99 protein-coding genes and 4 tRNA genes (2 of these 103 only partly in view) are annotated in these 113,815 nt (G+C 65.0%); 64 read left to right on the top strand and 39 right to left on the bottom strand.

Translation table 11 applies throughout. From position 1 onward, the window contains the following. Positions 1–531, bottom strand: the 5' portion of a protein-coding gene (locus ABT392_RS06030; RefSeq protein ID WP_334277122.1) for a redoxin family protein. 96 nt of this gene lie to the left of the window's left edge; only the first 531 of its 627 coding nucleotides appear in the window; it begins with the start codon at positions 529–531; its stop codon lies off the left edge, out of view. 52 nt (positions 532–583) lie between these two features. Next, positions 584–2,644, bottom strand: coding sequence for a protein-disulfide reductase DsbD family protein (locus ABT392_RS06035; RefSeq protein ID WP_395386320.1), 2,061 nt, complete (start codon positions 2,642–2,644; stop codon positions 584–586). A 194-nt stretch (positions 2,645–2,838) separates the two neighbouring features. Between ABT392_RS06035 and ABT392_RS06040 the strand changes: the two genes are divergently transcribed. From ABT392_RS06040 to ABT392_RS06055, 4 genes are read left to right on the top strand one after another with little or no spacing between them, the layout of a single operon-like run. After that, positions 2,839–4,020, top strand: a complete 1,182-nt coding sequence (locus ABT392_RS06040; protein WP_334277120.1) for an efflux RND transporter periplasmic adaptor subunit — start codon at positions 2,839–2,841, stop codon at positions 4,018–4,020. Further along, positions 4,017–4,349, top strand: a complete 333-nt coding sequence (locus ABT392_RS06045) for a hypothetical protein (protein WP_395386319.1) — start codon at positions 4,017–4,019, stop codon at positions 4,347–4,349. The genes ABT392_RS06040 and ABT392_RS06045 overlap by 4 nt, the downstream gene beginning before the upstream one ends. 9 nt (positions 4,350–4,358) lie before the next feature. Next, positions 4,359–5,261: an ABC transporter permease gene (locus tag ABT392_RS06050; RefSeq protein WP_464970935.1), complete on the top strand. Its 903-nt coding sequence runs from the start codon at positions 4,359–4,361 to the stop codon at positions 5,259–5,261. Beyond that, positions 5,254–5,961, top strand: a complete 708-nt coding sequence (locus tag ABT392_RS06055) for an ABC transporter ATP-binding protein (RefSeq protein WP_334277118.1) — start codon at positions 5,254–5,256, stop codon at positions 5,959–5,961. The genes ABT392_RS06050 and ABT392_RS06055 overlap by 8 nt, the downstream gene beginning before the upstream one ends. Before the next feature lie 10 nt (positions 5,962–5,971). Here the strand turns inward: ABT392_RS06055 and ABT392_RS06060 are convergent, their stop codons facing one another. Then, on the bottom strand, positions 5,972–8,461 hold the full coding sequence (locus tag ABT392_RS06060) for a TonB-dependent receptor plug domain-containing protein (protein ID WP_395386317.1): 2,490 nt from the start codon (positions 8,459–8,461) through the stop codon (positions 5,972–5,974). Between the two features lie 299 nt (positions 8,462–8,760). Between ABT392_RS06060 and ABT392_RS06065 the strand changes: the two genes are divergently transcribed. Beyond that, positions 8,761–9,270 carry a hypothetical protein gene (locus tag ABT392_RS06065; RefSeq protein WP_334277116.1) on the top strand — a complete coding sequence of 170 codons (510 nt, stop codon included), beginning with the start codon at positions 8,761–8,763 and terminating at the stop codon, positions 9,268–9,270. Positions 9,271–9,278: 8 nt separating this feature from the next. On the opposite strand, the gene ABT392_RS06070 is transcribed toward ABT392_RS06065, so the two are convergent. From ABT392_RS06070 to ABT392_RS06105, 8 genes are all read right to left on the bottom strand, one after another. Next, positions 9,279–10,049 (bottom strand): Crp/Fnr family transcriptional regulator, encoded by a 771-nt coding sequence (locus tag ABT392_RS06070; protein WP_334277115.1) that lies wholly within the window; start codon positions 10,047–10,049, stop codon positions 9,279–9,281. Between the two features lie 150 nt (positions 10,050–10,199). Then, positions 10,200–10,916 carry a flagellar basal body L-ring protein FlgH gene (locus ABT392_RS06075; protein ID WP_395386316.1) on the bottom strand — a complete coding sequence of 239 codons (717 nt, stop codon included), beginning with the start codon at positions 10,914–10,916 and terminating at the stop codon, positions 10,200–10,202. Between the two features lie 22 nt (positions 10,917–10,938). Further along, positions 10,939–11,484, bottom strand: a complete 546-nt coding sequence (locus tag ABT392_RS06080; RefSeq protein ID WP_395386315.1) for a cell division protein FtsI — start codon at positions 11,482–11,484, stop codon at positions 10,939–10,941. Continuing rightward, positions 11,481–12,002 (bottom strand): hypothetical protein, encoded by a 522-nt coding sequence (locus ABT392_RS06085; protein ID WP_395386314.1) that lies wholly within the window; start codon positions 12,000–12,002, stop codon positions 11,481–11,483. Before ABT392_RS06085 ends, ABT392_RS06080 begins: the two co-directional genes overlap by 4 nt. Before the next feature lie 17 nt (positions 12,003–12,019). After that, positions 12,020–12,199, bottom strand: a complete 180-nt coding sequence (locus ABT392_RS06090; protein ID WP_334277111.1) for a hypothetical protein — start codon at positions 12,197–12,199, stop codon at positions 12,020–12,022. A gap of 906 nt (positions 12,200–13,105) precedes the next feature. After that, positions 13,106–14,320: a beta-ketoacyl-ACP synthase I gene (gene fabB, locus ABT392_RS06095; protein WP_395386313.1), complete on the bottom strand. Its 1,215-nt coding sequence runs from the start codon at positions 14,318–14,320 to the stop codon at positions 13,106–13,108. Beyond that, positions 14,320–14,892 carry a 3-hydroxyacyl-[acyl-carrier-protein] dehydratase FabA gene (gene fabA / locus ABT392_RS06100; RefSeq protein WP_334277109.1) on the bottom strand — a complete coding sequence of 191 codons (573 nt, stop codon included), beginning with the start codon at positions 14,890–14,892 and terminating at the stop codon, positions 14,320–14,322. The genes fabB and fabA overlap by 1 nt, the downstream gene beginning before the upstream one ends. Positions 14,893–15,068: 176 nt before the next feature. Next, positions 15,069–16,283: an arginine deiminase gene (locus tag ABT392_RS06105; protein WP_395386312.1), complete on the bottom strand. Its 1,215-nt coding sequence runs from the start codon at positions 16,281–16,283 to the stop codon at positions 15,069–15,071. 217 nt (positions 16,284–16,500) lie between these two features. Between ABT392_RS06105 and ABT392_RS06110 the strand changes: the two genes are divergently transcribed. From ABT392_RS06110 to ABT392_RS06120, 3 genes are all read left to right on the top strand, one after another. Then, complete coding sequence (locus ABT392_RS06110; protein ID WP_395386311.1) at positions 16,501–17,370, top strand: alpha/beta hydrolase; 870 nt, start codon at positions 16,501–16,503, stop codon at positions 17,368–17,370. 75 nt (positions 17,371–17,445) lie between these two features. Beyond that, on the top strand, positions 17,446–19,620 hold the full coding sequence (locus tag ABT392_RS06115; RefSeq protein ID WP_395386310.1) for a S9 family peptidase: 2,175 nt from the start codon (positions 17,446–17,448) through the stop codon (positions 19,618–19,620). Positions 19,621–19,622: 2 nt separating this feature from the next. Continuing rightward, positions 19,623–20,312: a hypothetical protein gene (locus ABT392_RS06120; RefSeq protein WP_334277105.1), complete on the top strand. Its 690-nt coding sequence runs from the start codon at positions 19,623–19,625 to the stop codon at positions 20,310–20,312. 3 nt (positions 20,313–20,315) lie between these two features. Here ABT392_RS06120 and ABT392_RS06125 read toward each other — a convergent pair whose 3' ends face one another. Beyond that, entirely contained in the window at positions 20,316–20,867 is a 552-nt protein-coding gene (locus ABT392_RS06125; RefSeq protein WP_395386309.1) for a hypothetical protein, read from the bottom strand. Between the two features lie 149 nt (positions 20,868–21,016). Here ABT392_RS06125 and ABT392_RS06130 point away from each other — a divergent pair, with 149 nt between their 5' ends. After that, on the top strand, positions 21,017–22,159 hold the full coding sequence (locus ABT392_RS06130) for a winged helix-turn-helix domain-containing protein (RefSeq protein WP_395386308.1): 1,143 nt from the start codon (positions 21,017–21,019) through the stop codon (positions 22,157–22,159). Here the strand turns inward: ABT392_RS06130 and ABT392_RS06135 are convergent. From ABT392_RS06135 to ABT392_RS06160, 6 genes are all read right to left on the bottom strand, one after another. Beyond that, positions 22,144–22,755 carry a YitT family protein gene (locus tag ABT392_RS06135; protein ID WP_395386307.1) on the bottom strand — a complete coding sequence of 204 codons (612 nt, stop codon included), beginning with the start codon at positions 22,753–22,755 and terminating at the stop codon, positions 22,144–22,146. The two genes, ABT392_RS06130 and ABT392_RS06135, sit on opposite strands and share 16 nt — an antisense overlap. After that, on the bottom strand, positions 22,752–22,970 hold the full coding sequence (locus ABT392_RS06140) for a DUF2788 domain-containing protein (RefSeq protein ID WP_334277101.1): 219 nt from the start codon (positions 22,968–22,970) through the stop codon (positions 22,752–22,754). The genes ABT392_RS06135 and ABT392_RS06140 overlap by 4 nt, the downstream gene beginning before the upstream one ends. A 6-nt stretch (positions 22,971–22,976) precedes the next feature. After that, the gene (locus tag ABT392_RS06145) at positions 22,977–23,762 is read right to left on the bottom strand and encodes a DUF2189 domain-containing protein (protein ID WP_334277100.1); all 786 of its coding nucleotides are present in this window, start codon (positions 23,760–23,762) and stop codon (positions 22,977–22,979) included. 53 nt (positions 23,763–23,815) lie between these two features. Beyond that, complete coding sequence (locus ABT392_RS06150) at positions 23,816–26,404, bottom strand: [protein-PII] uridylyltransferase (RefSeq protein WP_334277099.1); 2,589 nt, start codon at positions 26,402–26,404, stop codon at positions 23,816–23,818. A 7-nt stretch (positions 26,405–26,411) separates the two neighbouring features. Then, positions 26,412–27,215: a type I methionyl aminopeptidase gene (gene map / locus ABT392_RS06155; protein WP_334277098.1), complete on the bottom strand. Its 804-nt coding sequence runs from the start codon at positions 27,213–27,215 to the stop codon at positions 26,412–26,414. Positions 27,216–27,286: 71 nt separating this feature from the next. Further along, a complete protein-coding gene (locus tag ABT392_RS06160) occupies positions 27,287–28,111 on the bottom strand; it encodes an undecaprenyl-diphosphate phosphatase (protein WP_395386306.1) in 825 nt (274 codons plus the stop codon). Between the two features lie 115 nt (positions 28,112–28,226). Here ABT392_RS06160 and ABT392_RS06165 point away from each other — a divergent pair, with 115 nt between their 5' ends. The 6 genes from ABT392_RS06165 to ABT392_RS06190 all read left to right on the top strand — a co-directional run bounded on the left by ABT392_RS06165 (position 28,227) and on the right by ABT392_RS06190 (position 33,202). Beyond that, the gene (locus ABT392_RS06165; RefSeq protein WP_334277096.1) at positions 28,227–28,952 is read left to right on the top strand and encodes a TetR/AcrR family transcriptional regulator; all 726 of its coding nucleotides are present in this window, start codon (positions 28,227–28,229) and stop codon (positions 28,950–28,952) included. Between the two features lie 52 nt (positions 28,953–29,004). Beyond that, the gene (locus ABT392_RS06170; RefSeq protein ID WP_334277095.1) at positions 29,005–29,658 is read left to right on the top strand and encodes a protein-L-isoaspartate O-methyltransferase family protein; all 654 of its coding nucleotides are present in this window, start codon (positions 29,005–29,007) and stop codon (positions 29,656–29,658) included. Positions 29,659–29,667: 9 nt separating this feature from the next. After that, the gene (locus ABT392_RS06175; RefSeq protein WP_395386304.1) at positions 29,668–30,009 is read left to right on the top strand and encodes a rhodanese-like domain-containing protein; all 342 of its coding nucleotides are present in this window, start codon (positions 29,668–29,670) and stop codon (positions 30,007–30,009) included. Positions 30,010–30,073: 64 nt separating this feature from the next. Further along, a complete protein-coding gene (locus tag ABT392_RS06180; RefSeq protein ID WP_334277094.1) occupies positions 30,074–31,432 on the top strand; it encodes a TolC family outer membrane protein in 1,359 nt (452 codons plus the stop codon). Positions 31,433–31,518: 86 nt separating this feature from the next. Continuing rightward, positions 31,519–32,313, top strand: coding sequence for a peroxide stress protein YaaA (gene yaaA, locus ABT392_RS06185; protein ID WP_395386303.1), 795 nt, complete (start codon positions 31,519–31,521; stop codon positions 32,311–32,313). 34 nt (positions 32,314–32,347) lie between these two features. Further along, entirely contained in the window at positions 32,348–33,202 is an 855-nt protein-coding gene (locus ABT392_RS06190) for a 2OG-Fe(II) oxygenase (RefSeq protein WP_395386302.1), read from the top strand. A 21-nt stretch (positions 33,203–33,223) separates the two neighbouring features. On the opposite strand, the gene ABT392_RS06195 is transcribed toward ABT392_RS06190, so the two are convergent. Then, positions 33,224–33,685: an Lrp/AsnC family transcriptional regulator gene (locus ABT392_RS06195; protein WP_334277091.1), complete on the bottom strand. Its 462-nt coding sequence runs from the start codon at positions 33,683–33,685 to the stop codon at positions 33,224–33,226. Between the two features lie 111 nt (positions 33,686–33,796). Here ABT392_RS06195 and ilvB point away from each other — a divergent pair, with 111 nt between their 5' ends. Beyond that, the gene (gene ilvB, locus ABT392_RS06200) at positions 33,797–35,563 is read left to right on the top strand and encodes a biosynthetic-type acetolactate synthase large subunit (protein ID WP_395386301.1); all 1,767 of its coding nucleotides are present in this window, start codon (positions 33,797–33,799) and stop codon (positions 35,561–35,563) included. 59 nt (positions 35,564–35,622) lie between these two features. Here the strand turns inward: ilvB and efp are convergent, their stop codons facing one another. After that, positions 35,623–36,177: an elongation factor P gene (gene efp, locus ABT392_RS06205; protein WP_334277089.1), complete on the bottom strand. Its 555-nt coding sequence runs from the start codon at positions 36,175–36,177 to the stop codon at positions 35,623–35,625. Between the two features lie 94 nt (positions 36,178–36,271). Continuing rightward, the gene (gene earP / locus ABT392_RS06210) at positions 36,272–37,315 is read right to left on the bottom strand and encodes an elongation factor P maturation arginine rhamnosyltransferase EarP (protein WP_395386300.1); all 1,044 of its coding nucleotides are present in this window, start codon (positions 37,313–37,315) and stop codon (positions 36,272–36,274) included. Between the two features lie 33 nt (positions 37,316–37,348). Between earP and uvrC the strand changes: the two genes are divergently transcribed. From uvrC to ABT392_RS06245, 7 genes are all read left to right on the top strand, one after another. Then, positions 37,349–39,400: an excinuclease ABC subunit UvrC gene (gene uvrC / locus ABT392_RS06215; RefSeq protein WP_334277087.1), complete on the top strand. Its 2,052-nt coding sequence runs from the start codon at positions 37,349–37,351 to the stop codon at positions 39,398–39,400. An 86-nt stretch (positions 39,401–39,486) separates the two neighbouring features. Then, positions 39,487–40,065: a hypothetical protein gene (locus ABT392_RS06220; protein ID WP_334277086.1), complete on the top strand. Its 579-nt coding sequence runs from the start codon at positions 39,487–39,489 to the stop codon at positions 40,063–40,065. Between the two features lie 73 nt (positions 40,066–40,138). Next, entirely contained in the window at positions 40,139–40,705 is a 567-nt protein-coding gene (pgsA, locus tag ABT392_RS06225) for a CDP-diacylglycerol--glycerol-3-phosphate 3-phosphatidyltransferase (protein ID WP_334277085.1), read from the top strand. 210 nt (positions 40,706–40,915) lie between these two features. Further along, positions 40,916–41,188, top strand: a complete 273-nt coding sequence (locus ABT392_RS06230) for an HU family DNA-binding protein (protein WP_282825557.1) — start codon at positions 40,916–40,918, stop codon at positions 41,186–41,188. Between the two features lie 16 nt (positions 41,189–41,204). Next, positions 41,205–41,280, top strand: a tRNA-Val gene (locus ABT392_RS06235). Between the two features lie 179 nt (positions 41,281–41,459). After that, positions 41,460–43,370, top strand: a complete 1,911-nt coding sequence (locus tag ABT392_RS06240; RefSeq protein ID WP_395386299.1) for a SurA N-terminal domain-containing protein — start codon at positions 41,460–41,462, stop codon at positions 43,368–43,370. A gap of 61 nt (positions 43,371–43,431) precedes the next feature. Then, a tRNA-His gene (locus ABT392_RS06245) sits at positions 43,432–43,507 on the top strand. Positions 43,508–43,617: 110 nt separating this feature from the next. Here the strand turns inward: ABT392_RS06245 and ABT392_RS06250 are convergent. Further along, positions 43,618–44,361, bottom strand: coding sequence for a response regulator transcription factor (locus ABT392_RS06250; RefSeq protein ID WP_334277083.1), 744 nt, complete (start codon positions 44,359–44,361; stop codon positions 43,618–43,620). A 68-nt stretch (positions 44,362–44,429) separates the two neighbouring features. Beyond that, entirely contained in the window at positions 44,430–45,407 is a 978-nt protein-coding gene (locus ABT392_RS06255; protein ID WP_395386298.1) for an NADPH:quinone oxidoreductase family protein, read from the bottom strand. 100 nt (positions 45,408–45,507) lie between these two features. On the opposite strand from ABT392_RS06255, the gene surE reads away from it, so the two are divergent. From surE to rlmD, 5 genes are read left to right on the top strand one after another with little or no spacing between them, the layout of a single operon-like run. Continuing rightward, complete coding sequence (gene surE, locus ABT392_RS06260) at positions 45,508–46,257, top strand: 5'/3'-nucleotidase SurE (RefSeq protein ID WP_395386297.1); 750 nt, start codon at positions 45,508–45,510, stop codon at positions 46,255–46,257. After that, complete coding sequence (locus tag ABT392_RS06265; RefSeq protein WP_395386296.1) at positions 46,254–47,084, top strand: protein-L-isoaspartate(D-aspartate) O-methyltransferase; 831 nt, start codon at positions 46,254–46,256, stop codon at positions 47,082–47,084. The genes surE and ABT392_RS06265 overlap by 4 nt, the downstream gene beginning before the upstream one ends. Positions 47,085–47,144: 60 nt before the next feature. Further along, positions 47,145–48,053: a peptidoglycan DD-metalloendopeptidase family protein gene (locus ABT392_RS06270; RefSeq protein WP_395386295.1), complete on the top strand. Its 909-nt coding sequence runs from the start codon at positions 47,145–47,147 to the stop codon at positions 48,051–48,053. Between the two features lie 32 nt (positions 48,054–48,085). Beyond that, positions 48,086–49,075 (top strand): RNA polymerase sigma factor RpoS, encoded by a 990-nt coding sequence (gene rpoS / locus ABT392_RS06275; RefSeq protein ID WP_395386294.1) that lies wholly within the window; start codon positions 48,086–48,088, stop codon positions 49,073–49,075. Positions 49,076–49,119: 44 nt separating this feature from the next. Further along, entirely contained in the window at positions 49,120–50,484 is a 1,365-nt protein-coding gene (gene rlmD, locus ABT392_RS06280; RefSeq protein ID WP_395386293.1) for a 23S rRNA (uracil(1939)-C(5))-methyltransferase RlmD, read from the top strand. A 111-nt stretch (positions 50,485–50,595) separates the two neighbouring features. On the opposite strand, the gene ABT392_RS06285 is transcribed toward rlmD, so the two are convergent. Continuing rightward, positions 50,596–51,294, bottom strand: a complete 699-nt coding sequence (locus tag ABT392_RS06285; RefSeq protein ID WP_395386292.1) for a Bax inhibitor-1/YccA family protein — start codon at positions 51,292–51,294, stop codon at positions 50,596–50,598. A gap of 106 nt (positions 51,295–51,400) precedes the next feature. On the opposite strand from ABT392_RS06285, the gene ABT392_RS06290 reads away from it, so the two are divergent. From ABT392_RS06290 to ABT392_RS06310, 5 genes are all read left to right on the top strand, one after another. Beyond that, complete coding sequence (locus ABT392_RS06290) at positions 51,401–51,805, top strand: GlcG/HbpS family heme-binding protein (protein ID WP_334277076.1); 405 nt, start codon at positions 51,401–51,403, stop codon at positions 51,803–51,805. A gap of 186 nt (positions 51,806–51,991) precedes the next feature. Continuing rightward, positions 51,992–53,152, top strand: coding sequence for a glutamine-hydrolyzing carbamoyl-phosphate synthase small subunit (gene carA / locus ABT392_RS06295; RefSeq protein WP_395386291.1), 1,161 nt, complete (start codon positions 51,992–51,994; stop codon positions 53,150–53,152). 14 nt (positions 53,153–53,166) lie between these two features. Further along, complete coding sequence (gene carB / locus ABT392_RS06300; protein WP_395386290.1) at positions 53,167–56,433, top strand: carbamoyl-phosphate synthase large subunit; 3,267 nt, start codon at positions 53,167–53,169, stop codon at positions 56,431–56,433. Between the two features lie 92 nt (positions 56,434–56,525). After that, entirely contained in the window at positions 56,526–57,002 is a 477-nt protein-coding gene (greA, locus tag ABT392_RS06305) for a transcription elongation factor GreA (RefSeq protein WP_334277073.1), read from the top strand. Beyond that, positions 57,002–57,430: a DUF4149 domain-containing protein gene (locus ABT392_RS06310; protein WP_395386289.1), complete on the top strand. Its 429-nt coding sequence runs from the start codon at positions 57,002–57,004 to the stop codon at positions 57,428–57,430. The genes greA and ABT392_RS06310 overlap by 1 nt, the downstream gene beginning before the upstream one ends. Before the next feature lie 27 nt (positions 57,431–57,457). Here ABT392_RS06310 and ABT392_RS06315 read toward each other — a convergent pair whose 3' ends face one another. Beyond that, complete coding sequence (locus ABT392_RS06315) at positions 57,458–57,934, bottom strand: YhbY family RNA-binding protein (RefSeq protein WP_334277071.1); 477 nt, start codon at positions 57,932–57,934, stop codon at positions 57,458–57,460. Positions 57,935–57,965: 31 nt separating this feature from the next. On the opposite strand from ABT392_RS06315, the gene ABT392_RS06320 reads away from it, so the two are divergent. The 4 genes from ABT392_RS06320 to glmM all read left to right on the top strand — a co-directional run bounded on the left by ABT392_RS06320 (position 57,966) and on the right by glmM (position 62,981). Next, positions 57,966–58,634, top strand: coding sequence for an RlmE family RNA methyltransferase (locus tag ABT392_RS06320; protein ID WP_334277070.1), 669 nt, complete (start codon positions 57,966–57,968; stop codon positions 58,632–58,634). A gap of 152 nt (positions 58,635–58,786) precedes the next feature. Continuing rightward, positions 58,787–60,691, top strand: coding sequence for an ATP-dependent zinc metalloprotease FtsH (gene ftsH, locus ABT392_RS06325; protein WP_334277069.1), 1,905 nt, complete (start codon positions 58,787–58,789; stop codon positions 60,689–60,691). Between the two features lie 80 nt (positions 60,692–60,771). Next, positions 60,772–61,653 (top strand): dihydropteroate synthase, encoded by an 882-nt coding sequence (gene folP / locus ABT392_RS06330; RefSeq protein WP_395386853.1) that lies wholly within the window; start codon positions 60,772–60,774, stop codon positions 61,651–61,653. Then, positions 61,650–62,981, top strand: coding sequence for a phosphoglucosamine mutase (glmM, locus tag ABT392_RS06335; protein WP_334277068.1), 1,332 nt, complete (start codon positions 61,650–61,652; stop codon positions 62,979–62,981). Before folP ends, glmM begins: the two co-directional genes overlap by 4 nt. An 80-nt stretch (positions 62,982–63,061) precedes the next feature. On the opposite strand, the gene ABT392_RS06340 is transcribed toward glmM, so the two are convergent. After that, positions 63,062–63,547 (bottom strand): fasciclin domain-containing protein, encoded by a 486-nt coding sequence (locus ABT392_RS06340; protein WP_334277067.1) that lies wholly within the window; start codon positions 63,545–63,547, stop codon positions 63,062–63,064. A gap of 200 nt (positions 63,548–63,747) precedes the next feature. Between ABT392_RS06340 and pstS the strand changes: the two genes are divergently transcribed. The 7 genes from pstS to phoR all read left to right on the top strand — a co-directional run bounded on the left by pstS (position 63,748) and on the right by phoR (position 70,490). Further along, positions 63,748–64,788 (top strand): phosphate ABC transporter substrate-binding protein PstS, encoded by a 1,041-nt coding sequence (gene pstS / locus ABT392_RS06345; protein WP_334277066.1) that lies wholly within the window; start codon positions 63,748–63,750, stop codon positions 64,786–64,788. A 148-nt stretch (positions 64,789–64,936) separates the two neighbouring features. Continuing rightward, on the top strand, positions 64,937–65,911 hold the full coding sequence (gene pstC / locus ABT392_RS06350; RefSeq protein ID WP_334277366.1) for a phosphate ABC transporter permease PstC: 975 nt from the start codon (positions 64,937–64,939) through the stop codon (positions 65,909–65,911). After that, the gene (pstA, locus tag ABT392_RS06355) at positions 65,908–66,780 is read left to right on the top strand and encodes a phosphate ABC transporter permease PstA (protein ID WP_334277065.1); all 873 of its coding nucleotides are present in this window, start codon (positions 65,908–65,910) and stop codon (positions 66,778–66,780) included. Before pstC ends, pstA begins: the two co-directional genes overlap by 4 nt. 15 nt (positions 66,781–66,795) lie before the next feature. Beyond that, positions 66,796–67,581 (top strand): phosphate ABC transporter ATP-binding protein PstB, encoded by a 786-nt coding sequence (pstB, locus tag ABT392_RS06360; protein ID WP_334277064.1) that lies wholly within the window; start codon positions 66,796–66,798, stop codon positions 67,579–67,581. Between the two features lie 16 nt (positions 67,582–67,597). After that, on the top strand, positions 67,598–68,305 hold the full coding sequence (gene phoU / locus ABT392_RS06365) for a phosphate signaling complex protein PhoU (RefSeq protein ID WP_334277063.1): 708 nt from the start codon (positions 67,598–67,600) through the stop codon (positions 68,303–68,305). Between the two features lie 105 nt (positions 68,306–68,410). Next, on the top strand, positions 68,411–69,115 hold the full coding sequence (phoB, locus tag ABT392_RS06370; protein ID WP_334277062.1) for a phosphate regulon transcriptional regulator PhoB: 705 nt from the start codon (positions 68,411–68,413) through the stop codon (positions 69,113–69,115). 25 nt (positions 69,116–69,140) lie between these two features. Next, a complete protein-coding gene (gene phoR / locus ABT392_RS06375) occupies positions 69,141–70,490 on the top strand; it encodes a phosphate regulon sensor histidine kinase PhoR (RefSeq protein WP_395386288.1) in 1,350 nt (449 codons plus the stop codon). Positions 70,491–70,502: 12 nt separating this feature from the next. Here phoR and ABT392_RS06380 read toward each other — a convergent pair whose 3' ends face one another. The 4 genes from ABT392_RS06380 to trxA form a co-directional block, all read right to left on the bottom strand. After that, positions 70,503–72,155 (bottom strand): hypothetical protein, encoded by a 1,653-nt coding sequence (locus tag ABT392_RS06380; RefSeq protein WP_334277060.1) that lies wholly within the window; start codon positions 72,153–72,155, stop codon positions 70,503–70,505. Between the two features lie 113 nt (positions 72,156–72,268). Continuing rightward, positions 72,269–72,532 carry a type B 50S ribosomal protein L31 gene (locus ABT392_RS06385; RefSeq protein WP_334277059.1) on the bottom strand — a complete coding sequence of 88 codons (264 nt, stop codon included), beginning with the start codon at positions 72,530–72,532 and terminating at the stop codon, positions 72,269–72,271. A gap of 225 nt (positions 72,533–72,757) precedes the next feature. Further along, positions 72,758–74,020: a transcription termination factor Rho gene (gene rho / locus ABT392_RS06390; RefSeq protein ID WP_282823080.1), complete on the bottom strand. Its 1,263-nt coding sequence runs from the start codon at positions 74,018–74,020 to the stop codon at positions 72,758–72,760. 241 nt (positions 74,021–74,261) lie between these two features. After that, positions 74,262–74,591 (bottom strand): thioredoxin TrxA, encoded by a 330-nt coding sequence (trxA, locus tag ABT392_RS06395; protein WP_334277058.1) that lies wholly within the window; start codon positions 74,589–74,591, stop codon positions 74,262–74,264. 97 nt (positions 74,592–74,688) lie between these two features. Here trxA and ABT392_RS06400 point away from each other — a divergent pair, with 97 nt between their 5' ends. The 5 genes from ABT392_RS06400 (at position 74,689) to ABT392_RS06420 (ending at position 82,994) form a co-directional block, all read left to right on the top strand. Beyond that, positions 74,689–77,346: a PD-(D/E)XK nuclease family protein gene (locus ABT392_RS06400; RefSeq protein WP_395386287.1), complete on the top strand. Its 2,658-nt coding sequence runs from the start codon at positions 74,689–74,691 to the stop codon at positions 77,344–77,346. Beyond that, positions 77,346–80,564, top strand: coding sequence for a UvrD-helicase domain-containing protein (locus tag ABT392_RS06405; RefSeq protein WP_464970936.1), 3,219 nt, complete (start codon positions 77,346–77,348; stop codon positions 80,562–80,564). Before ABT392_RS06400 ends, ABT392_RS06405 begins: the two co-directional genes overlap by 1 nt. A 14-nt stretch (positions 80,565–80,578) precedes the next feature. Further along, positions 80,579–80,655, top strand: a tRNA-Pro gene (locus ABT392_RS06410). Between the two features lie 236 nt (positions 80,656–80,891). Further along, positions 80,892–82,868: an OPT family oligopeptide transporter gene (locus ABT392_RS06415; protein WP_334277055.1), complete on the top strand. Its 1,977-nt coding sequence runs from the start codon at positions 80,892–80,894 to the stop codon at positions 82,866–82,868. Positions 82,869–82,917: 49 nt separating this feature from the next. Then, positions 82,918–82,994: transfer RNA gene (locus ABT392_RS06420), tRNA-Arg, on the top strand. 9 nt (positions 82,995–83,003) lie between these two features. Here ABT392_RS06420 and ABT392_RS06425 read toward each other — a convergent pair. Continuing rightward, the gene (locus ABT392_RS06425; RefSeq protein ID WP_334277054.1) at positions 83,004–83,696 is read right to left on the bottom strand and encodes a glutathione S-transferase N-terminal domain-containing protein; all 693 of its coding nucleotides are present in this window, start codon (positions 83,694–83,696) and stop codon (positions 83,004–83,006) included. 135 nt (positions 83,697–83,831) lie between these two features. Here ABT392_RS06425 and ABT392_RS06430 point away from each other — a divergent pair, with 135 nt between their 5' ends. Beyond that, a complete protein-coding gene (locus ABT392_RS06430) occupies positions 83,832–84,524 on the top strand; it encodes a hypothetical protein (protein WP_395386285.1) in 693 nt (230 codons plus the stop codon). Positions 84,525–84,540: 16 nt separating this feature from the next. Here the strand turns inward: ABT392_RS06430 and ABT392_RS06435 are convergent, their stop codons facing one another. Continuing rightward, complete coding sequence (locus ABT392_RS06435; RefSeq protein WP_334277052.1) at positions 84,541–85,629, bottom strand: phosphotransferase; 1,089 nt, start codon at positions 85,627–85,629, stop codon at positions 84,541–84,543. Positions 85,630–85,716: 87 nt separating this feature from the next. Then, the gene (locus ABT392_RS06440) at positions 85,717–86,424 is read right to left on the bottom strand and encodes a Crp/Fnr family transcriptional regulator (RefSeq protein WP_334277051.1); all 708 of its coding nucleotides are present in this window, start codon (positions 86,422–86,424) and stop codon (positions 85,717–85,719) included. An 87-nt stretch (positions 86,425–86,511) separates the two neighbouring features. Between ABT392_RS06440 and ABT392_RS06445 the strand changes: the two genes are divergently transcribed. Both ABT392_RS06445 and ABT392_RS06450 read left to right on the top strand, forming a co-directional pair. Beyond that, on the top strand, positions 86,512–87,285 hold the full coding sequence (locus ABT392_RS06445) for a class II aldolase/adducin family protein (protein ID WP_395386284.1): 774 nt from the start codon (positions 86,512–86,514) through the stop codon (positions 87,283–87,285). Between the two features lie 143 nt (positions 87,286–87,428). Beyond that, complete coding sequence (locus ABT392_RS06450) at positions 87,429–89,516, top strand: type IV pilus assembly protein FimV (RefSeq protein ID WP_464970937.1); 2,088 nt, start codon at positions 87,429–87,431, stop codon at positions 89,514–89,516. 49 nt (positions 89,517–89,565) lie between these two features. Here ABT392_RS06450 and ABT392_RS06455 read toward each other — a convergent pair whose 3' ends face one another. Genes ABT392_RS06455 through lptF form a run of 5 tightly spaced genes read right to left on the bottom strand, consistent with a single transcriptional unit; the run spans position 89,566 to position 94,270 of the window. Next, positions 89,566–90,714 carry a pyridoxal phosphate-dependent aminotransferase gene (locus tag ABT392_RS06455; RefSeq protein WP_395386282.1) on the bottom strand — a complete coding sequence of 383 codons (1,149 nt, stop codon included), beginning with the start codon at positions 90,712–90,714 and terminating at the stop codon, positions 89,566–89,568. Positions 90,715–90,727: 13 nt separating this feature from the next. After that, positions 90,728–91,672 (bottom strand): CysB family HTH-type transcriptional regulator, encoded by a 945-nt coding sequence (locus ABT392_RS06460; protein ID WP_395386280.1) that lies wholly within the window; start codon positions 91,670–91,672, stop codon positions 90,728–90,730. Continuing rightward, positions 91,669–92,091 (bottom strand): sirohydrochlorin chelatase, encoded by a 423-nt coding sequence (locus ABT392_RS06465; RefSeq protein WP_395386279.1) that lies wholly within the window; start codon positions 92,089–92,091, stop codon positions 91,669–91,671. Before ABT392_RS06465 ends, ABT392_RS06460 begins: the two co-directional genes overlap by 4 nt. Next, on the bottom strand, positions 92,088–93,176 hold the full coding sequence (gene lptG / locus ABT392_RS06470; RefSeq protein ID WP_395386278.1) for an LPS export ABC transporter permease LptG: 1,089 nt from the start codon (positions 93,174–93,176) through the stop codon (positions 92,088–92,090). Before lptG ends, ABT392_RS06465 begins: the two co-directional genes overlap by 4 nt. Then, on the bottom strand, positions 93,173–94,270 hold the full coding sequence (gene lptF, locus ABT392_RS06475; protein ID WP_395386277.1) for an LPS export ABC transporter permease LptF: 1,098 nt from the start codon (positions 94,268–94,270) through the stop codon (positions 93,173–93,175). The genes lptG and lptF overlap by 4 nt, the downstream gene beginning before the upstream one ends. A gap of 33 nt (positions 94,271–94,303) precedes the next feature. Between lptF and ABT392_RS06480 the strand changes: the two genes are divergently transcribed. From ABT392_RS06480 to pepA, 10 genes are all read left to right on the top strand, one after another. Beyond that, on the top strand, positions 94,304–95,764 hold the full coding sequence (locus tag ABT392_RS06480) for a leucyl aminopeptidase (RefSeq protein WP_395386276.1): 1,461 nt from the start codon (positions 94,304–94,306) through the stop codon (positions 95,762–95,764). A 16-nt stretch (positions 95,765–95,780) separates the two neighbouring features. Next, on the top strand, positions 95,781–96,206 hold the full coding sequence (locus ABT392_RS06485; protein WP_395386275.1) for a DNA polymerase III subunit chi: 426 nt from the start codon (positions 95,781–95,783) through the stop codon (positions 96,204–96,206). Between the two features lie 152 nt (positions 96,207–96,358). Further along, positions 96,359–97,501 (top strand): branched-chain amino acid ABC transporter substrate-binding protein, encoded by a 1,143-nt coding sequence (locus ABT392_RS06490; RefSeq protein ID WP_334277040.1) that lies wholly within the window; start codon positions 96,359–96,361, stop codon positions 97,499–97,501. 492 nt (positions 97,502–97,993) lie between these two features. Beyond that, positions 97,994–99,376, top strand: a complete 1,383-nt coding sequence (locus ABT392_RS06495) for a TIGR03013 family XrtA/PEP-CTERM system glycosyltransferase (RefSeq protein ID WP_334277039.1) — start codon at positions 97,994–97,996, stop codon at positions 99,374–99,376. 119 nt (positions 99,377–99,495) lie between these two features. Further along, on the top strand, positions 99,496–101,592 hold the full coding sequence (gene prsK / locus ABT392_RS06500) for an XrtA/PEP-CTERM system histidine kinase PrsK (RefSeq protein WP_395386274.1): 2,097 nt from the start codon (positions 99,496–99,498) through the stop codon (positions 101,590–101,592). Beyond that, positions 101,589–102,950, top strand: a complete 1,362-nt coding sequence (prsR, locus tag ABT392_RS06505) for a PEP-CTERM-box response regulator transcription factor (RefSeq protein WP_334277037.1) — start codon at positions 101,589–101,591, stop codon at positions 102,948–102,950. Before prsK ends, prsR begins: the two co-directional genes overlap by 4 nt. Continuing rightward, complete coding sequence (prsT, locus tag ABT392_RS06510) at positions 102,947–105,766, top strand: XrtA/PEP-CTERM system TPR-repeat protein PrsT (RefSeq protein ID WP_395386273.1); 2,820 nt, start codon at positions 102,947–102,949, stop codon at positions 105,764–105,766. Before prsR ends, prsT (ABT392_RS06510) begins: the two co-directional genes overlap by 4 nt. A gap of 167 nt (positions 105,767–105,933) precedes the next feature. Then, positions 105,934–107,190 (top strand): GNAT family N-acetyltransferase, encoded by a 1,257-nt coding sequence (locus tag ABT392_RS06515; RefSeq protein WP_334277035.1) that lies wholly within the window; start codon positions 105,934–105,936, stop codon positions 107,188–107,190. 234 nt (positions 107,191–107,424) lie between these two features. Further along, on the top strand, positions 107,425–110,190 hold the full coding sequence (gene prsT, locus ABT392_RS06520) for an XrtA/PEP-CTERM system TPR-repeat protein PrsT (RefSeq protein WP_395386851.1): 2,766 nt from the start codon (positions 107,425–107,427) through the stop codon (positions 110,188–110,190). 193 nt (positions 110,191–110,383) lie between these two features. Next, a complete protein-coding gene (gene pepA, locus ABT392_RS06525; protein ID WP_395386272.1) occupies positions 110,384–111,196 on the top strand; it encodes a flocculation-associated PEP-CTERM protein PepA in 813 nt (270 codons plus the stop codon). A 95-nt stretch (positions 111,197–111,291) separates the two neighbouring features. Here pepA and ABT392_RS06530 read toward each other — a convergent pair whose 3' ends face one another. After that, complete coding sequence (locus ABT392_RS06530; RefSeq protein ID WP_395386271.1) at positions 111,292–112,173, bottom strand: ThiF family adenylyltransferase; 882 nt, start codon at positions 112,171–112,173, stop codon at positions 111,292–111,294. Between the two features lie 362 nt (positions 112,174–112,535). On the opposite strand from ABT392_RS06530, the gene ABT392_RS06535 reads away from it, so the two are divergent. Beyond that, complete coding sequence (locus tag ABT392_RS06535; RefSeq protein ID WP_395386850.1) at positions 112,536–113,102, top strand: XrtA/PEP-CTERM system exopolysaccharide export protein; 567 nt, start codon at positions 112,536–112,538, stop codon at positions 113,100–113,102. Positions 113,103–113,191: 89 nt separating this feature from the next. Beyond that, on the top strand, positions 113,192–113,815 hold the start of the coding sequence (locus ABT392_RS06540; RefSeq protein ID WP_395386270.1) for an XrtA system polysaccharide chain length determinant. 960 nt of this gene lie beyond the right edge of the window; 624 of the gene's 1,584 nt are visible here — the first part of the coding sequence; the start codon lies at positions 113,192–113,194; its stop codon lies off the right edge, out of view.

A 113,815-nucleotide genomic window follows, 5' to 3' on the forward strand; every position in this document is an offset into this window, starting at 1 on the left:
ATACGGCTCGGCGCGCGCCAGGTCTTCGACCTTGTTGGTGGCGATGCTGTCGATGCCGCCCTTGTAGACCAGCTGGCCCTCGGGGCTGACGATGTAGATGTGCGGCGTGGTTTGGGCACCGTAGAGTTTGCCGAGTTGGCCGCTCGGGTCGAGCAGGGTGTTGTTCGGTGCCGCGCCGCGCTTGCTGTTCAGCTCGGCGGCTTGCGCGCCTTCCACAAAACCTTGCTCACCCGGGGCTGACGAAATCACCTGCAGCCAGACGACGCCCTTGGCCGCGGCGTCCTTCTGCAGAGTCGGTATGTTGCCGCTGTTGTAGTGCTTTTTCACATAGGGGCAGTCGTGATTGGTCCATTCCAGCACCACGGTCTTGCCCTTGAAGCTGGCCAGGTCTACGGCTTTGCCATCGGCGCCACGCGCGCTGAAGGCCGGTGCGGCCTGGTCCAGCTGGGCCTGGGCCTGTGCGAAGCCGGTGGCGGCCGTGGCAGCGAAGAGGGCGCTGACCAGCAGCAGACGGCGTTGCAGATGCTTCATGAGAATCTCCCGAGACAGAGGTAGATGAAGAAGAGTTGGAACCGGCTGGGCCTCAGGGCCTGCCGCGCAAGGCGTCCAGCACGATGCCAGGCGTCAGCAATTGGGGCAAGACTTTCGGCGCAGCCCCGGGCGCATAAAACAGGTAGAGCGGCACGCCGCTGCGTCCATGTTCGGCCAGCAGCGCGCTGATCTGCGGGTCTTGATGGGTCCAGTCGCCCTTGAGGTAGCTGATGCCGAGCTCGCTGAAGGCGGCTTTCACCTCTGTTGACGACAGCGCCACGCGCTCGTTGACCAGGCAACTGATGCACCAGGCCGCTGTCAGGTTGATGAACACCGGCTTGCCTTGCTCGCGCAGGGTGGCCAGGCGTTCCGGCGTGTAGGCCTCGAAATTCTGCTTGATCACGCTTTGCGCCGCCTGCGGCTGCAGGCTGCTGGCCAGCACGACAACCAGGGCCAGAGAGAGGACGGCAGACAAACTACCGACCACTTTCCAGTGCCCGCAAGCCGCGCGACTGACACCATGCAGCCAGGCCGCCAGTGCGATCAATGCCATGCCGGAGAGCGCCAGCAACACACCCTGCGGCCCCTGCTGTTGAGCCAGCACCCAGGTCAGCCAGATCGCCGCGCCATACATCGGGAAGGCCAGACCCTGCTTGAGCACATCCATCCAGGCGCCGGGGCGCGGCATCAGGCGCTGGAGGGCCGGCCACCAGCTGAGCAGCAAATAGGGCAGGGCGAGTCCGAGGCCCAGGCTCAGGAATACGGCAAGCAACTCAACCGCCGGCTGCGCCAGTGCGAAAGCAATGGCCGCGCCCATGAAAGGCGCTGTGCAGGGCGTGGCCACGACGGCCGCCAGCACGCCGCTGAAGAAGCTGCCGGCCAGGCCAGCCTTCGCAGCAAGACCTGAACCCAGCCCACCGAGGCCGGCGCCGATATGGAGCAGGCCTGACAGCGACAGGCCGAGCCCGAACAGCAGCCAGGCCACACCGAGCACGAACAGCGGCGACTGGAACTGCAGGCCCCAGCCGATCTGGCCGCCGGCCGCGCGCAAGGCCACGAGCGCACCAGCCAGCGCCGCGAAACTGGCCAGCACGCCGGCCGTGTACGCCAGGCCATGCTGCCGGGCCTCGCGCGCTTCGCCATGGGCCTGCTGCACCAGGCTGAAGGCCTTGATCGACAGCACCGGAAACACGCAGGGCATCAGGTTCAGCACCAGGCCGCCGAGCAGTGCCAAGAGGATCGCTGGCAGCAGGCCGAGGTCGGCCTCGCTGCTGCTTGAGCCCGCTTGAGGCGCTGCAGCGAGCAAGCTGCTCAATTGGTAGCCCCGCCGCGCGGCGCCCTCGCCCAGCACCAGCAGACCTTCGAGCCGCTCGCCGAGCTTGAGCGGCGTCTCGCCCGGCTTGACCAGCAAGCGCCACTGCGAGCCCTCGCGCCGCAGGTCTTGTGCACTCGCATGCCGCACCTGGCCCCAGGCGCCCGCAAAGAACTGCGCAGCCGGTTGCTGATTGGCGTGGGCCGGCCAGCTGATTTGCAGGCCCTCTGTCGACTGCACGACCTGCACCGGCCAGGGCGCTGCAGCGGGAAGCGCGGCCTTGGCCTGCTGGATCAGCGCTGCGTCCGACGAAGGTACGGCTTCGGCAGCGACCGGCAGGCTCAGGGCGAGCTTGGCGTCCTGAGGAATGCAGACATCCTTGCAGACCAGCCAGCTGACGCTGGCCGACAGCCGGGCCGTGCCACCGGGCTTGAGGTCGGCCGGCAACTGCACCTCGCTGAGCAGCAGCACCTGCTCGCTGTAGCCATAGTTGCTAAGCGGGCCGATGTCGATGCGCTCGGGCGTGGGCCACTGGATGGGGCCGGCCTTGGCGCCGGCGGGCAGCGACCAGTCGATGCTGGTGGCCTGGCCCGAGTCGCCCGGGTTGATCCAGTAGGTGTGCCAATGCGGCGCGATGCGCTGCTCCAGCGCCAGCAGGAGTTTCTGGCCCGGCTGCACGCTGCTCGCCGGGCTGATCAGGCGGACCTTCACCTCGGCCGTGGCCGCGTGGTCGGTTTGTGCGATGGCGCTGGCGGCAAGCAGAAGGCCGGCCGCGGCCATGAGCAGGGTCTTCATCAGCATGGCGCGGATCCTAGTGGCAGTTTGTAAAGGCGTCGTTGCGGCCGCCGATGCAACACTGGTCGAATCACTTGTGCTGCACTTGATCGCGGTCATGCGCCAAGGGCCTGCTTGCGGATTCAATGGCGGGATTGCAAGAACTTGGGTCGAGGCGCGTGGTGGCGACAAGCAGGGACTGGTTGAGACAAGGGCACGGGATGCGGCTGCTCGCGCTGGCGGCGCTGCTTGCGTTGGCCGCGCTGGGTTGGCGCCTTTGGCAAGGGCCGCCGCTAGAGACCCTGGAACTGCGCCGCCAGGACCTGGTGCAGACCGTGGTGGTCAGCGGCCATGTCGAGACGCCGCACCGCGCCGACATCGCGGCCCAGATCACCGGCACCGTGCTGGAGGTGCCGGTGCGCGAGGGCCAGGCGGTGAAGGCCGGCGACCTGCTGGTGGCGCTCAACCCCGCCGAGGCACAGGCCGCGCTGGCCCAGGCCGACGCAGCCCTGGTGCAGGCCCGGGCTCAGCGGCGCCAGCTGGAGGAATTGCAGCGGCCCCAGGCCGAGCTGGCGCTGCGCCAGTCGGCCGCGACGCTGGACACCACGCGTGCCAGTGCTGACCGTGCCGAAGCCCTGTTTGCCCAAGGCTTCATCGGACAGGCAGCGCGTGACGAAGCGCAGCGCGCGCTGGTACTGGCCGACGCCCAGTGGCGCAGTGCGCAGCGCGCGCTGGAGGCATTGGCGCCGAACGGCAGCCAGTTCGCGCTGGCCGTGGCGGCGGTGGGCAGTGCCGAGGCCAATGCGGCGGCGGCCGCCGCGCGCCTGGCTTACACGCGGGTTCGCGCGCCGCAGGCGGGCCTGCTCATTGCCCGCAATGTGGAGGCCGGCGACGTGGTGCAGGCCGGCAAGCTGCTGATGACGCTGTCGCCGGCCGGCCAGACCCAGCTGGTCGCCGATGTGGATGAGAAGAACCTGCGGCTGCTAGCGCTCGGCCAGGCGGCCCTGGCCTCGGCAGATGCCTATCCGCAGCGCCGCTTCGACGCCCGGCTGGCCTACATCAACCCCGGCGTGAATGCACAGACCGGCGCGGTTCAGGTGAAGTTCGACCTGCCAGCGCCGCCCGCCGAACTGCGCCAGGACATGACCGTGTCCATCGACATCGAGGTGGCTCGCCGCCCGCAGGCCCTGCTGCTGCCGGTGGCGGCCTTGCGCGAGCCGGCGTCGGCCGCGCCCTGGGTGCTGCGGGTCGTGGAGGGCAGGGCCGAGCGCTGCGTGCCCAAGCTCGGCCTGCGTGCCGGCGGATGGGTGGAGGTGCTCGAAGGCCTGGCAGCGGGCGACCGCGTGCTGCCGGCCACGGCTGGTCTTGCGGTGGGTGACCGGGTGAGGGTGGCCGCGCCGTGAGCTGGACAGCCTGGCGCCCGCGCGCGCCGTTCGAGTGGATCGTCGCCCTGCGCTTTCTGCGAGAGGGGCGCTTGCAGACCTTGTTCATCGTTGTCGGCGTGGCCATCGGCGTCGGCGTCATCGTGTTCATGTCGGCCTTGCTGGCCGGTCTGCAGGGCAACTTCATCCAGCGCGTGCTGTCCGCACAGGCGCACATCCAGTTGCTGCCGCCGCGCGCCGTGACGCGGCCGCTGCTCGCCGCCGATGCCGACCAGCGCGTGGTGACCACCGTGCAGCCGCCGCAGCAGCGCGTGCGCACGGTGGACCAATGGCGCGCGGTGCGTGAGTAGGTCCAACGGTTGCCGCAGGTCCGGGTGGTGACGCCGGTGGCCGCCGGATCGGCGCTGGTGCTGCGCGGCACCGCGAGCAAGGCGGTGTCGGTCAGCGGCATCGAGCCCGAGAGCTACTTCCGCATCGTCGACCTGTCGGAAAAAATTGTCCGCGGCAGTGCGCGGCTGTCGAGCAGCGACGTGCTCATCGGCACCGAGCTGGCCAGCGACCTGGCCGTGGATGTCGGCGACAAGCTGCGGCTCAGTGCCGCCAGCGGTGCGGTGATGGTGTTCAACATCAGCGGCGTCTTCGACCTCGGCAACAAGGGCGCCAATGAGCGCAGCGTGTTCCTGCCCTTGCGCGGCGCGCAGAGCTTGCTCGGTCTGAGTGGCCAGGTGACCAGCCTCGAGGTCACGGTCAGGGACGTCTATGCCGCCGAAGAGGTGGCGCAGCGCATCGCGGCCGATACCGGCGTGGAGGCCGACAGCTGGATCAAGGCCAGCGCCCAGTTTTTCTCGGCGATCAGTGCGCAGACCACGGCCAACCGGGCGATCCGCTTCTTCGTCGGCCTGTCGGTCGCCTTCGGCATCGCCAGCGTGCTGGTGGTGGTCGTGGTGCAGAAGTCGCGCGAGATCGGCATCCTGCGTGCCATGGGCATCTCGCAGGGTCAGGTCATGCGCGTGTTCCTGCTGCAGGGCGGGCTGCTGGCCTGCGGCGGTGGCCTGGCGGGCTGTGCCATCGGCGGGCTGGCCCTGGTGGCCTGGCAGCAGTTTGCGCGCAATGCCGACGGCACGCCGCTGTTCCCGCTCAGCTTCGACCCCATGCTCTACCTGGTGGCACTGTTGGTGGCCACTGTGACCGGCCTGCTGGCCGCCTACGCCCCGGCTCGCCGTGCCGCGCGGCTTGATCCTGTGGTGGCCATCCGTGGATAGCAAATCAAGCACACCGGTCGTGGCCTTGCGCCAGGTGCGCAAGGCCTTCAATGTCGGCACGCCGATCGAGACCGAGATCCTGCACGGTATCGACCTCACGCTCGAGCGGGGCGAGTTCTGTGCCGTGATGGGCCCTTCGGGCTCCGGCAAGAGCACTTTGCTCAACATCGTCGGCCTGCTGGACCGGCCGACCAGCGGCAGCTTGAGCGTGACCGGGCAGGAAAGCACCGAACTCGACGATGCGGCGCTGACCCGCTTGCGCGGCCACACCATCGGCTTCGTGTTCCAGTACCACCACCTGCTCAGCGCCTTCACGGCCGTGGAGAACGTGATGATGCCCATGATGGGCGCGGCCGGATTTCAGACCCGCGAGATGCGCGAGCGAGCGGCCGGCCTGCTGGAGAGCGTCGGCCTGGCGAAATGGATCGACCAGCCGGCCGGGCGGCTCAGCGGCGGGCAGCAGCAGCGCGTGGCCGTGGCCCGTGCTCTGGCCATGAACCCGGCCCTGCTGCTGGCCGACGAGCCCACTGGCAACCTCGACACCAAGAGCGCAGACGAAGTGTTTGACCTGCTGCGCCGCTTCAATCGCGAGCACGGCACGGCGGTACTCTTCGTGACCCACAACGCGGAGCTTGCCACGCGCTGTGACCGCCTGATCGAGGTGGTGGACGGCCGGGTCACCGGCCGCACCACCGTCTAGCCGTGCAGGCTCAGAACGAGTACTTGCCGCGCACGAAGTAGCGTGCCCCGTTGATGCCGAAGGGCACGGTCTCCCAGCCATAGGTGAAGCCCAGCGCATTGAGCGGGAAGCCGGCCGCATCGCTCCATTTGTCCGGATGCACATTGAAGATGTTCTGGCCACCGAAGCTCAGGTCCAGCTGCTTGTTCAGCTTCCAGTTCACCGACAGGTCGGTCAGCCACTTGGCGCCCCAGGTCTGCTTGACACCGGTGAAGCCCTGGCCGCTGACCTCGCCGTAGTAGCTGTTGTTGAGGTTGACGCGCCAGTCGCCGCTCTTCCAGCTGCCGCCGAACGCGCCACGGTGGCGCGGCAGCGCCTCCTGCAAGAGCGTGCGCTGGGTCTGGTCGAACAGCACCTCGCTGGACAGCACGGTGCTCTGCGAATGGATGGCCGTGATCGTGGTTTTGTTGTAGCTGTAGGAGGCGTCGAGCGTCAGGGTGTCGCCACCCGACAGCTTCATCGTGTACTGGCCCACCAGATCGGCGCCCGTGGTCTTTGTGTCGATCGCATTGGTGAACAGCGTGGCCGCCCCGAGGTTCAGGTTGCGCAGGATCACGCGCACCGGGCAGACCTTGGCGTCGGTGCAGCTGCCTGAATTGGCCTCGGGCCCGATCTCGCTGGAGAAGACGATGCGGTCCTTGACTCGGATGCTGTAGAAGTCCGCCGTCAAGGACACACCCGGCGCCGGCTGCAGCGTCAGGCCCAGCGTGGCGCTCTTGGAGCGCTCCTCGCGCAGCGGCTGGATGCCGAAGGCCGCAGCCAGCGGGCTGCCCTGGCGGGCCGTGACGGTGTCGGTCAGCTGGCCCGAGGCGCCGAGCGTCGTCGAGACCTGGCTGAAATACTGCTGCTGGATGCCTGGCGCGCGGAAGCCCGTGTTGACCGAGCCGCGCAGCGACAGCGCGTCGCTCGCCTTGAAGCGCATCGACAGCTTGCCGGTCGTGTTCTTGCCGAAGTCCGAGTAGTCCTCGACACGCAGCGCGCCGCTGAGCAGCAGGCTGTCGGTGACCGAGGATTCGGCGTCGAGATAGGCGCCCAGGCTGCGGCGGCTCTTGTCCACCGCCGTGCCGGGCGTGAAACCGGGGAAGCCCTGGATGCCGGCGGCAGCGGCGCCGCCCGTCTGGTTGGCGATGAAGATGGCGCCGTTGTTGGTGCGGCCATAGGCATAGGAGACCGGATCGCCGGCCTGGATCTCGAAACCGTCCGAGCGCCATTCGGCGCCGGTGGCGACATAGAGCGGCTCCTTGCCGATGCCCCAGTCCAGTTGGCCCTTCAGGTCGAAGTTGGCGGTCGTCTGCTTGAACTTCAGGGTGCCGTCCTTGGCCGAGGTGGGCGTTTCGGCATAGATGCCGCCGCCCGGCTTGGGCTCGTAGTACCAGGAGACGTTGGCGGTATTGGCGGAAGCGAACTCGAACTGGTTGTGGCCGCGGTTGATGCTGGCGTCATAGCTCCAGGTCTTGCCCAAGGGTCCGCGCAGGCCCATGGCCATCGACCAGTCATCGCTGGTGGTCAGCAAGGTGGGCAGGAAGCCATTGGGATAGAGCGCCGGAATGGTGCGGCCGTCGCCGCCGGGGCGGAAGAAGCCGGAGGAGTTGCCCTCGCGGCCCGAGTAACCGCCGAAGAAGTAGAGCTCGCCTTCGCCCAGCGGCACTTCGCCGTTGGCCCACAGCAGCTTGCTCTTGGTGGCCGCGTCACCGATGCGCTGGGTCACCTTCGGCGGTGAAACGCGCAGCGAATCGAGGCCGGCGCGGTTGGTCTCGCCGCGGTCCACGTATTCGGCGCTGAGGTTCAGGAAGCCGTCGCCCAGCGCCATGCCGGCATTGGCACCGAGCTTCCAGGTGTCGCCGTCGCCCACGCTGGTCTGGCTGTATTCGCCGGTGAGCGTGCCGCCGCTGGCCTTGCGCTTCAGGATGATGTTGATGACGCCCGAGATCGCGTCAGAGCCGTATTGGGCCGAGGCGCCGTCGCGCAGCACTTCGATGCGTTCGATGGCCGACACCGGAATCGTGTTGATGTCGGTGCCGGCGGAGCCGCGGCCTATGCTTTGCTGCACATTGACCAGCGCCTGCTGATGGCGGCGCTTGCCGTTCACCAGCACCAGCACCTGGTCGGGGCCCATGCCGCGCAGCGAAGCCGGCCAGATCAGGTCGGTGCCGTCCGACACAAAGCTCTGCGGGAAGTTGAACGATGGGGCCAGCTCCTGCAGCAGCCGGCCCAGTTCCACCGCGCCACTGGCGGCGATGGTGGCGGCGTCGATCACGTCGACCGGCGAGGCGCTGTCGGCCACGCTGCGAACCGAGGCGCGGCTGCCCGTCACGGTGACGAGCTCCAGGCTCTTGGCCTTGTCCTCGGCCGGCTTGGCGTCTTGTGCCAGCGCCGAGCCGGCAGCCAGCGCGGCGGCCAGGGCCAGCAGCTGCGGCTTGAATCGCCGATGGATTCCGATAGTGGATGTGGATGCACGCATGGTCTTGTCCCTCTTGGTTGTTGGCCCTTGTCGGGCGCGCACCGCTGATGTTGATGGTCTGCTCTCGTGGAGCTGCCGCAGTGCGCGTGGCGAGCGTATCGGGCGCATATCGCACCGCCAGAGGGTTGCTACCAGGGTGTTGCGTGCACCGGACGGGTGCCTTGCATCAAGCGGTTCGGCCGTCCAGCAGCTTGCGGAGGGCGGCCAGCAGCGGCCGGCCCCTGTGTTTCAGTTGTTGCCTGTGGCGCCGCTTGGCCCCAAGATGCAATCGCCCGGTGTTGGCCGGGGAAGGGGCCGTCATGAGCACCGAACTGCAAAGCCGTTTGCTGGAATTGCGCAAGCAATTGCAAGACATCGTCGACGCCCGTTATGCCAAGGGCTTGAGCGAAGCTGAGCTGGACGAGCAGGCCGTGCAGGCAAGAGACTGCGACTACCTGCTCACCGCCTGCAAGCTGGCCCGCAGCGAGCGCGAGCAGGCGGCGCTGGAGCTCCCCTGGCTGTCAGCCGAACGGCAGGCTGATCCGCGCGAGTCGCTGCGGCGCATCCGCGAGATCTGCCAGCAAAGCCCCGACGCCTACAGCGCCGTCCAGGCCGTGCTGGTCACGCATCCGAACGTGCCTCGGACCAACCTGGCACCAGCGATCAAGATGTTCCGCACCGACTTGAGCCAGCTCTCGATGGAAGACCTGAACGGCCTGATCACCGCGGCCTGGAATGGCGGGCAGCAGGGCTTTGATGCGGTGTTGCGAACCCGCAAGAGCGCGCCACGCACGGCCACGCCTTCTCTCTGGTCCAGGCACGACGAGTAGCAGGGCGCCTAGGCGTTGCTGGCATCGCCGAGTTGGGTCAGCGTGGCGCTGCACAGTTCCACAGTGGCAATGCAGGCCAGGCCTTCGCGCTCGACCTCGGCCATCAGCGCGAGCCATGAGGACAGCCCTTCGAGGATGACCTTGGTTCGCGTGGTCGAGACCCAGCCGGCCTCGGTCAACTGGCCGAGATAGATCCAGGTCTGGCGGCGCGAGAGGCCCGAGAGCTGGCCCACAAAGGCCTGCGCTACAGGCAGCGGCAAGCGGCTCAAGCTCGGCCGCTGTGCGTGTGGTTGTGCGAGTGGTGGCGCGAGTGCGGTGGCCAGGGTGGCCAGCACGCTGACCAGGCGCTGGAAGCCGTTGCCGGCCAGGCGCATTGTGATCTGGTCCTGCAGCCGGGTCTCGGTGGCCGCGTGCAGGAGCGCGGTGTCGCCGCGGTCGTGGGAGTCGGGCGACGCACTCAATTGCGACCGTGGCACGCTGATCGTCACCACGTCTACCAGCGCGTTGACCTCATAGCGCGCCGCCAGCTTGCCCAGCGGTGAATTCCAGCCAATCACGTCGCCCAGCCACAGCGCGGCCACAGCCACGCTGGAATTGCCGGCCACCTTGGCCATCAGGCAGGCCGCGCCGCTGCTGATGGCCACCCAGTCGCCGAGCTCGCTGCCGGCTTCGATGATGGTCTGGCCCCGCCGGTACGTCTTGACCCTGGCGTCTGTCATCCAGGCCTGGGTGGGCTCGGGCGGCACGTCGGGCCCACTGTTGGAACTGCTGCGTTTCATCCAGGAAATCTCTGTGGCGGTGGGCCACGCTTTTGCTGCCGTGCTTTTAGGTGATCCGGCGCAAACGTGGTCGACCGAACAAGGGGTGGCCAGGGGCCGCAATGCGGCTTGACCGGTGCTGCTGTCTCTGGGTCTGCCCGCCTTCGTGCGTCACCAGATGGAGAGGCTGCGCGTCAGCACGCGCTGCAGCCAGGTGCGCGAAGAGGCTTCCGAGACGTCGCCCTGGCCGACGTTTTCGAGGCTCGCATTGACCACGTCCTTGGAGTTGACGATGTTGCCGGGGCGGATATCGCGCGGGTCCAGCGTGCCCGAGAAGCGCAGGGTGTTGCGCCCGCCGTTCAGGCCGGTGCTGCGCTCGCCGGCCACCACAAGGTGACCGTTGGGCAGGACATTGATCACGGTGACGGCGAGCTGCGTGGCAAAGCTGCTGGAGGTCTCCGTGTTGCCAGATCCCTTGAACGAATCGCTGCCGGAGGCGCTGGCGTCGGCATTCAGGATGGTCTCGAGAACGCCGCCGCTCTTGCGCCCGGAGCCCGGGCCTTTCACGGCCAGCTTGTTGTCGCGGCTGGTGTCGCTGCTGGAGCGCTGGCTGGCTTGCAGGCTTTCGGCGATGTCCACCTTCAAGGTATCGCCGATCGATTGCGGCCGCCGCTCGCTGGAGAACAGCGAATTGGCTGGCATGTGGGCCTGGTAGATCGCGCCGTTGTTGGGCCGCTCGAGGTACAGCGGCGCCTTGACCGGCGCGGCCAGCATCGGGCCTTGCACCAGCGGCTGCGTGGAGCAGGCGCCGAGCATCAGCACGGGAAGCAGGGCCAGTGAGGGTTGCAGTGAGGGTAGGGTTGAGTGGCAGGGCCAGGTCTTGCTCATTCTTGTGTTCTCCCTAGCGGCTTCAACTGGTGAAGCCGGTGATGACGGCCTTGACCACCGGCGCGAGCTTGCGCCGCGTGGTCGACCATTTGCTGGTGCCGTAGTCGCTGTCCACCGCATAGGCGCTGCTGGCCATCAGGCTGCCGTTGGCGTGATGCAGGCTCAGCGCGGCTGAACTCAGGTAGGCGCGGTAGCCACTGCTCAGCGGCGGCGTGCCCCATTCGATGGTGACGGCGTAGCGCAGCCAGTACCGGCATTCCTGCTGGCCCGAACCCGATTCATAGACGCGGCTCGCCACACCTTGCTCGCGCAGCTCGAGCTGCAATGCCGGCACCAGGTCTTCCAGCGGCGTCATGCGGTTGTATTCGATGCACAGACTGGACATCACCGGCTCGCCGTGGTGCACGGTGTTGACGGCCTTGCCTGGTGCATAGGCCATGGCCGTGGTGCCAGCGGTGTCGGCTGCCTTGATCAGGCCCCAGGCTTGCAGCGGTGCCATTGCGCCGCAGCCGGAAAGCAGGGCGAGGGCGCCGAGTGTGCCGAGTGCAAGAAGCGCGCGGGCCTTCATGCGATCACGTTGATCAGCGCACGGCCGGCCAGCGCCGTGAGTGCTGCATAGCCGGCGGCCGATTCCACAACCTCGCCAGCACGACCCGCGGCATCGGTCACCGCGTGCGCAGCGGCATCGGCCACCTCGCTGACGCCGCTGCGCACGGCGTCAATGCCCTTGATCAAGCTGTCGGCACCGGCGCTGACGAGCTCGATGGCGCCTTCGCCGACGGTATCGATCGATTCGGCTGCGGTGCTGACGATGTTGGCACCGAGCTCACCCACGTCCAGCACCAGCTCCTTCACATCGCCGGCGATCTCTACTGCCGAGTCTTCCAGTGCGCGCAGGCTTTGCGGGCTGAAGGAGGCGTGGACGCCTGCGGCCGCCACGACGTTCGTGGCGCTGTCGGCGTCGGCGCTATCGGCCTTGCGGGTTCGACCATCATCGGCCCGCAGCACATTGGCCTGGGTCTGGCGCCGGCCGACGTTGTCGGTGGCACCGCCGGTGGCGCTGTAGATGCTTGGCAAGCTGCTCATTCGCGGCTCCGCAGCGCTCAGGGTGTGCCGATGGGCGCTGTGGCTGGCCTGCCGGGCGTTCCGGGCGTTGGGGCGGCCGAAGCCTGGGCGCTCTTCAGCAGCTCGCTGAAATTGCCGGCAGGCGACTTGGCAGCGGCCGCAGGCGCGGGCTTGGCCGCCGTGGGCTCGACCTTGTTGAGCGGCAGGTTGACGTGCATGGCGGAACTCCTTCTGTGTCGGTACAGAAATTGTTGCCAGCCGGCCTGTTCGAAAAGGGCCGAGTACAGACTGCGAAGCTCTGGACTTCGCTTGCTGAGTGATGGATGTCACTCAAGGCGTGGGGGCGGCAAGCACCTGCTGCCGAGGCCCTGGGCAGCAGCCATTGCAGTCGCAAGATGAACGGTTCATCGCCAAGCTGGGAGGGAGACGCCTACCGGCACGTTGCAGCCACTCGCGAAGCCACTTCGTGAGAGCGTTGCACGGCAACCCGGGCAGCCGCACGGCTCAGGCAAGGGGGCCGGCCTTGCAGGCCGACTCCCCTGCGCTGCTCGCAACTCGCGGCGGCACGCAACTCGCTCCACTCACTTCGTTCGTGCCGCTCAGACAGGGCGTGCCAAGTCAGTTGTTGAGGCACGCTGCGCGTGCTGCCCCGAGCCGCTGTGCTGCTCGGCCCCTTGCATTCACCGCGCAGCTGCCCGGGTTGCCGTGCAACGCAGCGCCGCGTGGGGGTGTTTGCTCGCAGGCCACGACCTCTCGCCGGCACAGGCTGGCCCCGCTGCCGGGCGATTTGTGCGCGGCCGAGAGCGCAGCAGCACGGGCCGGGCGTGCGCAGCACGCTTCAACAACTGACTTGGCGCGCCCTGTCTGAGCGGAGCGAGCCGAAGGTGAGCGCAGCGAGTTGCGCGCCGCCGGCCCGTGATGCGAGCACCGAGGGGAGTTGGCCGAGAGGCCAACCCGCGCACCATGAGCCCGGTGGAGGGGCCAGCCTGTGCCTACCGCCCGACCTCTGCAAACGCGAAGCGAACGGCTGCTACGTGCCGTCAAGAGACATCGCCGGAACTCGACGATGAACCATGAAAAAGGCCTTGCATTGCTGCAAGGCCTTGATTGGAGCTCGAGAGAACTCAGGCGCTGAAGCGCGAGAACACCAGGGTGGCGTTGGTGCCGCCGAAGCCGAAGCTGTTGGACATCACCGTGTTGAGCGTCTGGTCCAGGCGCTCGCGCAGGATGGGCAGGCCTTCTGCCGCCGGGTCCAGGTTCTTGATGTGGGCCGAGGCCGCAGCGAAGCCGCCTTCCAGCATCAGGAGCGAGTAGATCGCTTCCTGCACACCAGCCGCGCCAAGCGAATGGCCGGTCAGCGACTTGGTCGAGCTGATGTAGGGCACCTTGTCGCCAAACACCTTGCGCACCGCGCCCAGCTCGGCCAGGTCGCCCACCGGGGTGGAGGTGCCATGGGCATTGATGTAGTCCACCGGCGTCTTGAGCTTGCTCATGGCCTGCTGCATGCAACGCACCGCGCCTTCGCCGGACGGCGCGACCATGTCGTAGCCGTCGGACGTGGCGCCAAAGCCCACCAGCTCGGCAATGATGTTGGCGCCGCGCGCCTGCGCATGCTCGAGCGATTCGAGCACCAGCATGCCGCCGCCGCCGGCGATGACAAAGCCATCGCGCGAGGCATCAAACGCACGCGAGGCCGTGGCCGGCGTCTCGTTGTAGCTGCTGGACATGGCGCCCATGCCGTCGAACAGCAGCGAGAGCTCCCAGCTCTCCTCCTCGCCGCCGCCGGCAAACACCACGTCCTGCTCGCCCCAGGCGATCAGCTGTGCGGCGTGGCCGATGCAATGCGCGCTGGTGGCGCAGGCAGAGGTGATCGAGTAGTTCACGCCCTTGATGCCGAACGGTGTGGCCAGGCAGGCCGAGACAGTGCTGGCCATGGTGCGTGTGACCATGAAGGGGCCGACGCGCTTGATGCCTTTTTCGCGCAGCGTATCGGCGGCCCAGACCTGGTTCAGGCTCGAGGCGCCGCCAGAGCCGGCGACAAGGCCAGCGCGCGGATTCGACACCTGGTCCTGCGTGAGGCCGGCATGCTCGATGGCTTGCTGCATGGCCAGAAACGAATAGGCGGCGGCGTCGCCCATGAAGCGCAGGTTGCGCCGGTCGATCAGCTCTTCCAGCTTCAGGTTCGGCCGGCCGCTGACCTGGCTGCGCATGCCCTTCTCGGCATAGCTCGGATTGAATGCGATGCCCGAGCGGCCAGTGCGCAGGCTCTCGGTGACTTCAGCACGGTTGTTGCCGATGCTGGAGACGATGCCCATGCCCGTGACAACGACGCGACGCATCAGAAATTCTCCGTGGACGTGAACAGACCGACCTTCAGGTCGGTGGCGACGTAGATTTCGCGGCCGTCGGCGAACATGCGGCCATCGGCAATGCCCATTACCAGCTTGCGCTCGATGACGCGCTTGAGGTCCAGGCGGTAGGTGACCTTCTTGACCGAGGGCAGCACCTGGCCAGAGAACTTGACCTCGCCGGCACCCAGCGCGCGGCCGCGGCCGGGGTTGCCGCGCCAGCCCAGCCAGAAGCCCACGAGCTGCCACAGCGCGTCCAGGCCGAGGCAGCCCGGCATCACCGGATCGCCTTCGAAATGGCAGGCAAAGAACCAGAGCTCGGGCGTGATGTCCAGTTCGGCCTCGATCAGGCCCTTGCCATGCTCGCCACCGGTGGCGTCAATGTGCGTGATGCGGTCCATCATCAGCATGTTGGGCAGCGGCAGGCGGGCATTGCCGGGGCCGAACAACTCGCCGCGACCGCAGGCCAGCAATTGCTCGCGCTCGTAGGAATGGACGCCAAGTTCAAGCTGGCTGGGACGCTGGGATGGGGTGAGCGGGTTGTCTGCCGCAGACGCTTGCATTGATTTGGCTCCGTCTCTTGTCTATCTGTCAGTGCGGGGTCGGCGCCGGATGGCGTCACCGGGTTCAAAGCCGACATGCTATTCGCAGTTTCGCCGCAGACGGGCGCGAAGGCCCTGTCAGGGGTCAACTTTTTTCAAATCAATGCTTTTCAAATCAAGCAGCGCGCAGCCCCGTTTTACAGGGGCTCGCGGCTGATCGGGCAGGCATAGGCATGGCTGCCGGCGCGGCCCAGGCTGCCGCCGGGCAGCTCGATCACTTCAACGCCCGCTTCACGCAGCTGGGCATTGGTGTGCGCATTGCGATGCCAGGCCAGCACCTGGCCCGGAGAAATCGCCAGCAACTGGCCGCCGTCTTCCCAGGGGCCGCCGGGGTCGCCGCCGCTGACGACGACGCGCAGCTGCTTCAGTTCCAGCGCTTCGGCCAGCACTTGCAGCAGAGGCCGCGTTTCCTGCTGGACTTCGAGCACATCGTTGCGTTTGCCGCGCCTCAGGCTGAAGGTCTGCAAGGCGTTGAGCGCGCTGCCACCCACGACGACCAGGTCGCGGTCGCAAAAGCTCAGCAGCCGGTCCAGGTGACAGCCCACCGGCATGGCCGGCAAACGCGCCACCAGCACTCGATCAGCACCGCCTCTGCTCAGAAGGTTTCTCGCCAGCTGGCTGACGGCCTGCACCGTCGTGTGCTGACCCATGCCCAGCAGCACCAGGCCCTTGGACAAGGGCATCACATCGCCACCGGCCAGCAGGGCTGGGCCAGGGTCCTGCTCGCCTTCGCCCCACCAGCCGGTGTTGCAACCCACGAAACGGGGATGAAAGTGATAGACCACGCCCAGCAGCAGCGCTTCATCCCGGCGTTCGGGCGCTCGCAGCCGCGAGAGGGCGACGCCATCGCCTATCCACACGCTGCTGTCCCGCATCAGCACGCTCCCTGGCAGTGGTGGCAGCAGCGGCGTGCGCGGGTCGGCGCTGCGCATCTGCAGGCCTTGCGGTTCAGTGGGATCGAAGGGCAGTTCGGCACGAACCAGTCCGCCGATCAGGCGTTCGGCAAGTTCCACAGCGGGCAGGTCCTGCAGCCAGGGCCTCAATTGCTGGGTCAGCTCAATGTCTACTCGCGTGGGGTCCAGCCAGCGGTCGAGCAGCCAGTTGCGTGCGATGCGGCGCTCCAGCGTGCCAGCGAGCAGATGGTGCAGCTCCAGCACTTCGACGCCGAGCAAGCGCAGTGCGGCGCAGAAGCGGCTGTGCTCCTCAGCCGCCTGGTCGACGAGGGGCAGGGCGTCGAACAGCGCGCCGGCTTCAGCACCTGGCGATTGGCGCCGCTGCGCCATGCCGGGCCTGCACACCAGCACCTGGCGCAAACGCCCCAACTCCGAATGCACGCCAAGCGATGGGTCCATACCAGCTGCCCCGCAAATCCTTCAGCGGCAAAGACTAAGGGAAAAGGGCGATCAGCGCGCGGTCTCTGGCCGTAACAGGCGCAAGCATCGGCGTCCGGTCGCTTTTATGTGGGACGCCCGTCTGGCTGCTGGCCTTCGGGTTTCCGTCGGCTTGCGCGCGGTCGGCGCGCTGAGACACTGCTCGATCACGAACACCCGATAGCAGCAAGGAAATCTGATGGCCCGCCCCACCGAAGCCTGGCTGACGGCGCAATATGACAATCGTGCTCGTGTGCCGGAGTCGGCCGTGCTGCTGCGCCGCTGGGCCGAGGCCTCGGCGCTGGCCCGCTCTCAGACAGATTGCCGCCTCGACATCGCCTACGGCGATGAACCGGGTGAACGGCTTGACATCTTCCCGACCCACTCGCCGAACGCGCCGGTGCTGGTCTTCATCCACGGTGGCTACTGGCGAGCGCTGGACAAGTCGGACCACAGCTTCGTGGCACCGGTGTTTGCAGACGAAGGCGCACTGGTCGTTGTGCCCAATTACGCGCTGTGCCCGACGGTGAGCATGGAGCGCATCGCCTTGCAGCTCGCGCGCGCCCTGGCCTGGGTCTGGCGCCATGCGGCCGAGCATGGTGGCGACCCGAGCCGCATCGTCGTGGCCGGGCATTCAGCGGGCGGGCACCTGGCCGCGATGATGAGCTGCTGTGACTGGAAGTCCTTGGGCGTGGAACTGCCGCGCGATCTGGTGAAGGGCGCGATGTCTCTGTCGGGTTTGCATGACCTGGCGCCACTGGCCCGCACGCCCTTCCTGCAGCGCGATCTCAAGCTCGACGCGGATGCCGTGCATCGCCTCAGCCCGGTGCAGTTCCCGGCGCCCGACACGCCGCTCTATGCCCTGGTCGGCAGCGAGGAGAGCGAAGAGTACAAGCGGCAGATGCTGGCGATCCGCGACGCCTGGGGAGCGCGCGCCGTGCCGGTCTGCGAGGAATTGGAGAGCTGCCATCACTTCAACATCCTGCACGAGCTTTGTGACCCCGAGAGCCGTGTTCATCGCATGACAAGGCACCTGCTGGGCCTGCGCTGGTACAGCGGATTGGCATGACTTTCGACTGAAAACGGGCGGGCAAGAGCCGGGCAAAAGCTGGGCACAATCGGGCGCCTCAACCGGGGGAGTCCGATGACACATCCAAGCAGTTTGAAGAAGAACTGGCGCGAGCTCTTTCTAGGCTTGACGCTGATGGCCTGTGCAGGCCTGAGCCTGGGGCAAACGCAGAGCGAACCGCCCGTGGCGAGCAAGATGCCCAAGGATGTGAGCGTCCACGGCGACCGCCGCATCGACGACTACTTCTGGCTGCGTGAGCGAGACAATCCCCAGGTGATGGCCTATCTGAAGGCCGAAGCCGACTACACCGCGCAGTTCTACAAGCCGCTCGCCGGCCTGCAGGACAAGCTCTATGCCGAGCTGGTGGGCCGCATCAAGCAGGCCGACGAAGGCGTGCCGGCCCGCCAGGGCGCCTGGTGGTACAGCTCGCGCACACTGGAAGGCAAGCAGTACCCGGTCTACACCCGCCGTGCCGCCACCGGCCCGCAGCGCGCCTATGACGCCGCCGCACCGGAACAGACGCTCCTGGACCTGAACGAGCTGGCCAAGGGCCGCAAGTTCCTGGCCGTGAACCTGGTGCAGGTGAGCCCCGATGGCAAGCGCGTGGCCTACTCGCTGGACGAAACCGGTGCGCGCGACTTCGAGCTGCATGTGCGCGATATCGCGACAGGTGAAGAAGTCGCCTGGAAGGCCGCGCGCACCGATGGCGCGATCTGGGCGGCCGATTCGAAGACGCTGTTCTATGTCACCTCGAATGACGCCAAGCGTCGCAACCAGCTGTGGCGCCACCAGCTCGATGGACAGGGGCCGGACGTGCTGGTCTACGAGGAGAAGGACGAGCTCTACAACATCGGCCTGGGCCAGACGGCCGACCGCCGCTACCTGACGCTCTACACGCGCTCCAAGGACACCGTGGAAGTGCTGGCGCTGCCCGCCGACAAGCCACTCGGCGCCTGGCAGGTGCTGCTGCCGCGCCGCACCGGCATCGAATATTCGGCGGAGCATCGCGAAGGCCAGCTCTATCTGCGCATCAATGATCGCGGCCCGAATTTCCGCCTCGCTGTGTTGCCGCTGCCGAAGAGCCTGAAGCTGACGCATGCCCAGGTCGACAAGGCCAGAGAGCTGATTGCGCACCGAGAAGACGCGATGCTGGAGCGCGCCGCGATGTTCAAGAATCACCTCGCCGTGCAGCTGCGCGAGCAGGGGTCGGTCAAGCTGCGTGTGTTTGATCATGCCAATTTCAAGAAGCCGCGCGACATCGGCTTTGACCAGTCCGTGTTCACCGCCACGCTAGGCGACAACCGCGAGTACGACAGCGAAACGCTGCGCCTGAACTACCAGGCGCTGACCACGCCGGCCGCCGTCTACGACTTCGGCATGAAGGACGGCCAGCTGGCCTTGAAGAAGCAGCAGCCGGTGATCGGCTTCGACGGCTCGCGCTATGAATCCAGGCGCCTGTGGGCCACGGCCAAGGACGGCACCAAGGTGCCGATCTCGCTGGTCTATGCCAAGGCCTTGCGGGGCGTTGGCCCGCGGCCCTTGCTCCTGCGCGGCTATGGCAGCTATGGCATTGCGTCCGACCCGCGTTTCAATGCCAACGACCTCTCGCTGCTGGACCGCGGCGCGGTGGTGGCCATTGCCCACATCCGCGGCGGCGGCGATCTTGGCAAGCGCTGGTACCTGGACGGCAAGCTGGCGAAGAAGATGAACACCTTCACCGACTTCGTGTCGGTGGCCGAGACGCTGATCAAGGAAGGCTGGACCAGCCCCGACAAGCTGATCATCAACGGCGGCAGCGCCGGCGGCCTCCTGATGGGCGCGGTGGTGAACCTGCGGCCCGAGCTGTTCAAGGCCGTCGTGGCCGAGGTGCCGTTCGTCGACGTGATCAACACCATGCTCGACGAAACCATTCCGCTGACGACGGAAGAGTTCATCGAATGGGGCAACCCCAAGATCGCCGAGCAGTACGCCTGGATGCGCGCCTACAGCCCCTATGACAACCTGAAGCCGGGCGCCTATCCGGCCATCCTGACCCGCACCGGCATCAATGACAGCCAGGTGCCCTATTGGGAGCCGGCCAAGTACGTGGCCAAGCTGCGCGCCTTGAAGACCAACGGCGCCACGCCGCTGCTGTTCGACATCAACCTCACCGCCGGCCACGGTGGCGCTTCGGGCCGCTTTGATGCCTTGAAGGAGCGGGCCAAGGTCTATGCCTTCATGCTGCAGCAGTGGGGCATGGCGGGCGATTGAGCATGGCGTTGACTGAGGACGGCACGGTGAGTGGGGCGGCAGTGATCACGCTGCCCGCGCCACCCAGGTCGCGGCTACTGCTCGGAATGACTGCGGCGCTGCTGGTGAACGCCGGCTTGCTGCTTTTTCTGCAGCGCGACCGACCCGCGGTCAAGGCTGCGAGCCGCTTGATCGCGCTGCGCATCCTGCCGAGCGAGACCATCCCGGAGCGCCGGCCGCCGCCCCGGGCAGCCCCTGCCACAGCGCCCACGGCGCGAACCATTGCCGTGCCGGCGCCCGAAGTGGCGGTGACAGCGCCTGCCCTTGCAGCCCCAGTCGCAACGACAGTCGCAACGAAAGCCGCTGAGCCGGCGTCAGCGGCAACGGCAGGGCCGACCAGGCCGGAACCCTTGAAACTGGCCTTGCCCGCCGGCCGCCCCGCTTCCGGCCCGCGCAGCGAGTCGATGCTCAGCCAGATGCTCAATGACCCGCGCGCCAACAGCGAAAAGCGCTCGGTCGAATATGCGGTGGCCGACGCGGCGGGCACCCTGCCTGTCGTCGTCCAGGACGCCACCGACGGCACCGGCAACAAGCTCGTTCGCCAGGGCAGCAAATGCACCCGCGTGGTGACGCCCCGCATCGGCATGCTGAACCCGATGGACCAGAGAGCTCAGGGATTTGCCGGAATGGCGGGCAGCTGCTTCACGAAATAGGGCTCAGGCCTGCGCGCGCGCTGCCCGGCGAAACAGCAGGGCCGACAGCAGCCACAACAGACTCAGCACGACCGAGGCCACCAGGCCGGCGGTGTCGAGCTCAGCCGCAACCACCACCAAGCCCACCAGCGCCTGAAGGCTTGCCATCACCAGCAGGTTGGCTGCCATCGCTGGCGCCTGGCCGCGGCCAAGTACGCTACCCAGCAGGCCGATGGCCAGCACGCCGAAGAACATGCCATTGGCCAGGTGGCTGGGCTCGCCGACGATGCCAACGGCCAGATTGGCCCAGACGACCAGGAAGGCGCTCAACAGCGCGACGCCGGCAGCCAGGCGGTACTGCAGATCAGCAGTCTGGCGCGCCGCCAGTTCGAGGCCGGCGCCGACGCCGGCCAGCATGAGCCCGAAAACCAGGAAATCGCCGGCGCTCCAGCGCACCTCGGGCGTGAATTGCATGGCCACCAGGGGCACAAGCAGGAGGAGGGCGGCGGCGCTCCAGCCGGCGATGCGCCACGCCTGCGAACGCATGCGGGCCGGGGAAGTGCTGGAAGGATTCATCGGGAAGTCTCCGCAGAGAAATGAGTTGTGCCCAGGCTAACTCCGGGGGGCGTGAGCGTCGTGAGGACCTTGTGAGCATTTGCTGAGCCCCGGCAGTCGGCCTGCATCGCTATGATTTGGCAGCCTTCCCACCAGCCCTTTCACCGCCCTTGAGCAGCGCCGCCTCGCCCCCATCCGTGCACAGCTTCGACCACTTTGTGCTCGATGCGGGCCAGCGCAGCCTCTGCCGTGGCGGCGAGCCAGTTGCCCTCAATGCCCGCTATTTCGATGCGCTGGCGCTGCTGGTGCGGGAGCATGGACGGCTGGTCGGCAAGCAGCGCTTCTTCGATGAAGTCTGGGCCGGCAGCGTGGTGACCGATGCGGCGCTGACCCAGTGCATCAAGGAGATCCGCCGGGCCCTGGGCGACGACGCCAGTGCGCCCCGATTTGTGCGTACGGTGCCTGGCCATGGCTACATCTTCATTGCCGAGATGCAGACGGCCAAGGCGGCCGAGGCGGCGAGCGTGACAGAGGCGGCCGGTGTGCCGGCACCGCTGCTGCCGGACACCCACGCGGCAGCAGGCGGCTCGGTCTTTGCCGCCGAACTCGTCTCGGCCGTGCTTGGCGGCGCCGTGTCCGGGCTGCTGGGCGGCTTGCTGTACGGATCCGCGCTGGCCTTCTCGCCGCAGGCCCTGGGTGTGGGCAGCGTCTCGGTGCTGGGCGTCCTGCTGGCGCTTTGCATCTTTGTCGGCGTGGCCGGCGCTTTCGGTGTGGGGCTGGGTCTGGCGGCGGCGCGGCGCTGGACACGGGGCCCGGGCTGGCAATTGGCTGGCGGCGCGCTGGGCGGCTTTGTCGTCGGCGGGCTGACCAAGCTGCTCGGCTCGGACACCTTCACCTTGCTGGTGGGCCATGCGCCCGCGGGCACAACCGGTGGACTGGAAGGTGCTGTCATCGGCTTCGCGGTGGTGGCCGGCTGGCTGCTGGGCGGCGCCGGCGAGGCCGCGAACATCCGTCGGCCGGTGCTCTGCGCCGCCTTCACAACCGGCTTGGCGGGCGCGCTCCTGCCCTTGGCTGGCGGCAGCATGATGGCGCGGAGCCTGGACCGCATGGCGGCCAGCTTCGACAGCTCGCGCCTGGACCTCGGCCCGCTGGCGCGACTGTTCGGTGAGGCGCAACTCGGCCCCATCTCGCAGTCGGCGCTGGGGATGATGGAAGGGGCCTTGTTTGGCGCCTGCTTCGCCGGCGTGATCTGGGCAGGCCGGCGCCGCATGGCTCGGCCGGCACCGCAAACCGGCGCTCAGGTCGCCATGTAGCGGCCGGGCCGGTGGTTGATCGCCAGCGCGGCGTTGATGGCCGCCATGCCCAGCAGCGACAGCGCAATCTGGCGGGGCTGCACCCAGGCCAGGCCGGTCAGCAGGATCAGGCTGTCCAGCCCGGCCTGCAGGTGGCCGGCGCGCCAGCCACGGCTGTCCTGCAGCCAGAGCACCAGCACGTTGAGCCCACCGAGCGAGGCCTTGTGCCGGAACAGAATCAGCATGCCGGCGCCGATCAACAGGCCACCGGCCAGCGCGGCAAAGAGCGGGTCGAGCGCGCTGAACGAGATCCAGTGTGGCAGCCCCTCGGCGAAGCCCGACATCAGGCCAACGGCGCAGAGCGTCTTGATCGTGAAGGCCGGGCCCATGCGCCGCCAGGCCAGGCCATAGAAGGGCAGGTTGATCGCGAAGAACAGCAGGCCCAGCGGCCAGCCGCTGGCATAGTGCAGCACAAAGGCGATGCCCACGGTGCCTCCACTGAGCATGCCGGCCTGCTTGAACAGCAGCACGCCTAGCGCGGCGAACAGCGTACCGGTCAGTAGGGCTTGCAGGTCCTCGAGGTGGCTGTGCCGGAAGCTGCGGCTGATCATCTTCATTCGCCCAGCCCATGCAGGAAGAACTTGATCAGGCCCTTGGCGGCAAAGCCCACCAGTCCGAATCCCAGGCCCAGCAGCAGCACGAAGGTGCCAAAGCGCCCGGCCTTCGACTCGCGCGCCAGCTGCAGGATGATGAAGACCATGTAGAGCATGAAGGCGGCCACGCCGAAGCTGAGGCCGAACTGCGCGATCTGCTCTTCCGTGTAGCCGAACATGGAGATTTACGCCCCGCGGACGAGATCGCGATAGGCATGCCAGCTGGCATGGCCGAGCAGCGGTGCGATCACGATCAGGCCCAACATGGCGGTGGCCATGCCGACCAGCGTCATGGCCATGATCAGAAAGGCCCATAAAGCCACCGGGGCCGGATGCTCCATCACGACGCGCCAGCTGGTGAACACGGCGCCCAGCACACTGATCGATCGGTCCAGCAGCAGCGGTATTGCAACCACGCTGGAGGCGAACACCGGTGCGGCCAGCACCGCGCCCAGCGCGAGCCAGGACTCGAACAGCAGGCCGCTGTCGCTCAGCAGCACGTGGCGGACGAAATCCAGGGGCTTGTTGATCGGTGCGGGTGCCATCGCCGTGATCAGCGAAGCCGAAGTCAGCACCCAGCCGGTGCCGGCCAGGGCCAGCAAGAGGCCGAAGCGGACGAGGCGGGTGTCATGCGGCTGCCAGGCCTTGAGCACGGTGGCGAATCCGATGGGCTCGCCCCGTTCGATGCCGCGACTCAGCGCATAAAGCCCGGTCGCGAGCACAGGTGCCACCAGCAGGAAGCCGCTGAAGGCGCCGGCCAGCAGCCAGAAACGTTCACGCGCCAGCCAGAAAATCAGCATGCCGCCGAGCGCCAGCACCAGGCCGTGCAGCAGCGAAACGAGCGGGCAGCGCCACAGGTCGCGCCAGCCGCGTGCCAGCCAGCCCAGAGGGCGCAGCAAGGGAACGGGGCGGACACCGAACTGGCGTGATTCGGCCAAGGCCTTGTCACTCGATTTCAGGCTCGATTTCATGTTGGAAGCGATCTTGCCCGACGAAACTTCATCGCTTCTTGATGCCCATCAACTCAGCCGGGAATGGATACCGCGTCCAGCAGCTCGCTCTCGATTTGCAGCTGCAGCTTGTTCTGCTGCAGTGATGCGCCATCGACGAGGAAAGTGTCTTCCACCCGCTCTCCGAGCGTCGAAATCTTGGCCAGCTGCAGATTGATGCGGTGGCGGGCCAGCACGCGGGCAATGGCGTAGAGCAGGCCGGCGCGGTCGCTGGTGCTGATCGACAGCAGCCAGCGTTGTGCCTTCTCGTCCGGCCGCAAGGCGATGCGCGGCGTGAACGGGAAGCTCTTCACGCGGCGCGACAGCCGGCCACGGCGCGGCTCGGGCAGCGGCCCTTGCTCCTTCAGGATCTGCGACAGCTTGGACTCGACCAGTGGCACCAGGTCGCGTTGGTCGAGGTCCAGCTCGGGGCTGATCACCTGGAAGGTGTCGAGCGCATAGCCATTGCGCGTGGTGTGGACCTTGGCGTCCAGGATGTTGAAGCCGGCGCCATCGAAGTAGCCGCAGATGCGGGCGAACAGGTCGGGCTGGTCGGGGGCATAGACCAGCACCTGCAGGCCTTCACCAATTGGCGACGGGCGGGCCTGCACCACCGGCACGGGAGACTCGATATGCCGCCACAGCGCGCGCGCATGCCAGGCCAGGTCGCCGGCGTCATGCCGGGCGAAGTAGCTGAGCTCCAGCGTCTTCCACAGCGGCTCTTCGGTGCCGGGCAGGGCCGAGAGCAGGGCCAGGGCCTGCCGCGCCTCCTGTTTGCGGGCTTCGATGTCGGCGTCGAAGTTGGGCTTGGCGCCGCCCAGTGCGCGCAGTGCCAGCCGGTAGAGGTCTTCCAGCAGCTTGCCCTTCCAGGCATTCCAGACCTTGGGGCTGGTGCCGCGGATGTCGGCCACCGTCAGGAGATAGAGCGCCGTCAGGTGGCGGGCATCGACCATCTTCTTCGCAAAGGCCTGCACCACCTCGGGGTCCGACAGGTCCTCCTTCTGCGCCACGCGAGACAGGGTCAGGTGATGCTGGACCAGGAAGATCACCAGCTCGGTGTCGGCCTTGTCCAGCCCATGCTGGCGGCAGAAGCGCCGTGCCTCCACCGCGCCGAGGTCCGAGTGGTCGCCGCCGCGGCCCTTGGCCACGTCGTGGAACAGCGCGGCGATGTAGAGCAGGTGCGGGCGTTCGAACTGCGAGGCCAGCTGCGAGCAGAACGGGTACTCGTGCGCATGCTCGGGGATGAAGAAGCGGCGCACATTGCGCAGCACCATCAGGATGTGCTGGTCCACGGTGTAGACGTGGAACAGGTCGTGCTGCATCTGGCCGACGATGCGCCGAAACACCCAGAGGTAGCGGCCCAGCACCGAGGTCTGGTTCATCAGCCGGAAGGCGTGGGTCTGGCCTTCCTTCTGCTGCAGGATCTGCATGAAAAGCGCACGGTTGGCCGGGTCGCGCCGCCAGGCGGCATCCATCAGCTCGCGGGCGTTGTAGAGGGCGCGCAAGGTGCGGGCCGAAAAGCCCTTGATGCCCGGCGTCTGCTGGTAGATCAGAAAGGTCTCGAGAATGGCATGCGGCTCGCGCTCGTAGAGCTCGTCGTCCACCACCTCCAGCATGCCGGCGCGCTCCAGGAAGCGCGGATTGATCGGACGCAGGTGGGCCTGTTGCGAGCCGTTGATGCGCTCTTCCAGATTGAGCAGGAGCACCTGGTTCAGCTGGCTCACCGCCTTGGCGGCCCAGTAGTAGCGCCGCATCAGCATCTCGGAGGCGCGCTGGCCGCCGCTGGCCTTGTAGCCGAAGCTCTCGGCCACGGCGGTCTGCAGGTCGAACACGAGCCGGTCTTCACGGCGGCCGGCCACGGCATGCAGCCGGGCTCGGATCAGGGTGAGCAGGCCTTCGTTGCGCTGCAACTGGCGGCTCTCGAAAGGCGTGATCAGGCCCTTGGCCGCGAGCTGGGGCCAGGTCTTGCCCAGGCCAGCGGCACGAGCGATCCAGATCAAGAGCTGCAGGTCGCGCAGGCCGCCCGGGCTTTCCTTGCAGTTGGGCTCGAGCGAGTAGGGGGTCTCTTCGTATTTGGTGTGGCGCTGGGCCTTCTCAAGCGTCTTGGCGCGCAGGAAGGCCTTGGGGTCCATCGCCTCCTGCAGGGCGCGCTCGAACTGCTTGAAAAGCGTCTTCGGGCCAGCGAGCAGCCGCGCTTCCAGCATCGCCGTCTTCACGGTCACATCGCCGGCAGCTTCGGTCAGGCATTCGGTGAGCGTGCGCACCGAGGAGCCGATTTCCAGTCCGCTGTCCCAGCAGGCGGTGATGAAGGCCTCGAGGCCGTTCTTGACGGCGCCGGGCTGGTGCGCTTCAACCTCATCGGGCAGGAGCACGAGCACGTCGACATCGGAGTACGGGAACAGCTCGCCGCGCCCAAAGCCGCCGACCGCCAGCAGGCAGGCGCCTTCGGGCATCGAGGCGTCGTTCCAGAGTTGCAGCAGCTGGGCATCGACATGCCTGGCCAGCTGGCGCAGGAGCGTCTTTGCAGCCGTGACCGTGGGCCGGGCTTGCATGAAGCCCGTGATCAGCGCTTGCTTGCCGCTCTTGAACTCGCGGCGCAGTTCGGCCAGGTCCACCGCGCTCAACGCCCGGTCAGCCGGTGATGAAGGCCGGTGGCGGCGGGCTGCCGGCTGAGAGCGTCAGCACTTCGTAGCCCGTCTCGGTCACCACGATGGTGTGTTCCCACTGGGCCGACAAGGAACGGTCCTTGGTGACGATGGTCCAGCCGTCGCCCATCTCGCGGATCTCGCGGCGGCCGGCGTTGATCATCGGTTCGATGGTGAACACCATGCCAGGCACCAGCTCTTCCAGCGTGCCCGGGCGGCCGTAGTGCAGCACTTGCGGCTCTTCATGGAACACCTGGCCGATGCCATGGCCGCAGAACTCGCGCACGACGGCAAAGCCGGCGTTCTCGGCGAACGTCTGGATTGAATGGCCGATGTCGCCCAGGCGAGCGCCGGGCTTGACCTTGGCGATGCCCTTCCACATGGCTTCGTAGGTGAACTGGCACAGGCGCTTGGCAGCGATCGAGCCCTCGCCGACGATGAACATGCGGCTGGTGTCGCCATGCCAGCCATCCTTGATGACGGTGACGTCGATGTTGACGATGTCGCCGTTCTTCAGGACCTTGTCGTTCGGAATGCCGTGGCAGACCTGGTGATTGACCGAGGTGCAGATCGACTTGGGGTAGGGCGTGTAGCCCGGCGGGCAGTAGTTCAGCGGCGCGGGGATCGCCTGCTGGACGTTCACGATGTGGTCGTGCGCGAGCTTGTCTAGCTGCTCGGTCGTCACGCCTGGCTTCACATGCAGGGTCAGCATGTCCAGGACTTCGGAGGCCAGTCGGCCGGCAACGCGCATGGCGGCGATATCGGCCGCGTCTTTGATCGTGATCGTCATATGGGTGCGTATTTTAGTTCCGACATCACATCGCCCCTGGCGCTATGAGTCTTCTCTGAAGTGCAAGCGCCTTAATCTGCCCACACCACAAGGCCGCTCCAGGCGGTCGCCAAGACCACAAGCCCGAAGGCAATGCGATACCAGGCGAAGGGTGTGAAGCTGTGCGTGGCGATGTAGCGCAGCAGCCAGCGCACGCAGACCCAGGCCGAGAGGAAGGACACCACCAGGCCCACGCCGAACATGGGCAGGTCGGCCGCCGAGAGCAGGGCACGCTCCTTGTAGAGGCTGTAGAGGCCAGCGCCGATCAGCGTGGGAATGGCCAGGAAGAAGGAAAAGTCGGTCGCCGCCTTGCGCGACAGGCCCAGCAGCATGCCGCCGATGATGGTGGCGCCCGAGCGGCTGGTGCCCGGCACCATGGCCAGGCATTGCACCAGGCCGACCTTCAATGCATCGAGTGGGCGCATATCGTCCACCTCGTGAATGCGTACCGCGCTGGCTGGTCTGCGCTCGGCCCACAGGATGATGAGGCCGCCGATGATGAAGGTGGAGGCCACGACCGTGGGCGTGAACAGATGCGCCTTGATCGCCTTGCCGAGCAGCAGGCCCAGCACCACGGCGGGCAGGAAGCCGATGGCGACATTGAGCACGAAGCGCTGGGCGCGCGGTTCGCTGCCAAGGCCTGCGGCCGTCTCGCGCAGGCGCTGCCAATAGACCAGGATCACGGCAAAGATCGCGCCGGTCTGGATCGCGATGTCGAAGACCTTGCTCTTGTCGTCGTCAAAGCCCAGCAGCGAGCCGGCCAGGATCAGGTGGCCGGTGGAGGAGATGGGCAGGAATTCGGTCAGGCCTTCGACCAGGCCCATGACCGCAGCCTTGATCAGCAAAAGGAGGTCCAAGAAGCGCTCCGGCAGACTTGTTTTGAGAGGGCGGGATGATAGCCGCGGGGCCGGCTGCGCCTTGATTGGGCCGGAGTCAGCCCTTATATTACTGACCAGTCAGTCAGTACAGACCATGCCAGCCGTACCCAACGCTCCGTCAGCCCGTCCGGCCGTCGCCGCTGCCCCGCAGCGCCAGCGCCGCAAGGAGGCGCGCCCGCAGGAGTTGCTGGCTGCTGCATTGGCCCTGTTCGTGGAAAAGGGATTTGCGGCCACACGTTCTGAAGAAGTGGCGGCCCGGGCCGGTGTCTCCAAGGGCACGCTCTACCTCTACTACCCGAGCAAGGAAGAACTGTTCAAGGCCGTGGTTCGGGAAACCCTGGCCAGTCATATTGCCGATGGCCAGCAGATGCTGGCCCAGCACCAGGGTGCGATGGCCGAGCTGCTGCGCCAGGTGATGCATGAATGGTGGCAGCGCATCGGCCTCGGGCCGGCCGGTGGCATCAGCAAGATCATGACGGCCGAGGCGCGCAATTTCCCGGAGCTGGCCCAGTTCTATGTGGATGAGGTGATCGCGCCGACGCATCGGCTGCTCGCCGGCCTGCTGGAGCGCGGCATGGCCAGCGGCGAGTTTCGCCGGGTCTTGGTGGACGACGCTGTCCATGTGCTGATTGCGCCGATGCTGCACCTGACCCTGCAACAGCATTCCTTCGGCGCCTGCATGCTGCATGACCCCGACCTGGACGCGCGGCGCGTGCTGGACCTGCAACTCGACCTCATGCTGGGCGGCTTGTTGGCGCCCGCGCAACTGCAGGAGGCACCACCGCTTTCGACACCCCCAGGCACCCGGCGGCCGAAATAGAATCCGCCATTCCGCTTTTTTGCCCGAACCGGCTCGCTAAGGACTCTTTGACATGGACATCGAACAGGCACGTTTCAACATGATCGAGCAGCAGATCCGCCCCTGGGACGTGCTGGATGCGGGCGTGCTGCAGCTGCTGGGCCAGGTCAAGCGCGAGGACTTCGTGCCCGAGGGCTACCGCGCGATGGCCTTCATGGACACCGAGCTGCCGCTCGGTGGTGGCCGCCAGATGCTGGCACCCCGCGTCGAGGCGCGCCTGCTGCAGGAGCTCAAGCTCAAGCGCCAGGACAAGGTGCTGGAAATCGGCACTGGCGCTGCCTACCTCAGCGCCCTGATTGCGCACCAGGCCAGGCAGCTGATCACGCTGGAGCAAGACCCGACCCTGGCTGCCCAGGCCGCGCAAAAGCTCAAGCGCGCCGGCCTGTCGAACGTTGTCGTTCGCGAAGCCGCGGGCTCGCAGGGCGCAGTCGGCGACGCGCCGTTTGACGTCATCCTCCTGAGCGGCTCGGTGGCCGAGGTGCCGCAGGCGCTGCTGGACCAATTGGCGGCGGGTGGCCGCCTGCTGGCCATCGTGGGCTCGGGCCCGGTGATGCAGGCCACGCTCTTCACCCGCCAATCGGCCGGCGAATTCAGCCGTCGCGAGCTGTTCGACACCGTCGCGCCGCGCCTGGCCGGCTTTGCCGACAAGTCCGCTTTCCAGTTCTGATCACCGGGAATGGCTGAGTTGCAACTTTCGGCAGTGGACCTGCAAGCCTTGCTGCAGAACCCTGCCGGAACGCCGCCGATGTTGCTCGACGTTCGCGAGGCCTGGGAGCGCGAGCATTGCCGCATCGACGGCCCGAGCGGGCCCAGTCTGCACATGCCCATGGGCGAGGTGACGGCGCGCTTTGGCGAGCTCGATCCCCTGCATCCTGTCGTTTGTTATTGCCATCACGGCGTCAGAAGTTTGCAGGTCGTCGCATTTTTGCGGCGCCAGGGCCTGCAGTCGGTCTATAACCTCGCCGGTGGCATCGAAGCGTGGTCGCTGGCGGTTGATCCCGCCATGCCCCGATACTGAATGCACCGATCCACCGCTGTCATCCGGAAACAAGAACCGCGTCATCGTCGCGAAAAGGAAACCCATGTCTGACCACCGCGCTCCCGTCCTGCGTCAACGCTACAGCCGCCTGGCCGCTGCCATTGCCATGGGCGTCTTTGCCAGCGCTGGCGCCCAGGCGCAGAGCCTGCAGGAGCTCTACGACGCGGCCCGCGCCTATGACGCGACTTTCCTCTCTGCCCGTGCCCTGGCGGAATCGGCCGAGTACCGTGCCGCCCAGGTCGGTGCGCTGGCCAAGCCCACGGTCGGCTTGGGTGGCGGCTCCACGCTGGCGCGCAGCGAGGCACCGTCCGGCAACGGCTTGACCACGGTGACGACCACGGCCGGCGTGAAGGGCAGCTATTCGCTCTACAACCGCGGCAACGCACTGAGCATCGAGCAGTCGCTGCGCAGCCTCGATGTGGCCAAGGCCGACCTCGAGACCGCCGAGCAGGACCTGATCGTGCGCGTGGCGCAGGCCTATTTCGACGTGCTGGCTGCGCAGGACGTGCTGAACAGCACCCGAGCCAACAAGACCGGCATCGCCGAGCAACTGGCCTCGGCCAAGCGCAATTTCGAAGTCGGTACCTCCACCATCACCGACACCCGCGAAGCGCAAGCCCGCTATGACCGTTCGGTCGCGCAAGAGATCGCCGCCGAGAACGACCTGCGCGTCAAGCGCGTGGCCCTGGAGCAGATCGTCGGCCGTCCTTCTTTGGAGCCCAAGCCGCTGGCACAGCCGGTGGCCCTGCCGGCCGTGCTGCCGCTGACGCTCGACCCCTGGGTGGCGCAGGCCGATGAGCAGAACCCCAGCGTGCGCAAGGCCCGCCTGGGCCTGCAGGTGGCCCAGCTTGAAACCAAGAAGGCCCGCGCCGCCGATGGCGTGACGGTCGACATGAGCGGCTCGGTGGGCCTGTCGAATCTGCACACGAGCTTGAACGGCGCAGCCGCCGCGGCCGCCGGTTCGGGCACCTCCAAGAGTGCCAGCATCGGCGTCAGCATCAACTATCCGCTCTATACCGGTGGCGCCGTCCAGAACCGCGTGCTGGAGGCGATGAAGCTGGAAGAGAAGTCGCGCAATGACCTCGAGTACGTTCGTCGCCTGGTCAACGAGAACACCCGCCGTGGCTTCCTGGGCGTGCAATCGCTGACGGCCCAGGTGAAGGCTCTGGAAGCGGCCGAGGCCTCCAGCAAGCTGGCGCTGGAATCGACCCAGGTCGGCTACCGCGTCGGTGTGCGCGTCAACCTCGACGTGCTCAACGCCCAGACGCTGCTGTACACAACGCAAAGCGACCTTGCCAAGGCCCGCTACGACACGCTGGTGACCAGCCTGCGTCTGCGCCAGGCCGCCGGCCAACTGCGCCCGGAAGACGTCACGGCCATCAACCAGCTGCTGGTCAAGTAAGCCCCGGCTGACCCTTGCCGCAACGCCGGCCGCCCGCAGGGGTGGCCGGCGTTTTTCATCGCCCTCTCCAAAGAGACAATCGCCCCATGCTCTACCTGCTTTCGCCGGCCAAGTCGCTGGACTATGAAACTCCCGTGCCGCCTGAAGTGGCAGCCCTGGCCACCCGGCCGCAGTTCGTCGCACAATCGCTGGAGCTGATCGAGCTGCTGCGCCAATGCAGCGTGGCCGATGTGTCGGAGATGATGGAACTCTCAGAGGCGCTGTCGCTGCTCAACGTGAAGCGCTACAAGGCCTGGCGGCCGCGCTTCACGGCCAGCAACAGCAAGCCGGCGGTGCTGGCCTTCAATGGCGACGTCTACGAGGGCCTGCAAGCGGCGAGCCTCGGCGTCGAACATCTGCAGTGGGCCCAGCAGCATCTGGCCATCCTCTCCGGCCTCTATGGCGTCTTGAGGCCGTTGGACCTGATGCAGCCCTACCGTCTGGAGATGGGCACGCGGCTCGCGAACCGCCAAGGCGGCAGCCTCTATGCCTTCTGGGGTGACCAGCTTGCCCTGCACCTGAACAAGCGTGCCACGGCGGAGACGGTGCCGGTGATCGTCAACCTCGCCTCGCAGGAGTACTTCAAGGCCGCTGACCGCAAGGCCTTGAAGCCGCGCGTCATCGACTGCCAGTTCGAAGACTGGAAGGGCGACCGCTACAAGGTGATCAGCTTCTTCGCCAAGCGTGCCCGCGGCCTGATGGCGCGCTATGCCATCGAGCAGCGCATCGACCGGCCAGAGGGCCTGAAGGACTTCGCTGTCGAGGGCTACCGCCTGGACAGCAAGGCCTCCAGTGCGGACCGCCTGCTGTTCCGTCGACGTGTTGATCTGACTGCGGGCTGAGTGGTGCAAGTTCGAGGCAGAATTTGCACCCATCATGAGCATCCAAGTCATCACCCCCGAGCTGCGCCGCTGGATCCTTGAACAGGCCGAGGCAGGCGTCAGCCCTGAGCAGACACTGGCCTCGATGCGCAACAGCGGCTGGGAAGACCCGGTCAGCATCCGCGCGCTGGAAGAGACGCTGAAGAAGTCGCTCGGTCTGACGCCCGACCAGGACCCGAGCCTGCCGCGCGGCGTGCCAGTGCCCGAGCCGGCCCTCGAAGGCATGCCCAACAAGCTATGGGCAGGCGACCGCGAGGTCGAGGTGCTGGTCGCGATGAAGCATCCGCGCGTGGTCGTATTCGGCGGCCTGTTGTCGGATGACGAATGCGATGCGATGGTGGCGCAGTCCGAGAGCCGTTTGTCGCGCTCCGAGACGGTCACACTGACCCAGGACGGCAGCGAGGTCAACTCCGCCCGCACCAGCGATGGCATGTTCTTCGACCGCGGCGAGACCGAGCTGTGCCGCCGCATTGAAACGCGCCTGGCCAAGCTTCTGCATTGGCCGCTGGAGAACGGGGAAGGCCTGCAGGTCCTGCGCTACAAGCCGGGTGCCGAATACCTGCCTCATTACGACTATTTCGATCCGCAGCACGCCAGCACCGCCACCATCTTGAAGCGCGGTGGCCAGCGGGTCGGCACGGTGGTGATGTACCTCAACACCCCGGAACGCGGCGGGTCGACCATCTTTCCGGACATCGGGCTGGAGGTGTTGCCGGTCAAGGGCAATGCCGTGTTCTTCAGCTACGACCGACCGCATGCGACGACGCGCACCCTGCACGGAGGCTCGCCAGTGGTGGCTGGCGAGAAGTGGGTGGCGACCAAGTGGTTGCGCGAAGGTGTGTTCGACTGAGCCGGCAGGCCGCGCTGGGCATCAACGGCGCAGCGGCAGCAAGCTTTGCTTCAAGGCCCGCAGCACGAAGCTGCTCTTGCTGTGGCGGATGCCGGGGATCTTGTAGAGCCGTTCGCGCAGCAGGCGCTCGTAGTCTCGGGTGTCAGCCACCGCAATCCGCACGTAGTAGTCGTAGTCGCCCGAGACCAGGAAGGCCTCCATCACTTCCGGAATCTGCTCCAGTGCGCGGCCGAATTCGAACAGCGCTTCGTCCGAATGGCTGTCCAGCGTGACCTGGACGATCACCGTGTCGGCCAGCCCCACCGAGGCTGCATTCACACGCACCGAATAGCCCTCGATCACGCCGGCTTCTTCCATCCGCTTGATGCGGGCCCAGCAGGGTGAACTGGTCAGGCCGACCTTGCCGGACAGTTCGTTGAGGCTGATGCGGGCATCTTCCTGCAGTGCATGCAGGATGTCGAGATCGAATCTGTCCAGTTTCATGCTGATGAATTCTATGTCTGAAGGAGGATTTGCTGCGATTTGGTGATAAAGCGGCAAATTCAGCAGCCTTTTCCGTGGCATTGCGGGCACAGTGCCGGCATGCAAGATTTCTTGACCCAAGCACCTGATTCCTTCGCCGCGGCGCCCGTCGTCCGCCGCCCACGGACTGAAACGGTTGGCCCCCGCAATGGCGCCGAAGCACTGGTGGCCGGGCTGCTGGCCCTTGGTGTCGACACCGTGTTCGGCTATCCCGGTGGTGCGGTGCTGCCACTCTATGACGCCCTGCATGCCGAGCCGCGGCTGCGCCATGTGCTGGTGCGGCACGAACAGGCGGCGGTCCATGCGGCCGAAGGCTATGCCCGCAGCACCGGGCGCCTGGGCGTCGTCTTCGTGACCTCCGGGCCCGGCATGAGCAATACCGTGACCGGCCTGCTCGACGCCAAGTGCGATTCGGTGCCGCTGCTGTGCATCAGTGGCCAGGTCTCGACGGCCGTGATCGGTACAGACGCCTTCCAGGAATGCGACGCCTTGGGTCTGGCCAAGCCGGTGACCAAGCATTGCGCTCAACTGCGGGACCCCAATGCGGTGGTCCTGCAGTTGCGCGCGGCCTGTGAGCTGGCCTTGGGTGGTCGTCCCGGGCCGGTGCTGCTGGACTTTCCGAAAGACGTGCAGCTGGGCCTGCTGCGGCAATGGAAGCGCCCGGAACCTTTGGCCAAACCCCAGCTGACGCAACCGGCCCCGGAGCCCGTGGCCGAGGCCCTGGCCTTGCTGGCACAGGCGCGCCGCCCGGTGTTCTATGGTGGTGGTGGCCTGATCAACTCCGGTATGCAGGCCTGCGACAGCTTCGGCCGCCTGGTGCGGGCCAGTGGGGCGCCTTGCACCTTGACGCTGCTCGGCCTGGGTGCTTTCGACTCTGAGGACCCGCAGTTCCTCGGCATGCTGGGCATGCACGGCACCTTGGAGGCGAACCTGGCCATGCATGCGGCTGACCTGATCGTCTGTGTCGGCGCGCGCTTCGATGACCGCGTGACCGGTCGGCTCGATGCCTTCTGCCCGAACGCGAAGATCATCCATCTCGACGTCGATCCGCGCTCGATCCACAAGGTACGCACGGCCGACGTTGCACTGCTGGGTGATTGCGCCGTCAGCCTGCTGGCCCTGGAGCGCGGCTGGCGCGGCAGCGATGCCGACCTGAAGCCCTGGTGGCAGCAGATTCAGCGCTGGCGTGATCAGCGCTGCCTGGACTTCGTCAACAGCAAGAAGCAGATCCTGCCGCAGGCCTTGATGAGGCGCCTGGCCGCAGCGCTGCAGGGGCGCGATGCCATCGTCGCGACCGACGTCGGCCAGCATCAGATGTGGGCGGCCCAGTACCTGCCGCCACGCCGGCCGGGCCGCTGGCTGAGTTCGGGCGGGGCCGGGACCATGGGCTATGGCTTGCCCGCCGCCATCGGCGCGCAGATCGCCAACCCGGACGACCTCGTGGTCTGCGTCAGCGGCGATGCCTCGGTGCTGATGAACATCCAGGAGCTCTCGACAGCGGTTCAGCACCGCACGCCGGTCAAGCTGGTGCTGTGCAACAACGCCCGCATGGGCATGGTGCGGCAATGGCAGCAGTTGATCCACGGCGCCCGCTACAGCCACAGCTATACCGAGGCCTTGCCCGACTTCGTGGCCTTGGCCAGGGCCTTCGGCTGGGCAGCGAGGCGGGTCGAGCGGCGCGAAGCGCTCGACGAGGCACTGGTCGAGTGCCTGGCGCATGCCGGGCCGTTCTTCCTCGATGTGGCGGTGGCCCCGGAGGAGAACTGCTTCCCGATGATGCCGGCCGGCGCGGCCCACAACGAAATCTGGCTGAGCAAGGATCGGCGCTACGCCGAGTGAGCGGGCAGAAATGAAAAAGGCACCCGAGGGTGCCTTTCTTGCATCTGCAGCAGCGCTGATTACACGCGCTTGCGGTACTCGTGCGTGCGGGTGTCGATTTCGATCTTGTCGCCTTGGGCCACGAAGATCGGCACCGGGATTTCGAAGCCGGTGGAGATCTTTGCGGGCTTGAGCACCTTGCCCGAGGTGTCGCCCTTGACGGCCGGCTCGGTCCAGGTCACTTCACGCACCAGCGAGGTGGGCAGTTCGACCGAGATGGCCTTGCCGTCGTAGAACACCACTTCCACAGGCATCGCGTCTTCCAGATAGGAAATCGCGTCGCCCATGTTCTCGGCTTCGACTTCGAACTGGTTGTACTCGGTGTCCATGAACACATACATCGGGTCAGCGAAGTAGGTGTAGGTGCATTCCTTCTTTTCCAGAATGATCTGGTCCATCTTGTCGTCGGCCTTGAAGACGACTTCGGTGCCCGAGCTGTTCAGCAGGCTCTTGAGCTTCATGCGAACGGTGGCGGCGTTGCGGCCACCGCGGCTGTATTCGGTCTTCAGCACGACCATGGGGGCGTTGCCGTGCATGATCACATTGCCGGCGCGAATTTCTTGAGCGATCTTCATAGGGGTTCCGATGTTGGGACGGTGTTGGGAGCGTTGTTGGAACGCTTCGCAGCGCGCGCCAAAGTCTCCCCACGGCGCGGCAAAGCCGGCGATTTTAGCCTGATTCGGCCACGAAGCTCAGCAGCTGGCTGGCCAGATCGGGCTGCAAGGCCAATTCCTGCCGCCATTTCAGGGCGTGGGCCCTGGCCATCGCAGCGTCGGGCAGTGCGTTCGGCCAGGCCGCCAACCCGTTCCAGGCACGCCAGAGCTGGCGCGTGCAGGTGGCGAACTGGCTGCTCTCGCTGCCCAGGTAGAGGTCGAGAAATGCCTCCAGCTTCGGTCCATGGGCGCCGTCGTCCTGCGGATAGATCTGCCAGACGAAGGGCTTGCCCGCCCACTGGGCGCGCACAAAGGAGTCTTCACCACGCACCAGGTTGAAGTCGCTGGCCCAGAGCAGCCGGTCGAATGCGGGCTGGCTCAGGAACGGCAGGGCCTGCCAACGCAAGCCTTCGGGCAGCGTCAGTTCTGCCAGTTGCGATTGAACTGCGCCGGGGCAGGCCAGGATCAGCGTGGGCTGGTCGGCCAGCAGTGGCAGCAGCTCGGGCGCGAGTCGGTAGGCGAACAGGCTCAGCACACGCTCGCCGGGCCGACGCTCGATACCGAGCGTTGCCAACCAGGGCGGCGCATCAAACGCAGCCTGCTCGGCCGCCAGGCTGGGCTCGCGCAGCAGGCCACCGGTGCGAGCGGTAAAGCCGGGGTAGAAGAACTGCTTGCTCAAGCCAGCGCCCGGCCCGCTGAACTGTGGCGAGTGCAGGCGATGGCTGCGCTCCACGTACGACTCGGCGCTGAGGTACTCGAGATTGATCCAGCGGGGCGCCGGCTGGCGCGCGGCCATGCGGGCGACAAAGCCCGGCGGCAGATCGCAGCCGAAGCTCTCTATCACCACGTCACCCACTACCGGCTCATTCGCTGCTTCGCCCCAGGCCCGGACGGTGAGTCCGGACGGCGGCGGCCCGCCGGCCATCCAGGCCAGCGCGCTTGCGTCATCGAGCCACAGGCGGACCTCCTGGCCGCGCGCAGCCAGCTCGCGCGCCAGGCGCCAGCAGACGCCGATATCGCCGTAGTTGTCGATCACACGACAGAACAGATCCCAGTGCATGGCCGCGATTATGGTCACGGCACAATCCCGTCCATGTCAGAGATCGATGATCAAGCAGGCCAGGACGACGGCAGCGAGGCCGCGCTGGGTGCCCAGGTGCAGGCCGAGTGGGCCGCGGAGCGGGCGGCTGTCGAGGCAGCCGAGAAGCTGCGCGTGGCCGAGGTCGAGAAGGCCGCCTTGCTGGTGCGCGAGAAGCTGCTGGCCGAGGTGGCCTCGCTGCCACTGCTGCCCGGCGTCTATCGCTACTTTGATGCACAGGACCAGGTGCTTTACGTCGGCAAGGCCAAGAGCCTGCGCAAGCGTGTCTCCAGCTATTTCCAGAAGGACCACGGCGGGACGCGCATCGGCATGATGATTGCGCGCATCGCGCGGATGGAAACGACGGTGGTGCGCACCGAATCCGAGGCGCTGCTGCTCGAGAACAACCTGATCAAGGCGCTGAACCCGCGCTTCAACATCCTTTTTCGCGACGACAAGAGCTACCCGTACCTGAAGCTCAGCGGCCATGCCTATCCGCGGGTCAGCTACTACCGTGGCTCGGTCGACAAGAGGCATCGCTATTTCGGGCCATTCCCGAGTGCCTGGGCGGTCAAGGAATCGATCCAGCTGATCCAGAAGGTCTTCAAGCTGCGCACCTGCGAAGACACGGTGTTCAACAACCGCAGCCGGCCCTGCCTGCTGTACCAGATCCGCCGCTGCACCGGGCCCTGCGTGAAGGCGTGCACTGACGATGAATACGCACGCGACGTGCGCAATGCGGAACGATTTCTGCTGGGCGAGACGCAGGAGGTGATGGATGGCCTGCAGGCGCTGATGATGGCGCATGCCGAGGCCTTGCAGTACGAGCAGGCGGCCGAGGTGCGCAACCAGATCCAGTCGCTGGCCAAGGTCCTGCAGCAGCAGGCGGTGGATGAGAACAGTGCGAGCGGCCGCGACCGAGACGTGGACATCCTCGCCGTGAAGGTGCAGGGCGGTCGCGCCTGCGTGAACCTCGCCATGGTGCGTGGCGGCCGTCACCTGGGCGACCGGGCCTACTTTCCCAAGCATGTGGACGATGGCGCGGCGGTGGCGCTGGCTGATCATGAAGAAGAGGAAGGTGCGGGTGGTGTTGCTGCGCCGCGCAGCGTGGAGCAGCAGGTGCTGGAGGCCTTCATGGCTCAGCACTACCTGGATGCCCACGTACCTTCGCTGATCGTGGTCAGCGATGCGGTTGACTCGGCATTGACCGACGCCTTGTCGATGCAAGCCGGCTACCGCGTCAACACCCAGGCCCAACCGCGTGGCCAGCGGCGCATCTGGCAGGAGATGTGTGTCAAGGGGGCCGAGCTTTCTCTGGCGCGCTTGCTGTCCGAGGAAGGCTCGCAGCAGGCCCGCACGCGAGCGCTGCTCGAGGCCTTGGACTTGAACGTGGCTGAGATAGACAAGTTCCGCATCGAATGCTTCGACATCAGCCACACGGCCGGCGAGGCGACGATGGCCTCCTGCGTGGTGTTTGAAGGCCATCAGATGCAGAGCGGCCAGTACCGCCGCTACAACATCGAAGGCATCACCGGCGGAGACGACTATGCCGCCATGCGCCAGGTGCTGACGCGCCGCTACAGCAAGCTCGCCGAAGGGGCCCAGCTGGGAACGGCGCGCCTGCCGGACCTGGTGCTGGTGGACGGCGGCAAGGGCCAGGTCTCGATGGCCCGCGAAGTGTTTGAAGAGCTGGGCCTGGACCTGGGCCTGATCGTGGGTGTCGAGAAGGGCGAGGGCCGCAAGGTCGGCCTGGAAGAGCTCGTGTTTGCCGACGGCCGCGAGAAGGTCTATCTTGGTCGCGATTCGGCAGCCCTGATGCTGGTGGCGCAGATCCGGGACGAGGCTCATCGCTTCGCCATCACCGGCATGCGCGCCAAACGCGCAGCGATACGCACGGGCGGCAGCCGGCTGGAAGATGTTGCCGGCGTCGGCCCGAAGAAGCGGGCGCAGTTGCTGCAGCGTTTTGGCGGCGTGCGTGGCGTGGCGGGTGCGAGCGTTGAGGAGCTGACCACGGTCAAAGGCGTATCACGCGAATTGGCCGAAGAAATCTACCGCGTGCTGCACTGAGGTGCAGAGCACGCGAATTGGCCGAAGAAATCTACCGCGTGCTGCACTGAAGTACAGAGCAAGAGAGTTGGCCGAGGAGATCTACCGTGTCCTGCACTGACCCCAGACAAGACCTGACCCCTTTGGCGAACTGGCCCTTGCGTGGCGCTGCCCTGCTGCTTGTGCTGCTGGCAGGCTGCTCGTCGCAAAGGCACCGACCCGCGCCACAAGCGCAGACGCCACCACCAGCCCCGGTGGCCCAGCCCGCTGCGCCCACGCAAGCCCGGCCCACACCTCCAGCCGCTCCACCGGCTGCGCCCGGGGTCGCGGCAGGCGTGAAGCTGCCGCCGCCCGCGTTCTCCCGCAACCACGATGAATTGCGGCGCCATGCTGCCCATCGCCTCATGGCGGCCAACCCGGACAAGGTGTATGCCGGCGCTTCGCCGCCGGTGCTGCTGGCCATCCCGGTGCTGGAGGTCGAACTGAACCGCGACGGCAGCATCAAGAGGATCGACGTGATCCGCCGGCCCGGCCAGGCGCTGGACACCGTGCAGATGGCCATCGACGCGTTGCATCGGGCAGCACCGTTTGGCGAGGTGGGGCACCTGTCCAGGCCCTGGAAGTTCAGCGAAACCTTCTTGTTCAACGATGAGCGACGCTTCAAGCCGCGCACGCTGGATTTCTGATTTACGCCACACCCAGGAAGAGAAGGGCTGTATCGGGCCGCTTGGCGCACCGATCTTGGGCACAATGCCGCCCATGTTCTTCACGCTGCCAACCCTGTTCACCTGGGCCCGGATCGTTGCGATCCCGCTGATCGTCGGCGTGTTCCATCTGCAGATCAGTGCAGACATGCAGAACCTGCTTGCCACGGTGCTGTTCGTGGCGGTCGCCCTGACCGACTGGCTCGACGGCTACCTAGCCCGCAAGCTCAACCAGACCTCGTCCTTCGGTGCCTTCCTGGACCCAGTGGCCGACAAGTTCCTGGTCTGCGCCTCGCTGCTGGTCCTGCTCGAGATGCATCGGGTGCCTGCCATCGTGGCCCTGGTCATCATCGGCCGCGAGATCGCCATTTCTGCCTTGCGCGAATGGATGGCTCAGATTGGTGCATCGCGCAGTGTGGCCGTCCACATGGTGGGCAAGCTCAAGACCACGGTGCAGATGGTGGCGATTCCCTTCCTGCTTTTCCACGGGCAGCTGTTCGGAATGATCGACACTCAGTCGGTCGGTACCTGGCTGATCTGGGCGGCTGTGGTGCTGACCATCTGGTCGATGGTTTATTACCTGCAGAAGGCCTTGCCCGAGATTCGCGCGAAAGTGCGTTGAGCCGCGCTGAAGTGCGCGAAATTACCGTTGGCGCCACCGGCCTCGGCGTCCCTTTGTATCAGGACTTTTACCTGCTCAGAATGGCGCATGAATGCGCATAGAATCCGTCTCCCCGCGCATCGCCTTGCTTGTCATCTTCATCGGCTGGGCCGGCGCGCGGACCAGACATGCTGTCGTGCATTTTGCGCATCCTTTTGAGGGGGTAACTTCGTGAACAAGTCCGAATTGATCGAGCACATCGCCAAGCAGGCCGACATTTCCAAGGCGGCTGCTGGGCGTGCACTCGAGGCACTGATCGGTGGCGTGAAGACCACGCTGAAGAAGAACGGCAGCGTTTCCCTGGTGGGCTTCGGCACCTTCAGCGTGACCAAGCGCGCCGCTCGTTCGGGCCGCAACCCGCGCACCGGCGACACGATCAAGATCAAGTCGGCCAAGGTTCCCAAGTTCCGTCCGGGCAAGGCACTGAAGGACGCAGTCAACTGAAACGTTTCGCGATGAAGGGTGCTTAGCTCAGTTGGTAGAGCGCTTCCCTTACACGGAAGATGTCAGCGGTTCGAGCCCGTTAGCACCCACCATTCATTGCACCCCGCCAGCTGTATTCCGGGCATGGCTACAATGGCAGCGCAGTCAAAGGCGAACCACGGTTCGCCTTTGTCATGTCTGCGGTCGGTGATTGAATCGCCTGCCGCCGTCCTTCCGCTCTGTTCCTCGCTTCCTGCACCCGATGGCCCCAGGGCCAATCAGAGGTAATTCGATGTTCGATTTCGTTCGCAAGCACACCAAGGTTCTCCAGGCTCTCCTGACGCTGCTGATCCTGCCCTCCTTTGTCTTTTTCGGTGTGCAGAGCTACAGCAGCTTCATGGACGGTAGCAATGCCGGCGTGGCCACGGTGGACGGCCAGAAGATCTCCCGTGCCGAGTTCGATGCGGCCCACCGCAACCAGACCGATCGTCTGCGTGCCCAGATGCCCAATGTGGATCTGAAGGAATTCGACACGGCCGAGGCTCGCCAGGCGACGCTGGACAACCTGATTCGCGAGCGCGTGCTGCGTGCTGCCCAGCAGCAGCAGCACCTGACGGTCACCGACGAGAAGCTGCAGGCCGCTTTCGTCGCCGACCCGCAGCTGGCCTTCCTGCGCAATCCCAATGGCTCGGTCAATCGCGCCATGCTGGCGGCTCAGGGCATGAGCGTCGAGGGCTTCATGCAGCGTCTGCGCCAGGACATGTCGCTGCGCCAGGTGATGCAGGGTGTGGGCGCCACCGGTGTGGCCAGCCAGGGCAATGCGACGCTGGCGTTCGACGCGCTGCTGCAGCAGCGCGAGGTGCAGTTCCAGCGTTTTGACGCCAAGGACTTCGCAGCGAACCTGAAGCCCACCGACGCCGAGATCGAGGCCTTCTACAAGGACCCTGCCAATGCGGCCCGCTTCCAGTTGCCGGAAAGCGCCGACATCGAATACCTGGTGTTGGACCTCGAGCAGCTGATGAAGGGCGTCAAGGCCAGCGACGAAGACCTGCGCAAGTACTACGACGACAACCAGTCGCGCTTCTCCGTGGCCGAAGAGCGTCGCGCCAGCCACATCCTGATCAAGGCCGACAAGTCGGCGTCGCCCGCTGACCGCGCTAAGGCCAAAGCCCGCGCCGAGGAGCTGCTGGCCCAGGCCCGCAAGGCCCCGGCAACGTTCGCTGATTTGGCTCGCAAGAATTCGCAGGACGAGGGCTCGGCAGCCAATGGCGGCGACCTCGACTTCTTCGGCCGTGGCGCCATGGTCAAGCCTTTTGAAGACGCTACCTTTGCACTGAAGCAGGGCGAGTTCAGCGACGTGGTCGAGTCCGACTTTGGCTTCCACGTGATCCAGCTGACTGGCAAGCGCGGTGGCGACAAGAAGACTTTCGAGCAGGTGCGTGCCGAAATCGAGGGTGACGTGCTCAAGCAATTGGCCCAGAAGCGCTACACCGAGGTGTCCGAGGCCTTCCGCAACACTGTCTACGAGCAGTCCGACAGCCTGAAGCCGGCCGCCGAGAAGTTCAAGCTGACGATCCAGACTGCTTCGGTGCAGCGCAAGCCGGCGGCGGGTGCGGTCGGCGTGCTGGCTTCGCAAAAGCTGCTCGAAGAGATCTTCGGCAACGAGGCGCTGCGCAACAAGCGCAATACCGAGTCCGTCGAACCGATGCCCAACCAGATGGTGTCTGCTCGCGTGGTTCAGCACAATCCGGCGCGCCTGCAGTCCTTCGACCAGGTGCGCGAGCAAGCGCGTGCGCTGCTGGTCAGCAAGCTGGCGCAGGAGCAAGCGGTGGCTGCCGGCAAGGCTCGCCTGGAAGCCCTGAAGAAGGATCCGGCCGACCTCAAGGGCTTTGACGAAGCCACCGTGATCTCGCGCGCCAAGCCGGGCACGATGGGCCGCAAGGTGGTGCTCGGCGTGCTGGGTGCGGACGCCAGCAAGCTGCCTGCTGATATCGGCATCGATGCCGGCGAGGGCGTGTATGTGGTGGCGCGCGTGAGCAAGCTGCTGCCGCGAGACCCGGCTGTGGTCGATGCCAAGCGTGCCGCCGAGCAATACGCCCGTGCCTGGTCGGACGCAGAGGCGATGGCCTACTACAACCATCTGAAGACCGAGTTGAAGGTCAAGGTCAGCGCCCCTGTCGCGGCCTCGGCAGCGACCAAGTAAAAATTGTTTGCGCGATTGCTCCAGTCACTGGAAATATCGCGCTACAATGCGAGGCTCAGCGGTGGTTGTAGCTCAGTTGGTAGAGTCCAGGATTGTGATTCCTGTTGTCGTGGGTTCGAGCCCCATCAGCCACCCCAAGAAGTAGAAAGAAAAGGCCGTTGCGAAAGCAACGGCCTTTTTCATTGGCGCTTCAGGATCCTTGCTTCAAGAATCAAGCGGCTTCAGTTTCAACTTCAGCGGCCTGTGTTCAGACCAGCCCCTGCTTGCTTGCCAGCACCGCAGCTTCGGCGCGGCTCGACACATTGAGCTTCTTGTAGATCGACTTGATGTGGTCGTTGACGGTGAACCACTTGATGCCCATCAGGTTTGCGATTTCCTTGATCGTGAAGCCCTTGCTGAGATAGGTCAGCACTTCGTTCTCGCGCGGCGTCAGGCGCTCCCATTCGGGCGGCGGATCCAGCGCCACCGAGCGGCTGTTGGCCGGCGGCGCGTTGAAGGTGAGTGGGCCGAAACCGGAGTTCAGGCCCATGGGGCCGCTGTCCCCAGTTGAGCCAGGCCGGAAGTGAGAAAGCAGGCGGCGCGCGATGGCCGGCGAGAGCGGCGGCTGGCCACGCACGATGCGCTGCAGCTCTTCCACGAGCACTTCGAATCGGTCTTCCTTCAGCAGGTAGCCGTCGGCACCGCATTGCAGCGCCGGGAAGAGGTGGTCGTCGTCGGAATAGAGCGTGGTGACGATCTTCACCGCCGGCATGCCTGCCAGCTCGGTCAGGAACTCCATGCCGTTGCCGTCAGGCAGTTCCAGGTCCACGAGCACCAGCTTGAAGCCGCCGTCATGGCCCAGGCTGGCATTCTTTGCGACCGCGCGGCGTGCACCTTCCAGATCGCCTGCTTCGGTGATTTCCAGGGCGTCGCTGAAGCTCTCGCGCACGACTCTGCACAGGAAGCTTCGGGCAACCGGGTTGTCTTCAACAATCAGTACTTTGACGGCCATGTGCTTGAGTTCCGATCACGGGGCATCCTAGCGCACAACGCGTGCTGCCAATGCCCCGCGAAAGCAGGTCAAGCGGTGCGCAGCACAAGTTTACCGACCACCTGGCGCGTGGCCATCCGCTCAAAGGCGGCTGGCAGCTCTTCCATCGGCAGGACGCGGTCCAGCACCGGCTTGATCACGCCTCGTGCATACCAGCCCGCCAGTTCACCGAGCATGGCGGCATTGCGACGCGGCTCGCGCTTGGCAAATTCGCCCCAGAACACCCCCACCAGGGAAGCGCCCTTGAGCAGGGCGAGGTTCAAGGGCAGGGCTGGAATCTGCCCTTGCGCGAAGCCCACCACAAGGTAGCGGCCGCGCCAGGCGATCGAGCGGAAGGCCTGCTCGGCCAGGTCGCCACCCACGGGGTCGTAAATCACGTCCGGGCCGCGGCCTTCGGTCAGCACCTTGAGCTCATCGCGCAGCTTGCTGCTCGCGTAGTTGATCGCGGCGTCGGCACCAAGCTCCAGACAGCGCTGGCATTTCTCGTCCGAACTGGCCGCCGCAATCACCTTGGCGCCGGCAGCCTTGGCAATCTGGATCGCAGCGGTACCCACGCCGCCGGCCGCCCCGAGGACCAGCACGGTCTCGCCGGCCTGCAGTGCTGCCCGATCCATCAACGCGTGATGGCTGGTGGCATAGGTGCAGATGAAGGCGGCGGCATCTTCAAAGGCAAAGCCATCAGGCAGTGGCATGGCCAGGGCAGCCGGAATGCAGGCATGGGTGGCAAAGCCGCCAGTGCCGGCAAAGGCCGCTACTGCGTCGCCCGGCTTGAAGCCCTTGACGCCTTCGCCCACTGCATCGACCACGCCAGCGAACTCGGTGCCGGGCACAAAGGGCAGCGGCGGCTTCATCTGGTACTTGTTCTCGATGATCAGCAGGTCCGGGAAGTTCAGGCTGGCCGCCTTGATCGCAACGCGGATCTGGCCGGCAGCCGGCTCCGGCAACGGCAGTTCTTTCCATTGCAGGGCGGCAACGCCGACGGGGTTCTCGCACAGCCAGGCTTTCATCGCTCTTGCTCCTCGGTAGGTGGTCCGCAATCGCCCGCATGATAGGGAGGCGCGGGTAGTCGAGCGGTCGCGGAGGTGACGCGCTGCCTACAATGAAGCCATGCGAATCTTGATTGCCAATGACGACGGATACCTGGCCCCGGGGCTGCATGCGCTGGTGAACGCCTGCGAGGGATTGGGTCAGATCGATGTGATCGCGCCGGAGCAGAACGCCAGCGGCACCTCGAACGCCCTGACGCTGAGCCGCCCGCTTTCGGTGTTCCATGCGCAGAACGGTTTTCGCTACGTCAATGGCACGCCTTCGGACTGCGTTCACGTGGCATTGACCGGCCTGCTGGACTACAAGCCCGACCTGGTGCTCTCGGGCATCAACAACGGCGCGAACATGGGCGACGACACGCTGTATTCCGGCACCGTCGCCGCGGCCACCGAAGGCTTTCTGTTCGGCATTCCGTCGATTGCTTTTTCCCAGGTCGACAAGGGCTGGGTCGAGCTCGAGGCTGCGGCCCAGATGGCCAGGCGCCTGGTCGAGCAGGTGATTGCTGACGGCCTGGGGCGGCCCTTCCTGCTCAATGTGAACATTCCCAACCGGGCTGATGCCAAGAGCCTGCCTTGGCGCGTCACGCGGTTGGGCCGTCGCCATGCCAGTGAGCCCGTGATCGAGCAGCGCAATCCGCGCGGCGAGCCGATCTACTGGATTGGCCCGGCCGGCGACGCGCGCGAGGCGGGCGAGGGCACGGACTTCCATGCCACCAGCAACGGCATGGTCTCGATCACGCCCTTGCAGGTGGACCTGACCGACCATGCCGGCCTCTCGGCCTGGGCCTCGCATCTGGGCGAGCACGGATGAGCGAAAGCGCGCCCAAGACGCCGCGGCGCTTCCCGCTGGCGCTAGACAAGATGCAGCCCGCAAAACCCAGCAGCCGCGGCGAGGTCTTGCGGCCTCAGCGCCATCTGCACATGGCCGCGGCCGATGCGGCGCGGCAGGCGGCGCCGAGCGGCCTGGGGCTCGATTCGGCCGGCGTGCGCCAGCGCATGGTGCAGCGCCTGAAGCAGGAAGGCCTGTCAGACGAACGCGTCCTGCAGGCCCTTGCAAAGGTGCCACGCCATCAGTTCGTCGATACCGCGCTGGCGATCCAGGCCTACGAAGACACCAGCCTGCCCATCGGTCATGGCCAGACCATCTCCAAGCCTTCCGTCGTCGGCCGCATGATCGAGCTGCTGTTCGCGGGGCAGGGAGCGCGCCAGCGCGGCGAGCTGGGTCGCGTGCTCGAAATTGGCACCGGCTGTGGCTACCAGGCAGCGGTGCTGGCCGAGCTCGGTCGCCAGGTCGTGTCCATCGAAAGGCTGAAGTCTTTGCATGACAAGGCGGCGCTCAATTTGGCCAGCATGCGTGGCAACAAGATCCGTCTGATCTACGGCGACGGTCGCCTGGGTCACGCTCCGCTGGCACCCTATGACAGCCTCGTTGCGGCAGCCGGGGGCGAGGACATTCCACCGGCCTGGCTGGCGCAGCTTGCGCCAGGCGGTCGGCTGGTGGCGCCGATGGCTGCGCCGGGCGGCCGAGGCCAGGTGCTGGTGGTGGTGGATCATGTGGTCGAAGAGGGCCGCAGCCACTTCGTCCGCAGCACCCAGGAGGCGGTGCAGTTCGTGCCCCTAAAATCGGGCGTCATGTAAGCGTCGGCCCGGCAGCGATTGTTGTTATGGTCCGGTGAAACCTAGCCTTGCTGAGACCGCATGCACCTGAAAACGAAACGCTTGAACCCCGCCTTGTCGGCCCTGCTGGCCTCGGGCATCGCGCTGCTCGCTGGCTGCTCGACCACTGCGCACCGTGCGCCCGTGGAAGACCGGCCGGTCTCGCAGGCAACGCCTGCCCCCAGCGCGGTCACTGCGTCTGCTCCCAGCCATGCAGCCTCGGCCCCTGAAGCACCCAAGCCTGGCGCCGAGAATGCAGGCAAGCCCGGCTACTACACGGTCAAGCCGGGCGACGCCCTGATTCGCATTGCCCTGGACACTGGCCAGAACTGGCGTGATCTGGCGCGTTGGAACGGACTGGAGAATCCCAACCGCATCGAAGTGGGTCAGGTCTTGCGAGTGGTGCCGCCGGGGGCGGATCCGGCGCCACCGGGCGCGGCGAGCACTCGTCCCATTGCCAGCGCGCGGGTTGAAACCCGTCCGCTCGACGGCAAACCAGCGCCAGCGGGCACTGCGCCGCAAACCGCCGAGCCGGCAGCGTCAGCGGCCTCTGCCCTGGCTGGAGCTGCCGCTGCCACCGAAGACGAGCTGAGCTGGGGCTGGCCTGCTGCGGGCAGCGTGATCTCCCAGTTCGACGACTTGCGTAACAAGGGGCTGGATATTGGTGGCAAAGCCGGCGATCCGGTCTATGCTGCAGCCGATGGACGAGTCATGTATGCAGGCTCTGGCGCCCGAGGTTACGGGAATATGATCATCATCAAACACGTCAACAACTACCTGTCAGCGTATGGTCACAACCAGGCGCTGCTGGTCAAGGAAGACCAGGTGGTGCGAAAGGGCCAGAGAATTGCCGAGATGGGCAATAGCGATTCGGACCAGGTCAAGCTGCATTTCGAATTGCGCAAGCAGGGCAAGCCGATTGATCCGGCCAAGCTCCTGCCTGCTCGCTAGCAGCATGCAGTGCGCGATGATGGGAGGCCTCCATGAAGTACGTCGCGCCCGCAGTCAAGCATGTGCCTCCGCCGCCCGGGCTGATGCCGGACGGCCCGGCGAGCGAAACCGCCGCTGACGAAGACGACACCCAGTTGCTTCGCAACGGCGCAGCACCGCCGGCCGATATCGAGGTCGGCAATGCGCTGCAGGCCTATCTGCGCGACATCCGCCGCACACCGCTGCTGAGTTCGCAGCAGGAGTTCGAGACGGCCACACGCGCCCGTGGCGGCGACTTCGAGGCCCGCCAGGCCATGATCAAGCACAACCTGCGCCTGGTCGTCAGCATCGCCAAGAACTACCTGGGTCGCGGTCTGCCGATGAGCGATCTCATCGAAGAGGGCAACCTCGGCCTGATGCATGCCATCGGCAAGTTCGAGCCGGAACGCGGCTTCCGTTTCTCGACCTATGCCAGCTGGTGGATACGCCAGAGCATCGAGCGCGCCTTGATGCACCAGGCGCGGCTGGTGCGCCTGCCGGTGCACATCGTCCGTGAGCTCAACCATGTGCTGAAGGCGCGTCGCGCGCTCGAAGCCTTGCAGAGCCAGAACGGTGGCGAAGGCCAGGTGCGCGCCGAGGACATCGCCACGGCCCTGGGGCGCCCCATCGAGGAAGTGGCCGAGCTGCTGGCTTATGCCGAGCTGCCGAGCTCACTCGATTCGCCTGTGGATCGCAATGGCGAAGGCGGTGAATCGATGATGGACCTGGTGGCCGATGAGCAGGCCGTCGATCCGCTGGGTCTGCGCCTTAGCCATGAGCTCGAAGAGCTGCTTGACCACGGCCTGGCCACCCTGAACGAACGAGAACGCGAGGTGCTGGCCGGCCGCTACGGCCTCAGCGACCGGGAGCCCGAGACCCTGGATGTGCTGGCGGTGCGCCTGGGCCTGACCCGCGAGCGCATCCGCCAGATCCAGATCGAGGCGCTGGGCAAGCTCAAGCGCAACATGATGCGCCACGGGATCAACCGCGACGCGATCTTCTAGGCTGCGCAGAGGGCGCTGCGCCGGCCGAAGCCATAATTCGGTCCATGACTCAAGTTTCAGAATGGCTCAAGGTCGATTCGCTCGACCTTGAAGCGCAAGGTGTTGCCCACAATGAAGAGGGCAAAGTGGTGTTCATCGAAGGCGCATTGCCCGGTGAGCAGGTGCAGGTCGCCGTTGGCCGCAAGAAGAACAACTGGGAGCAGGGCACCATGGTGGCAATGCGGCGCGAAAGCCCGCTGCGCGTCACGCCCGGCTGCCCGCATTTCGGCCTGCATGCCGGCGCCTGTGGTGGCTGCAAGATGCAGCACCTGCATGCCAGCGCTCAGGTGGCCGTGAAGCAGCGTGTGGTGGAAGACAACCTCTGGCACCTCGGCAAGGTCAAGCCCGAGATGCTGCTGCGCCCGATTGAAGGCCCGACCTGGGGCTATCGCTACCGCGCTCGCTTTTCGGTGCGCTATGTGGCCAAGAAGGGGCAGGTGCTGATCGGTTTCCACGAGCGCAAGAGCCGCTATGTGGCTGACATGCAGGTCTGCAAGGTCGTGCCCGAGCGGGTCAGCAATCTGCTGATGCCGCTGCGGGATTTGATCTCCTCGATGGAAGAGCGCGACCGTCTGCCGCAGATCGAACTGGCCATGGGTGACGATGTGATCGCCCTGGTTCTGCGCCACCTGAACCCGCTGGGCGCAGGCGATGTGCAGAAGCTGCGCGACTTTGCGGCCCTGCACGACGTGCAATGGTGGATGCAATCCAAGGGGCCGGAGACGGTCCAGCTGCTGGACGAAGGCGGCACGGAGTTGTCGTACTCGCTGCCCGAGTTTGGCGTCGTCATGCCGTTCAAGCCTACGGACTTCACCCAGGTCAATCCGCACATCAACACCGTGCTCTTGGGCCGTGCGCTGCGCCTGCTCGCGGTGAAGAAGGACGAACGCGTGATCGACTGGTTCTGCGGGCTTGGCAACTTCACCTTGCCGTTGGCCACGCAGGCGCGCGAGGTGCTGGGCATCGAGGGCAGCGAGACCCTGGTGCAGCGTTCGCGCGAGAACGCGGTGCGCAATGGCCTGGCGGCCAACACTTCTTTCGTGGCCCGCAATCTGTTCGAGATGACGCCCGAGTTGCTGGCGGCCGATGGCAGTGCCGACAAGTGGCTGGTCGACCCGCCGCGCGAAGGCGCTTTCGCGCTGGCCAAGGCCATCGCCGACATCGCACAGGACCCGAGCCTGGCCCCCGGCTGGACGCCGCCCAAGCGCATCGTCTACGTGAGCTGCAATCCTTCAACCCTGGCTCGTGATGCAGGCATGCTGGTCAATCTGGCCGGCTACCGCTGCACGGCGGCGAGTGCGGTGAACATGTTCCCGCACACGGCGCATGTTGAAAGCATTGCGGTCTTTGAACGCAATGCTTCTGAGTAGGCTCATATCGCTTGCGATGTGATGCCGGAACTAAAGCATTGCGGTCTTTGAACGCTGAAATAGACAAGGGGCCCGTCGGGCCCCTTGCTCATTGAAGACTGTAGAAATACTTCAATCGCGTTCACCGCCAAAGATCCCGAGCAGCGACAGCAAGCTCTGGAACACGTTGTACGCATCCAGGTAGAGATGCAGCGTCGCAGTGACGTAGTTGGTTTCGCCGCCGTCGACGATGCGCTTGATGTCGTACAGCATCAGTGCCGAGAACACCCCCAGCACGGCCACGAGGATGGTCAGCATCAGCGCCGAGGACTGCAGGAAGATGTTGGCGATGCCGGCCACCATCAGTATCAGCGCGCCCACCAGCAGGAACTTGCCCATGCCGGAAAGGTCGCGCTTGATCACCGTGGCCAGGCTGGCCATGACGAAGAAGATCGCGGCCGTGCCGCCAAAGGCGGTCATCACCAGGCTGGAGCCGTTGCGAAAACCGAGCACGGGGATCAGCAGGCGCGAAAGCATCAATCCCATGAAGAACGTGAAGCCGAGCAGCGCGAGCACGCCCGCGCTGGAGTTCTTGGTCTTCTCGATCAGATACATCAGGCCGAATGCACCGGCGAAGAAGACGATGGTGCTCGCGCCCATGCCCAGGCTGGCCATGATGCCGGTGCTCACGCCAATCCAGGCACCCAGCACCGTGGGCACCATCGACAGCGCCAGCAGCCAGTAGGTGTTGCGCAGCACGCGTTGCTGCTGCGTTGCCAGGTCAGCGCCGTAGCTGCTGCCGTATTGGCTGGTTTGCAGACCTTCGTTCATTGATGTCCTCCATTCCATACAGGATGCGCGGATTCTAGGCGCGCCTCAGCAGCGCGCCACGCGGCTAAAGTGCAGGCTTTTCCCCAAGATTCAAGAGCCAATCGCCATGAACCAGAAGCCTTGCCTCAGCCTCGAAGATGTCAAACGAATTGCAGCGGCCGCCGAGGCGGAAGCCGTGGCGAATCGCTGGGCGGTGTGCATCGCGATTTGTGACGAAGGCGGCCACCTGCTGTGGCTGCAGCGCCTGGACGGTGCGGCGCCCATCTCGGCGCAGATTGCCCCCGCCAAGGCCCACACCTCCGCTGTGGGTCGTCGCGAGTCCAAGGTCTATGAAGACATGATCAACCAGGGGCGTACCTCCTTCCTCACCGCCCCGGGCTTGTCCGGACTGCTCGAAGGCGGCGTGCCCATCCTGGTGGACGGGCATTGCGTGGGTGCTGTGGGTGTCAGCGGCGTCAAGTCCATCGAGGATGCGCAGATCGCCCGCGCAGGCATCGCCGCGCTCGCTTGACGAAAGTTTTACCAGGTCGCGGGGCTCGGGGATAACCCTGCTCGGATATACTCCACAGGTTTACCCGAAACCCACCGCACCCTCGCGAAACTCCACCCGTTTCCTCCACCGGATTCAGGCTCCTCGGCTGCCCACGCGGCCGGTCCCGGAGCAGAGCTGGGCGCGCGCACAATAACGGAGTTACCCGTGCTGCCCGATCTGCTCACTCATTCCCTCGCGATCCTCGCCCTGGCAGACGGCACGGTCTTCAAAGGCAGCTCCATCGGCGCTGCTGGCCATACCGTCGGCGAAGTCGTGTTCAACACATCGCTGACCGGTTACCAAGAAATCCTCACCGACCCGAGCTACTGCCGGCAGATCGTCACCCTGACGTATCCGCACATCGGCAACTACGGCGTCTGCGAAGAGGACGTCGAGGCTTCGAAGATCCATGCCGCAGGCTTGATCATCAAGGAACCGCCGGTTCTGGATTCCAACTTCCGCAAGACCCGCACGCTCGTCCAGTATCTGAAGGACGAAGGCACGGTCGCCATTGCGCACATCGACACCCGCCGCCTGACCCGCGTGCTGCGCACGACAGGCGCGCAGAACGGCTGCATCCTCGCGCTGCCGGCCGGCGAGAAGATCACCGAAGCCCACATCGCCGACGCGATCGCCAAGGCCAAGGCAGCGCCGAGCATGGCCGGCCTGGACCTGGCCAAGGTGGTGAGCCGCACGGAAAGCGAAAACTGGACCGAGACCGAATGGACCCTGGGCAAGGGCTACGGTGAGCAGACGGCACCGAAGTTCCATGTCGTGGCCTACGACTTCGGCGTCAAGAACAACATCCTGCGCATGCTCGCCTCCCGCGGCTGCAAGATCACGGTGGTGCCCGCGCAAACGCCGGCCAGCGCGGTGTTCGACATGGAGCCCGATGGCGTGTTCCTGTCCAACGGTCCGGGCGATCCGCAGCCCTGCGACTACGCGATCACGGCGGCCGCGCAGTTGATCGAATCGGGCATCCCGACATTCGGCATCTGCCTGGGCCACCAGATCATGGCGCTGGCCTCTGGAGCCAAGACCTTCAAGATGAAGTTCGGCCACCACGGTGCCAACCACCCGGTGAAAGACCTGGACAACGGCCGCGTCTCGATCACCAGCCAGAACCACGGCTTCGCGGTTGACGCCGAGTCGCTGCCTGCCAATCTGCGCCCCACGCACATCAGCTTGTTTGACGGCACGCTGCAAGGCCTGGCCCGCACCGACAAGCCGGCCTTCTGCTTCCAGGGCCACCCCGAGGCCAGCCCCGGCCCGCACGACATCTCCTACCTGTTCGACCGCTTCATCGGTCTGATGAGCAAGGCCTGAGCAGGAGCACCGCTATGCCAAAACGTACAGACATCAAGAGCGTCCTCATCATCGGCGCCGGCCCGATCATCATCGGCCAGGCTTGCGAGTTCGACTATTCCGGCGCCCAGGCCTGCAAGGCGCTGCGCGAGGAAGGCTACAAGGTCATCCTCGTCAACAGCAATCCGGCCACGATCATGACGGATCCGGACACGGCCGACGTCACCTACATCGAGCCGATCACCTGGCAGGTGGTCGAGAAGATCATCGCCAAGGAGCGCCCAGACGCGGTGCTGCCGACCATGGGCGGCCAGACGGCGCTGAACTGCGCACTCGACCTGCACAAGCATGGCGTGCTGGAGAAGTACAAGGTCGAGATGATCGGTGCCAATGAGCACGCGATCGAGAAGGCCGAAGACCGCCTGAAGTTCAAGGACGCGATGACCAAGATCGGCCTGGGCTCGGCCCGCTCCGGCATCGCGCATTCGCTGGAAGAGGCCTGGGCGGTGCAGAAGCGCATCCACCTCGACATCGGCGGCTCCGGCTTTCCCATGGTCATCCGCCCCAGCTTCACGCTGGGCGGCACGGGCGGCGGCATTGCCTACAACCCGGAAGAGTTTGAGGAGATCTGCAAGCGCGGCCTGGACCTCTCGCCGACCAATGAACTCTTGATCGAAGAGTCGCTGATCGGCTGGAAAGAGTACGAGATGGAGGTTGTGCGCGACAGCAAGGACAACTGCATCATCGTCTGCTCGATCGAGAACCTGGACCCCATGGGCATCCACACCGGCGACTCGATCACCGTGGCCCCGGCCCAGACGCTGAGCGACAAGGAATACCAGCTGCTGCGCAATGCCTCGATTGCCATCCTGCGCGAGATCGGCGTGGACACCGGCGGCTCCAACGTGCAGTTCTCGATCAATCCGCGCGATGGCCGCATGGTGGTGATCGAGATGAACCCGCGCGTCTCGCGCTCCTCGGCGCTGGCCTCCAAGGCCACGGGCTTCCCGATCGCCAAGATCGCGGCCAAGCTGGCCGTGGGTTACACGCTGGATGAGCTGAAGAACGACATCACAGGCGGAGTGACTCCGGCTTCGTTCGAGCCCAGCATTGACTACGTGGTCACCAAGATCCCGCGCTTCGCCTTCGAGAAGTTCCCGATGGCCGACTCGCGCCTGACCACGCAGATGAAGTCGGTCGGCGAAGTGATGGCCATGGGCCGTAGCTTCCAGGAGTCGTTCCAGAAGGCGCTGCGAGGCCTCGAGACCGGCATCGACGGCCTGACCGAGCGCTCGACCGACCGCGAAGAGATCGTCCAGGAAATCGGCGAAGCCGGCCCCGAGCGCATCCTCTTCCTGGCCGACGCCTTCCGCATCGGCATGAGCCTGACCGAGGTGTTCGAAGAAACTGCTGTGGACCCCTGGTTCCTGGCCCAGATCGAGCAGTTGGTGAAGATCGAGCAGTCTCTCGCTGGCCGGACCTTGGCCAGCCTCTCGACCGAGGAATTGCGCCTACTGAAGCAGAAGGGCTTCTCGGACAAGCGCCTGGCCAAGCTGCTGGGCACGAACCAGCACGAAGTGCGCAACGCGCGCTGGGCCCAGGGCGTGCGCCCGGTCTACAAGCGTGTGGACACCTGCGCGGCCGAGTTCGCCACCGAGACGGCCTATATGTATTCCACGTACGACGAGGAATGCGAGGCCGAGCCGACGGACAAGAAGAAGATCATGGTGCTGGGTGGTGGCCCGAACCGCATCGGGCAGGGCATCGAGTTCGACTACTGCTGCGTCCATGCCGCTCTCGCCATGCGCGAAGACGGTTACGAGACCATCATGGTCAATTGCAACCCGGAAACGGTTTCGACCGACTACGACACATCGGATCGTCTCTACTTCGAGCCGGTGACGCTGGAAGACGTACTCGAGATCGTCGACAAGGAAAAGCCGGTCGGTGTGATCGTGCAGTACGGCGGCCAAACGCCCTTGAAGCTCGCGCTGGACCTGGAGCGCGCCGGCGTGCCCATCATCGGCACCAGCCCCGACTCCATCGACATGGCCGAAGACCGTGAGCGCTTCCAGAAGCTGCTGCACGAGCTGGGCCTGAAGCAGCCGCCCAACCGCACTGCGCGTACCGAAGACCAGGCAGTGGCGCTGGCGAACGAGATCGGCTATCCGCTGGTCGTGCGCCCGAGCTATGTGCTGGGTGGCCGCGCGATGGAAATCGTGCACGGCGACAAGGACCTCGAGCGCTACATGCGCGAAGCGGTGCGCGTGTCAGACAAGTCGCCGGTGCTGCTGGACCGCTTCCTGGAAGATGCGGTTGAAGTCGATGCCGACTGCATCAGCGATGGCACCGATGTGATGATCGGCGGCATCATGGAGCACATCGAGGCAGCCGGCATCCACAGCGGCGACTCGGCTTGCTCGCTGCCGCCGTACACGCTGTCCGAAGCGCTGCAGAACGAGCTGCGTCGCCAGACCGCGGCGATGGCCAAGGCCCTGAAGGTCGTCGGCCTGATGAACGTGCAATTCGCGATCCAGGGCGACGTGACCGGCGGGCTCGATGCCTGCACTGTCTACGTGCTGGAAGTGAACCCGCGCGCCTCGCGCACGGTGCCTTTCGTGAGCAAGGCGACTGGCCAGCAACTGGCCAAGATCGCCGCGCGCTGCATGGCCGGCCAGAAGCTGAAGGACCAGAAGGACCGCCTGGGTCGCGTGCCGGCCGAGGTTGTGCCGCCGTACTACAGCGTCAAGGAAGCGGTCTTCCCGTTCAACAAGTTCCCCGGTGTCGATCCGATCCTGAGCCCTGAAATGCGCTCGACCGGCGAGGTCATGGGCGCAGGCCGGACCTTCGGTGAAGCGATGCTGAAGAGCCAGCTGGGCGCCGGTTCGCGCCTGCCGCGCCAGGGCAATGTCCTGATCACGGTGAAGAACGCCGACAAGGCCCGCGCCATCAAAGTGGCCAAGGACCTGCATGCCCTTGGCTTTGGCATCGTTGCCACCCGTGGCACGGCTGCTGCGATCCAGGAGGCTGGCGTGCCGGCCCAGTTCGTCAACAAGATCAAGGACGGACGCCCGCACATCGTCGACATGATCAAGGGCGGCGAAATCCAGCTGGTGTTCACCACCGTGGACGAAACCCGTACCGCGATTGCCGACAGTCGCTACATCCGCCAGGCCGCTCTGGCCAACCGCATCACCTATTACACGACCATGGCCGGTTGTGAGGCCGCGGTCGAGGGCATGAAGCACCAGGATGGACTGTTGGTGCAATCCCTGCAGGAACTGCACGCTGAACTGAACTAAAATCAGCTCCACACGATTCCGCCGCAGCAGCCCGGGGTGCCACCCCAGGCCGCAGCGGCGGATTCATTTTGTATCCCCTAGTTCCTTTTCCCATGGCCACTGTCCCACTGACCGTACGCGGCGCTGAAAAGCTCAAGCAAGAACTGCATCGACTGAAAACGGTCGAGCGCCATGCCGTGATCCAGGCCATCGCTGAAGCGCGCGCCCAGGGCGATCTGTCCGAGAACGCCGAATACGAGGCCGCCAAGGACAAGCAGGGCTTCATCGAAGGCCGCATCCTCGAGATCGAAGGCAAGCTGGCTGCCGCCCAGATCATCGACCCTGCCACGGTGGATGCCGGCGGCAAGGTGGTGTTCGGCACCACCGTCGACCTGGAAGAAGAAGCCAGCGGCGCCGAGGTGACCTACCAGATCGTCGGCGACGACGAAGCCGACCTGAAGCTGGGCCTGATCTCGATCAGCTCGCCTATTGCCCGTGCCTTGATCGGCAAGGAAGCCGGCGACGTGGCCGAGGTGCAGGCGCCCGGTGGCGTGAAGCGCTACGAGATTGTCGAAGTCAGATACGTCTGATGCTGTACCGCGCTCGCGCCATGCTGGCCGCCCTCTGGGGCGGCCTTCTCGTTTGCGTGGCTGCCGTGGCCGCACCCAGCGCCTTTGCGGTGCTGGAGCGTGCGCAGGCGGGCAAGCTGGTCGGCCGCGTGTTTGAGCTGGACGCGCAGATCAGCCTGGGCCTCGGCCTGCTGCTGCTGATGATGGAACGCCGGCTGCAACGAGACACGGGTGGGCCTGTGATTGCGCCCAACCTCTGGCTGCCGCTGGCCGCGCTGATCTGTACGGCTGCAGGCTACTACGGCATCCAGCCGCTGATGGAAGCGGCACGGGCGGGGCAGGGGAGCTGGTCGTTCGGTGCCTTGCATGCCGTCTCCAGCCTGTTTTTCGGGCTCAAGACGCTGGCGGTGCTGGTGCTGGCCTGGCGCGCTTCCCGCGCGCCGGCCTGAACTGAAGCGGCTTGCGCCGCAGAAGCCTCAGCCGTTCTGGCTGGACTTCTTGGTGCTGGTCATCTTGCGCTTGGCGCGCTTGATTTCACCGCCCTGGGCGACGCGCTGGTTGCCGAAGACTTCCAGCTTCTTGACCTGCGGGCGGTTGTTGCCGCTCTTGGAGAACTTGACGATCTTGACGATGCGCGGGCCGGCCTTGGCGTCTTCTCGCACCGCCTTGACCTTCTCGGGCATCGGGCGCCACAGCACCAGCAGCTTGCCGATGTGCTGAATGGGCGCCGCGTCGAGCTTGTCGGACAGCTCTGCGAAAATGCTCTCGCGGTTCTCACGGTCGTCCGACATCACGCGTACCTTGATCAGCCCGTGGGCGTTCAAGGCGGCATCGGTTTCTTTCACGACAGCGGGCGTGAGTCCATCCGCGCCTATCATCACCACGGGGTCGAGGTGGTGGGCGTCGGAGCGTTTTTCCTTGCGCTGGGCAGGGGTCAATTGAATCGCAGGCATCTGGCTATTATCGGGCCAGGCACGGCACATCATGAAATTCACGAGCAAAAGCAAGAAAATCAACAAGGCTTGGCTGCACGGTCATATCAATGATCCGTATGTCAAAGCGGCCCAGAAGGACGGCTATCGCGCTCGCGCTGCCTACAAGCTGCAGGAAATCGACGAAGAGCTGAAGCTGATCCGCCCGGGCCAGGTCGTCGTCGATCTCGGGGCAGCGCCCGGCGCCTGGAGCCAATACCTGCGCCGAAAGTTCGCACCCAAGGAAGCGGGGGTGGGTGGTGCGGCCGTTGGCCAGCTCAACGGCACCATCATTGCGCTGGACCTGCTGGATTTCGAGCCTATTGAAGGCGTGCACTTCATCCAGGGCGATTTCCGCGAGGACGCGGTGCTCAAGGAACTGGAAGATACGCTGGCGGGCCGTGCGGTGGACCTTGTGGTGTCCGACATGGCCCCCAATCTTTCGGGCATCACGGATACCGACGCAGCCCGCGTCAGTTTGCTGATCGAGCTGGCGCTGGACTTCGGCCAGAAGCACCTGACGCCCGATGGCGCGCTGGTGGCCAAGGTCTTCCATGGCGCCGGCTACGACGACCTGGTGGCGCAGTTCAGGAAAACCTTCAAGAAGGTCAAGACGCTCAAGCCCAAGGCTTCCCGAGACCGTTCGTCGGAAACCTTCCTGATCGGCATCGGCCTGAAGTAAGCCTGAAGCAAACAATTGCGCGCAATGTCTATCGCGGGGCAAGGATTTCTCAATCAGCCCCGGGGGCTTGACTGCAATAGAATCAACCCCAACTACCGTGCATCGTCTGTGCGCTAGGCGCAGACCTGTGGAATCGAGTCAAAGGAGTCGCGGTGAACAATCAGTGGTTCTCGAAAATTGCTGTCTGGCTGGTGATAGCCCTGGTGCTATTCACCGTGGTCAAGCAGTTCGAGCGTGGCACGAGCCCGGGAGCCTCCATCGGCTACTCCGATTTCCTGGAAGAAGTCCGTGGCCGCCGCATCAAGCAGGTCACGCTGAAGGAAGGCAATGGCGGCACCGAGATCGAGGCCACCAAGGACGATGGCACCAAGATCCGCTCGGCTGCCACCTATCTCGACCGGGGCCTGGTCGGCGACCTGATCAACAGCGGCGTCAAGTTCGACGTCAAGCCGCGTGAAGAGCCTTCGCTCCTGATGAGCCTGCTGGTCAGCTGGGGCCCGATGCTGCTGCTGATCGGTGTCTGGATCTACTTCATGCGCCAGATGCAGGGCGGCGGCAAGGGCGGCGCGTTCAGCTTCGGCAAGAGCAAGGCGCGCATGCTGGACGAGGCCAACAACACCATCACCTTTGCCGACGTCGCTGGTTGCGACGAAGCCAAGGAAGAGGTGAAGGAGCTGGTCGACTTCCTGAAAGACCCTCAGAAATTCCAGAAGCTGGGCGGCCGCATTCCGCGTGGTGTGCTCATGGTCGGCCCTCCGGGTACCGGCAAGACGCTGCTGGCCAAGTCGATTGCCGGCGAAGCCAAGGTGCCGTTCTTCACGATCTCGGGCTCCGACTTCGTTGAGATGTTCGTCGGCGTTGGCGCTGCCCGTGTGCGCGACATGTTCGAACAGGCCAAGAAGAGCGCACCCTGCATCATCTTCATCGACGAAATCGACGCGGTCGGTCGCCACCGTGGTGCTGGCCTGGGCGGCGGCAACGATGAGCGCGAGCAGACCCTGAACCAGATGCTGGTCGAGATGGACGGTTTCGAGACCAATCTCGGCGTGATCGTGATTGCCGCGACCAACCGTCCTGACATCCTGGACCCGGCCCTCTTGCGTCCGGGTCGTTTTGACCGCCAGGTCTACGTGACGCTGCCGGACATCCGTGGCCGCGAGCAGATCCTGAACGTGCACATGCGCAAGGTGCCCGTGGGCCAAGACGTGAACGCCAGCATCCTGGCGCGCGGCACGCCCGGCATGAGCGGTGCCGATCTGGCCAATCTGGTCAACGAGGCTGCGCTGTTCGCGGCCCGCCGCAATGGACGCCTAGTCGAGATGATCGACTTCGAGCGCGCCAAGGACAAGCTCTACATGGGCCCCGAGCGCAAGAGCATGGTGATGAGCGACGAAGAGAAGCGGGCCACCGCCTATCACGAGTCGGGCCATGCCATCGTGGCCGAAATGCTGCCGGGCACTGACCCGGTCCACAAGGTCACTGTCATGCCGCGTGGCCGTGCCCTGGGCGTGACCTGGCAATTGCCTGAGCGCGACCAGTACAGCCGCTACTACAAGCAGATGCTGAACGAGATCAGCATCCTGTTCGGCGGCCGTATCGCCGAAGAGCTGTTCGTCAAGGACATCTCCACCGGCGCGTCGAACGACTATGAGCGCGCCACCCGCATTGCCCGCGACATGGTCACCCGCTACGGCATGAGCGACCTGCTGGGCCCGATGGTCTATGCGGAGAACGAGGGCGAAGTCTTCCTCGGCCGCAGCATGACCAAGACCTCGGCCATCAGCGAGACCACGCAGCAGAAGGTCGACGCGGAAATGCGCCGCATCCTCGACGAGCAATACGCCGTGGCCAAGAGCATCCTGGATACCAATCGTGACAAGGTCGAGGCGATGACCGACGCGCTGATGAAGTGGGAAACCATTGACCGCGACCAGGTGCTGGACATCATGGCCGGCAAGCCGCCGCGCGGGCCTGGCGAGACTGTGGCGCCCAATGGCGGTTCCAGCGGCGGCGGTACGCCACCGGTGAATACCGACGGTGCGCCTGCGGCTGCCTGATCCACAAGACTCGACACGGGGCCCGACATTGCGTCGGGCCCTTTTACCTTTCAGCTCCCAGACCCAGCTCACACTTGGCTATGCATTGGCAAACTCGGCGCTTTCGAATCGACCTTGATCGCCCCCGCGTGATGGGCATCGTCAACGTCACGCCTGATTCCTTCTCCGACGGCGGCCAGCATGCTGAGGCGGCTGGCGCCATCGCTCACTGCAAGCGGCTGGTGGACGAGGGTGCGGATATTCTCGACATCGGTGGCGAGTCGACCCGGCCCGGCGCGGCGGTCCTGGACGATGAAGAGGAATGGCGGCGCATTGCGCCGGTCATCCAGGCTGCCCTGAGCCTGGGGGTGCCGCTGTCTGTCGATACCTGCAAGCCAGAGGTGATGCGGCGGGCATTGGAGGCCGGCGTCGACATCGTCAACGACGTCCAGGCCCTGTGCCGGCCCGGCGCATTGGAGATTCTTGCGGCCCACGACTCCGCAGGTGTCTGCCTGATGCATATGCGTGGCGAGCCCTCCACCATGCAAGGGCTGACCGACTATGCCGACGTGGTGGCCGAGGTGGCGCAGTTTCTTGGTGAACGGGCTGCGCGGCTCCGCGAAGCCGGCATCGCGGCCGAGCGCATCGTGTTGGATCCGGGTTACGGCTTTGCCAAACAGTCTGAGCAGAACCTGCAGCTGCTGCGTGAGCAGGAGCGATTGCTGGCGCTGGGCTACCCACTGTTGGTGGGCTGGTCACGCAAGAAGACACTGGGCGACGTGACTGGCAAACCGGTGAACCAGCGCATGCCGGCCAGCATCGCGGCGGCTTTGCTGGCGGTGTCGCGCGGCGCACGCATCCTGCGTGTGCACGATGTCGCGGCTACCGTCGATGCGCTCAAGGTCTGGCATGCTGGGGATGGGCCTGGTGCGCTATTCGCCGACAATAGCGGAATCAAAAATTCAGGAGGCCGCTCGCAATGAGCCGTACCTATTTCGGAACCGATGGCATCCGCGGCACCGTGGGCCAATCGCCCATCACTCCCGACTTCATGCTGCGCCTGGGTCATGCCGTGGGCCGTGTGCTCAAGCGCAAGGTCGCACGCCCCAGCGTGCTGATCGGCAAGGACACCCGCATCTCCGGCTACATGCTCGAGTCTTCGCTGGAAGCGGGCTTCGCGTCGGCCGGCGTCGATGTGCGCCTCACCGGCCCCCTGCCCACGCCAGGCGTCGCCTACCTGACCCGCGCGCTGCGCCAGGACCTGGGCGTGGTGATCTCGGCCTCGCACAACCCGTTTGCCGACAACGGCATCAAATTCTTCTCCAGCAAGGGCGAGAAGCTGCCCGACGCCTGGGAGCTGGATGTTGAAGCCGCGCTCGAAGAGCCGCCGGTCTGGGTCGATTCGGCCAATCTGGGCCGGGCTCGCCGGCTTGAAGACGCACGCGGCCGCTACATCGAGTTCTGCAAGAACTGCTTCGGGTCGGACCTGACTCTGAAGGGCCTGAAGATCGTCGTCGACGCGGCCCACGGCGCCGGCTACCAGATCGCCCCCGATGTGTTCCACGAGCTGGGTGCCGAGGTGATCGCCATCGGCTGCAGCCCGGACGGCTACAACATCAATGCAGGCTTCGGCGCTACCGCCCCGGAAGCGCTGGTCAAGGCCGTCAAGGAACATGGCGCGCACTATGGCGTAGCCCTGGACGGCGATGCCGACCGCCTGCAACTGGTCGACGCCCAAGGCCGCCTCTACAACGGCGATGAGCTGCTATATGTGATGGTGGCAGACCGTCTCGACCAGGGCCTGCGAGTGCCCGGTGCCGTGGGCACGCTGATGACCAATATGGCCGTCGAGCTGGCCCTGAAGTCGCGCGATGTTGACTTCGTCCGCGCCAAGGTCGGCGACCGCTATGTGCTGGAAGAGCTGGCCGCCCGCGGCTGGCAGCTCGGTGGCGAAGGCTCGGGCCACCTGCTGGCGCTGGACAAGCACACCACCGGCGACGGCATCGTCAGCGCACTGCTGGTGCTGCAGGCCATCAGCCGCACCGGCCGCAGTCTGTCCGAGCAACTCGCCGGCGTGGACCTGTTCCCGCAAACGCTGATAAATGTTCGCCTGCAGCCGGGCCAGGACTGGAAGGGCAATGCGCGCCTGGCCCAGGAGCAGGCCGAAGTCACGGCCGATCTCGGCCAACGTGGCCGGGTGCTGATCCGTGCGTCGGGCACCGAGCCGCTGCTGCGCGTGATGGTCGAGGCCAGCGACGCGACCCTGGCCCAGCAATGCGCCCAGCGCCTGGCGGAAGCTGTCCGCATCTGATACTTTGAATGTCAAAGCCAAGGGCCGCCAGCGTGCAAGACGCTGGCGGCCCTTGTTGTTTGTGCCTGGGCTTGAGCTACTTACTTCTTGGACGGCATCAGCACCCGGTCGAGCACATGGGCCACGCCGTTGGTGGCATTGATGTCGGCTTGCTGGACCATGGCTTCGTCAACCGTCACGAAGTCTCCGGCACGGGCCAGGGCGATCGTGCCGCCTTGCAGCGTCTTCTGGTTGCTGTTGCGCACTTCGGCGGCCGGCAGCTTGGCGGCCACGATGTGATAGCTCAACACGGCCTTCAACTGGGCCTTGTCGGCCACAAGGGCTTCCAGAGTCTTGGCCGGCACGGCCTTGAAGGCTTCGTCGCTGGGCGCGAACACCGTCAGCGGGCCGGCGGCGCGCAGCTGCTCACTCAGGCCGGCTTCGGCCACCAGGCGGTTGAAGGTGCTCAATTGAGGGGCGCGGCCGAGGGTCTCGGTCAGCGGTGCCGGCGTGGGCGCGGTGGCGCAGGCGGACAGGCCAGCGGCGAGGGCGACAGCGGACAAGAGGCGGAACAGCGGGTTCTTCATGACGGTCTCCACAGATGCAGGGCGCAGCGCCCGGTGCGCGAGACTGTAGAAAGCGCATATGACAGAGCAGTGAAGTGAATATGACAGTTTCGCCGCCATCCAGAATCAGTGCTGGATCTTGTCAACCGATGTCACTACGCTGTCATATTGGCTTTCTAGGATGCCAACCATCGTCAACCAAGCACCGTCACAGGTCAGCCATGAATCTCACTCGCTTTGCCCAGGGTTTCCTTCTTGCTGCCGGCCTCGCCGCCGTGAACAGTGTCGCAGCTCAGGACGTGACCGGCGCCGGCGCGACCTTCCCGGCACCTATCTATGCCAAATGGGCTGATGCCTACAACAAGGCCAGCGGCGCGCGCATCAATTATCAGTCGGTCGGCTCGGGTGCTGGCATTCGCCAGATCAAGGCCAAGACGGTCGATTTCGGCGCGTCCGACATGCCGATCAAGGATGAGGACCTGGCCAAGGACGGCATGGTTCAGTTCCCGACGGTGATTGGCGGTGTTGTGCCTGTGGTCAACATCAAGGGTATCGCCCCGGGTCAAATCAAGTTGACCGGCCAGGTGCTGGGTGACATCTACCTGGGCAAGATCACCAAGTGGAACGATGCGGCGCTCACCGCCCTGAATCCGGGTGTGCCTTTGCCGGACGCTCCCATTGCCGTGGTTCGTCGCGCAGACGGCTCGGGCACCTCGTTCATCTTCACGAACTACCTTTCCAAGGTGAATGAAGAATGGAAGAGCAAGGTGGGCGAAGGCACGGCGGTGAACTGGCCGACCGGTGCCGGTGGCAAGGGCAATGAAGGTGTGGCCGCCTTCGTGCAACGCCTCCCGAATTCGATTGGCTATGTCGAATACGCATACGTCAAGCAGAACAAGATGACGTACACGCTGATGCGCAACAAGGACGGTCATTTCGTGACGCCCAATGACAACGCGTTCAAGGCCGCTGCGGCGGGCGCTGATTGGGCCAAGTCGTTCTATCAGATCACGACCGAGCAACCCGGCAAGGACGCCTGGCCCCTGACCAATCCGACCTACATCCTGATGTACAAGACCCAGGAGAAGCCGGCCAGCGGTGCCGCTGCCCTCAAGTTCTTTGATTGGGCTTACGGCAATGGCGACAAGATGGCCGACGATCTGGACTATGTGCCGCTGCCCGACAGCGTCAAGACGTTGGTCCGCAAGCTGTGGGCCGACAATTTGAAGGACGCTTCCGGCAAGGCCATTGCCTACAAGTGACGTTGAACTGAGCAAAGTCACGGCCCGGCAGTCAGCACTGCCGGGCTGTTGTCGAATTTGCCACCCATTTTTCAAAGCCTGACTTTCAGGAGGCCTCGTGGCCGCAATACTCCCAGCCAACAACTTCGAGTCCGACGAACGTTCTGCGATCCGGGTGCAGCCTCAAGGCAGCCCGCAGCCGCGTCGTCGCGTCGCCCCCTGGGCTGATGCGGTGTTTTCGCTTCTGGCCCACGGGGCCGCCTGGCTGACGCTGGCCCTGATGGTGGGCATCATCGTGTCGCTGCTGATCGGTGCGGCCCCGGCAATCCGCGAGTTCGGGCTCGGCTTCCTGTGGACCAGCGAATGGGATCCGGTGCAGGAGAAGTTTGGCGGCCTGGTGATGATCTACGGCACGCTGATGACATCGTTCATCGCGTTGTTTATCGCCGTGCCTGTGAGCTTTGGCATTGCCTTGTTTCTGACAGAGCTGTCACCCAATTGGTTGCGCCGGCCGCTTGGCGTGGCGGTTGAGCTGCTCGCTGCGGTGCCTTCAATCGTTTACGGCATGTGGGGCTTGCTGGTGTTCGGGCCCATCTTGGCAACCTACGTCCAGCAACCACTGCAGGCGCTGCTGACCGGTGTGCCTGTCCTGGGGGCCTTCGTTTCCGGCCCACCGGTAGGCATCGGCATCCTGTCGGCCGGCATCATCCTGGCCATCATGATCATTCCCTTCATCGCGTCGGTGATGCGGGACGTGTTTGAGGTCACGCCTCCGATGCTGAAGGAAAGTGCCTACGGCCTTGGTGCCACCACCTGGGAGGTGGTCTGGAAGGTGGTGCTGCCCTATACGAAGACCGGTGTGGTCGGCGGGGTCATGCTGGGGCTGGGTCGCGCCCTTGGTGAGACCATGGCGATCACCTTCGTGATTGGCAACATGAATCAGCTGAACTCGCTGTCCGTGTTCGAGGCCGCCAACAGCATCACGTCGGCCCTGGCCAATGAGTTCGCCGAAGCCGGTGAGGGGCTGCATCAGGCCTCGCTGATCTATCTTGGCTTGGTGCTGTTCTTTATCACCTTCGTGGTGCTGGCCTGCTCCAAGCTGTTGTTGTCGCAACTCAAGAAGAACGAGGGGACGCGTTCATGAGCGCCACCACCACATCCATGGATGCCAAGCGGTTGGCCATGCATGCCAAACGCAAGCGGGTCAATGCGATCGCGTTGACCCTGTCGCTGGCCGCGATGGCCTTCGGTCTGTTCTGGCTGTTGTGGATACTGTTCGAGACAGTGCGCCTTGGGATGGGGGGGATTGCCTGGGCAACCTTCACCGAGATGACGCCGCCGCCGCAGGCAGACACCGGTGGCCTGGCCAACGCAATCTTCGGCTCGACCGTGATGGTCGGCCTGGCCACCTTGCTCGGCACGCCGATTGGCATCCTGGCCGGGGTCTACCTTGCCGAGTACGGCCAGAAGAGCAGGCTGGGTGCCGCAGTGCGCTTCATCAACGACATCTTGCTGTCTGCGCCGTCAATCGTGATCGGACTGTTCATTTACGCTGTGGTCGTCACGCGGATGAAGAGCTTCTCCGGCTTGGCCGGCATCCTGGCGCTTGCGCTTATCGTGATTCCGGTCGTGATCCGAACGACAGAGAACATGCTGAGCCTGATCCCGAATGCCTTGCGCGAGGCGGCTTACGCGCTTGGTACGCCGAAGTGGAAGGTGATTCTTTCCGTGACCTTGAAGGCCGCTCGTGCGGGCGTTCTGACCGGCATCCTGCTGGCGTTGGCACGCATCTCTGGCGAGACCGCGCCGCTGCTGTTCACGGCCCTTTCCAACCAGTTCTGGACTTCAGACCTGGGGGCGCCGATGGCGAGCTTGCCGGTCACGATCTTCAAGTTCGCGATGAGCCCTTATGAAAACTGGCAGAAGCTCGCTTGGGCTGGGGTTTTCATCATCACCATTGGCGTGCTGCTGCTCAATATCCTGGCGCGCGTGCTATTCAAGAACAAGCATTAACCTGGACTCCCTACCATGGATGCAAAAGTCAACATGCCGGTCGCCGAGCGGGCCAAGCTCTCGGTGCGCAACCTGAATTTCTATTACGGCAGCTTCCACGCGCTGAAGAGCATCAACCTGGACATTCCCGAGAAGAAGGTCACTGCCTTCATCGGCCCCAGCGGCTGCGGCAAGTCCACCTTGCTGCGTACGCTGAACCGGATGTTCGAGCTCTACCCGGAGCAGCGCGCCGAGGGCCAGATCCTGCTGGACGGCGAGGACATCCTCGCGAGCCGCGAAGACGTCTCCCTGATCCGCGCCAAGATCGGCATGGTGTTCCAGAAGCCGACGCCGTTCCCGATGTCGATCTACGACAACATCGCTTTCGGCGTGCGCCTGTTCGAGACGCTGCCGCGCGTCGAGATGGACGAGCGCGTCGAGTGGGCCCTGAAGAAGGCCGCGCTCTGGACCGAGGTGAAAGACAAGCTCAACCAGAGCGGCTCCGGCCTCTCCGGCGGCCAGCAGCAGCGCCTGTGCATTGCGCGCGGCATTGCGATCAAGCCCGAGATCCTGCTGCTCGACGAACCATGCTCGGCGCTGGACCCGATCTCGACCGGCAAGATCGAGGAGCTGATTCATGAGCTCAAGAGCGATTACACGGTCGCCATCGTCACGCACAACATGCAGCAGGCCGCACGCTGCTCGGACTACACGGCCTATATGTACCTGGGTGACCTGATCGAGTTCGGCCCCACGGGCGACTTGTTCATGAAGCCCAAGCGCAAGGACACCGAAGATTACATCACCGGCCGATTCGGCTGATTGAGGGAGATAGAAGATGAGCGACAAGCACCTTTCTACCCAATTCGATGCCGAGCTGAGCGGCATTTCCACCCGTGTGCTCGAGATGGGCGGCATGGTCGAGTCTCAAGTGGCCCAGGCCGTCGAGGCGCTGGTGCAGTTCAGCGGTGAGCTGGCCAGCAGCGTCTTGCAGACCGAAGAGAAGGTCAACGCGATGGAGGTCGAGATCGACCGCGATCTCTCCACCATCATTGCCCGCCGCCAACCCACGGCGCGCGACTTGCGTCTCCTGATCGCCATCTCCAAGGCGATTGCCAATCTGGAGCGTGTGGGCGACGAAGCGGCCCGCGTGGCCCGTACGGTGCAGCGCCTGATCAATGCCGGCGTTTCGAGCCGCCTGCGCCTGCCGATGTCGGACCTGGCCTTCGAAGCCGAGCTGGCCGTCGCACTGCTGCGCAAGGCACTCGATGCCTTCGCGCGGCTCGACGTCGAGAAGGCGCTGGAAGTGCTGAAGCAGGACGACCAGATCGACAAGGAATTCGATGGCCTGTTGCGCAAGCTGATCACCTACATGATGGAAGACCCTCGCACGATCTCGTCGTCGATCGACCTGGTGTTCGTGGCCAAGGCCATCGAGCGCGTGGGCGACCATGCCAAGAACCTGGCCGAGGTCATCATCTACGTGGTCAAGGGCACGGACGTGCGTCACAACACGCCCGAGGCCGTCGAAACCATGGTGAGGTAGTCATGGGACCCCTTGGCCGACGAGTACGTCGGCCGATCTCCCGAGGGGATGCGGGCCGGCTTGGGAGCGGCCCGGCGCTCGTCCCGCAGGAATTGGAGCTAGACAATGAGTAGCCGAATTTTGGTGGTGGAAGACGAATCGGCCATCGCCGAGCTGATCTCCATCAACCTGCGTCACGCAGGCTTTGAAGTGACCCTGGCGGCCAGCGCCGATCAGGCCCAGTACGAGGTGGACCGCATGCTGCCCGAGCTGGTGGTGCTGGACTGGATGCTGCCGGGCCAGAGCGGCGTGGCCCTCGCTCGCCAATGGCGCAGCAGCTCGCGCACCAAGGAGCTGCCGGTCATCATGCTGACCGCGCGCGCTGACGAGATGGACAAGATCGCGGGCCTGGACGCTGGTGCCGACGACTACCTGACCAAGCCGTTCTCGACCAACGAGCTGCTGGCCCGCATCCGCGCTGTCTTGCGGCGCCGCGCGCCCGAGGCGCTTGATGCCGTGGTTGAAGTTGGTGGCCTGAGCATCGACCCGGGCACCCGCCGCGTGAGCCGCGATGGCACCGAGGTCAAGCTGGGTCCGACCGAGTTCCGCCTGCTGCATTTCTTCATGACGCATCCGGAGCGTGTGCACAGCCGTTCGCAGTTGTTGGACCGGGTCTGGGGCGACCATGTGTTCATCGAGGAGCGCACCGTGGATGTGCATGTGAAGCGCTTGCGCGAGGCCCTCGAGAAAGTGCATTGCCAGCGCATGATCGAGACCGTGCGCGGGGCCGGCTACCGCCTGACCCAGCAGCAGACGGCGCTGTCCAGCTGAAGACAAAGACACTGAGGATGCCGACTTGAGCTGGTTCTTTGCCCGCCTGGTATTGATCATCGTGGCGCTGGCCGCCGGCAGCCTTGTGGGCTGGTGGGCGGGCCATGAATTCGCCACGCCCTTGGTGGCCGAGTTGCTCGGTGCCGGCACGGCGGTCGGCCTGCTGACCCTGTTCGACTCGCTGCGCGCGCATCGCCTGATGGAATGGCTGCGCGGTTCGCAGCAGCAGGCCGCGCCGCGCGACCGAGGCTTCTGGGGCGAGATCGGCTACCGAGTCGAGCGTGCCTTGCGTCAGCGCGAGCATGCCCTGGCTCGCGAGCGCTTGTGGCTGGGCCAGTTTCTGTCCGCCATCGAAGCCTCGCCCAACGGTGTGCTGATACTGGACGCGAACGACCAGATCCAGTGGTGCAACCATGTGGCGGCAGACCATTTCTCGCTCGACCCTCATCGCGACCTGCAGCAGCGCATCACCAACCTCGTGCGGGCGCCGACCTTTGTCGCCTACCTGCAGGCTGCCGACTACCAGGAGCCGCTGCTGCTGGCCGGCAGCTCACGCGGCCGCGGCAGTTTGTCGGTGGTGGTGCGCAGCTATGGCGAGGGCCGCAAGCTGATCCTGACGGTCGACGTGACCGAGCGAGAGCGGGCCGATTCGATGCGGCGTGATTTCGTGGCCAATGTCTCGCACGAGATCCGCACGCCGCTGACCGTGCTGGCCGGCTTCATCGAGACCATGGACAGCCTGCCGCTCACTGAAGTCGAGCGCCGCCGTGTGCTGAGCCTGATGCAGCAGCAGACGCAGCGCATGCAGACGCTGGTGGCCGATCTCCTGACGCTGGCGCAGCTCGAAGGCAGCCCGCGCCCGACATCGGACCGCTGGGTCAGCCTGGACGGCCTGCTGCAGCGCATCCGCAGCGATGCCCTTGCCTTGTCGCATGGACGGCATCGCGTCACGGTGGTGGCGGATACCCTGGCCGAGCTGGCCGGCGTGGAGGGCGAACTGCTCAGCGGGATCGGCAACCTCGTATCGAACGCGGTCCGCTACACGCCGGAGGGCGGCGGCATCGACGTGCATTGGCGCCTGCTGGCCGATGGCTCGGGGGAGCTCTGTGTGGCTGACACCGGCCCCGGCATAGCGCGCGAGCATCTGCCGCGATTGACCGAGCGCTTCTATCGCGTGGACGGCAGCCGCTCACGCGAGAGCGGTGGCACAGGCCTGGGCCTGTCCATCGTCAAGCATGTGGCGCAGCGCCATGGTGGCGCGTTGCTGATCGAAAGCGAAGTGGGCAAGGGCAGTCGCTTCAAGCTGCAGTTCCCGGCAGCGCGGGTGCGTGCCGCAACGGCCGAGCCAGTGTCCGCCGAGCATTTGAAGGCCTGAAGCTGTGCTTGGCTACTGGCGGGCCAGCAGCAAGTAGCCCTGTTCGCCCCTATCGGTGGGCCGCTTCACCCGAGCCAGCAAACGCCAGCCGGCAGGCGGCGCTTCCTGACCCTGTACGTAGCGCAGTGCATGCGTGCACTGGGTCACCACCAGCGGCCTTCGCGCATCGACCCGCCAGCCGCCCTGGAACTCCAGGGCCGCCAGCAAGGACATGGCCTGGCCGGGCGCAGCGATGCAATTGACCGTGGTGGGCAGTTGCGCGCGCAGGCGCTCGATCAGGGGGCGGTTGCTGCGCGCGTAATCCAGCGGCGGGAGCATCAGCGTCATGGCCAACAGCCAGGCCAGCGTGACACCGCCGGCCGGCAAAGCCAGACTCTTCCACACCGCATGCTGGTGGCGCGAAGTGCGCCAGCGCACCAGGGCCAGCCAGGCCAGGGTGGCGGCGGCGCCAACGAGCAAGGCCACCGGATGGAAACTCGGTTCGAAGCCCTGGGCCAGACGTTGCAGATTGGCCAGCAATTTGGGCGGCCAACCTTGCTGCATCGACAGGTAATAGGCCCAGAAGAACAGCGCGACGGCGCTGAAGAAGAAGACCGAGAACCAGTCCACGGCCGCTGCGAAGCTGCGCTTGAGCGTGGGCAGCGCAAAGGCGGCGAGCAAGGCCAGTGGCGGCAGGCAAAGCAGCAAGGCGCGGTCCGAACCGTTCATGGCAATGGACGCGGCCATGGGGACGGCAAACACGATCAGTGGCAGCAGGATATGCCGGCGCGGCCAGTGATGACGCCAGCGCCACAGTGTCCACAGGGCCAGCGGCCAGGCCGGCCAGCAGAACCAGCCGAACTGGCTCAGCAGCTCGAGACCGAACTCTGCAGTGCCTGGCATGTCGACGCGCCAGGCCCAGGCGTTGAAGGTCCAGGCCGACAAGGCGCTCAGGAGGCCGGCGCCCAGCACCCACAGCGTCAGGCCGCGCACATCGTCGTAGCTGGAGCGTTGGCACAGCCAGGCGCCCAGGCCTGCATAAAGCATGGCCACGGCGGGCGCACCGCTGGCCGCCAGCATTGGCAGCGAGAGCAGCACCGCGAGCCGCGCTTTCCAGGCGTTGTACGGGGCGACGGCGAGGCCGTAGAGATAGATTGCGCAAGCCAGCAGCTGCAAGAGCTCTGGCGTGGTTTCGTGACCCAGCATCAAGAGGCCCAGGCTGGCCATCAGTGCCAGCAGGGCACCATCGGCCATGGCGCGGGCGTAGTCGGTCGCCTGGGCTTCGCCGCCGAAGGCGAATGCGACCGGTTGTGCAGCCTCGGTGCGGGCCAGATGAAAGGTGCTGTACCAGACCAGCGTGAAGACCAGCAGCAGCACCGCCGCAAAAGGCAGGCGTGCGGCCAGGGCCGGGTCCAGGAAGGGCAGGGCCTTGATGGCCAGCGCCCCGAGCCAGAATGGCAGCGGGCCGCCTTCGGCGGGAATGCCGGCGATGGCAGGTTCCCACCAGGGCGCGTGGCCCTGGGCGATGCTGGCCATGAAGCCGAAAGCGGTCAGGTCCGCATTGCGCCAGGGGTCACGGCCGAACAGGCCGGGCAGCACATAAGCCGCGCAGAGCAGCAAGAGGGCCAGGCGGGGCAGTCGTTGCGCGCCGCGTTCGGCCACGATGGCGGGGGTGGGCAGGTTCACGCGTCTACAGGGCTCTTGTTGTTGTGGGCAGGATCATGCCGGAGTTTGGTGTGGAATAAAAAAAGGCAGCCTGGTGGCTGCCTTTCTTGTGTTGCTGCCGAAGCAGCAGCTTTTTACTTCTTGGCCGGGGTGCCAAGACGTGCAAACTTGTTGCGGAACTTCTCGACGCGGCCGCCCAGGTTGTCGATGCTCTTTTGCTGACCCGTGTAGAACGGGTGCGATTCGCTGGTGGTTTCCAGCTTGACCAGCGGCATGGTCTTGCCGTCGATCTCGATCGTGTCCTTGGTCGAGACGGTCGAACGCGTCACGAATTGGAAGCCGTTGGACTGGTCGACGAAGACCACGTCGCGGTAGTTGGGGTGAATGCCGTCTTTCATGGGAACCTCTTCGCCGTAGCTGTTTCAGTGCCGGGAGCCACGTTCGCACCATGCGAGCGCACTTTCTGGCGGCGGAAAAACGCGGATTGTAGCCTAAAAATGCAAAGCGCCACCCTGAGGTGGCGTTTGAAGGCTACTCCTCAACGACCCGGCCGGCTCGCGCAGGACGCGAGCTGGCGTTCGTGAGGCGTTGGACATGCCGCAGGGCATGTCCTCGGTCCCCACTTACCCACCGCGACGCATCATGTCGAAGAAGTCGTGGTTGTTCTTGGAGGCCTTCATCTTGTCGAGGATGAATTCCATCGCCTCGATCTCGTCCATGTTGTAGAGCAGCTTGCGCAGGATCCAGCTCTTCTGCAGGATCTCTGGCTTCAGGAGCAGCTCCTCGCGGCGGGTGCCGGACTTGTTGATCAGGATCGAAGGGTAGACGCGCTTCTCGGCCATGCGACGGTCCAGATGGATTTCGCAGTTGCCGGTGCCCTTGAACTCTTCATAGATCACTTCGTCCATGCGGCTGCCGGTGTCGATCAGCGCGGTGCCGATGATGGTCAGCGAGCCGCCTTCCTCGACATTGCGGGCCGCACCGAAGAAGCGCTTGGGGCGCTGCAGCGCGTTGGCATCCACACCGCCGGTCAACACCTTGCCGGAGGAGGGCAGGACGTTGTTGTAGGCGCGGGCCAGGCGGGTGATCGAGTCCAGCAGGATGATCACGTCCTTCTTCATTTCGACCAGGCGCTTGGCGCGCTCGATCACCATTTCGGCGACCTGCACGTGGCGCGCGGCCGGTTCGTCGAAGGTGGAGGAGATGACCTCGCCGCGCACGGTGCGCAGCATTTCGGTCACTTCTTCCGGACGCTCATCGACCAGCAGCACGATCAGGTGGCAGTCGGGATGGTTCGCCACCAGCGCATGCGCCAGGTGCTGCATCATCACCGTCTTGCCGGTCTTGGGCTGGGCCACCAGCAGGGCGCGCTGGCCTTTGCCGATGGGCGCGATCAGGTCGATGATGCGGCCGACCGTGTTCTCGTCGCCCTTGATGTCGCGCTCGAGCCTGAACTGTTCCTTGGGGAACAGCGGGGTCAGGTTCTCGAACATGATCTTGTGCTTGCTCTCCTCGGGCGTCGAGCCGTTCACGCGGTCGACCTTGACGAGGGCAAAGTAGCGCTCGCCGTCCTTCGGGACGCGCACTTCACCTTCGATCATGTCGCCGGTGTGGAGGTTGAAGCGGCGGATCTGGCTCGGAGACAGGTAGATGTCGTCGGTCGAAGCCATGTAGCTGGCTTCGATGGAGCGCAGGAAGCCGAAGCCGTCGGGCAGCACTTCGAGCACGCCGTCGCCGAACACCTGTTCGCCGGCCTTGGCGCGCTTCTTCATGATCGCGAACATCAGCTCCTGCTTGCGCAGGCGGGCGACGTTGTCGATCTCGAGCTCTTCGCCCATCTTGATCAGGGCCGAGACGTGAAGCGCTTTCAGTTCGGAAAGATGCATGGATTAACCCTGGTGGGTGGTCGCAAGGCCCTGCCAAGAGCCTTGGGACAAATACTTCGGCGACCAGCACTGTCTGTGGAATCAGGCCGCACGGACTGCGCGGCAGGAACCATCACAAACACACAAAAAACACGGGAAGCTTGGGCGCCGAGTCCACGCGCCGCGAGGGGCGTGTTGGCAGTTCTGCTGTCGCTGCGAGGTGGACTCTGGCGAGTGCCTCGCGGCGACAGGTTGGAGCGAATTATAGATTGGCGTCCAGGAAGGCCGTCAACTGGGCCTTGGAAAGTGCGCCAACCTTGGTGGCGGCGAGCTGGCCGCCCTTGAACAGCATCAGGGTCGGGATGCCGCGGATGCCGAACTTGGCCGGCACTTCGCGGTTCTCGTCCACATTCATCTTGGTGATCTGCAGCTTGTCCTGATAGTCCTTGGACACGTCGTCCAGGATCGGGGCAATCATCTTGCAGGGGCCGCACCATTCGGCCCAGTAGTCGACCAGCACCGCTTTGTCGGCCTGGAGCACATCGGCATCGAAGGATGCATCGGAAATATGTTTGATCAGTTCGCTGCTCATGGAATGTCCTTGGGCGGGCCGAGCCGGCCGGGGTTCAATGCACAATGATTCTGACACAAAGGTCTGAGGCCCTCAGGGCAGAGGGGCAAGGGGAAGAATGGACGGTCTGAGAGAGGCTGAAAGGGACGGCGCCAGCAGCGTGACCTGCCTGCCGCTGGATGCGCGGCACGGGGCGGCGACGATCTGGTCCCGGGTCGCCGAACAGGCTGGCCGCTGGTTGACCGAGCGCGGCCTGCAATCCCGCGACGCCGTGCTGATACTCCCGTTTGCCCAGCACCTGGCGCCGGCACGGCGCGCCTGGATGCAGCAGGGGAGCTGGCTGCCGCGCGTTGAAACCACCCACAGCCTGGCTTCCGCGCTGGCGCCTTCCGGCCTGGCTGAGGCCCTGCAGATCACGTTTGATGCGGCCATCGACGCCTTGAGCGCCAAGGCCTTGCTGGCCCAGCAGAGCTGGGCGCAGGCCTTGCGGCGCCAGGATGGCCGCGCATTCGATCTCGCAGTTGATCGTTTGGTGGAAGCGGCGCAACAGCTGTTGCGGGCGGCCCATCAGCGGGCGCCGCAGCAGCGCGAGGCCTTCTGGGCCGAGGCGCGGATCGCCGTGCAGGCTGAAACGCCGGGCCGCTTCGAGTCGGCGCTGGCCCAGGTGGCGCTGGAATGGGCCGCTTCAGACGCCCGCCCGGCTGCCACTGATGTGCTGTTCGATCTCCGCCCAAGCGCATGGATCGTGTTGCAGGCCGGCGGCGCCGATCCCCTGGCGCAGGCGCTGTTGCGCCGCGCTGCCGAGCGCGGCATTCCCGCGCTGGCCTTGATCGCCGATGTGGCTCTGGACGAGGTCGCCCATGCACCGGCGCTCCTTGAACAGGCCTTGTGTGAAGACTTCGAAGACCTGGCGCAATGCAGCGCTGCATCGGTGCTCGCTCACCTCCATGCCGGGCGTGCGCCGGTCGCGCTGATTGCGCAAGACCGCGTGCTGTTGCGCCGTGTGCGAGCACTGCTGGAGCGCCGTGGCGTGGGCCTGGCCGATGAAACCGGCTGGACGCTGGCGACCTCGCCGGCTGCCGCCCATTTGATGAGCCTCTTGCGCGCCTGCTCTGCGCAAGCAAGCCTGGATGAATGGCTGGCGCTATTGAAGAGCGAACCCTGCCGGCAGTTGCGCGGCCATCTCGACGAGCAGGCCTTGCCAGCTCTGGAGGCGCTGTGCCGCAAGCGCGGCTGGCGCACGCCGCAATCGGTGCGCTTTGATGACTTGAGCGAAGCAAGCCTCAGCCTTTGGCGCCTGGCTCGCAGCGCGGTGCGTCAGTTCACCGAGGGCCCTGCCGAGCGCAGCCTGCAAGACTGGCTCGATGGCTTGAAGCAACTGCTGCAGCGACTGCAGGCCGACGAGCCGCTGCTGGCGCTGGATGCCGGCCAGGCCTTGCTGGATGCCCTGTGGCTGCAGCGCCAGCCCTGGCCCGGAAGCGCGCATGAGCACATGCTGCTGAACACCGAGCTGGACCATGCCGGTTTCCTGGCCTGGATAGACCAGACGCTCGAAGCCCAGCAGTACCTGCCACCGGCGCCCGATCAGGCGCAGGTGATCGTCACGCCTTTGGCGCGGGCGATGTTGCGACCCTTCGGCGCCATCGTCTTGCCGGGCGCTGATGCGCAGCTGGGCGCAGCCACGGCCGGGCCGGCGCTGATCAGCGATCGCCTGGCCACGCGACTGGGCCTGCCAAGCCTGCAGCAGCGCCGCGAGGCCAGCGCCCTGGCCTTCGCGCAGCTGCTGCGAGCCGATGCGTTGACGCTGCTGCGCTGTACCCGCCAAGGCAGCGAGCCGCTGGCCGCAAGCCCTTTGCTGGATCGCCTGTCAATGGCCCTGCAGCAGGCGGGTCTTGCCGGCATGCAAGTCTGGTCTGATCCGCGTGCCGCGACGGAGATCGCTCCTCGGCCACAGGGCCGTGCCGCGGCGCAGGCGCCGGGGCGGGTGCCGGCGAGCTTGTCGGCCAGTGCCATCGAATCCTTGCGAGATTGCCCGTACCAGTTCTTCGCCCGTGTTCAGCTCAAGCTGCAGGATTCGCCCGAGCTGGAAGCCGAGTTGGACAAGAGCGACTACGGCAGTTGGCTGCATGCGCTCCTTCATCGGTTTCATGAGCAACGCGGCGAGCAGCCCGATGCTGAGCTGCTGACAAAGTTGGCCGATGAGCTGGCAAAAGATCTGGCGCCGGCCGAGTTTTTGCCTTACCGCTCCAGCTTTGACCGCTTTGCCGTTCGCTATCTTGAATGGCTGGCCGCGCACGAAGCCGCTGGTGCGCAGTACGAAGCCGGCGAGCAGTCGCGCGAGCTCCAGCCTTGGGCCGACGCCAGCCATGCGCTGGCGCCCCTGGTCTTGCGAGGCCGGCTCGATCGGATCGATCGACAGGCCGATGGCTCACTCTTGCTGATCGACTACAAGACCGGCAGCGCGGCTCGCCTGAAAGAGAAAGTGGCGCGGCCGCCCGAAGACACCCAACTGGCTGTCTACGCAGCCTTGATGCGCGATTCAGGCGCGATGCTGCAGGCGCTATACCTGGCGCTGGACGACAGCAGCGGCATTGTTGCCGTGAATCATGCGGAAGTCGAACAGAGTGCGGCATTGCTGCTGAATGGGCTTGAACAGGACCTGCTGGCCATGGAGCAGGGCGCGCCATTGCCGGCGCTCGGCGAAGGCAGGGCCTGCGGCTTCTGCGAGATGCGTGGACTGTGCCGGCGCGACGACTGGTCTGAGGAGGCCTTGTGATGCAAGCCGCCTATACCGTCGACGGTCGCCAAGTCGAGCGCAGCCGCTTCTATGCAACTGCCTGCGACCCGCGCCGCAGCGTGGTGGTCGAGGCTTGCGCCGGCGCCGGCAAGACCTGGATGCTCGTCTCACGCATCCTGCGCGCCTTGCTGGACGGCGTGGCGCCGCAGGACATCGTGGCAATCACCTTCACCCGCAAGGCCGCCGGCGAGATGCGCCAGCGCCTGTCCGAATGGCTGCGAGAGTTCTCGCATTGCAGCGCCGAGCGTCGCATTGATGAATTGATCGCGCGCGGCATGTCGGCTGACGAAGCGCGCGCTACCGAGCCCATGCTTGCCGGATTGCAGGAGCGGCTGCTGAGTCAAGGTCGCTCGGTCGAGATCCGCACCTTCCACGCCTGGTTCGCGCAGCTCCTGCGCGTGGCGCCGCTGGAGCTCTTGCAGCGTGAGGGAATTTCGGCCGAGCTGCAATTGCTGGAAGACGAGAGCGAGCTCTTGCCGCAGCTCTGGCAGCGCTTCAATACGACGGTGCTCGCCGATGCGGCGCTGCTGTCCGACTATCAATCGCTGGTCTCCGAGCGCGGCCGCAACAGCTTGCAGCGCTGGCTGGAGTCGGCCTTCGACAAGCGAGTCGAGCTGCGTCTGGCTGAAGCTGCGCTGATGGACGGCATGCCGGGCGCGGAGGCCATCGGCCCCGAGTTCGCTGGTCTGGACGACCCCTTGCAGAGGTTTGCTGGCCTGCGCCAGCGGCTGGCCGACCTGGCCTTGCTGCTGGGCGCGGCCAAGGGCGCCAAGTCGCGTACTGCCGCAGGCCAGATCGAACAAGGGCTGGCGCAGACAATCGATGAGGCTGCATTCGGCGGCGTCTGGGCTGCGCTTTTCACAGCCAAGGACGAGCCGCGCAAGGGCCTGGGCGACGACCCCGAGATCGCGGCCTGCATGGATGAGCTCGAGCGGCTGGCTCGCGCCCGCGCCCAGCATCGAGCGCGGGAAGACCATCGCCGCATGTCGCGCCTGGCGCTGGTCCTGATCAAGGAGTTCGAACGCATCAAGCGCCAACGCGGCCTGGTCGACATGAATGACCTCGAGCGCGGCGCGCTGGCGTTGCTGGCTGACCCACAGCTCTCCGGCTGGGTGCAGCAGCGGCTGGACGCGCAGGTTCGCCATCTGCTGATCGACGAGTTCCAGGACACCAGCCCCTTGCAATGGCATGCGCTCTACGGATGGCTTGCTTCCTATGCTGGCGCCGGGGCCAATGCGCCTGCTGTCTTCATCGTGGGCGACCCCAAGCAAAGCATCTACCGCTTCCGCCGAGCCGAGCCGCGCGTGTTCGCGGCCGCCCGCGAATTTGTGCAGCAGGCCCTGAGCGGCGCGGTGCTGGCCTGTGATCACACGCGGCGCAATTGCTTGCCGGTGCTGATTGCCGTCAACGAGGTGTTCGAGTCGGCTCGGGCGGCGCTGCAGTATCCGGATTTCCGCGCGCACACGACCGAAGTCGCGGCGCCGGGCGCACTCGATGGGCTGTTCCATCTCGATGTCATCGCCGCGGCAGCCGACAAGGATGATGCTCATGCCGTATCGCGTTGGCGGCCGTCATTGAGTGAGGCGCGCCGGGAAGCTGAGTTGCACCGTCGCGCGGCTGAGGCGCAGGTTGTCGTCGCGGCGATTGCCGAGTTGCTGGGTCGAGGCGAATTGCGACCGGGCCAGATCTTCGTGCTGGCCCGCAAGCGCGAGCCGCTGCGCGTGCTGGCCCAGGCGCTGAAGGCCGCGGGCATCGCGCATGCCGCGCCTGAAGACCAGGCCTTGCTCGATTCGCCCGATGTGCGCGACCTGCTTGCGCTCTTGGATGTGCTGGCTTCGTCCGGCCACAAGCTGTCGCTCGCCCACGCGCTGCGCAGCCCGCTGTTTGGCGCGAGCGAAGAAGACCTGTTGTGGCTGGCCGATCAAGCGGAGAACTTTGACGGCAGTTGGTGGAGCGCGCTGCACTCTGGCGACACTGACCCTGCGCCCGGCGAAGCGCTGCCGCGCGCGGCCCGCCTGCTGGCCGCCTGGTCGGCCCGTGCGGGCCGCTGCAGCCCGCATGAGCTGCTCGACCAGATCGCCCATGAGGGCGAACTGCTGCCGCGCTTGCTGGCCGTGGTCCCCCCCTCTGAGCGGCGCTCTCGGGTCCATGCAATCGAGGCTCTGATCGCCCTGGCGCTTGACCTCGATGGTGGCCGCTACGCCAGCCTCTACGGCTTTGTGCGTGCCTTGAAGAGCAGGGCGCTGAAGTTGAGTGCGCCGGTCGAGAGCGAGGCCGTGCAGCTGTTGACTGTGCATGGTGCCAAGGGCTTGGAAGCCGAGGTCGTGTTCCTGCTTGATGCTGAAGCCGGCCCCGCGCGCGCCGAGAGTGCGACGCTGCTGATCGATTGGCCCGTGCATGCCAGTCATCCCACGCGCGTCGCCTTTCTGGCCTCTGAGAGCAAGGCACCGCCTGCATTGCAAGCCCTGCTGGATGAGGAACGCACGCAGCGGCAGCGCGAAGAACTCAATGCGCTTTATGTGGCGATGACGCGAGCGCGCTCCCGCCTTGTACTGAGCCGCACGCCTGCGTTGCGGGCGAGCAGCCAGGCCACGTGGTGGGGGCGATTGCAGGCCTTGTCGGTCCAATGGCAGCCGGATTCCGACGCGCCAATGAAAGGAGAAGCGCAGCCTGCACAGTGCCTGGAGCTGCCTGCCGCGCCGCCGCTGCCGCCGCCGCGTGTCCAGTCCGGCGGTGAGGCCGAAGACGCCGCCAGCGCGGCGCTCGGTGAAGCCCTGCATCGCGTGCTCGAGTGGGCCAGCGGACCGGCGCCGCAAGCCTTGCCTCGCTTGTTGGCCAGTGCGGCCCAGATGTATGGGCTTGATGCCAAGCGGACCCAGGCGCTGGAGCGCAGTGCCACGGCGATTCTTCAAAGCAAGGAATGCGCGCCGTTCTTCGCGGCAGATCAGCTCTTGTGGGCAGGCAACGAAGTGGCCGTGAGCCTCGATGGCATGGACCAGCGCATCGACAGGCTGGTCTGCACGATCGACAAGACCTGGTGGGTGCTCGACTACAAGTTGAACCCGGTGCCGGAGCGAAATCCGGACTATGTCGAACAGCTTCGGCGTTACCGTCGTGCGGTTCTCGCGCTGCAGCCCGGAGAAAATATTCGCACTGCTTTCATCACTTCGGACGGAAGGCTCGTGGAATCAGGCTAGAATGGCTGTCTTGTCGGAGTGTAGCGCAGCCTGGTAGCGCACCTGCTTTGGGAGCAGGGGGTCCAAGGTTCGAATCCTTGTACTCCGACCAAGATGGTTCAAAGCAAGCCCGCATCGAGTTTCTTGGTGCGGGCTTTTGCCTTTGCGGGCCTCTGCGCGTCTGCCTTTGTTGAGAGCGTTTTTCAGTGCGATGTCCTCGGGCAAGCCCGACTGCCGACACGGCAGTTGCCCGCAGACAATCGCGCGCCAGTTTCCCTGGCAGCAGCCCACAAGGCACGCAGCGGCTCCTCTGCAGCCGCCCTCGTCACCGATCAAGAAGCGATACCCATGGCCATTCTTCAGCTTAGCGACGAACAGATCCGCACGATGACGCGGGCCGAAAAGGACCAATGGTGGTTCAGCAAGGTCTATCGCGACGACATGGCGCAATTGACACTGCGCTCGGCCCTGATGGGTTTCTTCCTCGGTGGCATCCTTTCGGCCACGGGCCTTTATATCGGCGCGAAGACCGGCATCACGTTGGGCGTTGGCCTGACCTCGGTGATCCTCGCCTTTGCGCTGTTCCGCATCCTGCACGGCGCCGGCCTGGCGGCCGACTTCACGATCCTCGAGAACAACTGCACCCAGTCCATTGCCACGGCCTCGGGCTATGTGGTGAGCCCGCTTTATGCAGGTCTCGGTGCCTACATGCTGGTGACCGGCAACATCCCGCCGTGGTGGCAGATCACAGTCTGGATGATCGTCGTCGCCATCCTTGGCGTGCTGGTGGCCTTCCCGATGAAGCGCCGCTTCATCAATGAAGAGCAGCTGCCGTTCCCCGAGGGGCGCGCCAGCGGCGTAGTGCTGGATTCGCTCTACACCGGCGACGCCGGCGAAGGCATGTTCAAGGCCCGCATCCTTGGCTTCACGGCCCTGGGCGCCGCGATCTACCAGGCCATCATCAGCGATGGCTGGATGAAGCTCCTGCAGGTCAAGACCTTTGGCGCTCAAGCCGCCTGGGTGCTGCACGAGCGCATCGACACCTATTACTACCAGGCGGCTGCCAAACTGGACTGGGTGATCCCGAAAATTCTCGGCACCGACCTGCGCGTGCTGGGCCTGCGCGCCACGCTGGACGTGGCCATGATTGGCACCGGCGGCCTGATGGGTATCGCGGTTGCCACCAGCTGCCTGATCGGCGCGGTGGTGAACTTCGTGCTGCTGGCGCCGCTGATGATCCAGCTCGGCGATATCGCGCCCCGCATCGCCCCCAATGGCTCGGTCGTGGCGCTGAACCGCGTCGAGATCGTCAATCAATGGTCGCTGTGGTGGGGTGTGACGATGATGGTGGTGGGCGCCATGGTGAGCCTGGCCGCCAAGCCCGAGCTGTTCACCGGCGCCTTCAAATCGATCTTCGGCAAGAAGAAAGCGGGCGCGCCCACCGTCGGCTCCGATGTGCTGGGTGGCATCGAAGTGCCGCTGTGGCTGTCCTATGTCGGTGTGCCGATCTTCAGCGTCATCGGCGTCTGGCTGACTCACACATTCTTTGGCGTGCCCTGGTTGCTGTGCTTCATCTCGCTGCCGCTGATCTTCATCCTGACGGTGATCTGCGTGAACTCGATGGCGCTGACCTCCTGGACCCCGACCGGCTCGCTGTCCAAGATCACGCAGTTCTCGATGGGTGCCATCGACAGCAGCAACCCGGCCAGCAACCTGCTGCCCGCAGCCATGACGGCCGAGGTGGCAACCAATGCCAGCAACCTGCTCTCCGACATCAAGGCCGGCTACATGCTCGGCGGCAAGCCGCGCCATCAGGTGGTCGGCCATGTGATCGGCATCTTTGCCGGCGTGCTGGCCTGCGTGCCGCTGTTCTTCCTGCTCTTCCTGCAGCCGGATGCCAATGGCGTGCGCACCACTGCCTCAATGATCTCCGACCAGTTCGCCATGCCGGCCGTCATGCAGTGGAAGGGCGTGGCCGAGCTGATCGCCAAGGGCGTCAAGGGCCTGCCGAGCTCGGCTGTCATGGCCATGGCGATTGCCGCCGTCGTGGCGCTTGTGATGGAAGTGACCCGCATCGTCACCAAGGGCCGCTTCAAGCTGTCTTCCGTGGCCATCGGCCTGGGCGTGGTGCTGCCGCCGGAGTCGGTGTTCGCGATGTTTGCCGGCGCCCTGATGTTCTGGGTCATGGGCCTGCGTCACAAGAAGACGCCGGGCACCTTGGGGCATCGCATCTGGGTGGAATGCTGCGAGCCGATCTGTGCCGGCCTGATCTCGGGCGCAGCGCTGATGGGCATCGGCAACGCCATCATCAATGTGCTGATCTGATACAGCAGGGGCTACCGCGAGGTGTCCCCATGCGAGAATTCGCCGCTCGCTGCCCGTAGCTCAACTGGATAGAGCAGCTGCCTTCTAAGCAGCAGGTCGGGGGTTCGAGTCCCTCCGGGCAGGCCATCACCGGCTTCAGTGGCGCTTGTACTGCGTGGCGCCGAAGAGGTTTTCGCGTGCGGTCTCGTCCATCATGGGTTTGCGGGCGGCCGCCAGCACTTGCACGCCGCGCTGCACGGCCGGCCGTGAGGCGATTTCGTCGAACCAGCCTTTCAGGTGCGGGAACTCGCTCATCTCAACGCCCTGGTTCTTCCAGGATCGCAGCCAGGGGAAGACGGCGATGTCGGCGATGCTGTACGCCTTGCCGCCGATGTAGGGGCTCAGGCCCAGGCGCTTGTTGATCACGTTGTAGAGGCGATGTGCCTCGTTGCTGTAGCGCTCGATGGCGTACTCGATCTTCTCGGGCGCGTAGATGCGGAAGTGGTGCGCCTGGCCCAGCATCGGGCCGACGCTGCCCATCTGGAACATCAGCCATTCCAGGACTTCGTATTTGGCTGCCGTGCCTGCAGGCAGATACTTTCCCGTCTTGCCTGCCAGGTAGAGCAGGATGGCGCCCGACTCGAACAGCGAGAGCGGCTTGCCATCGGGCCCCTCGGGGTCGACGATGGCCGGTATCTTGTTGTTGGGGCTGATGGCCAGGAACGCCGGGTCGAACTGGGCGCCGCTGCCAATGTCCACAGGGATCACCCGGTAGGGCAGGCCGCATTCTTCCAACATGATGTGAACCTTATGCCCGTTGGGCGTTGCCCACGAATAAACTTCAATCATTTGTCGGTCTCCATACGGCCACCCGCGCGGCTCATCAGCGGCTCCGGCCGGCCAAATGCATTGTCCTGACTCATGGTAATTAAGCAAGTCAAAAGCTGGTTTGTCGCCCGTGCCAATGCGGCCCGATGGCGGGGTGTGGCCGATTGGGCCGACAGCCGTCATGCGGTCTTCAAGCAGATACGCGATGGTCGCGGTTTCGTGATCGAGCAGCCCAAGGCCACGCCGGGCGGCCTGCGCATCGAATGGGGTCCATCGCAGCGCAGCTACATCGTCGGCCATGAGCTGCGCATCCGCTGCGAGCTCAAGCTGCATTCCGATTTGCAGATGATGGTGCTGGCGCGCGAGCTGATGGAGTCGCTCGAGAACACGGTTTTCGAGGCCTACACAGACACACTCAAGACCCGCGTCGATACCGACACTCCGGAAGAGATGCGCTGGCTGGTCATGTTCCCCAAGCTCGGCAATATCGCCTCCAAGCTGGTGCGTTCACGCTTTGGTGCCGTGGGTGTCAACAAGGAGCTGACCACCGCGTGGATCGATGGTGACCTGAGTCCGGCGCTGGTGCAGGCCAGCCAGGACTTGCTGCCGGCCAACCGGGCGTTCGTGCTTCTGACCATGCGCGGCAACGCCTATCTGCGTACCTCGATGGAGGAGCCGGTCCTGGAGCAGATCCAGTCCTTCGTGAAGCTGATGGAAGTGGCGGGCCGTGAAGCACAACGCGTGAACGGCCGCCTTGCCGATAGCGGCCCCTGGCCTACGACTTCGTCGATTGCCTGGCAAAGCCAGCCACCTGACGAAGAGCCCACCAGCCCGCCGCCGCGCGACTGAGCGGCCTCGCTCGAGCTCAGCGCTGCGAAGCAGCGCTTTTCTGCGCGAACTGCCAGCCCAGTTCCGCCATCGGTCGCGCCCCGGCGCCGGCTTCCCGGGCCTTGTCGCTCGAGGCCGTGCCGGCTTCCACCCGCTTGGCAATGCCTTGCAGAATGGCAGCGATGCGGAACAGGTTGTAGGCGAGGTAGAAGTTCCAGTCGCGCATCACGGCGTCCACGTCCATGCGGCCAGTCCGCTCACAATAGCTGCGCACATAGGCCAGCTCATCCGGGATGCCCAGCGCTGCCAGGTCGCGGCCGCCAATGCCGCGAGCTGCGCCCGAAGTCTGGATGTGCCAGGACATGCAGTGGTAGCTGAAGTCCGCCAGCGGGTGTCCGAGTGTCGAGAGTTCCCAATCGAGCACCGCGATCACGCGCGGCTCGGTCGGGTGAAACATCAGGTTGTCCAGGCGGTAGTCGCCATGCACGATGGACACTTCGGCCTCGTCGCGGGCAGAGGCCGGGATGTTGGCCGGCAGCCATTCGATCAGCCGGTCCATCGCCTCGTTCGGCTGCGTGATCGAGGCCTGGTACTGCTTGCTCCAGCGGCCGATCTGGCGTTCGAAGTAGTTGCCCGGCTTGCCGTAGCCGGCCAGGCCGATGGCGGCGAAATCGACTTGGTGCAGTGCGGCGATCACCCGGTTCATCTCGCGATAGATCGCGCTGCGCTCCTCATTGCTCATGCCGGGCAGTGATTGGTCCCACAGCACACGGCCTGCCATGAACTCCATGACATAGAAGGCGCGGCCGACGATGGCCTCGTCTTCGCACAGCGCAAGCATCTGGGGCACCGGGACCTGGCTGCCTTGCAAGGCGCTCATCACCGCGTACTCGCGCTCGATGGCGTGGGCTGAGGGCAGGAGCTTGGCCACCGGCGCGGGCTTGGAGCGCATCACATAGCTGCGCCCTGGCGTAACGAGTTTGTAGGTCGGGTTTGATTGGCCGCCCTTGAACTGCTCGATCGTCAGCGGGCCGGCAAACCCCGGTACGTGGCTGGACAGCCAGCCGGCCAGCGCCTCGCTGTCGATGGCTTGGGAAGGTGCTCGGGTGCCGGTGTTCTCGTCCATGGGTGCTGCTTCTCCTGGGCCGATTGTGGGGCGAGACCCGGCCCCGGGCAGTCGCTTGAGTGACGTGCTGTTGGGCGACCTGCTGACTTACTTGCTAGCTATCGCCAGCAGCTTGTCCTTGCTGAGTACCACGAGGCGGGTCGGTTCCACGCGCACCGCGCCATCGCGCTCGAAGCCCTTGAGCTCCTGGTTCACGCGCTGGCGCGAGGCGCCCAGCATCTGCGCCAGATCTTCCTGGGCCAGTTGCAGACCGATGCGGATTTCTTCCTCGCCCTGCGGCACACCGTAGGAGCGCGCCAGCAGCAGGATCTGCTTGGCCAGGCGCGAAGCGAGCGGCCGGGTGTTGAGGTCTTCGACCACGTCGAACATCAGACGCAGGCGGCGGCAGTTCAGGCGCAGCAAGGCTTCGTACAGCTCGGCATGCCTGGACAGCAGGTCCTTGAAGTCGGGCTTGCGGATGACCAGCAGCGTGGTGTCGCCATGCGCCGTTGCGTCATGCGTTCGGGGCAGGCCGTCGAAGAGCGAGATGTCGCCGAACCAGGTACCCGGCTCGACGTAGGTCAGGGTGATCTGCTTGCCGGAGAGCGAGACCGAGCTGATGCGCACAGCGCCCTTGGCCACGCCGCACCATTCCTCGGCGGGCTCACCGCGGCACGAGAGCAGGGCGTCGTCGCCCAGGCGGCGCACGGTGGCGCGCGAGAGGATGTCGGTGCGCAGGGCAGGGGAGAGCTTGGAGAACCACGAGCCTGCTTCAATGCTGCTGCGTTCGGATGCTGTGAGAACCGTGCTGTTCATGGGCTTGTCGCTGACGTGACAGCAAGGGCTTGCCGTCCTTGCCTATTGTCCACGAGCCGCCCCAACCCTTGCTTGACCGGAGCTCCCATGTCGCACCACCTGAATGAAACCTCGTCGCGCCGCGAGACTTGCAGCCCGGAGGAATGGGCCTTGCGCGTCGATCTGGCTGCGGCCTACCGGCTGGTCGCACTGTTCGGCTGGGACGACCTGGTCTTCACACACATCAGTGCGCGGTTGCCAGACAGGCACGACGAATTCCTGATCAATCCCTACGGCCTGATGTTCGATGAGATCACGGCCTCCAGCCTGGTCAAGGTCGACATGAACGGCAACAAGCTCGAGGAGTCGCCCTTCCCGGTCAACCCGGCCGGTTTCACCATTCATAGCGCGGTGCATGCGGCGCGGCCCGATGCGCAGTGCGTCTTGCATACGCACACGCTCAATGGCGTGGCGGTGTCGGCACAACGCGGCGGTGTGCTGCCGATTTCCCAGCATTCGATCTTCGTGCTCTCGAGCCTGGGCTATCACGACTATGAAGGCGTGGCGCTGCGCGACGAAGAGAAACCGCGGCTGGTCGCCGACCTCGGCAAGAACAACTACCTGATGCTGCGCAACCACGGCTTGCTGACCGTCGGGCGTTCGGTGGCCGAAGCCTTCCAGGCCATGTATTTTTTCGAGGCGGTCTGCAATATCCAGATCCGGGCCCAGGCTGGTGGTGGCGAGTTGATCCAGGTGGACCCGGCGATCATCGCCACTGCCCAGGAGCAGGCGCGCCAGGTCACCAAGGGGCAGGGCGGTTCGCTCAGCTGGCCGGGCCTGCTGCGCCGGCTGGACCGACGTCTGCCCGGATACGAGTGCTGAATCACCGAGTCAAGGGGAGTCCCCCGGGGAGAGATGTAACTCTCCGTGATAGAGTGCCCGGCATCCAAGCTTTGCCTGTTGGCATGGAGCCTGTCATCAGCGCGCGAACTAGCAAATCCGAGGTACCGAAGCTCGCCCCACTGATGCTGGCGGTGTTGCTGCTCGGTGCGCAAAACAGTGCCCAGGCTCTGGGCGTCGGTCGGCCGCTGACCTTGTCGGCGCTGGGGCAGCCGCTCAACCTCCTGTTCCCCATCCAGCTGGGTGCCGATGAAGCAATGACCCCCGATTGCGCGCGCGCCGAAGTGATTGCGGGCGAGAGCCGCATCCTTGCCACGCAGGTGCAGGTGCAGCTGGAAGGCGAGAGTGACAGCACGGTGCGCGCGGTGCGCGTGCAAAGCCTGGTGCCGGTGGACGAGCCGCTGGTCACGGTCACCCTGTCGCTGGGCTGCCCGACGCGCTTCACCCGCCAGTTCACTGCCTTTGTCGACCCGCCCAGCCTGCGAACCGATCTGCCGCAGGAGGCCCGCCTGCCCGACACCTCGGTGCGCAGCTACTCGCCGCAACTGCGTGCCGCGCTGTCGACCGCAGATGCCAAGCCCGGTCAGTTGCTGGCGCCCACAGCAGCGCCGGTGCCCGCGCCGCAGCTGGCTCAGACGCCCACCGAGGCCGCATCCGCGCCAGCTCCGGCGCCCAAGCCAGCCGCGCCGCGTCGGCCGGCCGGCAATGCAGACGTGAGTGTGGCCGCTGCCGGCGAGGCTGATGCAGCGAGCGCACCGGCCCGCGCTGCGTCGGCCAGCAAGCCCAAGGCAAAGGCAAAGCCGCCTCGCAAGCCTGCCACCACGACGCAGGCCAGTGCGGGCGGCGCGACGGGTGCCAAGCCTGCACCGGTGGTCCGGCCGCGCCTGCAGCTCGAAGCTGCGGAGCCGCTGGAAACGGCGCTGCCTGCCTCCGCGCCCTTGCCGATGGCGAGTGCGCCCGACGCCGGCGCCGAACGCATCAAGCGCCTCGAGGAAAGCCTGCAGCGCATCCAGACCCAGAACAAGGAAACGACCGACAAGCTGGCCCTCTTGCGCAGCCAGCTGGAGCAGGAGCATTCGGCCCGCTACCAGAACCCGGTCGTCTATGTGCTGGCCTTGCTGCTGGCGGGCCTCGCGGCTTTCTGCGCCTATCTGTGGCGTGCCCGTGCACGGGACCGTGCCCTGCATGAATCAACCTGGTGGAACGAGGCCAAGGAGCATGCACCGCACGGCAATCGCATGCTCCGCGAACCCGAGGCCATGGGCCTGGCCGGCGCCAGCATGCCGATGCAGCTGGATGACTTGCCGCCCGAGCCGGCAACGATTGCCGTCCCTGTGCCAGCGCCAGCGCAGTCGCCAGCGTCGGCGGCCAACAGCCTGGCGGCCCGCCTGAGCGCAGCCGACCTGGACCAGACCGACCTCCTGCGCGCCGTGGAAACGCCGGACCTGGACAGTGGCGGCCATTCGACCATCGCCATTCCGCAGCTGGGCGACTTCGTCAGCGACTCGATGCTGATGCCCGATTCCTCGCTGCGCCGCCCGGCCTACAGTGAGCCGCTGTCCATCTCGCTCGTCGAGCAGACCATTCCCCTGGACACGCGTCCGGCATCGGCACGCAATGCCGAAAAGCCGCTGTCGGTGGAAAGCCTGATCGACCTGGAGCAGCAGGCCGAGTTCTTCATGTTGCTGGGGCAGGAGGGTGCTGCCATCGAGCTGCTCAGCAGCAAGCTGCGCGGCGTCAGCAGTCCTTGGCCTTACCTGATGCTGCTGGAGATCTACCAGCGCCAGAACGACCGCTCGGCCTTTGAATTGGTGGGCGAGAGCTACGCCCATCAGTTTGGCGTGCCGCCACTTGACTGGGATTGGCCGTTGGGCGATGGCCCGGGCCTGCTCACCTGCCCTGAAGTGCTGCACACGCTGGAGAAGATCTGGATCGACAACGCCGCCTGCATGGACCTTTTGCGCGGCCTCTTGTCGCGTGGTGGTCAGTGGCAGGGCGGCAAGGTGGCATTGGCGCCGTCGGACCTGCAGGACCTGGCGCTGATGCGCGACATGCTGACGCTCTATCTGGTGGCGCGCGACCTGGCCGAGCACCCGGCGCGTACGGCGGCGGAGTCGGTGGACCTGGTGCTGCCGCTGGACAGCAGCGCGTCGAACGGCCTGGACCTGGAGCTCGACCTGGACATCACCGGCGAGACACCTGCCTCGCCGTGACGCCCGGCCCAGGCTTCAGAGCCTGGCGAGCTTCTAGCGAAAGCTGCCCTCAGAGTGAGGCCAGCTTGTCCAATGCCCGCTGCAGGGTTGCCTCGGTCTTGGCAAAGCAGAAGCGGATGACCCGCTGAACCGGCGCTTCGACACTGAAGGCCGACATCGGAATCGCCGCCACGCCCACCTCGCGCGTGAGCCAGGCACAGAAATCGGCGTCCGCCATGTCGCTGATTTCCGAGTAATCGACGCACTGGAAGTAGCTGCCCTCCGAGGCCAGCAGGCGCAGCCGCGTGCCAGCCAGGCCGGCCCGGAACAGGTCGCGCTTGGCCTGGTAGAAGGCCGGCAAGTCCAGATAAGGGGCTGGGTCTGCCATGTAGCTGGCCAGGCCGTGCTGCATCGGCGTGTTGACTGTGAACACGTTGTACTGGTGGACCTTGCGAAACTCGGCCATCAAGGCCGCCGGTGCGGCCACATAGCCGACCTTCCAGCCGGTCACGTGATAAGTCTTGCCGAAGCTCGAGACGATGAACGAGCGTTCGGCCAGGCCTGGGAACCGCGCCGCGCTTTGGTGCGATGCGCCATCGAAAACCATGTGCTCGTAGACCTCGTCGCTGACCACCAGCACCTCGCTGCCGGCCAGCAGCGCTTCCAGCTGGCGCATCTCGGCTTCGGTCCAGACCGTGGCGCTCGGGTTGTGCGGCGTGTTGATGACGATCGCCCGCGTGTCTGGCGACAGCGCCGCGGCGATGCGATCGAAGTCGGGCCGGTAGGTCTGCGGGTTCAGCGGCACCCGCACGACGCGGCCGCCGGCCAGCTCGATATTGGGTGCATAGCTGTCATAGCAGGGCTCGAGGACGATCACCTCATCGCCCGGGTGCACGACGGCCAGCAGCGCCGTGAGGATGCCTTGTGTGGCCCCGGCGGTGATGGTGATCTCGCGATCGGCGTCGTAGCCGTGACCATAGAGGGCCGCGATCTTGGCGGCGACGGCCTGACGCAAGGCCGGCACGCCGGCCATCAAGGGGTACTGGTTGTGGTCGGCCCGCATGGCCGCGTCAACGGCATCGATCAACCGGCGGTCGCAGGCGAAATCCGGGAATCCCTGGCCCAGGTTGACGGCGCCATGCTGTGCGGCCAGCGCCGACATGGTGGAAAACACGGTGGTGCCCACATGGGGCAGGCGGCTTTGCAGGGTCAGCGGCATCTCGATATTGAATTCAAAGTCCGTAGTCGCTCGCCTCGCCGCCCATGGCGCGCTCCAGCAGCGGGCGGTTCAGGCGGTCGGACAGCAGTTCGGCGAAAGCGTAAACATAATTTCTCAGGTACGCGCCGCGCTTGAAGGCAATGCGGGTGACGTTCTGGCCGAACAGATGGCCGAGCGGTCGCGACACCAGATCGCCGCCCGGCGGGTCTTCGCGCACCGCCATCTCGGCCACGATGCCGATGCCCATCCCCAGGCGCACATAGGTCTTGATCACGTCGGAGTCGATGGCTTCGAGCACGATCTGCGGCGTCAGATGGCGGCCGGCGAATGCCCGGTCGATGCGGGTGCGCCCGGTGAAGGTCGGGTGGTAGGTCACCAGCGGCTCGGCAGCCAATTGCTCCAGCGAGACATGCTCCTCTCTTGCCAGCGGATGGTCCACCGGCATCACCAGCACATGCTGCCATTCATAGCAGGGCAGGGTGACGAGCTCGGGCATCTGGGCCAGCGACTCGGTGGCCAGTCCCACGTCCGCGCTGTCATCCATCAGCATGCGCGCCACCTGATCCGGCGTGCCCTGGTGCAGGCTGACGCGCACCTGCGGCAGCTGCCTGCGCAATTGCGCCACCGGCCCGGGCAGCACATAGCGCGCCTGCGTGTGGGTGGTGGCGATGGACAGCGTGCCGGTGTCCTGCTTGGAGTATTCCTCGCCGATGCGCTTCAGGTTGTTGACCTCGCGCATGATGATCTCGACCGACTTCAGCACCTGCAGGCCCGGCTCCGTGATGCGGCGCAGGCGCTTGCCGTGGCGCGAGAAGATGTCGATGCCCAGCTCTTCTTCCAGCTCCAGGATGGCCTTGGAGACACCTGGCTGCGACGTGAACAAGGCCTTGGCGGTCTCGGTCAGGTTGAGGTTGCGGCGCGCCGCTTCCTGGACGAAACGGAACTGGTGCAGGTTCATGATGGCTTGACCGTCGGGGCGGCTGTGTTCAACCAGTCCAGCGTGGCGCCGGCCATGGCCTGGATGACGGCCGGATGCTCGCCAATTGCGGTGTGCAGCTGCCATCGCACCGCCGGCCCATGCTGCTGGCGCAGCGCCTCGACCAGAGGCGGCACATCGCGCCGCACGTGGCCGCTGGCACCGAGAAAGAGCGGCATGACGTCGATGCGGCGGCAGCCCGCGCTGACCAGTTCCCGCGCCGCTTCTTCGAGGCCGGGCGACATGAATTCGAGAAATGCCAGGCGCATGACCAGCTCCGGCCTCTGGCTGGCAATCTGCGCCAGCACCGCTTCAAAAGGCCGCGCCCAGGCCGGGTCGCGCGCGCCGTGGGCAAACAGCAGGAGGCCGGTCTTCTGGTTCATCGGGTTTGTCGTATTCATCGGTAGCGCACCAGCCAGCCGAACGCCGCCAGTGACATCAGAAGGTAGAGCATGCTGGGCGCGCCCGCCACCGCCCAGGGGGTCAGGTCTTGCAGCAGGCCCAGGTGGCCGGCGAGGCTGTTCAACAGCGAGAAGCTGATGCCCAGCATGATGCCGCCGAACACCTTGAAGCTGATGCCGCCGCCACGGGCATGCAGGTAGGCAAAGGGCAGGGCCAGCGCCACCATCACCAGGCAGGCCAGGGGCTTGAAGGCGCGCTGCCAGAACTGGATCTGGTAGGCCTGGGCAGACTGCTCCTGCGCCGACAGATGCTGGGTATAGCGATAGAGCTCGGTGGTTGTCATGGTGTTGGGGGGCAGCACAGCGGCGGCCACAACACCCGAGGTCAGCGAACTTTGCCAGGCCGACTCAACCAGGGTTTCGTCGCTGATCTTGCCGGCGCTCCAGCGAGTGCGCTGCACATCATGCAGGCGCCACATGCCCTTGCCATCGACGCTGGCCGATGCGGCGGCCAGGCGGCTCAGGAGTCCGCCGGTGGCGTCGAACTCGAAGATGCGGACCTGGCGCAGCTCGCCATTGGCGCTGGCCTGTTTGACATGGATGGAATAGCTGCGTCCGCCTTGCACCTCGCGGTCTTTCAGCCAGGCACCGCCGCGGCTGGGCGCCACGCCGCCGGTGGCGACGGCGCGCGTCAGTTCGGCCTGACGCTCGAACCAGGGCGCGGCGTAGTCGCCCACTGCGAAGGTCAGCGCCGCGAACGCCAGGCCCAGGGTGGCCAGGAGCGCCAGCGCGCGGCCGGGCCCCAGGCCACCGGTACGCAGGATGGTGAACTCGCTGGACTGGGCCATGCGCGCCAGCGCATAGATGCTGCCGATCAGCACCGCGATAGGAAAGAGCTCGTAGAAATGGCCCGGCAGCTCCAGCAGAGCCAGCAATGCGGCGCGGCCGGCACCGGCGCCAGCGCGGCTCATCCGGTCCAGCTCCTCGACGAAGTCGATGAAATAGAACAGTGACAGGAATGCCAGAGCGACGAAGAACACCGAGCTGACGATGTCGCTGTAAAGCAGGCGGCGGACGGTTTTCATGGCAAAGCAACCGCCTTCCTGCGCACGAAGCTGAGGCAGTTGCCCTGCTCACGCAGCCAGATCAAGGTCATGGCCAGCAGGATCGCGCCGCCGTGCACACCGATCAGGGCCTTGAACATGCTCGCCCGGCCACTGCCGACCCAGGACTGGCTGAGATTGATCAGGTTGAAATAGACGACGAAGCTCAAGAGCGCGAACAGCATGCTCCAGTTGCTCGGCCGGCGCGGATTGGTGGCCGACATGCCTATGCCCAGCAGCGTCATGTTGACGCAGCCGAGTATCAGGCCCAGGCGCCAGGTCAGCTCGCCCTGGTTCTTCTGTGTCGGGTCGCTGATCAGCTCCAGGGTGCTGCGCGCCTTGGGCGGTAGCTGGTCAGCTTGGCGCACCACCTTGCGGTCGGTCAGCACGCGGTATTGCTCGAAGCGTGCCAGCATCTTCTCGCCGTTGTCCTTGTTGATTTCGTTGCGCTGGCCGTTGTCCAGCACCAGGTAGCGGTCTTCGTCGGCAATCTCGATGCGGCCCTTGTGCGAGGTGGTCACCGATTCGCGGCTGGCCTGGTCAGCGAGGATGAAGACATTGCGACCGGTCTGCATGTCGTCGCCATCGCGCTCGATGAAGAAGACCTTGGAACCGTCGCGCGAGCTCTGGAACTTGCCCGGCGCCACGCGCGAGAGGTCGCTGCGGCGCTCGTAGCGCTCCTTCAATTGCGCGCTGTTGCGGTTGCCCCAGGGCCAGACGATCAACTCCAGCACCACCACAGCCAGGATTACCGGCACAGCCAGGCGCAGCACAGGCTTGACGAAGCGGGTCAGACCGATGCCGCTGGCGAACCAGATCGTCATCTCGGACTCGCGGTACATGCGGCCCAGTGTGGCCACGATTGCCACGAACAGCGACAGCGTCAGCATGGTGGGCAGATGTCCGAGGGCCAGATAGCCCATCATCAGGAGCACGTCCTGAGGTGCCACGGAGCCCACGGCCGCCTGGCCTATCGTGCGTATCAGCATGATGGTCAGGACGATGGTCAGGATCACGACGAGGGTGACGCCGAAGCTGCGGGCCAGCTCTTTGCGCACAGTGGAATCGAATAACATCCGCACACTTTTTATCTTCTATACCGAGACATTATGGACTTCCGTACTCTGTCGGCGTCGCAAGACGCCCTGGCCGGCACCAGCGCCGACGCGCTCCTGCTCGTGGTGGCCGGCGACAAGCTGCCGGCAGGCCTGGACAAGGCCCTCGCTGCAGCCGTTGCCGACGCAGTGAAGCTGGGTGATTTCGAATTCAAGGGCGGCCGCACGCTGGCGCTGCAGCGCCCCGCTGGCATCAAGGCGCCGCGCCTGGTGCTGGCTGCCGCTGGCAAGGGCAGCTTGAAGGCGGCGCGCGCCGCGCTGTCGTCGGCGCTCGGTCAATTGAAGGGGCGTGGCGCTGCGCATGCGGCTGTCGCCTTTGTCGGCTTCGAAGCCAGCGTTGAAGCGCTTGCCGAGCAGACCGTGCAGGCGGTCGCCGAATCGGTCTACGTCTACCGTCATACCAAGCCCAGCGCTCCAGCAGCTGGCGCCTTGGCCAAGGTCAGCCTGATCACCAGCAAGGACGACGCCAAGGCCGCCAAGGCTGGCCTGGCTCGCGGCGAGGCGATTTCCGCCGGTATCGAGCTGGCGCGCGAGTGCGCCAACCGCCCGGGCAATTACGCCACGCCTACCTACCTGGCCGAGCAGACCAAGGCGCTGGCCAAGAGCCATGGCATCAAGGTCGAGGTGTTGGACCAGAAGGCGGTCGAGAAGCTCGGCATGGGCTCCTTCATCTCGGTGGCCAAGGGCTCGGACGAGCCGCTGCGCTTCATCGTTGCCCGCTACGAAGGCGCGGCCAAGTCGGTGGCGCCGGTGGTGCTGGTGGGCAAGGGCATCACCTTCGACTCGGGCGGCATTTCCCTGAAGCCGGGCGCCGAGATGGACGAGATGAAGTTCGACATGGGTGGCGCCGCCTCGGTGCTGGGAACCTTGCGCGCTGTGGTCGAACTTAAACCCAAGCTGAACCTGGTCGTCATCATCGCTGCTTGCGAGAACATGCCCAGCGGCCGTGCTTTGAAGCCGGGCGATGTGGTCACTTCGATGTCGGGCCAGACGATCGAGATCCTGAACACCGACGCCGAAGGCCGCCTGATCCTGTGCGATGCCCTGACGTATGCCGAGCGCTTCAACCCGGCCGTGGTGGTGGACGTGGCCACGCTGACCGGCGCCTGCGTCATTGCCCTGGGCGGCATCCGCAGCGGCATGTATGCCAGCGACGACGAACTGGCGGCATCGCTGACAGCGGCGGGCGAAGCAGCGCTCGATCTGTGCTGGCGCATGCCGCTGGACGATGACTACGAAGAAGGCCTGAAGAGCAACTTCGCCGACGTGGCCAACGTGGGTTCTCGCGCCGGTGGTTCGATCACCGCCGCCAAGTTCCTGCAGCGCTTCGCCTCGAAGTACCGCTGGGGCCATCTGGACATCGCCGGCACGGCCTGGAAGGGCGGCGCATCCAAGGGTTCGACCGGTCGCCCGGTGGGCCTCCTGACCCACTTCGTGCTGTCGCAGGCGAAGTAAGCACCTCAGCACAGGCATGACCCAGGTCAGCTTCTATACCGGCGTGCCGGACCGGCTGGCCTACTGCTGCCGCCTGCTGCGCAAGGCGCAGCAGAGCGGTGCGCGGGTGGGCATCCTGGCGCCCGCGGCCATGCTGGACAGGCTGGACGCGGCGCTCTGGAGCTTCGAGGCCACTGAGTTCGTGCCCCATATGCGCTGGCAGCCGAACAAGCCCGAGCTGATGGCCGCCACGCCGCTGCTGCTTGCCGAACGGGCCGAGCAGTTGCGCGGCTGGCCGGTGCTGCTGAACCTCGGCCCCGAGATGCCCGACCCGATCGAGGCCTTTGACCGGATTCTCGAGGTGCTGTCGCGTGATCCCGAGCAGGTGCAGCTCGGCCGTCAGCGCTTCAAGCGCTACAAGGAACTCGGCCACCAGCTCGACCATCACGAGGTGAAGACCTGAGTGGCTGAGTTGAGCGCTGCCCGCACAGGCGCAGCGCTGACTTTCCCCTCTGGAGCGGACCCCGCATTTCGGGTAAGGTCCGCGCCGCTGCAGTCCCCTTTTTATTGATCGATACAGACCGGGCGCTTTCCTGCCCACTCCGGAGGTATTCAATGCAAATCAAGATGAATCTGATCGTTGGCGCGGCCGCACTGGCACTGGGTGGTGTTGCCCAGGCCCAGGAGATGGAGGTCAAGATCGGCCATGTGGCCCCGGTCAGCGGCACGGGCGCGCATCTGGGCAAGGACAATGAGCTGGGCGCCAAGTTCGCCATTGACGAGCTCAACGCCAAGGGCGTGATGATTGGCGGCAAGAAGGTCAAGCTGGTGCTGCTGGCCGAAGACGACGCGAGCGATCCGAAGCAGGGCACGGCCGCAGCGCAGAAGCTGGTGGACTCCAAAGTCAATGGCGTCGTGGGGCACCTGAACTCCGGCACCTCGATCCCGGCCTCGAAGATCTATTTCGACGCCGGCATCCCGCAGGTTTCGCCTTCGGCCACCGACGTGGCCTACACGGCCAAGGGTTACAAGACCGCCTTCCGCATCGTGGCCAACGACGGCCTGCTGGGCGGCGCTCTGGGTCGCTATGCCGTCAACACGGTCAAGGCCAAGTCCATTGCCGTCATCGATGACCGTACGGCCTATGGCCAGGGCGTTGCCAAGGAATTCGAGAAGAGCGTCAAGGCCGCGGGCGGCAAGGTCGTCGGCCATGAATACACCACTGACAAGTCGACCGACTTCTCCATCATCCTGACCAAGCTGAAGGCCAAGCAGCCGGACCTGATCTTCTTCGGCGGCATGGACGCCGTCGGCGGCCCGCTGCTGCTGAACATGAAGAAGCTGGGCATCAAGGCCAAGTTCATGGGTGGCGACGGCATCTGCTCGGCCAAGCTGCCCGAGTTGTCGGTCGGTGCCATGGCGGACGAGCAGGTCATCTGCGCCGAGGCCGGTGGTGTCGAAGGTGAGGCGAAGAAGTCCACCGACGCCTTCAAGGAAGCCTTCAAGAAGAAGTACGGCGTCGAGGTGCAGATCTATGCCCCCTATGTCTATGACGCTGTGAATGTGCTGGTTGCTGCCATGGTCAAGGCCGGCTCGGCCGAACCGGCCAAGTACCTGCCGGTGCTGGCCAAGACGACGGATTACAAGGGCATTACCGGCAATATCACCTTTGATGCCAAGGGCGATATCAAGAACGGCGCCCTGACCCTGTTTACATACAAGGGCGGCAAGCGCGACCAAATTGCCGTGGTGCGCTGATACATCTGCTTGCAATTTCTCTCCGCGAAAGCCCACTTCGGTGGGCTTTTTTATTGGTCGTGAAATATGCCCGCCCGGGCGTAGAACGGGTTTTACAAGCATTTTTGATGTGCCGTGGAAAACGCACGAGCGGGGCGGCCATTGAGCGCGCCGCAGGGCCGCAACTGATATCTACTCGCGGCTCGTTCATCGGCAAGAAATATGTTTTGGGGACACTGCGCGGCGAAACGTCCGGATTGCACGTTTCAAGGGGCGCCGACCCTCTAAACGGGGGGCTTTCAAGACAGGGGTAGGCGGGCATCATCCCGACCCATAACGAAGCGTTGCGGCTCATGACGACTCCCCAGAGGGAGCGGCAAGAACAACAGCGGCTTCGCAGGGCGGCAGCTTCGCATGACTCGGCCACCAGGCTTTGCAGATGTGTTCGGCAGTATCGATTTCAGACCGTGGCTTGCGAGAGCGACCCGGGCTACGGACTGAGCGGGGAATAGCATGATTCGGATCTTCAATCACTACCTACACAAGCAGACACTGCTCCAGGTCTTCTTCGACGTGGGGCTGATCGTCTTCGCAGTGATTGCTGTGGTGCTGAGCCAAGGTGGCACAGCCGAGCAGATCATTCCGTTCGCTGCATCGCATGGCCTGTCCCTGGCCGGCGGCATGTTCGTGATCAACTCCGCCACTGGCTTCTATCAGCATGTGCACAACCGCTCGGTGACCGAGTCCTGTGCCCGAGCCCTGCTGGCCCTGTTCCTGGGCCTGCCGCTGGCCTATGTGATCTTTGGCCTGCTGCCGACCGACGCGATCAATCGCCAGCTGATGACGTTTGCCGCCATGGCCGCCGTGGCTGCCGTGATGGTCCATCGCGTCTATGCCGCCCACACGGTTTCGCAATCGCGCAACCGCACCAAGATCCTGATCTTCGGTTCTGGCGCTGCCGCCAAGGCCGTGGGCAGCACACTGGCCGCTGCCGATCCGCATGCCGAGATCATCGGCTACTACGCCGGCCCGAATGAAGAACATCCCGAAGTGGCACGCTCGGCCCTGGTCGAATCGCGTGGTTCGCTGACCGATACCGCACTGGCCCTGGGCGTTGACGAGATCGTCGTGGCGCTGTCCGAGCGCCGTGGTGGCAGCATGCCGCTGCGCCAACTGCTGGACTGCAAGCTCTACGGCATCCGCGTGGTCGATATCGCCACCTATTTCGAGAAGACCCTGGCCCAGATCAAGGTCAGCCATGTGAACGCCGGCTGGCTGGTGTTTGGCGACGGCTTCAACCAGGGCGTGGTCCGCACCCTGGTCAAGCGGGTCTTCGACGTGCTGTTCTCTGGCGCCATCCTGGTGCTGGCCCTGCCGCTGATGGCACTGACCGCCATCGCGATCCGCCTTGAATCGCGCGGCCCGGTGCTGTATCGCCAGGAACGCGTCGGCCTCAATGGCGAGGTGTTCGAAGTCATCAAGTTCCGCAGCATGCGCACCGATGCCGAGAAAGACGGCACGCCGCGCTGGGCCACGCTGAACGATGATCGCGTCACCCGCGTCGGCAAGTTCATCCGCAGGGTTCGCATCGACGAGCTGCCCCAGCTCTTCAACGTGCTGCGCGGCGAGATGAGCCTGGTCGGCCCGCGTCCGGAGCGCCAGTATTTCGTCGACGACCTGATCACCAAGATCCCTTACTACGCCGTGCGTCACAGCGTGAAGCCGGGCGTGACGGGGTGGGCGCAGGTGCGCTACGAGTACGGCTCGACGATCGAAGACTCGGTCGAGAAGCTGCAGTACGACCTGTACTACGTCAAGAACCACACGCTGTTCCTTGACCTCTTGATCCTGCTCGAGACCGTCGCCGTGGTGCTGACAGGTAAGGGCGCCCGCTGACCGCGCGAGCGAAGCGCCGAGCTTCGCTGATTGCTTCACCTTCGAGGCTGCCCGGGTCGGCGTTGGCCCCTAGCGTTTGCGCCGATTCCCGTCGGCGCTCTCGCTTGATCGAATAGCGCATGTTCAATCTTGCTGCGGCGAGCCATGTGCTCGCGGCGCTGGCTTATGGCGCCTTCGCCATCCTCGTCGGAGCCAAGCTGCTTCGCCGGGACGAAACCAGCAGCGCCACCTTGTCCCTGAGTCTGCTGGCCGCCTTGCTGGCCAGTTTGCTGTGGGCCGTCCTCGGGCTGATGGCGCCCAGTTCGGGCCTGCAGCAAGTCTCTGCGATCGCCTTGCCCCTGGCGGATTCACTGCGCTACGGGCTCTGGTTCGTCTTCATCCTCGGCCTGCTTTCGGTGCCCGGAGCGGGTGATCCAGGCAAGCTCCGGCTGTGGGCGGCGCTCAGCGCACTCGCGCTGCCGATGCTGCTGCTGACGCGTGAGTTGCTCGACTACCGGCCCGCCACCTTGCAGCAGCAGATGGCTTTTGCCTCATTGGCCGCTGCCGTGGTCGGGCTGGTACTGGTGGAGCAATTGCTGCGCAATTCCCGCGGTGACGCGCGCTGGAACGCCAAGCCGGTCTGCCTGGGCCTGAGCGCGGTGTTCGCTTTCGACCTCTTCGTGTTTTCGCAGGCCGTGCTGTTCCAGCACTTTGACAGCGACGCCTTCGACGTGCGCGCCGCCGTGCATGCAATGGCTGTGCCCTTGCTCTATCTGGCGTCGCGCCGCGAAGGCAATTGGCTGGGCAAACTGCATGTGTCGCGAGCGGCGGTATTCCATTCGGCCACGCTGCTGCTGGTGGGCGCCTATCTGCTTCTGGTGTCGGGCGTTGGCTACTACGTGCGCTATACCGGCGGTGACTGGGGCAGGGCGCTGCAACTGGCGCTCATCTTCGTGGCGCTGATGGCGCTGGTGATGTTGCTGCTCTCCGGTACCTTGCGCTCCAAGCTGCGGGTCTACATCAGCAAGAATTTCTTCAGCTACCGCTACGACTATCGAGAGGAGTGGCTGCGCTTCACCGCCATTCTTTCGACGACAACGGCGCCGCAGGAAGTCGGCGGCTCGGTGGTGCGGGGCCTGGCCAATCTGGTCGAGAGCCCGGCTGGCACGCTCTGGATGCTGCGGGGTGACCGGCGCGAATGGCGTCAGACTGCCATCTGGAACATGCCTGAACAGCGTGAGGTGGAAGGTGAAGACTCGGCCCTTTGCGCCTACTTGCGTGAGCGCGCCTGGATCATCGACCTGGATGAGTTCCGCCGCGGCTCACCGGCCTATCAAGGCCTGGTCCTGCCCGAGTGGCTGGGCGGTGACGAGCGCAACTGGCTGGTGGTGCCGCTCTTGATGTCGACGGAGCTGATCGGCTTCGTCGTGCTCGGTCGGCCGCGAACGCCAGTGGAGTTGAACTGGGAAGTGCGCGACCTGCTCAAGACAGCGGGTAGCCAGGCTGCCGCCTTTCTTGCGCAGATGCAGTCGACCGAGGCCTTGCTGGAGTCGCGCAAGTTCGATGCGTTCAACAAGATGTCGGCCTTCGTCGTGCATGACCTGAAGAACATCGTCACCCAGCTCTCGCTGATGATGAAGAACGCCAAGCGTCTGCGCGACAACCCGGAGTTTCAGCAGGACATGCTGGACACGGTGGAGAACTCGCTCGACAAGATGCGCCAGCTGATGCTGCAGCTTCGCGAAGGCGGCAATCCTCATGGGGTTGCCGGTGGCGTGGACCTGGCGGCGCTGGCGCGACGCCTCGCGGCTGCGGCTGCCAGCAAGGGGCGCCAACTGGAGCTGCAAATCCACGCCGAGATCAGCACGCGGGGCCATGATGAGCGGGTGGAACGTGTGATTGGCCACATGGTCCAGAACGCCTTCGATGCAACTCCGGTACAAGGTCGCGTCTGGCTCGCGCTCGACGCCAGCGGCAGCAATGCGCGAGTTGAAGTGGGCGATACTGGCTGCGGCATGTCACGTGACTTCATCCAGAACCAGCTGTTCAAACCGTTCAGCAGCACCAAATCAAGCGGCATGGGTATCGGAGCCTACGAGAGCTTCCAGTACGTCCAGGAGCTGGGAGGAAAGATCAATGTCGAAAGCGAGCCCGAGCAGGGCACCAGGATCACCTTGCTGCTGCCGCTGTTTCATGCGACAGCTTCGTCGGACCTCGGCTTGATGAACACCCGATGAGCGCTGAACGTCTGCCCAGTCTCTTGATCGTCGAAGACGATCTGGCCCTGCAAAAACAGCTGAAATGGTCGCTGGACCGCTTCGAGTCGGCACTGGCCAGCGATGCGCCGAGTGCGCTGCTGCAGTTCCGGCGGCACAACCCCGCCGTGGTCACCATGGACCTGGGCCTGCCGCCCGATCAGGACTCTGTGACCGAGGGCTTTTCGCTGCTGGAAAAGCTGATCGAGCTGGACCCGTCGGTCAAGGTGATCGTGCTGACCGGCCAGAATGACCAGAGCAATGCGCTGCGGGCGATACGCCTGGGCGCCTACGACTTCCTGGCCAAGCCGGTGGACCCCGATCAGCTGGCGCTGACGGTCGAGCGCGCATTCCGACTGCACGAACTGCAGCAGGAAAACCGCCGCCTGCAGATGCAGCAGCATGCCGAAGTGCTGGGTGGCCTGGTCACGCGCGACCCCGGCATGCAACGCATCTGCCGCACGGTAGAGAAGGTGGCGCCCACCGATGCCACCGTGCTCCTGCTGGGCGAGAGCGGCACGGGCAAGGAAGTGCTGGCGCAGGGCCTGCATGATGCTTCACGCCGCAAGGGCCGCTTCATCGCCATCAATTGCGCGGCCATTCCCGAGGCCTTGCTGGAAAGCGAACTGTTCGGCTATGAGCGCGGCGCCTTCACCGGGGCCACCAAGACCACCGTCGGCAAGATCGAGACAGCCAATGGCGGCACGCTGATGCTGGACGAAATCGGCGACCTGCCGATGCCTCTGCAGGCCAAGCTCCTGCGCTTCCTGCAGGAGCGCAGCATCGAGCGGCTCGGCGGCCGGCAGGAGATTGCGGTGGACGTGCGCATCGTCGGCGCGACCCACCAGAACCTGAAAGGCCTGATCGCCGACGGCCGTTTCCGCGAAGACCTGTATTACCGCCTGGCCGAGATCGTGGTCGAGATCCCGCCGTTGCGCGAGCGCGCCGGCGACGCGGTGCTGCTGGTGCATGCCATGCTGCGCCGCTACGCATCCGAGATGCGCCGCCCGGTGCAGGCGCTCAGCGACGATGCGGTGCGAGCGATCGAGGCCCATGCCTGGCCCGGCAATGTGCGCGAGCTGCAGAATCTGGTGAAGCGCGCCTCCATCATGGCCGATGGCGACCGAATCACGGCAGCCGACCTCGGGCTTGCGGTACCTGAGGCCGCCGAGGGCGACGCTGAGTCGCTGGACCTGCGCACGGTGCGCGAGCGCGCCGAGCGCGCAGCCGTCATTGCCGCGCTGTCTCGCACCGACGGCAATATGGTCAAGACGGCGGAGATGCTGGGGGTCAGCCGTCCGACCTTGTATGACCTGATCAACCGACTGCAAATCAAATGAACAACAAGACGCAAAGCAAGAAGATGACGCGCAGCCCGGCCGCGCTCAGCGCCGGTGTGGCGCTGGCCTTGTCGGCCTCTCTGCTGAGTGGCTGTTTCGGTGAGTCGCCCGAGCAGCAAGTGGCGTCGGCCAAGGCCTTGCTTGAGAAGAATGAACCCAAGGCTGCAGTCATCCAGCTGAAAAATGCACTGCAACAGAATGCCTCGCTGGCCGAAGCCCGTTTCCTGCTCGGCAAGGCCCTGTTCCTGTCTGGCGACATGCCGGGTGCCCTGATCGAGCTGGACAAGGCCCGCAATGCTGGCCACAGCAATGACGAAATGACCGTGCTCACGGCCAAGGCCCGCCTGCTCAAGGGCGAGGCGGATCGCGTGCTCGCCGACTTTGGCGACAGCAAGTTGCAAGACCCGGTTCAGCGCGCCGAACTCCAGGTCGTTCTGGCCAATGCGCACATGGCCAAGGGCAATGGGGCCGCTGCCGGCGCGGCCCTTGAAGCGGCCCTGCGCGATGATCCGAAGAATGCGCAAGCCGCATTGAGCAAGGTCCGCCTCCTGACCAGCAGCAAGGACCTGGCCGGCGCCATGGTAGTGCTGGACAAACTCCTGCAAGAGCAGCCCAAGAACGCCCCTGCGTGGCGCCTGCGGGCCGAATTGCTGCAGCTTCAGCAGGGCGACAGCAAGGAAATCATTGCGGCCTATCAGCAGGCGCTGGCCGCAGACAAGAAGGACGTGGCGACCCACGCCGGCCTGATCAACGCGTTCCTCCAGCAGCGTGATGCGGCCGCGGCCGAGAAACAACTGGAGGCCTTGCGCGCCGTCGCGCCCAATCATCCGCAGACCCGCTACAACGCCGCCATGGTGGCGCTGGAGAAGCAGGATCTCAAGGGAGCTGAAGAGCAGGCCCAGGCCCTCCTGAAGATGACGCCCGAGAGTCCCCAGGCCCTGCATCTGGCGGGTACGGTGGACTTGCAGCTGGGCAGCTACCAGCGCGCCATCACCGAGCTGACCATGGCCTTGCAGTCGCGCGGCGGCACGCGTGCGATGCGCCTGCAACTGGCACAGGCCTTCCTGCGCTCGGGCGATACCGCCAAGGCCTTGCAGACCTTGGAGCCCTTGCTGGCTGAGACCAACGGTTCGCCGGAGGCCTATGCACTGGCTGCCGAGATTCACCAGCAGGCGGGCGAACCTGCTGCGGCGCAAGAGCTGTACGCCAAGCTGGTCAAGCTCGACCCGAAGAATTCCCAGGGCCGCATCGCCGTGGCCATGACCCAGATCGAACGCGGCAATGCGCAACAGGGGCTCGAAGCCTTGCGCGCTCTGGCAAAGAGTGAGCCGGGCAGCATCCGGGCCGACATGGCCCTGATCAATGCGCTGCAGCGGCGCCAGGAGTTCGACAAGGCGATGGTCGCCATCGATCTGCTGGATCAGAAGCAGCCGGGCAAGCCCCAGGCAGCGGTTCTGCGTGGCCGGATCGAGACCTTGCGTGGCAGGCCCGAGAAAGCGCGCGAGGCTTTCGAGCAGGCGCTCAAGCTGAGCCCTGGCTATTTGCCTGCGGCCACAGCCCTGGCTGGCATGGACATCCGCGACCGCAAGCCGGAGGAGGCCATCAAGCGCTTCGAGGCTGCGGCCAGCGCCAACCCGGAGTCTGTGGAAGCCAAGCTGGCCGTCATCGGCCTGCGGGCTCAAAAGGGTGAGAAGCGGGAAACGCTGGTCAAGCAGCTGGAAGCGCTCGTCAAGGAATTTCCCAAGGAAGCCGGCCCCTTGCTTTCCTTGGGCTCGGTCTACCTGGATGGTGCTCAGGCTGCGAAAGCGGTCGAAATGGCGCAGCGTGGGCGCCAGGCTTTCCCGGGCAATGCGGCATTTGTCGAGCTGCTGGGGCGCGCCTTCGTGGCCAACAAGGACCTCAACCAGGCCCTCAATACCTTTGCTGAATTGGGCCGGATGCAGCCGCGTTCCCCGATCCCGCCGATGCGCCAGGCCGAGGTACAGGCCAAGCTGAAGGACACGGCCGGTGCGATCACGCTGCTCAAGAAGTCTTTGGCGCTGAAAGCCGACCATGTCCCGGCGCAGATCATGTTGGCCTCGCTGCTGGTGGCTGAAGGCCAGATGGCCGAAGCGCGGCAGCTTGCCAAGACTGTGCAGGCGCAGCGAGCCGGTGAGTCGGTGGGCTGGGTGCTCAGTGGCGACATCGAATTGTCGGCTCGCAATGCCGCCGCAGCCGCCGAAGCCTACAAGATGGCGTTGGCCAAGCAGGAATCGACCGACGGCGCGGTCAAGCTGCTGCGTGCCTATCGCCTCGCGGGCAAGGACGGCGATGCAGTTGCGCTCGAGTCGAGCTGGACTGGCCGCCATCCGTCGGATGCCGGCTTTGTCTTCGCCATTGCAGACCATGCCTTGGCATCGGGTGATGTGGTCAAGGCCCAAAGGCTGTACCGCAAGGTTCTGGAGCTCCAGCCTGACAACGTGTTGGCGCTCAACAATCTGGTGTGGCTGCTGAATCAGCGCGGCGATCCGGAAGCCAAGACCCTGGCCGACAAGCTGCTCGGCTTGGCGCCTGAGGCACCTGCGGTGCTCGATACCGTGGCCAGTGTCTACGCCAAGGCCGGCCAGCATGCCAAGGCGATCGAGCTGCAGCTCAAGTCGCTGTCGCTTGCGCCAAGCCTGCATCTGCACAGGCTGCATCTGGCAGAGATCTATCTGGTTGCCGGCAAGAAGGAAGAGGCGCGCAAGGAGCTGACGCAGCTGAGCGGCATGGGCAAGGAATTCGCGCAGCAGGCCGAGGTTCAGCGCCTCTTGGCGCAGGTGGGCGGCGCGCGCTGATCGCCGGCCGGGCAGGGCTGCCGCGCGCGGCAGCCCCGTCACCCGTTTCTTCTTGATTCGGGCTTTGCTTGCCGTTACGCCTCTGTTAGCCTCGGACGGGTGTTCACAGGCCGGACCCTCGCCCACTATCCATGAGCAGAATCAATCGATCCCGATTCCGCAAAAGCTTGCATCTGCTTTTGCGCCGGGCCTTCGGGGTGCTGCCTACGCGCCTGCGCTTTGCGCTGATCCGGTCGCTGGTCGTCTGTGACCCGCGACCCGATCCGCGCCTGGAGCTCAAGATCGCCGAGACGCGCGAAGAGCTCGAGGCCTGCTTCAAGATCCTGCATGACGCCTATGTCGGCGCGGGCTTCATGAAACCTGACCCGTCTGGCATGCGTGTGACGATCTATCACGCTCTGCCCACAACCACCACCTTGTGCGCCAAGTTCGATGGCGAGATCGTTGGCACGATTTCGATGATTCGGGAGGGCGTTTTCGGCTTCCCGATGCAGGCCATCTTCGACCTGGAGCCGGTGCGCACACGCGGTGGCCAGATTGCCGAGATTTCCGCCCTGGCTGTGGCGCCATCGTTTCGCAAGACCGGCGGGGCGGTGCTGTTTCCGCTCATGAAGTACATGCGTGAGTACTGCGAGCGTTATTTTGATACGCGCCACCTGGTGATCGCCGTCAACCCGGACCGCATCCAGCTGTACGAAGCCCTGTTGAGCTTTGACCGCTTGACCGAAATGACGGTGGCGGAGTACGACTTCGCCAATGGTGCGCCGGCTGTCGGTGCCAGCCTCGATCTGCAGCGCGCGCCTGAGCTGCTCAAGCGCAACTATGGCAATCGCAAGGCCATAAAAAACCTGCACAGCTATTTCTATTCGGTCGAGATGCCGAACTTCCGGTGGCCGCAGCGCCGTTATCACACCACGAACGATCCGGTGATGACGCCTGCACTGCTCGACCATTTCTTCAACAAGGCCAGTACCGTGTTCGAGAACATGGACAACCGCAAGAAGGCCTTGCTCTGGTCCATCTACGACCAGCCTGAATATCGTGCCGTGCTGCCATTGCTGGGCGGCACCGCCGAGGCCGACCACCACCCGCTGCGGCGGCATCGGCGATTTTCAATGCGCTGCCCCGGCCGCCTGCTGATGCGAAATGGCGCTGGTGAGGTGAGCTTTGCCCTGGACGTCATAGAAATCTCCTTCGCCGGGTTCCAGGCCGAGTGCAAGCTCGATCTTCCGCTGCAAGAAGAGGGCGAAGTGACTATCGAGCTGGGCAATGCCACCTCATCTCACCTGCATGCCATGGCGGTGCGCCGCAAGGCAGCCGAAGCGGGTGTGTTCTATGGCTTCACCTTCGATGAAGCGGACAAGAACTGGCGCGACTGCATTGCCGCGCTGGAGATGGGGCAGACCTACCAGGATCTGGGCTGATGCCCGGAGGTTTGTCTTGAGGCATGCTGCGCGCCAGCGCACCTCGCATCGCACAGCCAGGCCAGCGGACCGTGCGGAACGGTTGTCGCTGTTTTGCAACTTGCTCGGATGGTCCGAACGCTGGTCGGTACAAGTGCCGAAAAACAGCGAGTTGAGTGGCCACGGCCAGCCAATTTCGTTCGACCCTGTCCGGTTCAATCAATCTAGGTAGGAAAGAGGCCTCTTGTGAAGATCATGACACCCGCCCGTGCTCGATTCGTGGTGCTGAGTTCCGCCCTGCTGCTGGCGGGTTGCTTCGGCGATTCAGCTGAAGCCTTGATCGAGAAGGCCAAGGAGGCCGTGAACAAGCGCGATTCGAGAGCGGCCACGATCTACCTCAAGAATGCACTGGAGAAGGATTCGCAAAATGCCGAGGCGCGTTTCATGCTCGGCAGGGCATTGGTTGACATCGGCGACTTCCGGGGCGCCTTGATCGAGCTGCGCAAGGCCTCCGAGCTGGGTTTTGATCCCCAGGAGGTGGTGCCGCTGCTGGCCTATTCGCTGCTGGTTACCGGTGACGCCAAGCGCGTCGTTGCCGACTACGCCGAGTTCAAGCCCAGCACGGCGGCCGCGACCGCGGCCCTGAAGGCAACCCTGGCTTCTGCGCATCTGTTTCTTGGCAATTCGGAGGCCGCGCTTGCCGCGGCGGACCAGGCCCTGGCAGCCGGACCTAACTATCCACAGGCCTATCTGGTCAAGGTCAAGGTATTTGCGGCGAGCCGCCGGTACGACGAAGCCTTGGACCTGCTGAACCGTGTGCTGCTGATCAACCAGAAGCTGCCCGAGGCGTACCTGCTGCGCGGGGATATTCTGAAGAGTCAAAATGGCGACGTGCAGGCGATTGAGAAGGCATACCAAGATGCGCTCACGGCCAACGCTCGCTATGTCCCGGCTCACGTTGCACTGATTGGCCTCGCGCTCAGCCGTAAAGACATGAAGGCGGCACAAGCCCGGTTGGTGCCCTTGCTCGCGGCTGCACCAAAGCATCCAGATGCGATCTTCATCGCTGCTGTGGTTGCTTTTGAGAATGGCGACTTGAAGACCGCCCAGGAAAAGACGCAGCAAATCCTGAAACTTGCACCCTCCAATCCACGCGCATTGCAGCTGATGGGGGTCATCGACCTCAAGCGCGGTTCGCTGGTTCAGGCCGAGACGTCTCTCGCCAAGGCTGCGGCGACTTTGTCGGATGACGACCATGTTCGACTGCTGCTGGCACGCGCGCAGATCCGCGCCGGTAGCTTTGACAAGGCCTTGAGGGGCTTGCGACCCATGATCGAGCGTGCGGTCCCGTCCGGTGACGCCATTTCTATAACCGCTGAAGCCTTGCTACTAAGTGGTCAGGTCGAGGCCGCCCAGGAGTACTTTGCGCGCGCTGCCAAGCTCGATCCCAAGGACAATCGGAGCCGGACCGTGCTTGCACTGGCTGAAACGGTCGGGGACCGCCCTGAGCAGGCGATTTCACTATTGCAATCCATCGCGGCCGGCGACGAGGGAACATTTCCTGACCTAGCCCTGATCAATCTGCTGATGAGTCAGAAGAAGTATCCGCAGGCGCTGGATGCCATCGGCAAGCTTCAGGCCAAGCGTCCGAACGATGCCGTAGCGCCGAACCTGCGGGGCAATCTGGAGTTGGCGCGCGGAAACCGGGCGCTGGCGCGAACTTCATACGAGGCGGCCCTGACGCTGGATTCGACCTATTACCCGGCGTTGTCGGCCATCTCCAAGCTGGAGGTTGCCGACGGACGCGTGGATGCCGCCAAGGCACGTCTCGAGGGCTATGTAGCAAAGGTTCCCGACAACGTGCAGGCGCAGCTGTTCTTGATTTCTCTGCGCGAACGCGACAATGCGGATGCGAATGCGGTAATCGACAGCCTTCGGCAACTGATCAGAAGGTTCCCGGGCGAAGTGGGACCAAGAATCGTCCTGACCAAGTTGCAATTGATGAGACGAGACCAGAGCGGCGCACTGGGTACCGCCCAGGAGGCCGTTGCTGCGATTGGATTTACCGTCGAAACAAGCGACAACCTGGGGCAGATCCAAATGGCGGCGGGGGATGTGAACCTCGCCATCGACACCTACGCCAAGCTCGCGAAGAGCCTGCCGAACTCGTCAGTCCCGCACATGCGGCAGGCGGAGATCTACATCACGCAGAAGAATGCGCCGGCTGCAATCCAGTCGCTGAGGCGCGCAATTGCGATCAGCCCGGACTCGGCGCCCGCCTTGCAGATGCTGGTTGTCCTCGAAATGAATGCGGGCCAGGCGAAGGAGGCCCTTGCGGTCGCGCGAAGTGCCCAGCAGAAGTTCAAGTCGAGCCCGTTCGGTCACATGCTTGAAGGTGACTTGTGGGCTTCGCAGAAGAACTGGGACGCGGCCGCGGGTGCCTATCGGCGCGGGCTTGATTTGGTGGCAGCGCCTGAACTGGCGGTTCGCTTGCACAGAGTGCTCCTGCGCTTGCCGGCGTCGGCACGGGCCGATGAATTTCAGCGCCAATGGCTTGCGCAGCATTCTGCTGACCCCGTCTTCCGGATGTATCTTGCTGGCGAGGCGGTCAAGCGCTCGGATTTCGGCTTGGCCAGCAGCTACTATGAAAATGTCGTCAAAGGCAATCCACAGAATATTGAGGCGCTCAACAATCTGGCATGGACACTTGCGCGTGCTGGCAAGCCGGGGGCTCTGGACGTCATTCGACAGGCTATCAAGCTTGCACCGCAAGACGGCGACTTGCATGACACCATGGCCGACATCTACGCCTCTTCGAATGACTGGCCCAAGGCTGTCGAGGCGCAAAAGGTGGCCCTGTCGCTGCGTCCGAACTGGCATGAGGCTCGGCTGCGACTGGCAAAGCTCTACTTGAGGCAGGGTTCCAAGCTGCAGGCTCGCCAAGAGTTGGAGACCTTGCAGCGCCTCGGTGAAAAGCACCCGCTGTACAAAGAGGTGCGAGCAATGCTCGCGGCCAGTTGAATCGTCTCGCAGGCATCTGTGCTAACCGGCCTGTGACGAAATTCTTTACAGTTGCCCGGCGTTACTGATGGCTTGTTTTCACAAGTTGTTGATTTTATTGACTAATTCACTTCTGGCACGATGCCTGCTAACTAGATGGTCGTGAGCCCAGTCAAGTGGCTTCAACAGCAAGCTTTCACCCAGGAGTGACATGATGAAGAGCAAACTTCTTTCCGTATGCGTTGCAGGCGCGTTGGCCTTGACCAGCTTCTCTGCCTTCGCCGAATTCAAAGATTGGAAGATCAATGAAACGGCGGTTCCTGGCGTTGTCGGTGGTTCGACCAGCAAGACGGTTGACAAGCTGACGGGCGCCTACACTGAAGTTCTCGGCCTGACCGGTCCTGGTGCATTCTCTGCATCGGCAGTTGGCTTCTTCACGGGCTACCTGCGCAACGAAGGGACCCTTGGCGTTACCACTTGGCTGACCGGTGGTCTGGGTGCCGACGATTTGGACACGCGTTTCTATCGCATGTACGCGAAGTTCGTTGCGTCCGGCGTGGCATCCTCGACGACCACATTCCTTGGTACCGGCGGCAAGATTGAAATCTGGTTGGATGAAGGTTCCGACACCGAGTTCAACATCACAAGCAGCAGCAGCTTCACGACGTTCCAATCCGCATCAGCTGGTGGTGGCGAAGACAAGCTGCTCGCATGGAGCGACGTTAGCTATGGCACGGGTGACTTGGTTGGTCCCCCGGGTGCTTTCAACATCTTCTTTGAAGAGTTGTCGCTGACGGCTCTGGGTTCGAGCTATTGGTTTGATCCAGCACCGTTCCACATGCGCGTTCAAACCAACGGTGACTTCGACGCGATCACGCCGACCACCGGTGGCGCTACTGACCCGTTCCCCTACCTGATTACTGGTGACTTCAGCGCCGTGTACGTCCCTGAGCCGGGTTCGCTGGCCCTGGTGGGTTTGGGCATGGCTGGTCTGGGCCTGCTGAGCCGCCGTCGCCGCGCAAAGTAAGCGCATCGCTTGGCACAAGTCGGTGCTTGCCCGACTCGATCCAAGAAGAAAGCCCGCTGCGAAAGTTGCGGGCTTTTTCTATTGTTGAATGTCGTTCAGGTCTTGGCCTTGGAGCCTGCGTCCTTGCCCCGGAGCAGTGGCCTGACCAGCATCAGCAGTAGTTGCTGCAGGGGGTTCGAATTGCCCCAGGGGCGCCAGGTGAATTTGAGCTTTTGCCCATAGGCATCAAATTGCATCGCCCACGGGGCTGGTCGCAAGGCGCCTCGCCCGAGCAGTACCTTGAGAACGGCCGTACCCATCACGCCGCCACAAAGTGCGCAGGCCATGCCGGTGGACGGGCCGCGCTTCTCGCGGAAATTCACGGCCTCGGGTGCAACCAGGTAGCTCCGGTTCAGCATGGCCGGTGAGAGCCCGACGGCGAAGCGCGCGAGTTGCTCATCCTTCGTGTGGCCTTCCAGCTTGAAATAGTCTTCGAAGCTCATGCCATCGGCTGAGAAGTAGAGCAGGGCGGTGCTCATGCCCAGGGGGGCGGCGGTCAGCGCCGGAATTCCCTTTTCACGGCAGCGCGCGAAAACCTGGCGACGAATGTCAATCGCGAAGAAATCCAGTGCGTCAACATATACATCGACGCCTTCCAGGAATTCATCCAGATTATTGAGATCAATGCCGGACGGGAATTTCCGGACTTGAATTTCCGGATTGATGTCCAGCGTCATCCGTTCGATTGTGTCCAGCTTGGTTCGGCCCATGGTGGACATGAAGGCGCCTGCCTGGCGGTTCATGTTGTGCAGGTCGAATTCGTCGAAATCGGCCAAGACCAGCTTGCCGATGCCCAGCCGCGCCAAGACCAGCGAATGTTCCCCGCCAACCCCACCCAGTCCGGCAATGGCGATGCGGGCATTCCTCAGCCTGGCCTGCTCTGACTCGGTCACCCAGCCAATATTGCGGGAGAAAGCGCGGGCGTAGTCAAACTGCATTTGGTTCCTTTGCATTGCCGGCGGGCTGTCCCGGGCGGGGTGGCCGGCAGTCGCTGGGCAGTATCGCCGAGCGCTGTCGGCCCTACAACCGGAGCCGGGTCGGCGCCGATATTCAAGCTGATCGAATCCCCGTGCGATATTGCTCGCGCCTACTCGCAAGCCCCCTGTTTGCTGGGCACAAAAGCGTCAAAGCCCTGTGGCATGATCCGTGAATCAGCAGGTCGCCGGTCAGCGCTGTGCGTAGCTCAACGCATAGCGGCTTGGCGCTGTCGCCACCTACATCGAGAGGAATTGCCTTGAAGACACTGTTTGCATCCATTTCGGGCCGCTCCGGCTTGCTGGCTTTGGCGGTTTCCTTCGGTCTGCTTGCTGGTTGCGCAAGCACGGGAGGCATTCCTCCTGCGCCTGTCACGGCGGCTACGCAAGACTACAGCTACATCATCGGCCCCGGTGACGGCCTCAACATCATGGTCTGGCGCAACCCGGAGCTGTCGATGCAGGTGCCGGTGCGCCCAGACGGCAAGATCTCGGCGCCACTGATTGATGAAATGGTGGCACAGGGCAAGAACTCTATCGAGATTGCCCGCGACATCGAGAAGCAGCTCAGCAAGTATGTGCGCGACCCGGTCGTCACCGTGATCGTCACCGGCTTCGTCGGGCCGTACAGCGAGCAGATCCGCGTGGTTGGCGAAGCCGCCAAGCCCCAGTTCCTGCCCTACAAGCAAAAGATGACGCTGTTGGACGTGATGATCGCTGTCGGCGGCCTGACTGATTTTGCTGCCGGCAACAGTGCCACCATCCTGCGCTCCGCTGAAGGCAACAAGCAGTATTCCGTGCGCCTGAAGGACCTGATCAAGCGCGGCGACGTGTCAGCCAACGTCGAGATGCGGCCCGGCGACATCCTGATCATTCCGCAGAGCTTCTTCTGACCTGAACAGCTGTCTGCGGCCCGGCCGGGCTGCAGTTCAGGGATGGCCGCCCCCCGGCCCTCTCGTTACCAACGCTTGAAGATTGTTTGATGGACCTCCTGCTCGCTCAACTGTTCTCGGTCACCAGGCGGATGTGGAAATACCGCTGGTACGGCGTGCTCGTCGCCTGGGTGACCGGCGCTATCGGTGCCATCGTTGTATTCAGCATGCCCGATCGCTACGAGGCCACTGCGCGTATTTACGTCGACACGCAGTCCATCTTGAAGCCCTTGATGTCGGGCATGGCAGTGTCACCGAACGTCGAGATGCAGATCAACATGCTCAGCAAGACGCTGATCAGCCGGCCCAATGTTGAAAAGCTGGTGCGCATGGCTGACCTGGATCTGAAGAACCAGACCAAGGCGGAGCAGGAGGCGCTGATTGACCGCGTTAGCTCTGAGCTGAAGATCAGCAGCGCCGGCCGTGACAACCTGTATACGCTGGCCTACCGAGACCGGGACCCGGAGCTGGCCAAGCGCGCCGTGCAGTCGCTGGTCACGATCTTTGTCGAGTCGAGCCTGGGTTCTAGCCGCAAGGACAGCGCCACAGCATCCAGCTTCATTACCGACCAAATCAAGAACTACGAAGGCAAGCTGGAGGAGGCAGAGTCTCGCCTCAAGGAGTTCCGGCTGCGCAATCTGCAGACGATGAATGCAGATGGCAAGGATTCGGCA

Source organism: Paucibacter sp. JuS9 (assembly GCF_044043925.2).
Taxonomy (GTDB): domain Bacteria; phylum Pseudomonadota; class Gammaproteobacteria; order Burkholderiales; family Burkholderiaceae_C; genus JAUASW01.

Bases quoted from the DNA above. Each gene is read 5' to 3' on its own strand.
- ABT392_RS06240 (WP_395386299.1), top strand. From the start codon at position 41,460: ATGTTCGATTTCGTTCGCAAGCACACCAAGGTTCTCCAGGCTCTCCTG.
- ABT392_RS06415 (WP_334277055.1), top strand. From the start codon at position 80,892: ATGGCCATTCTTCAGCTTAGCGACGAACAGATCCGCACGATGACGCGG.
- ABT392_RS06110 (WP_395386311.1), top strand. From the start codon at position 16,501: ATGGCCCGCCCCACCGAAGCCTGGCTGACGGCGCAATATGACAATCGT.
- ABT392_RS06040 (WP_334277120.1), top strand. From the start codon at position 2,839: ATGCGGCTGCTCGCGCTGGCGGCGCTGCTTGCGTTGGCCGCGCTGGGT.
- ABT392_RS06405 (WP_464970936.1), top strand. From the start codon at position 77,346: ATGCAAGCCGCCTATACCGTCGACGGTCGCCAAGTCGAGCGCAGCCGC.
- ABT392_RS06140 (WP_334277101.1), bottom strand. From the start codon at position 22,970: ATGTTCGGCTACACGGAAGAGCAGATCGCGCAGTTCGGCCTCAGCTTC.
- ABT392_RS06145 (WP_334277100.1), bottom strand. From the start codon at position 23,762: ATGAAATCGAGCCTGAAATCGAGTGACAAGGCCTTGGCCGAATCACGC.
- ABT392_RS06250 (WP_334277083.1), bottom strand. From the start codon at position 44,361: ATGGCCGTCAAAGTACTGATTGTTGAAGACAACCCGGTTGCCCGAAGC.
- ABT392_RS06255 (WP_395386298.1), bottom strand. From the start codon at position 45,407: ATGAAAGCCTGGCTGTGCGAGAACCCCGTCGGCGTTGCCGCCCTGCAA.
- ABT392_RS06460 (WP_395386280.1), bottom strand. From the start codon at position 91,672: ATGAACCTGCACCAGTTCCGTTTCGTCCAGGAAGCGGCGCGCCGCAAC.
- ABT392_RS06315 (WP_334277071.1), bottom strand. From the start codon at position 57,934: ATGCCTGCGATTCAATTGACCCCTGCCCAGCGCAAGGAAAAACGCTCC.
- efp (WP_334277089.1), bottom strand. From the start codon at position 36,177: ATGAAGATCGCTCAAGAAATTCGCGCCGGCAATGTGATCATGCACGGC.
- ABT392_RS06065 (WP_334277116.1), top strand. From the start codon at position 8,761: ATGAGCACCGAACTGCAAAGCCGTTTGCTGGAATTGCGCAAGCAATTG.
- ABT392_RS06165 (WP_334277096.1), top strand. From the start codon at position 28,227: ATGCCAGCCGTACCCAACGCTCCGTCAGCCCGTCCGGCCGTCGCCGCT.
- ABT392_RS06265 (WP_395386296.1), top strand. From the start codon at position 46,254: ATGAGCGAAAGCGCGCCCAAGACGCCGCGGCGCTTCCCGCTGGCGCTA.
- ABT392_RS06490 (WP_334277040.1), top strand. From the start codon at position 96,359: ATGCAAATCAAGATGAATCTGATCGTTGGCGCGGCCGCACTGGCACTG.
- ABT392_RS06115 (WP_395386310.1), top strand. From the start codon at position 17,446: ATGACACATCCAAGCAGTTTGAAGAAGAACTGGCGCGAGCTCTTTCTA.
- ABT392_RS06270 (WP_395386295.1), top strand. From the start codon at position 47,145: ATGCACCTGAAAACGAAACGCTTGAACCCCGCCTTGTCGGCCCTGCTG.
- folP (WP_395386853.1), top strand. From the start codon at position 60,772: ATGCATTGGCAAACTCGGCGCTTTCGAATCGACCTTGATCGCCCCCGC.
- ABT392_RS06310 (WP_395386289.1), top strand. From the start codon at position 57,002: ATGCTGTACCGCGCTCGCGCCATGCTGGCCGCCCTCTGGGGCGGCCTT.
- surE (WP_395386297.1), top strand. From the start codon at position 45,508: ATGCGAATCTTGATTGCCAATGACGACGGATACCTGGCCCCGGGGCTG.
- ABT392_RS06440 (WP_334277051.1), bottom strand. From the start codon at position 86,424: ATGAACAGCACGGTTCTCACAGCATCCGAACGCAGCAGCATTGAAGCA.
- glmM (WP_334277068.1), top strand. From the start codon at position 61,650: ATGAGCCGTACCTATTTCGGAACCGATGGCATCCGCGGCACCGTGGGC.
- rpoS (WP_395386294.1), top strand. From the start codon at position 48,086: ATGAAGTACGTCGCGCCCGCAGTCAAGCATGTGCCTCCGCCGCCCGGG.
- prsT (WP_395386851.1), top strand. From the start codon at position 107,425: ATGACACCCGCCCGTGCTCGATTCGTGGTGCTGAGTTCCGCCCTGCTG.
- ABT392_RS06455 (WP_395386282.1), bottom strand. From the start codon at position 90,714: ATGCCGCTGACCCTGCAAAGCCGCCTGCCCCATGTGGGCACCACCGTG.
- pstA (WP_334277065.1), top strand. From the start codon at position 65,908: ATGAGCGCCACCACCACATCCATGGATGCCAAGCGGTTGGCCATGCAT.
- ABT392_RS06120 (WP_334277105.1), top strand. From the start codon at position 19,623: ATGGCGTTGACTGAGGACGGCACGGTGAGTGGGGCGGCAGTGATCACG.
- phoB (WP_334277062.1), top strand. From the start codon at position 68,411: ATGAGTAGCCGAATTTTGGTGGTGGAAGACGAATCGGCCATCGCCGAG.
- lptG (WP_395386278.1), bottom strand. From the start codon at position 93,176: ATGAAAACCGTCCGCCGCCTGCTTTACAGCGACATCGTCAGCTCGGTG.
- ABT392_RS06105 (WP_395386312.1), bottom strand. From the start codon at position 16,283: ATGGACCCATCGCTTGGCGTGCATTCGGAGTTGGGGCGTTTGCGCCAG.
- ABT392_RS06170 (WP_334277095.1), top strand. From the start codon at position 29,005: ATGGACATCGAACAGGCACGTTTCAACATGATCGAGCAGCAGATCCGC.
- rlmD (WP_395386293.1), top strand. From the start codon at position 49,120: ATGACTCAAGTTTCAGAATGGCTCAAGGTCGATTCGCTCGACCTTGAA.
- yaaA (WP_395386303.1), top strand. From the start codon at position 31,519: ATGCTCTACCTGCTTTCGCCGGCCAAGTCGCTGGACTATGAAACTCCC.
- pepA (WP_395386272.1), top strand. From the start codon at position 110,384: ATGAAGAGCAAACTTCTTTCCGTATGCGTTGCAGGCGCGTTGGCCTTG.
- trxA (WP_334277058.1), bottom strand. From the start codon at position 74,591: ATGAGCAGCGAACTGATCAAACATATTTCCGATGCATCCTTCGATGCC.
- ABT392_RS06135 (WP_395386307.1), bottom strand. From the start codon at position 22,755: ATGAAGATGATCAGCCGCAGCTTCCGGCACAGCCACCTCGAGGACCTG.
- ABT392_RS06425 (WP_334277054.1), bottom strand. From the start codon at position 83,696: ATGATTGAAGTTTATTCGTGGGCAACGCCCAACGGGCATAAGGTTCAC.
- ABT392_RS06485 (WP_395386275.1), top strand. From the start codon at position 95,781: ATGACCCAGGTCAGCTTCTATACCGGCGTGCCGGACCGGCTGGCCTAC.
- ABT392_RS06445 (WP_395386284.1), top strand. From the start codon at position 86,512: ATGTCGCACCACCTGAATGAAACCTCGTCGCGCCGCGAGACTTGCAGC.
- ABT392_RS06465 (WP_395386279.1), bottom strand. From the start codon at position 92,091: ATGAATACGACAAACCCGATGAACCAGAAGACCGGCCTCCTGCTGTTT.
- carB (WP_395386290.1), top strand. From the start codon at position 53,167: ATGCCAAAACGTACAGACATCAAGAGCGTCCTCATCATCGGCGCCGGC.
- prsR (WP_334277037.1), top strand. From the start codon at position 101,589: ATGAGCGCTGAACGTCTGCCCAGTCTCTTGATCGTCGAAGACGATCTG.
- ABT392_RS06290 (WP_334277076.1), top strand. From the start codon at position 51,401: ATGAACCAGAAGCCTTGCCTCAGCCTCGAAGATGTCAAACGAATTGCA.
- earP (WP_395386300.1), bottom strand. From the start codon at position 37,315: ATGCACTGGGATCTGTTCTGTCGTGTGATCGACAACTACGGCGATATC.
- ABT392_RS06190 (WP_395386302.1), top strand. From the start codon at position 32,348: ATGAGCATCCAAGTCATCACCCCCGAGCTGCGCCGCTGGATCCTTGAA.
- ABT392_RS06530 (WP_395386271.1), bottom strand. From the start codon at position 112,173: ATGCAGTTTGACTACGCCCGCGCTTTCTCCCGCAATATTGGCTGGGTG.
- ABT392_RS06075 (WP_395386316.1), bottom strand. From the start codon at position 10,916: ATGAGCAAGACCTGGCCCTGCCACTCAACCCTACCCTCACTGCAACCC.
- ABT392_RS06035 (WP_395386320.1), bottom strand. From the start codon at position 2,644: ATGCTGATGAAGACCCTGCTCATGGCCGCGGCCGGCCTTCTGCTTGCC.
- pgsA (WP_334277085.1), top strand. From the start codon at position 40,139: ATGTTCTTCACGCTGCCAACCCTGTTCACCTGGGCCCGGATCGTTGCG.
- ABT392_RS06060 (WP_395386317.1), bottom strand. From the start codon at position 8,461: ATGCGTGCATCCACATCCACTATCGGAATCCATCGGCGATTCAAGCCG.
- ABT392_RS06125 (WP_395386309.1), bottom strand. From the start codon at position 20,867: ATGAATCCTTCCAGCACTTCCCCGGCCCGCATGCGTTCGCAGGCGTGG.
- fabB (WP_395386313.1), bottom strand. From the start codon at position 14,320: ATGCGTCGCGTCGTTGTCACGGGCATGGGCATCGTCTCCAGCATCGGC.
- ABT392_RS06435 (WP_334277052.1), bottom strand. From the start codon at position 85,629: ATGGACGAGAACACCGGCACCCGAGCACCTTCCCAAGCCATCGACAGC.
- phoU (WP_334277063.1), top strand. From the start codon at position 67,598: ATGAGCGACAAGCACCTTTCTACCCAATTCGATGCCGAGCTGAGCGGC.
- ABT392_RS06320 (WP_334277070.1), top strand. From the start codon at position 57,966: ATGAAATTCACGAGCAAAAGCAAGAAAATCAACAAGGCTTGGCTGCAC.
- ABT392_RS06175 (WP_395386304.1), top strand. From the start codon at position 29,668: ATGGCTGAGTTGCAACTTTCGGCAGTGGACCTGCAAGCCTTGCTGCAG.
- greA (WP_334277073.1), top strand. From the start codon at position 56,526: ATGGCCACTGTCCCACTGACCGTACGCGGCGCTGAAAAGCTCAAGCAA.
- pstS (WP_334277066.1), top strand. From the start codon at position 63,748: ATGAATCTCACTCGCTTTGCCCAGGGTTTCCTTCTTGCTGCCGGCCTC.
- ABT392_RS06080 (WP_395386315.1), bottom strand. From the start codon at position 11,484: ATGAAGGCCCGCGCGCTTCTTGCACTCGGCACACTCGGCGCCCTCGCC.
- ABT392_RS06400 (WP_395386287.1), top strand. From the start codon at position 74,689: ATGGACGGTCTGAGAGAGGCTGAAAGGGACGGCGCCAGCAGCGTGACC.
- prsT (WP_395386273.1), top strand. From the start codon at position 102,947: ATGAACAACAAGACGCAAAGCAAGAAGATGACGCGCAGCCCGGCCGCG.
- ABT392_RS06480 (WP_395386276.1), top strand. From the start codon at position 94,304: ATGGACTTCCGTACTCTGTCGGCGTCGCAAGACGCCCTGGCCGGCACC.
- map (WP_334277098.1), bottom strand. From the start codon at position 27,215: ATGACGATCACGATCAAAGACGCGGCCGATATCGCCGCCATGCGCGTT.
- ABT392_RS06070 (WP_334277115.1), bottom strand. From the start codon at position 10,049: ATGAAACGCAGCAGTTCCAACAGTGGGCCCGACGTGCCGCCCGAGCCC.
- rho (WP_282823080.1), bottom strand. From the start codon at position 74,020: ATGCATCTTTCCGAACTGAAAGCGCTTCACGTCTCGGCCCTGATCAAG.
- ABT392_RS06180 (WP_334277094.1), top strand. From the start codon at position 30,074: ATGTCTGACCACCGCGCTCCCGTCCTGCGTCAACGCTACAGCCGCCTG.
- pstB (WP_334277064.1), top strand. From the start codon at position 66,796: ATGGATGCAAAAGTCAACATGCCGGTCGCCGAGCGGGCCAAGCTCTCG.
- ABT392_RS06495 (WP_334277039.1), top strand. From the start codon at position 97,994: ATGATTCGGATCTTCAATCACTACCTACACAAGCAGACACTGCTCCAG.
- ABT392_RS06085 (WP_395386314.1), bottom strand. From the start codon at position 12,002: ATGAGCAGCTTGCCAAGCATCTACAGCGCCACCGGCGGTGCCACCGAC.
- prsK (WP_395386274.1), top strand. From the start codon at position 99,496: ATGTTCAATCTTGCTGCGGCGAGCCATGTGCTCGCGGCGCTGGCTTAT.
- ABT392_RS06090 (WP_334277111.1), bottom strand. From the start codon at position 12,199: ATGCACGTCAACCTGCCGCTCAACAAGGTCGAGCCCACGGCGGCCAAG.
- ABT392_RS06285 (WP_395386292.1), bottom strand. From the start codon at position 51,294: ATGAACGAAGGTCTGCAAACCAGCCAATACGGCAGCAGCTACGGCGCT.
- ABT392_RS06385 (WP_334277059.1), bottom strand. From the start codon at position 72,532: ATGAAAGACGGCATTCACCCCAACTACCGCGACGTGGTCTTCGTCGAC.
- lptF (WP_395386277.1), bottom strand. From the start codon at position 94,270: ATGTTATTCGATTCCACTGTGCGCAAAGAGCTGGCCCGCAGCTTCGGC.
- fabA (WP_334277109.1), bottom strand. From the start codon at position 14,892: ATGCAAGCGTCTGCGGCAGACAACCCGCTCACCCCATCCCAGCGTCCC.
- uvrC (WP_334277087.1), top strand. From the start codon at position 37,349: ATGTCAGAGATCGATGATCAAGCAGGCCAGGACGACGGCAGCGAGGCC.
- ABT392_RS06340 (WP_334277067.1), bottom strand. From the start codon at position 63,547: ATGAAGAACCCGCTGTTCCGCCTCTTGTCCGCTGTCGCCCTCGCCGCT.
- ABT392_RS06450 (WP_464970937.1), top strand. From the start codon at position 87,429: ATGCTGGCGGTGTTGCTGCTCGGTGCGCAAAACAGTGCCCAGGCTCTG.
- ABT392_RS06195 (WP_334277091.1), bottom strand. From the start codon at position 33,685: ATGAAACTGGACAGATTCGATCTCGACATCCTGCATGCACTGCAGGAA.